General features: G+C 36.1%; 84 protein-coding genes (2 of these 84 running past the window's edge). 44 read left to right on the plus strand and 40 right to left on the minus strand.

Translation table 11 applies throughout. The features are described 5' to 3' along the window. The 4 genes from OLM58_RS17690 to OLM58_RS17705 form a co-directional block, all read right to left on the minus strand. Positions 1-3,165: the 5' portion of a SusC/RagA family TonB-linked outer membrane protein gene (locus tag OLM58_RS17690; protein ID WP_264529943.1), read on the minus strand. Its footprint begins 180 nt before the window's first position; only the first 3,165 of its 3,345 coding nucleotides appear in the window; it begins with the start codon at positions 3,163-3,165; its stop codon lies beyond the left edge, outside the window. Positions 3,166-3,190: 25 nt separating this feature from the next. Beyond that, the gene (locus OLM58_RS17695) at positions 3,191-5,791 is read right to left on the minus strand and encodes a zinc-dependent metalloprotease (protein WP_264529944.1); all 2,601 of its coding nucleotides are present in this window, start codon (positions 5,789-5,791) and stop codon (positions 3,191-3,193) included. A gap of 105 nt (positions 5,792-5,896) precedes the next feature. Then, the gene (locus OLM58_RS17700) at positions 5,897-7,459 is read right to left on the minus strand and encodes a histidine kinase (protein WP_264529945.1); all 1,563 of its coding nucleotides are present in this window, start codon (positions 7,457-7,459) and stop codon (positions 5,897-5,899) included. A 447-nt stretch (positions 7,460-7,906) separates the two neighbouring features. Further along, positions 7,907-8,461 carry a GNAT family N-acetyltransferase gene (locus tag OLM58_RS17705; RefSeq protein ID WP_264529946.1) on the minus strand — a complete coding sequence of 185 codons (555 nt, stop codon included), beginning with the start codon at positions 8,459-8,461 and terminating at the stop codon, positions 7,907-7,909. Between the two features lie 602 nt (positions 8,462-9,063). Here OLM58_RS17705 and OLM58_RS17710 point away from each other — a divergent pair. Both OLM58_RS17710 and OLM58_RS17715 read left to right on the plus strand, forming a co-directional pair. After that, positions 9,064-10,038, plus strand: a complete 975-nt coding sequence (locus OLM58_RS17710; RefSeq protein WP_017497566.1) for a ribonucleotide-diphosphate reductase subunit beta — start codon at positions 9,064-9,066, stop codon at positions 10,036-10,038. Positions 10,039-10,055: 17 nt separating this feature from the next. Beyond that, positions 10,056-11,753, plus strand: coding sequence for a ribonucleoside-diphosphate reductase subunit alpha (locus tag OLM58_RS17715; RefSeq protein WP_264532449.1), 1,698 nt, complete (start codon positions 10,056-10,058; stop codon positions 11,751-11,753). A 215-nt stretch (positions 11,754-11,968) separates the two neighbouring features. Here the strand turns inward: OLM58_RS17715 and OLM58_RS17720 are convergent, their stop codons facing one another. The 9 genes from OLM58_RS17720 to ribB all read right to left on the minus strand — a co-directional run bounded on the left by OLM58_RS17720 (position 11,969) and on the right by ribB (position 20,642). Next, positions 11,969-13,183, minus strand: coding sequence for a hypothetical protein (locus OLM58_RS17720; protein WP_264529947.1), 1,215 nt, complete (start codon positions 13,181-13,183; stop codon positions 11,969-11,971). A 24-nt stretch (positions 13,184-13,207) separates the two neighbouring features. Further along, complete coding sequence (locus OLM58_RS17725) at positions 13,208-14,110, minus strand: DUF4625 domain-containing protein (RefSeq protein ID WP_264529948.1); 903 nt, start codon at positions 14,108-14,110, stop codon at positions 13,208-13,210. A gap of 36 nt (positions 14,111-14,146) precedes the next feature. Beyond that, the gene (locus OLM58_RS17730) at positions 14,147-16,573 is read right to left on the minus strand and encodes a TonB-dependent receptor (RefSeq protein WP_264529949.1); all 2,427 of its coding nucleotides are present in this window, start codon (positions 16,571-16,573) and stop codon (positions 14,147-14,149) included. A gap of 10 nt (positions 16,574-16,583) precedes the next feature. After that, positions 16,584-17,057, minus strand: a complete 474-nt coding sequence (locus OLM58_RS17735) for a DUF4625 domain-containing protein (protein WP_264529950.1) — start codon at positions 17,055-17,057, stop codon at positions 16,584-16,586. A 451-nt stretch (positions 17,058-17,508) separates the two neighbouring features. Further along, positions 17,509-17,856: a hypothetical protein gene (locus OLM58_RS17740; RefSeq protein WP_264529951.1), complete on the minus strand. Its 348-nt coding sequence runs from the start codon at positions 17,854-17,856 to the stop codon at positions 17,509-17,511. A gap of 243 nt (positions 17,857-18,099) precedes the next feature. After that, entirely contained in the window at positions 18,100-18,426 is a 327-nt protein-coding gene (locus OLM58_RS17745) for a DMT family transporter (protein ID WP_017497559.1), read from the minus strand. A gap of 74 nt (positions 18,427-18,500) precedes the next feature. Beyond that, on the minus strand, positions 18,501-19,064 hold the full coding sequence (locus OLM58_RS17750) for a Crp/Fnr family transcriptional regulator (RefSeq protein ID WP_264529952.1): 564 nt from the start codon (positions 19,062-19,064) through the stop codon (positions 18,501-18,503). Between the two features lie 210 nt (positions 19,065-19,274). Beyond that, entirely contained in the window at positions 19,275-19,853 is a 579-nt protein-coding gene (locus tag OLM58_RS17755) for a Crp/Fnr family transcriptional regulator (RefSeq protein WP_264529953.1), read from the minus strand. Between the two features lie 126 nt (positions 19,854-19,979). Then, positions 19,980-20,642, minus strand: a complete 663-nt coding sequence (ribB, locus tag OLM58_RS17760) for a 3,4-dihydroxy-2-butanone-4-phosphate synthase (protein ID WP_264529954.1) — start codon at positions 20,640-20,642, stop codon at positions 19,980-19,982. Positions 20,643-20,968: 326 nt separating this feature from the next. Here ribB and OLM58_RS17765 point away from each other — a divergent pair, with 326 nt between their 5' ends. Beyond that, positions 20,969-21,736: a methyltransferase domain-containing protein gene (locus tag OLM58_RS17765; RefSeq protein ID WP_264529955.1), complete on the plus strand. Its 768-nt coding sequence runs from the start codon at positions 20,969-20,971 to the stop codon at positions 21,734-21,736. A 29-nt stretch (positions 21,737-21,765) separates the two neighbouring features. On the opposite strand, the gene OLM58_RS17770 is transcribed toward OLM58_RS17765, so the two are convergent. Further along, positions 21,766-22,359 (minus strand): hypothetical protein, encoded by a 594-nt coding sequence (locus OLM58_RS17770; RefSeq protein ID WP_264529956.1) that lies wholly within the window; start codon positions 22,357-22,359, stop codon positions 21,766-21,768. Positions 22,360-22,823: 464 nt separating this feature from the next. On the opposite strand from OLM58_RS17770, the gene OLM58_RS17775 reads away from it, so the two are divergent. After that, positions 22,824-23,243: an OsmC family protein gene (locus OLM58_RS17775; protein WP_264529957.1), complete on the plus strand. Its 420-nt coding sequence runs from the start codon at positions 22,824-22,826 to the stop codon at positions 23,241-23,243. Positions 23,244-23,313: 70 nt separating this feature from the next. Beyond that, the gene (locus OLM58_RS17780; protein WP_264529958.1) at positions 23,314-24,111 is read left to right on the plus strand and encodes an alpha/beta hydrolase; all 798 of its coding nucleotides are present in this window, start codon (positions 23,314-23,316) and stop codon (positions 24,109-24,111) included. Positions 24,112-24,554: 443 nt separating this feature from the next. Here OLM58_RS17780 and OLM58_RS17785 read toward each other — a convergent pair whose 3' ends face one another. Continuing rightward, entirely contained in the window at positions 24,555-25,520 is a 966-nt protein-coding gene (locus OLM58_RS17785) for a hydrogen peroxide-inducible genes activator (RefSeq protein ID WP_264529959.1), read from the minus strand. Positions 25,521-25,702: 182 nt separating this feature from the next. Here OLM58_RS17785 and OLM58_RS17790 point away from each other — a divergent pair, with 182 nt between their 5' ends. From OLM58_RS17790 to OLM58_RS17865, 16 genes are all read left to right on the plus strand, one after another. Beyond that, the gene (locus OLM58_RS17790) at positions 25,703-26,131 is read left to right on the plus strand and encodes a DM13 domain-containing protein (RefSeq protein ID WP_264529960.1); all 429 of its coding nucleotides are present in this window, start codon (positions 25,703-25,705) and stop codon (positions 26,129-26,131) included. Next, complete coding sequence (locus OLM58_RS17795) at positions 26,128-27,030, plus strand: hypothetical protein (RefSeq protein ID WP_264529961.1); 903 nt, start codon at positions 26,128-26,130, stop codon at positions 27,028-27,030. Before OLM58_RS17790 ends, OLM58_RS17795 begins: the two co-directional genes overlap by 4 nt. A 253-nt stretch (positions 27,031-27,283) precedes the next feature. Beyond that, positions 27,284-30,106, plus strand: a complete 2,823-nt coding sequence (locus OLM58_RS17800; RefSeq protein WP_264529962.1) for a M16 family metallopeptidase — start codon at positions 27,284-27,286, stop codon at positions 30,104-30,106. A gap of 326 nt (positions 30,107-30,432) precedes the next feature. Further along, on the plus strand, positions 30,433-32,277 hold the full coding sequence (locus OLM58_RS17805) for a sensor histidine kinase (protein ID WP_264529963.1): 1,845 nt from the start codon (positions 30,433-30,435) through the stop codon (positions 32,275-32,277). A 47-nt stretch (positions 32,278-32,324) separates the two neighbouring features. Then, a complete protein-coding gene (locus OLM58_RS17810) occupies positions 32,325-32,945 on the plus strand; it encodes a response regulator (RefSeq protein WP_157495883.1) in 621 nt (206 codons plus the stop codon). Positions 32,946-33,308: 363 nt separating this feature from the next. Then, positions 33,309-43,973, plus strand: a complete 10,665-nt coding sequence (locus OLM58_RS17815) for a choice-of-anchor A family protein (RefSeq protein ID WP_264529964.1) — start codon at positions 33,309-33,311, stop codon at positions 43,971-43,973. A gap of 61 nt (positions 43,974-44,034) precedes the next feature. Beyond that, positions 44,035-44,943, plus strand: coding sequence for a type IX secretion system membrane protein PorP/SprF (locus OLM58_RS17820; protein WP_264529965.1), 909 nt, complete (start codon positions 44,035-44,037; stop codon positions 44,941-44,943). Positions 44,944-44,945: 2 nt separating this feature from the next. Further along, complete coding sequence (locus OLM58_RS17825; protein WP_264529966.1) at positions 44,946-46,895, plus strand: OmpA family protein; 1,950 nt, start codon at positions 44,946-44,948, stop codon at positions 46,893-46,895. 335 nt (positions 46,896-47,230) lie between these two features. Next, the gene (locus OLM58_RS17830) at positions 47,231-48,571 is read left to right on the plus strand and encodes a TolC family protein (RefSeq protein WP_264529967.1); all 1,341 of its coding nucleotides are present in this window, start codon (positions 47,231-47,233) and stop codon (positions 48,569-48,571) included. A gap of 10 nt (positions 48,572-48,581) precedes the next feature. Next, a complete protein-coding gene (locus tag OLM58_RS17835) occupies positions 48,582-49,838 on the plus strand; it encodes an efflux RND transporter periplasmic adaptor subunit (protein WP_264529968.1) in 1,257 nt (418 codons plus the stop codon). A 30-nt stretch (positions 49,839-49,868) separates the two neighbouring features. Beyond that, positions 49,869-50,630 (plus strand): ABC transporter ATP-binding protein, encoded by a 762-nt coding sequence (locus tag OLM58_RS17840; protein WP_035747104.1) that lies wholly within the window; start codon positions 49,869-49,871, stop codon positions 50,628-50,630. Next, positions 50,617-51,837: an ABC transporter permease gene (locus OLM58_RS17845; protein ID WP_264529969.1), complete on the plus strand. Its 1,221-nt coding sequence runs from the start codon at positions 50,617-50,619 to the stop codon at positions 51,835-51,837. The genes OLM58_RS17840 and OLM58_RS17845 overlap by 14 nt, the downstream gene beginning before the upstream one ends. A 117-nt stretch (positions 51,838-51,954) precedes the next feature. Further along, positions 51,955-52,377, plus strand: a complete 423-nt coding sequence (locus OLM58_RS17850; RefSeq protein ID WP_264529970.1) for an MgtC/SapB family protein — start codon at positions 51,955-51,957, stop codon at positions 52,375-52,377. Positions 52,378-52,773: 396 nt separating this feature from the next. Next, positions 52,774-53,445 (plus strand): hypothetical protein, encoded by a 672-nt coding sequence (locus OLM58_RS17855; RefSeq protein ID WP_264529971.1) that lies wholly within the window; start codon positions 52,774-52,776, stop codon positions 53,443-53,445. A gap of 336 nt (positions 53,446-53,781) precedes the next feature. Further along, positions 53,782-55,560 carry a 30S ribosomal protein S1 gene (gene rpsA / locus OLM58_RS17860; RefSeq protein ID WP_017498660.1) on the plus strand — a complete coding sequence of 593 codons (1,779 nt, stop codon included), beginning with the start codon at positions 53,782-53,784 and terminating at the stop codon, positions 55,558-55,560. A 123-nt stretch (positions 55,561-55,683) separates the two neighbouring features. Continuing rightward, on the plus strand, positions 55,684-58,326 hold the full coding sequence (locus OLM58_RS17865) for a T9SS type A sorting domain-containing protein (RefSeq protein WP_264529972.1): 2,643 nt from the start codon (positions 55,684-55,686) through the stop codon (positions 58,324-58,326). A 113-nt stretch (positions 58,327-58,439) separates the two neighbouring features. Here the strand turns inward: OLM58_RS17865 and OLM58_RS17870 are convergent, their stop codons facing one another. Then, entirely contained in the window at positions 58,440-58,970 is a 531-nt protein-coding gene (locus tag OLM58_RS17870) for an ExbD/TolR family protein (protein WP_264529973.1), read from the minus strand. A gap of 258 nt (positions 58,971-59,228) precedes the next feature. Between OLM58_RS17870 and OLM58_RS17875 the strand changes: the two genes are divergently transcribed. Both OLM58_RS17875 and OLM58_RS17880 read left to right on the plus strand, forming a co-directional pair. Continuing rightward, positions 59,229-62,741 (plus strand): patatin-like phospholipase family protein, encoded by a 3,513-nt coding sequence (locus OLM58_RS17875; protein ID WP_264529974.1) that lies wholly within the window; start codon positions 59,229-59,231, stop codon positions 62,739-62,741. 216 nt (positions 62,742-62,957) lie between these two features. Continuing rightward, complete coding sequence (locus tag OLM58_RS17880) at positions 62,958-63,512, plus strand: fasciclin domain-containing protein (RefSeq protein ID WP_264529975.1); 555 nt, start codon at positions 62,958-62,960, stop codon at positions 63,510-63,512. Between the two features lie 82 nt (positions 63,513-63,594). On the opposite strand, the gene OLM58_RS17885 is transcribed toward OLM58_RS17880, so the two are convergent. The 7 genes from OLM58_RS17885 to OLM58_RS17915 form a co-directional block, all read right to left on the minus strand. Next, positions 63,595-64,440 (minus strand): EamA family transporter, encoded by an 846-nt coding sequence (locus OLM58_RS17885; protein WP_264529976.1) that lies wholly within the window; start codon positions 64,438-64,440, stop codon positions 63,595-63,597. Between the two features lie 88 nt (positions 64,441-64,528). After that, positions 64,529-64,669: an SsrA-binding protein gene (locus tag OLM58_RS17890; RefSeq protein ID WP_070907978.1), complete on the minus strand. Its 141-nt coding sequence runs from the start codon at positions 64,667-64,669 to the stop codon at positions 64,529-64,531. Positions 64,670-64,774: 105 nt separating this feature from the next. After that, the gene (locus tag OLM58_RS17895) at positions 64,775-66,664 is read right to left on the minus strand and encodes a M56 family metallopeptidase (protein WP_264529977.1); all 1,890 of its coding nucleotides are present in this window, start codon (positions 66,662-66,664) and stop codon (positions 64,775-64,777) included. Positions 66,665-66,682: 18 nt separating this feature from the next. After that, complete coding sequence (locus tag OLM58_RS17900; RefSeq protein ID WP_017498599.1) at positions 66,683-67,039, minus strand: BlaI/MecI/CopY family transcriptional regulator; 357 nt, start codon at positions 67,037-67,039, stop codon at positions 66,683-66,685. An 11-nt stretch (positions 67,040-67,050) separates the two neighbouring features. Next, positions 67,051-68,646 (minus strand): M56 family metallopeptidase, encoded by a 1,596-nt coding sequence (locus OLM58_RS17905; RefSeq protein WP_264529978.1) that lies wholly within the window; start codon positions 68,644-68,646, stop codon positions 67,051-67,053. A gap of 6 nt (positions 68,647-68,652) precedes the next feature. Further along, on the minus strand, positions 68,653-69,021 hold the full coding sequence (locus OLM58_RS17910; protein ID WP_017498597.1) for a BlaI/MecI/CopY family transcriptional regulator: 369 nt from the start codon (positions 69,019-69,021) through the stop codon (positions 68,653-68,655). Between the two features lie 166 nt (positions 69,022-69,187). Beyond that, entirely contained in the window at positions 69,188-70,405 is a 1,218-nt protein-coding gene (locus tag OLM58_RS17915; protein ID WP_264529979.1) for an MDR family MFS transporter, read from the minus strand. A 97-nt stretch (positions 70,406-70,502) separates the two neighbouring features. Between OLM58_RS17915 and OLM58_RS17920 the strand changes: the two genes are divergently transcribed. The 7 genes from OLM58_RS17920 (at position 70,503) to OLM58_RS17950 (ending at position 75,505) form a co-directional block, all read left to right on the plus strand. Further along, positions 70,503-71,102: a DUF1684 domain-containing protein gene (locus OLM58_RS17920; RefSeq protein ID WP_264529980.1), complete on the plus strand. Its 600-nt coding sequence runs from the start codon at positions 70,503-70,505 to the stop codon at positions 71,100-71,102. Next, on the plus strand, positions 71,102-71,758 hold the full coding sequence (locus tag OLM58_RS17925; protein ID WP_264529981.1) for a TatD family hydrolase: 657 nt from the start codon (positions 71,102-71,104) through the stop codon (positions 71,756-71,758). The genes OLM58_RS17920 and OLM58_RS17925 overlap by 1 nt, the downstream gene beginning before the upstream one ends. Positions 71,759-71,840: 82 nt before the next feature. Continuing rightward, on the plus strand, positions 71,841-72,557 hold the full coding sequence (locus OLM58_RS17930) for a ThiF family adenylyltransferase (protein WP_017498593.1): 717 nt from the start codon (positions 71,841-71,843) through the stop codon (positions 72,555-72,557). 180 nt (positions 72,558-72,737) lie between these two features. Next, the gene (locus OLM58_RS17935) at positions 72,738-73,400 is read left to right on the plus strand and encodes an HAD family hydrolase (RefSeq protein WP_264529982.1); all 663 of its coding nucleotides are present in this window, start codon (positions 72,738-72,740) and stop codon (positions 73,398-73,400) included. 70 nt (positions 73,401-73,470) lie between these two features. Then, entirely contained in the window at positions 73,471-74,313 is an 843-nt protein-coding gene (locus OLM58_RS17940; protein WP_017498591.1) for a DUF2911 domain-containing protein, read from the plus strand. 251 nt (positions 74,314-74,564) lie between these two features. Next, positions 74,565-75,089 carry a TetR/AcrR family transcriptional regulator gene (locus OLM58_RS17945; RefSeq protein ID WP_264529983.1) on the plus strand — a complete coding sequence of 175 codons (525 nt, stop codon included), beginning with the start codon at positions 74,565-74,567 and terminating at the stop codon, positions 75,087-75,089. A gap of 2 nt (positions 75,090-75,091) precedes the next feature. Next, positions 75,092-75,505 (plus strand): nuclear transport factor 2 family protein, encoded by a 414-nt coding sequence (locus OLM58_RS17950; protein WP_264529984.1) that lies wholly within the window; start codon positions 75,092-75,094, stop codon positions 75,503-75,505. Positions 75,506-75,923: 418 nt separating this feature from the next. On the opposite strand, the gene OLM58_RS17955 is transcribed toward OLM58_RS17950, so the two are convergent. The 11 genes from OLM58_RS17955 to OLM58_RS18005 all read right to left on the minus strand — a co-directional run bounded on the left by OLM58_RS17955 (position 75,924) and on the right by OLM58_RS18005 (position 89,487). Then, on the minus strand, positions 75,924-76,553 hold the full coding sequence (locus OLM58_RS17955) for an MCP four helix bundle domain-containing protein (RefSeq protein ID WP_264529985.1): 630 nt from the start codon (positions 76,551-76,553) through the stop codon (positions 75,924-75,926). A 225-nt stretch (positions 76,554-76,778) separates the two neighbouring features. Continuing rightward, positions 76,779-78,515 (minus strand): sodium:solute symporter, encoded by a 1,737-nt coding sequence (locus OLM58_RS17960; protein WP_264529986.1) that lies wholly within the window; start codon positions 78,513-78,515, stop codon positions 76,779-76,781. A 123-nt stretch (positions 78,516-78,638) separates the two neighbouring features. Beyond that, on the minus strand, positions 78,639-81,170 hold the full coding sequence (locus OLM58_RS17965; protein ID WP_264529987.1) for a PIG-L family deacetylase: 2,532 nt from the start codon (positions 81,168-81,170) through the stop codon (positions 78,639-78,641). A gap of 207 nt (positions 81,171-81,377) precedes the next feature. Next, complete coding sequence (locus OLM58_RS17970; protein ID WP_264529988.1) at positions 81,378-83,015, minus strand: hypothetical protein; 1,638 nt, start codon at positions 83,013-83,015, stop codon at positions 81,378-81,380. A gap of 221 nt (positions 83,016-83,236) precedes the next feature. Continuing rightward, the gene (locus OLM58_RS17975; protein WP_264529989.1) at positions 83,237-83,746 is read right to left on the minus strand and encodes a hypothetical protein; all 510 of its coding nucleotides are present in this window, start codon (positions 83,744-83,746) and stop codon (positions 83,237-83,239) included. A gap of 202 nt (positions 83,747-83,948) precedes the next feature. Then, positions 83,949-85,775 carry a hypothetical protein gene (locus OLM58_RS17980; protein ID WP_264529990.1) on the minus strand — a complete coding sequence of 609 codons (1,827 nt, stop codon included), beginning with the start codon at positions 85,773-85,775 and terminating at the stop codon, positions 83,949-83,951. A gap of 275 nt (positions 85,776-86,050) precedes the next feature. After that, positions 86,051-86,581 (minus strand): mechanosensitive ion channel family protein, encoded by a 531-nt coding sequence (locus OLM58_RS17985; RefSeq protein ID WP_264529991.1) that lies wholly within the window; start codon positions 86,579-86,581, stop codon positions 86,051-86,053. Between the two features lie 10 nt (positions 86,582-86,591). After that, positions 86,592-87,176: a Maf-like protein gene (locus tag OLM58_RS17990; protein WP_264529992.1), complete on the minus strand. Its 585-nt coding sequence runs from the start codon at positions 87,174-87,176 to the stop codon at positions 86,592-86,594. After that, the gene (locus OLM58_RS17995) at positions 87,169-88,095 is read right to left on the minus strand and encodes a geranylgeranylglycerol-phosphate geranylgeranyltransferase (protein WP_264529993.1); all 927 of its coding nucleotides are present in this window, start codon (positions 88,093-88,095) and stop codon (positions 87,169-87,171) included. Before OLM58_RS17995 ends, OLM58_RS17990 begins: the two co-directional genes overlap by 8 nt. 119 nt (positions 88,096-88,214) lie before the next feature. After that, the gene (locus tag OLM58_RS18000; RefSeq protein WP_264529994.1) at positions 88,215-88,742 is read right to left on the minus strand and encodes a KdsC family phosphatase; all 528 of its coding nucleotides are present in this window, start codon (positions 88,740-88,742) and stop codon (positions 88,215-88,217) included. After that, complete coding sequence (locus OLM58_RS18005; RefSeq protein ID WP_264529995.1) at positions 88,726-89,487, minus strand: Rossmann-like and DUF2520 domain-containing protein; 762 nt, start codon at positions 89,485-89,487, stop codon at positions 88,726-88,728. Before OLM58_RS18005 ends, OLM58_RS18000 begins: the two co-directional genes overlap by 17 nt. 338 nt (positions 89,488-89,825) lie before the next feature. On the opposite strand from OLM58_RS18005, the gene ccsA reads away from it, so the two are divergent. Beyond that, a complete protein-coding gene (gene ccsA / locus OLM58_RS18010; protein WP_264529996.1) occupies positions 89,826-93,032 on the plus strand; it encodes a cytochrome c biogenesis protein CcsA in 3,207 nt (1,068 codons plus the stop codon). A gap of 65 nt (positions 93,033-93,097) precedes the next feature. Here ccsA and OLM58_RS18015 read toward each other — a convergent pair whose 3' ends face one another. From OLM58_RS18015 to OLM58_RS18025, 3 genes are all read right to left on the minus strand, one after another. Further along, positions 93,098-93,481 carry a DoxX family protein gene (locus OLM58_RS18015; RefSeq protein ID WP_264529997.1) on the minus strand — a complete coding sequence of 128 codons (384 nt, stop codon included), beginning with the start codon at positions 93,479-93,481 and terminating at the stop codon, positions 93,098-93,100. A gap of 90 nt (positions 93,482-93,571) precedes the next feature. After that, the gene (locus OLM58_RS18020; protein WP_264529998.1) at positions 93,572-94,360 is read right to left on the minus strand and encodes an anti-sigma factor; all 789 of its coding nucleotides are present in this window, start codon (positions 94,358-94,360) and stop codon (positions 93,572-93,574) included. Further along, on the minus strand, positions 94,360-94,890 hold the full coding sequence (locus tag OLM58_RS18025; RefSeq protein WP_017498502.1) for an RNA polymerase sigma factor: 531 nt from the start codon (positions 94,888-94,890) through the stop codon (positions 94,360-94,362). Before OLM58_RS18025 ends, OLM58_RS18020 begins: the two co-directional genes overlap by 1 nt. Before the next feature lie 837 nt (positions 94,891-95,727). Here OLM58_RS18025 and OLM58_RS18030 point away from each other — a divergent pair. Further along, the gene (locus OLM58_RS18030) at positions 95,728-96,315 is read left to right on the plus strand and encodes a glutathione peroxidase (protein ID WP_264529999.1); all 588 of its coding nucleotides are present in this window, start codon (positions 95,728-95,730) and stop codon (positions 96,313-96,315) included. Positions 96,316-96,400: 85 nt separating this feature from the next. Here OLM58_RS18030 and OLM58_RS18035 read toward each other — a convergent pair whose 3' ends face one another. Beyond that, a complete protein-coding gene (locus OLM58_RS18035; protein WP_264530000.1) occupies positions 96,401-96,898 on the minus strand; it encodes a GNAT family N-acetyltransferase in 498 nt (165 codons plus the stop codon). Positions 96,899-96,981: 83 nt separating this feature from the next. After that, positions 96,982-98,160, minus strand: coding sequence for a thioredoxin family protein (locus OLM58_RS18040; RefSeq protein ID WP_319802354.1), 1,179 nt, complete (start codon positions 98,158-98,160; stop codon positions 96,982-96,984). 179 nt (positions 98,161-98,339) lie between these two features. Here OLM58_RS18040 and menD point away from each other — a divergent pair, with 179 nt between their 5' ends. Further along, positions 98,340-100,004 (plus strand): 2-succinyl-5-enolpyruvyl-6-hydroxy-3-cyclohexene-1-carboxylic-acid synthase, encoded by a 1,665-nt coding sequence (gene menD, locus OLM58_RS18045; RefSeq protein ID WP_264530001.1) that lies wholly within the window; start codon positions 98,340-98,342, stop codon positions 100,002-100,004. A gap of 81 nt (positions 100,005-100,085) precedes the next feature. On the opposite strand, the gene OLM58_RS18050 is transcribed toward menD, so the two are convergent. After that, positions 100,086-101,435, minus strand: a complete 1,350-nt coding sequence (locus OLM58_RS18050) for a M28 family metallopeptidase (protein ID WP_264530002.1) — start codon at positions 101,433-101,435, stop codon at positions 100,086-100,088. Positions 101,436-101,601: 166 nt separating this feature from the next. Here OLM58_RS18050 and OLM58_RS18055 point away from each other — a divergent pair, with 166 nt between their 5' ends. The 11 genes from OLM58_RS18055 to OLM58_RS18105 all read left to right on the plus strand — a co-directional run. Then, positions 101,602-102,456, plus strand: a complete 855-nt coding sequence (locus OLM58_RS18055) for a S1 RNA-binding domain-containing protein (protein ID WP_264530003.1) — start codon at positions 101,602-101,604, stop codon at positions 102,454-102,456. Positions 102,457-102,942: 486 nt separating this feature from the next. Then, positions 102,943-103,170, plus strand: a complete 228-nt coding sequence (locus OLM58_RS18060) for a hypothetical protein (protein WP_264530004.1) — start codon at positions 102,943-102,945, stop codon at positions 103,168-103,170. 206 nt (positions 103,171-103,376) lie between these two features. Continuing rightward, positions 103,377-105,194, plus strand: a complete 1,818-nt coding sequence (locus OLM58_RS18065; protein ID WP_264530005.1) for a zinc-dependent metalloprotease — start codon at positions 103,377-103,379, stop codon at positions 105,192-105,194. Positions 105,195-105,369: 175 nt separating this feature from the next. After that, positions 105,370-107,181, plus strand: a complete 1,812-nt coding sequence (locus tag OLM58_RS18070; RefSeq protein WP_264530006.1) for a M43 family zinc metalloprotease — start codon at positions 105,370-105,372, stop codon at positions 107,179-107,181. A gap of 179 nt (positions 107,182-107,360) precedes the next feature. Then, positions 107,361-109,175, plus strand: coding sequence for a zinc-dependent metalloprotease (locus OLM58_RS18075; protein ID WP_264530007.1), 1,815 nt, complete (start codon positions 107,361-107,363; stop codon positions 109,173-109,175). Positions 109,176-109,988: 813 nt separating this feature from the next. Further along, positions 109,989-110,822, plus strand: coding sequence for a 1,4-dihydroxy-2-naphthoyl-CoA synthase (locus tag OLM58_RS18080; protein ID WP_017498510.1), 834 nt, complete (start codon positions 109,989-109,991; stop codon positions 110,820-110,822). Between the two features lie 96 nt (positions 110,823-110,918). Next, complete coding sequence (gene menA, locus OLM58_RS18085) at positions 110,919-111,881, plus strand: 1,4-dihydroxy-2-naphthoate octaprenyltransferase (RefSeq protein WP_089078266.1); 963 nt, start codon at positions 110,919-110,921, stop codon at positions 111,879-111,881. Between the two features lie 30 nt (positions 111,882-111,911). Further along, complete coding sequence (locus OLM58_RS18090; protein WP_264530008.1) at positions 111,912-112,589, plus strand: metal-dependent hydrolase; 678 nt, start codon at positions 111,912-111,914, stop codon at positions 112,587-112,589. A 5-nt stretch (positions 112,590-112,594) separates the two neighbouring features. Beyond that, positions 112,595-113,110 carry a DUF2199 domain-containing protein gene (locus OLM58_RS18095; protein WP_264530009.1) on the plus strand — a complete coding sequence of 172 codons (516 nt, stop codon included), beginning with the start codon at positions 112,595-112,597 and terminating at the stop codon, positions 113,108-113,110. 34 nt (positions 113,111-113,144) lie between these two features. Next, positions 113,145-114,347, plus strand: coding sequence for a tetratricopeptide repeat protein (locus OLM58_RS18100; protein WP_264530010.1), 1,203 nt, complete (start codon positions 113,145-113,147; stop codon positions 114,345-114,347). Between the two features lie 85 nt (positions 114,348-114,432). Continuing rightward, a protein-coding gene (locus tag OLM58_RS18105) for an o-succinylbenzoate synthase (protein ID WP_264530011.1) crosses the window boundary here: on the plus strand, positions 114,433-115,343 show its 5' portion. It continues 136 nt past the right edge of the window; 911 of the gene's 1,047 nt are visible here — the first part of the coding sequence; the start codon lies at positions 114,433-114,435; its stop codon lies off the right edge, out of view.

Here is a 115,343-nt window from a genome sequence, read left to right on the forward strand (position 1 = left end):
TGAATATCCTAAACGAACGCTGCTTAAACGCATATAGCTCATTTCATGAACCCAAGTATCTAAATAGTTGTAAACATTAAGTGGCGCTCCTGCTGGAGAAAACCATTGGTAAGCCATCCATGAATCTCCTGTTCCTGAAGTTGGACTGGTAATTCCAGGTATGTTTGAACCGGTATTAGTAGGTGACCAGGCATTAAGTACATCTGTAGTGTAGTTCTGACCACGATCTAATTGTGTACCATTAAAATTTGGTTTTTCAACAACAGTTTGTTTAATATTGAAAGTGGTAGCAATAGTAAGATCAAAATTATGAACTTTAAAAGTGTTGATAAAACCACCAGTAAATTTAGGATCTGCATCTCCAACATAAGTAAACAAATCTCTTGTTTCTTCATTCGTAAGTTTTGATTGCGAGAAAACTCCCGGGAAAAAATCTGCATAAGGATCAAAAAGACCAAAAAGAGTTTGCGTGTTTACAGTTTCTCCTTTTTTATTTACAAATAAAGGGAAACCACTTTCATCAATTCCGTTAGTTTTTAATGCAAATACGGCATTAACAGGTAATCCTTGTTTCGAAGGTAAATAGGTGTTAGATCTTGTCTGGATACGATCAACAGTACTCTTATTATGAGCAAAATTAATAGTCGTGTTCCATTTAAAGTTCGGACGGTCAATGTTTCTTGTAGACAAAGAAATCTCGTATCCTTTATTCGTTACCTGAGCCCAGTTAGCGTTTGTATATTCAAAACCGTTTTCAACAGGAAGTGATTGTAAGCCAATTAAATCAGTACTTTTTCTTCCGTAAACATCGGTTATAATGTTAATACGGTTGTTGAATAACCCCAGATCCATTCCAAAGTTGGTATTGGTCGTCTTTTCCCATCTTAATTTATCATTTGGAGGAGAAGCTACACTAATAATAGGTTCTGATTGTCCCGGTAAAATAATAGTTGTTTGATTTGTTCCAACGACATACGGAGAAGTATTTTTATCGATATTTCCTTGTAAACCGTAAGACGCACGTAATCTTAAATTAGAAACTATTTCGCTATCTTTTAAGAAATTTTCTTCTGATACCGCCCATGAACCGGAAACTGCCCACAATGGCAAGTATTTGTATTTAGGATCTGCACCAAATAAATCTGAACCGTCGTAACGAACACTTCCAAAGAACGTATATTTTCTGTCATACGTATAAGATGCTGTTGCGAAGAATGATGCAAATGCATTTTCGTTTTCATTCTTTAAATACGTTCTATAGGTTGGATTAGATGCATAACTTTGAGTTGGAAAAACAATTTGAGTTGTAGTCAATGTTTTCGGGTCGAAACCAAAACCTTTTGTATTAATAGCTGTGCTTTTGTTTTTTCTTAACTCATTACCCACCATAAACTCTAACTCATGTTTTCCTCCAAGAGTAGTGTTATAGTTTAACATCGTTTTCCAGTTGTATTGAAAAAAGTCAGTGTTTGAATTTTGAATAATTCCGCCAACAGGAAGGAAATAAGTATAAGCTCCATTTGCAAATACACTTGTTTTTTCTCTTTCTTTTCTTGTAAAGTAAGTGTCTTTACCGGCATATTTTTCAGAAGCATTGTTGTCAAACTGTAAACCAATTTGTGTACTTGCTTTTAATCCTTTTGTAATATTATAATCAACGTCAAGTAATGCTTTTATAGATCTTGTTGTCAATTCGTAATTGGTATTTTCTCTTTCTTCTAAGTAATTAAAAGGAATATATACACTTCCATTTCCATACCCGGTCATGTCTTTATCATAATTATAACTTCCATCAGCGTTTAATGGAGCTAGATATGGATTTGCGTTTCTGGAGTAATTAGCAGGATTTGTAAAAGTGTCCGTATCTGAAATATAAGATGATTTTTTACTTTGTGTACCAAAAATTCCAACGCCAACACGCAATTTATCAGTTACATCAAAGTTGTTTTTTAAGGTAAGGTTGTATCTGTCAAAACCAGTTCCGATAGTAGCACCTTCTTCGTTGTAAGCTCCTAAAGAGAAATAGTAATCAGATTTTTCTCCACCACCAGATAAACTTAATGTATATTGTTTGTTGATGGCACTTCTGTACAATAAATCACCCCAATTGGTATTGATGTTTCTTAAAGCGTTGATTGAGTTTTGTGTTGTTGGACTTAGAGACGAAAAACCTCCCGATCTGTAGGCTCCTAATTCATTAGCCTGTTTAAGAATACGGGAAATTTCTCCGTTACCGTCTCTGTAAGTCAAATCTTCTCTTGAAGCCAGCGAAAGTTCAAAATCTACTTTTTGAGAAGAATTTAAAAGGTTTAATTTAGAAAAATCAGGTTTCTGAGTCATGAAAGTATTGACATTCAAATCTACTTTCATGCTTCCTTTTTTCCCTTTTTTAGTTGTCACCACAATAACACCGTTTGCAGCTCTTGCTCCGTAAATGGCCGTTGCAGCAGCATCTTTTAATATGGTAATATCTTTAATATCCTCAGGATTTAAACCTGCGATAGAAAAATTGCTTAAAACATCGATATTGTCTTTGTCATAATTTTGAGGAACATCATTTCCTTCAAGAGGTAAACCATCTAAAACCCATAATGGATCCTGTGCACCGTTAAGAGAGGCAGTACCACGAACTCTGATTTTTGCAATGGTTCCCGGAGCTCCTGTTTGTTGTGTTACCGCAACACCCGCAACCTGACCTACTAACATTTGATCTAAACTCGCAACACCCGCTTGTTTGATATCGGCCATATCCACTTTGGCAACAGCAGATGTCAGCTTTCTCTTTTCGATTTTCTGATAACCGGTAACTACGATTTCCTTTAATTCGCTTACATCTGACTTTAAAGAAATGTTGTATTGATTTTTATCTGTAATGTCAATTGTATAAGGCAGATAACCCATATAGGTTACTCTTAGAGATTTGATATTATTGTTTATTTTCAATTCGAAGGCACCGTCAAAGTCACTTACAGTTCCCAGACCGGCACTTTGAATTACTCCTTTTTCAGAGGTGTTGTTTGATACGGAACTGTTTTCGACAGCAATGGTGACTCCCGGTATCGGCAGTCCATCTTTGGCATCAAGTACCTTTCCTTTAATAGTCCTTTCCTGCGCAAACCCCGAGAGGGTAAGTAGGAAACTCAGCATGTAAAATAAATTTTTCATTGGGTTGTTTTTGGATTATGTTAATTTAAAGTGTGTTGTTTAGTGCTTTTTCAATACGCTGGATCAGATCGAAGTAATGATTCTTTGTCTCTTGATTTCCAATGTTTCTTTTTGTCTTTAAAAGCTTCAGAATCTGATTCAATTCTCCTTTTTTATCAGAAGTCACTTCAGAAACTCTCTTTAATGAAGACTGATTGATGTTACGCGCCATTTTTGATTCTTGCAGATAATCACATAAATGAGGCATGCTTAATGTTTCTTCTAACTGAATGATTTTCTTGCTGTCTGTTTTTTCAAAAAGTTTATTGGTCGAAACAATCAATACATCGACATAGTTTTTCTGTGTCATACGTTCCATAATCGTAAGCGATTTGTTTTGAATCGTAGGAGCGAAAATGTTTTGATGAACGGTTTTAAATAATTGTGTTACGGTATAAACATTCTCTTTGGCTTCGTTACGTTGGAAAAGCTCATTTTCTGTAATTCTCAACAAACGATCATCACTTAACAGGTTGTATAAAATCCCATATTGTAATTCTCTTGCCAGGGTGTAAGGAGTGTACTCATAAGGCCCAAGAGGAGAATCTTTCAACGGATTTGTTTTGTCCAAAATTGGGTTAAAAAACAACCATTCCGGAAGTGCAATACTATTTTTCAATAAATACGAAACAGCTCTTTTTTGAATGGCAGCCGGAACCGGAACATAACTTGCCTTATTGTCACCGTGAACCGTGGTATTCAGATAAATTCCTCCCACATTCGTTAACACATGGTAGTTGTAAAGATTCCACTGACCAATTGCTCCAATATAAAGTTTACCCGTTTGATAGTAAGATTCATCTTTATCATACGTCCACTCAAGAATTTTACCTACCACTTTTTTAAGGTTTTTAAGCCCGTATTCGCTGGCTTTCATGGCATCATCACCTAAATCTTCAGATTGCGAACGGGGGTCAATTGTACTGTCACCGTCCTGTTGCTCTCCATAGAAATAAACCGGATCGTTCTGGTGTTTTGCAATCAGATCATTAAGCGCAGTGTGTTCTTCTTTCTGGTCTGCATACCATTTGTAACCCCATTCGATAGCATATTTATCGTATTCACCAATTTTTGGCGTGATCGCTTCAACATGATCTTCGGGCTGAGCAATATAGTTGTAACGGGCATAATCCATGATTGATGGAGCTGTTCCGCCCATTTTTGCTGTAAAATCTTTAGATCTTAACGATTCTACAGGATAAGCAAACGAAGCACCCATATTGTGTTTTAAACCAAAAGTATGTCCCACTTCATGAGACGATACAAAACGAATCGCTTCTCCCATGTGCTCGTCACTAAATTTATTTCCTCTGGCTTTCGGATCAATGGCACCTGTCTGAATGCGCATCCAGCTTTGCAATGAAGTCATTACATTGTGCCACCAGATAATATCAGATTCTATAATTTCACCGCTTCTTGGGTCTACTACTGCAGGTCCCATAGCGTTAGACTTTTGAGAAGCCACATACGTAATTACAGAATAGCGTACGTCGTCGATATCAAAATCAGTATCTTCCTCAGTTGGCTCTTTGGCGATTACGGCATTTTTGAATCCGGCTCTTTCAAAAGCAACCTGCCAGTCACGAACCCCTTCAATAATATAAGAACGCCATTGTTTTGGTGTCGATGGATCGATGTAATACACAATTGGCTTTTTAGGTTCTACCAATTCGCCTTTGCGGTATTTTTCGATATCTTCTTTTTTAGGTTCCAGTCTCCAGCGCGTGATTAATTCTTTCTCCTGCATAGCATGCTGGCTGTCGCTGAAATACCAGTGTTTTTCAGAGAAATACCCCACACGCTTGTCTGCAAAACGCGGCTGCATTGGTGTTTTATCCAGCAAAATAATGTTGGACGTCACTCCAAGGGTAACCGAAAGGGCAGGACCACCTTCGCTTACAGATGTAGTAAGCTGCGATTTTACAACAATATTTTTAGGAAACGTTTTTACATTTTCTATATAGGATAAATCCGATTTTACAGATCCGCCAAAGCCAATGTTGCTCAATACATCATTGAAACTTTTTTGCTTACCGTCGAAAACCTTATTCGCTTTAATGACAACCGAAGTCGAATCGTTATTCTTGGTTTCAATATCAAAAACTTCAATAATAGATTCTGAGAAATTACTGTTTACCGAAGCCGTAATAGCATCTCCAATAGGCGATGAAACCTTTGGAACAGAAGATTTGACCCAAACTTTCTTGGCCACTAAATCTTTGTGAAACGTTATAATTTTATTCTCGTAGTTCATTCCTTTATTCAATCCGGCATCATTAACAGGCAAAGGGACACTCGAGATTTTATTGACTACTAAAAATTCTCTTTGAAAAAGAGAATCGTTAATTTCTAGGTATAAATCTGTTTTGACCTGAATGGTATTAAAAAGTCCTTTCTTGAAAGTCCCTTTTTTAACAAGATCATCGTACTTTTTTCCTTTCGAATCTTTTAATGAATCTTTAACTTGTACAGTTTTGTCTTCTTTATTTTTTTTATTCTTTTTTTGAGAAACCATAGTACTGGTGCTCAGTACAAATACCAATAAAACGATATTTTTTAGGTTTATCAACAATGCCTTTTCTCTCATTGAAAGTTAAGTTTAGGTTAATTTTTGGCTAAAAATATTGCAGGGGTAACGTTAAAAAAAACAAAATGGAGTGAGTGGCTTTTTTTTGGGAGTGAATGTTTTCTTTTATCCAATTAAAGGCAAAATGCAAGTAAAATCGCCGTCTTTTTTGAAGACTTTGAAATCGTCCTTAGCATAATATTTGTAAATAATTTCTAAGTATTTGTGACCAAACTTGGATTCTTTATCAAAGTTTTGCTTTTCGTTTAAATTATTGGTAATAATTACAACGTTTTCTTTAATGTCAATTGTTATTTTTAAAGGGGTTTCTTCAGAAGCGATATTGTGTTTTATGGCGTTTTCTACCGCGATCTGAAAAGCCAGATACGGTACTTTTTTAGCCAGATTATTTTCGTTTTCGATCTGAATCGAAAAGACAAATTCTTTCGTAAAACGGGTTTGTTGCAGAAATATATACTTTTCTATAAAAAGCAGTTCTTCCTGTACCGTAACAATATTGTTAACTGGGGGTGTAATCAGATATCTGTAAATTTTGGACAGATTGAGGGTAAATTTTCGCGCAACAGCCGTGTTGCTTTCAATAAGCATGTATAACGAATTCAGCGAGTTGAACAGAAAGTGCGGATTGATCTGTTCTTTTAATTGCTGCAGCTGAATGAGTGCTTTCTCTTTATTAATTTTTTCGTTTTCTATCAAAAGATTGTTTTTTTCCTGCGCCAGTACTTCTTTTTCCTGAAAATTTTTACGGGTGAAAAGAGTAAATAAATAGAAGAATACGATTAAAATAGCTGTTGTAACGATGTAAATTAAGGAAGCATACTTTTTTACAGTATTGACATCTTCATTGGATATTTTCTCCGCAAAATTAACACAGATGTACCAATCCGTTCCTTTTACATTGAGCCGTTTGGTATAGCGTACAATGTCAAGACCTAAATATTCTGAAAGCGCAATTTGTCGGCTGAAACTGTTTTTATTGGTAAAAGTAGTATCACTTGCACGAAGGTTTGTGATTTTGAAAACATTCTTCTTCAGCAATTTTACTTCAGGATGGTAGAGGATTGTTCCTTTTTTATCAAACACAAAAGCATAATTGAGCGCTTTTTGGTCAATGGTAGAAAAATAGGTTTGAAGTGCTTTCAAATCAATGTCATACCCGTATCGAATGACTGTACCATTTGTCGCAATGTACTTGTAATAAATGCGCCAGAAAAAATCCTGATTGTTCTCAACAATACAATTGTACGCACTGAGATTTCCGTTTTTAACAGCAAAATCTTTGATGGAAGCTTCCAGATTTGGACTATTTTTAGCCGTTACAAAAGTTATATGCTCCTTATTAATCTGAAACCAATTGTTTTTAATAAGACTGTCATTGGCATGAATTGTACTGAGTACCTTTAGATTATCAGAGAGATTCCGGGTATTGCTCATTTCAACAATACGTTTTAACTCCTTTTGAGTTTCTAAAAAATGTGACAATTCCTGTACAAGCACTTCCTGTTTTTTCTGAAAGCCTCGTTCTTCAGTTGCAGTATTTGATTTTTCGGTGATCTCCGTTATAAAACTGCTTAGAATATAAATTGAAAGCAGCGTGAGGACAATAAAGATAATTCCTAAAATAAAGAAGTTCCTGCGGGAAAAGGTATTTTTAAAAGTAAATTTCAACGATGTGGATTAAAATATAAGACAGTATTTCAGGCCTTAAAGAGCAATAAGTTTTATTTTTTTAGGGTGCAAATATAAAACTTTTTATTTGATACTGTTGTAGTTAGCAAAAGTTAACAGTATTTCGAAGGGTACGTTTAGTAAAAATCTTGTTAAGAGTGAAAAAGTTTCAAGTTTCAGGTTTCAGGTTTGAAATAGGTGTAAGGCTTACAAAATTGAACCGCAAGGTCCGCAAGGTTTTTTACTAAGCAGGATTTTGTAAAAAATAAGGTTCGCAAAGCTATACTTAAACTTTGCGAACCTTGCGATGCTCTTTGCGAACTTTGCGGTTAAGTTTTGGCAGCCCTGTGCACATTTCAAACCTGAAACCTGAAATCTGAAACTTGAAACCTGAAACCTGAAACCTGAAACTTGAAACTTGAAACCTGAAACCTGAAACTAAAAAAATCACCCAATCTGCAGATGTTCCATATTCTTTCCTACCAAAGTTCGGGTCCCCTTCACTTTAAAACCTAATTTTAAGTACAGTTTTTTGGCGTTCGGGTTGGCATCTTCGACTAATAGTCCTAGAGTCCTTTGATTTTGAGTTACATACTCGTCAATTAAAAATTGCAGCAGTTTAGAACCAATTCCTTTTCCCTGATGATTTGGACTCACACCAACCGAATCAATATAAAATTCACCACTTTGCGTTTCGTCTTCAGGATTAAAATCAGCATTGAAATTCAGACGAACATAATCAACAATTGGTTTTCTCAACGAATGTAATTGTCCTCCGTCATAAACAGCAACAGCACCAATAATTTCGTTGTCTTCCTGCGCTATATAACAATTTTGATAAGAGTATTGATTATTCTCGGTTTCAACAAAATGAAGCAGGAAATAGTAGGCCGTTTTAGGATCCTTTTCACCTGTAAATTTATAGATAATGTCCTCCATTGCCAGCAGCAAAAGTGCTGTAATATTTTCCGAATCTTCAATTGTTGCTTTTCTGATAATCATGATAAATGCGTTTAGTGTACAAAATTACACCAACTTTTACAGATGAATCAATTTTGCTCAATATTTGTGATAAAAAATTGCCTTTTTCATAATTTAAAAAGAAATGTTTGGTACTATAGGTTATAATTTTTAATTAGTTAACATGTTTGTTATTAATGATTTATGTGTGTTTTTAAGTGTGCTTTTTTATTTAGCAGATCGAGTGTAATAATTTCAAAAATGAGAGTAGTCAGCGTTTTCCATGTTGCGCAAAACGATACTTTTTGTAGTATAAAAGCTATTTTTTTAAGAATGGCTGTTGATAACTGTTTTTAGGACGAAGCCTTTTTTTCGCCCCTATACTGTTGATAACTCTATTTAGATTTAGTATAAATAGCTGATGTTTCGCCTCTTAAGCTTTATTTTCTCCCTGTTGATAAAAAGCAAATCTAAGGGTCGATTTTGAGGCGGCCAACTGTTGATAATTGCGTTGTTTTTTAACATCAAAAAAGGGTAGAAAGAAGATCTCGGGGTTAAATTTGTAACTATAGAAATGTCGTTAATACCTCCCCAAGAACGAAGCATTTTTATCCAGGTTCAGTCACCATTTAATACTTATATATATGTCTATATTTGATAAAAGAATCAATTATAAACCTTTCGAGTACCCGGAGGTTTTGCAATTTACAGAAGCCATAAATAAAGCGTATTGGGTTCATACAGAGGTTGATTTTACAGCCGATACGCAAGATTTTCATTCCCATTTAAATGCCGCGGAGAAAACCGCCATTAAAAATAGTCTATTGGCGATTGCACAGATAGAAGTAGCTGTGAAAAGTTTCTGGGGAAATATCTATGAGCATTTTCCGAAGCCGGAATTCAACGGATTGGGGAGTACTTTTGCCGAATGTGAATTCAGACATTCTGAAGCTTATTCACGTCTTCTGGAAGTTTTAGGTTACAACGATGAATTTGAAAAACTGATGGAGATTCCGGTTATCCGCAAACGTGTCGATTATCTTTCGGATGTGCTTAAGGATACCAAATCTCAGGACAATAAAAAGTATGTGATTTCACTGATTTTGTTTAGTATTCTGATCGAAAATGTGTCACTTTTCAGTCAGTTTGCGATTTTATTGTCTTTTACGCGATTCAAAGGCTACATGAAAAATGTGAGTAATATTATTGCGTGGACTTCTATCGATGAACAAATTCATGCTAATGGCGGAATTTATATCGTAAACAAAATACGTGAAGAGTTTCCGGATTATTTCGATGAGGAAACGTTAAACCTTATTCGTGAAGCCGTTAAAAATTCAATAGAAGTAGAAGCTGATATATTAGACTGGATTTTTGAAGAAGGTGAGATTGAAACAATCAATAAGACTGATTTGGTTAATTTCATGAAATTCAGAATAGACGAAAGTCTGGTTCAGATCAATATCCCGACTATTTTTAATGTTCCGGCAGATGATTATAAAGCGATGGCCTGGTTTGAAGAAGAAGTTTTTGCCAACAGCCTTGACGATTTCTTTGCCAAAAGACCGGTAGAATATACCAAACACGACAAAAGCATTACCGCAAACGACCTGTTCTAAAAAGCAAAATTACAATGATGAATACAATAGATACAACTTCAGCAAACAGTCTTCCGTTAAGTGAAGCCGAGAATAAAATGTGGTGGAAAAACTCTGAAAGTGAGCAAATTTTAAATCGTGGTTATCTTTTAAAAGGAGAAACTGTAGAAGGCGCAATTGACAGAATTTGTACCGCTGCAGCCCGAAGATTATACAAACCCGAGTTAAAGGAATCTTTTGTAGAAATGATCGAACGTGGCTGGATGAGCATCAGTTCTCCCGTTTGGGCGAATATGGGAACTGAACGCGGTTTGCCAATTTCGTGCTTTAATGTGCATGTTCCCGATGAAATAGAAGGAATCACCCATAAATTGGGAGAGGTGATCATGCAAACCAAAATTGGTGGCGGAACTTCCGGATACTTTGGAGAATTACGCGAAAGAGGAAGTGCTGTTACTGATAACGGTAAGAGTAGTGGAGCCGTAAGTTTTATGAAACTTTTTGATACTACAATGGACACCATTTCTCAGGGAGGGGTCCGTCGTGGAGCATTTGCTGCATATTTAGATGTTGATCATCCGGATATTGAGGAATTTTTGAAGATTAAGAGTATTGGAAACCCGATTCAGAATTTGTTTACCGGAATCTGCGTGCCGGATTACTGGATGCAGGAAATGATTGATGGTGATGTCGACAAGAGACAAATCTGGGCTAAGGTGTTAGAAAGCCGTCAGCAAAAAGGATTGCCATACATTTTCTTTAGTGACAACGTAAACAAAAACAAACCACAAGTTTACAAAGACAAAAACCTGCGCATTAATGCCAGTAATTTGTGCAGCGAAATTATGTTGCCTTCAAGCATTGACGAATCGTTTATTTGCTGTCTTTCGTCAATGAATCTCGAACTTTACGACGAATGGAAAGATACTGAAGCCGTAAAATTAGCGATCTTTTTCCTGGATGCCGTATTGCAGGAATTTATAGAAAAAACAGAAGGCAATTATTACCTTTCGGCAGCCAATCGATTTGCCAAAAGACACCGTGCACTAGGACTTGGTGTACTGGGATGGCATTCGTATCTGCAAAAAAATATGATTCCGTTTGAAGGAATGGAAGCCAAGATGAAAACTACCGAAATTTTCCAACATATCAGTGATAAAGCCGATAAAGCAACTCAGGATCTGGCCAGAATTTATGGCGAACCAGAACTGTTAAAAGGATACGGAAGACGTAATACAACCACTATGGCTATTGCGCCAACAACATCATCATCGGCTATTTTAGGACAGACTTCACCTGGAATTGAACCTTTCAGCAGTAACTATTACAAAGCTGGTCTGAGCAAGGGAAATTTTATGCGTAAAAATAAATACCTTAAAATGTTACTGGAGAAAAAAGGACTGGACAATGAAGAAGTCTGGAGAGAAATTATGCTGAATGGCGGAAGCGTACAACAGATGACACAGTTGACAAAAGAAGAGAAAGACGTTTTTAAAACCTTTAAAGAAATTAGTCAGTTAGAAATTGTACAGCAGGCTTCCATACGTCAGAAGTTTGTAGATCAGGGGCAAAGTATCAATTTGAACATTCCAGCTGATTTACCTATTAAAGAAGTAAACCGATTGCTTATTGAAGCCTGGCAGCTTGGTATCAAAAGTTTGTATTACCAACGCAGTCAAAGTGTATCGAAAGAATTGGTAACAAGTTTGGTGAGCTGCAGCAGTTGTGAGTCATAAAATAAGAAAGACCGGATGTATCATCCGGCTTTTCGGTTTTTATAAGGGAATTTTATTGTAAAATACTAAAACCAATAGTATATGAAGTCATTGCGACTTTGCGACTCCGCGAGATTTATTTTTTCTTTGGATCTTTAATTTTAGATCGAAGTATAGTAAAGAAGGCCGGATAAATGATCCGGCCTTCTTGATAAAATAAATAATAGAATTACTTTTTAATGGCCTTTGCTGTTTTCAAAACCAAGAATCGTAATCATATAAGGTGTATTTGAAACTTTGATTTTCTTTACAATTGCCATGGTAGACAAATTCAGCTGCAGTAATTCTCCTGTAGTTGGAGAAGTAATATAACCAAAGTTCTCTGTTAACTGAATTTGTGGTTTTAAAGCCGCATCAGTGGCAGTTTCGGCAATAACTTTACCTTCCTTTTCAAGTTGCAGGCTGGTAAGATTGTACAATTTGAATTCACCCGTATGCAATAGGATTCCCAGTTTAGTCGCATTAAAACTCACTTTGCATTGCATGATAGCAGTACTTGCTAAAATAGGTTTAATCGTTTCATTAGCCACGTCAATTAAGTAAGCTCCTTTTGCAGCAGTATATCCCACAAATTTTCCTTGTGCTTTTGTTTCCAGAATAGTCCCAAACCAGGCAGTTCCAAAATCAGCAGGAAGTGCGATAAGCTTTTGTTTTCCGGTACTTTCCACTACAAGAACACCACTTGCAGATCCGAAAACGGCATACGTTCCATCTGAAGCATTTCCGTGAATTCCTTTCGTAGCAACTGTTGCGTTAAAAAGAGTCTTACCGGAATTATCAATGATTTTGACTTTTTCCGGAAGTGTTCCTGCTACCGAATTGTCTTTTTCAGTAATAGCATAAGTACCATTAGTAAAAGTAGCCATTGCGCCGTGATGAGCCAACAAACCTGCATTTATAATCTTAAATTTAGCTCCCGCAGTATTAATTTCAGATTCTTTGGCAACAGCCAATGTTCCGTCGCCGTCATTAAAAGTCATCAGCTCTCCACTTTTGCTTTTAAAATGGGTAGGCATAGGCGACTGGCCAAATAAAGCGCCAAATTTAGGGATTCCGTCTACATCCACGTGATCGCCATGACCTTCAAAACCGCTGTCGAAAGTTTCAACCGTATTGCTGGCTCTGTGAATGATTCCCGCATATCGTTTGGATTCTGAAGTATAAACAGTAGATTTTGCAAACTTAGCATTAAAAGAGCTTATCGTGGCTTCAACCGGATTAACTAAGGTGATCTCAGTTGTTTTTTCATCAGAAAGTAAAATCCTTAAGAATTTATACTCGGTTAAAGCTTCTTTGGGAGTTTCAGGAGTATTGTCATCGTCGTTGCTGCAGGAAAATAGAGTTGCAGATAAGGCGAATAGGAAAATGAGTTTGTAAAAATTGTTTTTCATGGTAAAGGTAATTAAAGTTGATTTTTAAAAATTAATGGTAATAGGCATCGATTTATAGACGCTTATATTGTGTGTAGTGTTTTTATAAAGTACTACCCAATTGTAGGTTCCGGATTGCCAGGCTTTGTCGGCTGTAATTGGAGTTCCTTCGAAATCTGTATCTGCACCAATAGTGATGCTTTGACCGCCCAAAACACCATTTATCTTTTGAAGGGTAGTAATTTTTGAAGCAGCCCCCAGACCTTTGTGTTCCACTTTTGAAATGACAATAACTTTCTTCAGATCAAGTTTGTCGATACTTTCTGGATTGTAATTGGCACTTTTTTTAATCAAAACAGAATATAAAATTCCATCCCCCATAATTTGACTTACCTGTGCATGCGCAGTCAGAAGATCATTTTTTTTGAAAATAAGTTCCGGTTCAACCCAAGTATTCATGTAGTAAATCAGATTGTCGTTTCGGGAGAGATTATCGCGGCCAATTATGGGATCGACAGGCAAATTAGCAGGATCTGTAATCGTAACGACCTCTTTAATTTCGAGTTTAGAGCCGTTTTCATCTGTAACAATAAAAAGGAAATCAAATTTGCCTTCCGGAGCATCAGCCGGAATATTGAAGTGTTTGTGTACATTAGTATTTTTTGCGCCTTTGAATTCCGCCCAGGACAGTTCAAACTTCCAGTCTTTGCTATAAGTTTCACCTTTTATGGGAAGGATTTTCAACTGTACATCGGCAATTTTATCTCCGGCAAGTACGTCGGCATTAAAGTGAAAGTCACGGCCAATCAGCGCTTTTTTATTATTGGCGGTACCAATTTCAATATTTTCAGCTTTGGGTTTTATAACTTCTTTGTCGTCATCGTTACTACAGGCTGTAAAAAACAGATTAACAGCCAGAAAGAGCAGTATTAGTTTTAGCGTTTTCATTAGGGTACTGGGTTGATTAATTAAATTCATAGGGTGTTATTTGTGTATTAAAAATGGAATTTTCAGCGACAGAATGATGTTTCTTCCGGCTTCAGGAAGTTCTATTAACCTGTAGAAACTGGTGTGATTCAGGTATTTTGTATTGAACAGATTCTGAATCTGAAGACTAATGATAAAATCCTGTTGTCCGGCTTTTAGTTTAGTTCCCATTGCCAGGTTAAAGACATTACTGCTTGCCGTTTTCTTTTCAGGTGGGACAATCTGATGCTGCTCGGCAGTAAAGCGATAATCAAGAGAGAAATAGCTGTCTTTTAAACTTTTTATTCTTGGATTGTAAGTGATGTTAAACAAAACAGAGGGAGGAGGAGAGAAGGGCAGTGTATATCCTTTTTTATCTCCCGACCTTTGCTCGCTATACAGATATTCTGCCAAAACTTCACCACTTAAACTTTCCAGAAACTGATAACGTACCTGTAATTCACCGCCATAACGCATGACTCTACTCTGCTCGTATTCAAATACCTGATTGCCGGCTCCGTAATAAATATCATGTTGCGAAGTTGGATTGAGGTAAATGTAGTTGGGGAAATAATTAAAGAATGGACTCAGTTGAAAAGACCACTTAGTATTTTTCCATTCCATACCAAGATCCAATTGATACGAACGCTCGGCTGCTAAATTGGGATTGCCTTTTTCAAATCTGAAATAATGATAATTTACCCCATTAGAAGCCAGTTCTTTAGCAATTGGCATTCTGAAACTCGTTCCAAGATTGGCTTTTAAGGACCATTGTCCCGGTGTATAATTAACGCCTGCTGACCAGTTGAAACTCTGAAAAGTACGGGTCAGGTCTTCAGAACGTTTCAAATATTCAGAAGTTGTTTGGCCGTTTTCAGTAACTTCACTTGGAAACCAGTCGGTGTATTGTTTCATTTTAATTTTGCCATAATCGAGTCGTACAGCGGCATGTAGCAGCCATAATTCGTTAAGCTGAATTTTATCATAAACAAATCCTCCGGCATTGAATTGTTTAAAGGCAGGAATCAGAAAACTCCAGCCGTTAATGCTATTTTGTTGCTGTTCGGCATTGATTCCTGCGGTGAATTGATGATTTTGAATGGAAAACTCATCCTTAAAAGAAGCAGAAAATACTTCTTTATCGTATTGTCTTTCCAGATCTTTCGGAACATACATATCAGAAGGATACAGAGGCGGCATATAACCGTGATTGACATAATGACTCCATTCCCTGCGAAAGTTTTTTTGGAAACCCAACTGCGTTTCGAAACGGTGTGAACCTAACGAAAAGGAAGTGGTATTACTGATTTTGGTATGTGTAACTTCCTGAAATGGCATTAAAATATCTCTGCTGGAACGATCGTGCAGTTGGGTGTCTACATTTCGTGGTTCGAGTCCGTGTGCATTGGCAAAAAAGCCGCTTTTGGTATAAATGTTACTGAAATAAAAAACCGATTTCAGTTGATCCGTCAGATAACCGGTACTGGCATGTACATCGAGTTCACGTCCTGCCGTGTTGCGTAAATGATTTTTGTATAAAGGAACGGCATAATTGTACACGTGTACCGTATCGGTGGGAACGCGATAGTCTCCGTAATCCATAGCAGTTATTCTGGAATCAAAGAACCATTTTTCGTTTCGACCGTAAAGGTTGATGGATCCTCCAAATTGTTCGTTATTGCTTTTGCCTGTAAAATCAACTGTTCCGCCCAAAACATGCTGAGTAGGAAAAGGTACAGGCTGTATGTTTATGGCGCCGCCAATGGCATCAGAACCGTACATAAACGATGATGGACCTTTGATAATTGCCACACGGTTCACAGCATATTGATCGATTTCCAAACCGTGATCTGCTCCCCATTGCTGACCTTCGTGTTTGATACCGTTTTCAACCACAATAACCTGATTGAAACTTAGTCCGCGAATTAGTGGTTTTGAACCGCCGGAACCAATAGAAATGGTCTTAACACCCGGAAGTCTTTGCAAAGACTGCATTAAACTTCCGCCAAGATTACGTTGGATAAAGCTGCTGTTTACGATTTCAAGATTAAGGGATTCCTGCTTTTTGCGGCGTACTTCATAACCTTCACTAATGACAACTTCTGACAACTCCTGTATTTCCGGTTTTAAGAAAATAGCAGGGAGCACAATTGTGTTTTGACTAATAGTAATTACCGTTTCATAAGAAGCATACCCGGAGTATGTTACCGTCAATCGCGTTGTATTTTTAGGAATCTGATTTAAGAAATATGCTCCTTTTTTATTGGTTATAGTGCTAATATGAGCCGGATACAGCGTGACCAAAGCACCTTCCAAAGGTTTTTGATCCTTAGAAAATACGGTGCCGGAAACACGAACGGATTGCGCTGCTACTTTTGTAACCAAAACAAAACAAAAGAGCAGCACGCAATAGGTCCGCAATTGATTTGACTTAGTGGTGTTCATCAAAATCAATTTATAAAATTTTAATACTCAAACCTTTGATCGTCTGCCAGCCTTCCTTATCGGTTAAGCGGATCAGAAAATGATAATCTCCGGCATCAATGTTTTGTGGAATTTCGATTTCCTGAACAGCTTCATAACTCTTTTGCCCGGAAGGAATCGTAACCGAATTGATGTAAAGCATTGGATTTACCGGTTTTTTGATAGGATCCTCATTGCAGGATGCTACTTCGGTACTGTGATTGTGATGGTCGAAATTGTGGTGAATATCCAGACTATAAGATCCCAGTTGTGCGTTGTCTGAAAACTTTGCTCTGAAAGTAATTTTTTGTCCGCGAGTAATTGTACTGCATTGTATCGGAAACGCATTTGCGGAAGAAACATCAATTACAGGATATTCGGTGTCAATTTCGGTTTTATCACTGTCACAGCTTGTGAAAGTAAAGCCAGTCGCCAAAAAAGCCAAAAGCATTTTTGAAATTCTCATTCGATTTGGTTTGAGTTTTGTGGTATTCATATGTGAAAATTGTGGGTTACAAAAGGCATATTCCAAACCTGATAATACTAGGGAAATGGCAGTTTTACGGCACAGGATCAGGTCGCAAAAAGCATTGTTTTTATCGGGAAGGAAATTGGGAAACAAAAATAAAAGGGGTGCAGTGGAGCCAACACAATACCCAATTGCAGGTACTGAATTGTAATGTTGCAGACAATCAACCGACAGCGAAGTTTTTTTGAAACAATAGTGTTGCACGAAAGTCGCATTCCTAAAAGGAATAATTGTGTCAATCAGTATCGATCAAAGTACTTTTCTAAATATAGTAAAAGACATAAAACGGAGCTGTCGTGAAAAAGTGAAATACTTTTTCAGTATGGAGAGTATCTAAAACGCATAACAGCACGCCATCTCAGAATTGAAATGATTTACTTTTGTCGTTTTAGGCAATAGGAGGTGCACGAAGGGCAAATAAAGAACCTTTGAAAAAAGGAGCAAACGATTTTGAATAAAAATGTACATAAGGAATTGGTGTACTATTTTTATAAAACTGAAAAGTTACAAAGTCAAAAGTGCTGACCGGACTGAATTTGAAATGACAAATAGCACACTCTTCGTTAGAGTGGTCCTGCATTTTAAATTCACTTTTATCGGTAGGATAAAGTATGTTTTTTTTAGCAGTGGAACTGTGACTGTGTATGTGTTCATACGAATGTATCGCCGGAAATAGTATTGCAAATACTACCACCAACGGCATCAAAAGATTTATAAATTTAAATTTCTTTTTCATTCTAATGAATCCATAGCTAATAAAGCAATGAAGTACAAATATAGAATTCTTATTTGTAAATGCAACATTGTTTCATTAAAAAAATAAAGAAAAAAATAAAAGGATAAATCTTATAAGTAAAAAGACAGATTAGGTCTCTTTTTGTCGCTTCAGGGAACGAAAATTGGCTTGCACCGAATAAAATTTCCGTTCCTTGAATTGACATTTGAATTTGAAGTAACTATTGTAAGTGTTATAGTCTCATTAATGTGATACCGCTTTTAATCCAATAATAGAACTTACCAGAGTAAACAGAAAAAATAATCGCCAGAAGTCAACAGGCTCTTTAAAAACAAGAATCCCCATCAATACCGTTCCAACAGCTCCAATTCCGGTCCATACCGCGTAGGCCGTTCCAATAGGCAAGGTTTCAGTGGCTTTAATCAGTAACAGCATGCTTATGGTTAGTGATACAAAAAATCCGGTGTACCATAAATAAACATCGGTACCGGTGGCTTCTTTGGCTTTTCCGAGACAAGTTGCAAAAGAGACTTCAAACAGTCCCGCAATAATTAGAATAATCCAGTTCATAATTGTTAAAATTTTAGGATGCAAAGTTCCTTTAACTCCCGCAATAAAAATTTAACAAATGATAAAAAATGAATTTATTTCAGATCAGCTCTGATTCTGCTAAGACTCACCTGTGTGATACCCAGATAGGAGGCAATATGTCCCAATTGAATTCTTTGCAGTAGTTCGGGATGGTATTTCATAAGTTCCAAGTAACGATCAGTGGCATTTCTAAACTGTCTTGAAATCAGACGTTCTTCGGTTTTAACAAGTTCCTGTTCGGCAAATTTTCTGCCCCAGTTGGCAATATGGATATCGGTATCAAACAATTGCTGAAGATGTGCTTTTTTTAATTCGTAGAGTTCGCAGTCCTCCAGAAGTTCAATCGTTTCATAACCTTTTTGCTCCTCAACATAACTTTTCATCGAAACAACGGTTTGTCCTTCTTTTCCGAACCAAAACGTAACTTCACTATCATTTTCATGAACATACGCCCGCACGATTCCTTTTTTTATAAAATAGAGCGCAGACTCAACCTTTCCGGCATTTAACAGTATGTGTCCTTTGGGATATTTTATTTCGCTAATACAAAGTTTTAGCGCATTTTTGGACTCCTCGGGAAGCTGAAAGATGTTATCCAGAATGGTATCGATGTGCATTGTTAATGGTTGATGGTTAATTGTTAATTGTTAATTGTTAATGATTGATTCTTCATTCTTTACTCTTTATTCTTTACTCTTTATTCTTTACTCTTTATTCTTTATTCTTTATTCTTTACTCTTTATTCTGTGGCGCTGACTATTAGTGTTTTACATCTCACGTCTCACATCTCACTAGTAAGATTTCGCACTTCACAGATTGACAGGGAGCTAAATTAAAACTTTAGATTTCAGTCTGCTTAGTGTTTCCTGCGAAATATTGATGTATGAAGCTACAATTTTATTGGGCAATCGTTTTACAATTGTGGGATTGATTTTGAGCAATTGGGTGTATCTTTCTAAAGCCCCCATAGTTGTAAACGACATTAGTCTGTTGGTATTATTAACATAGGCTTTTTCGAGATACGAACAATAAAATTCCCTCCATTGAGGAACAATCTCCATCAAATGATTGAAATCTTCATGACTGATATATAATAACTCCGATTTCTCGATAACCTGTATGTATTCTGTTGAAGGCATTTTGGTAATAAAACTCACCAAAGCCGTAGCGAATTGATTTTCGAATGCAATATAACGGGTGACATCTTTTCCTTCTTCGTTAATGTAGTAAATTCTCAAACAGCCTTTATCTACAAAATAACTATTTTGACTCGTTTGTCCAGCCGAAAGCAACAGGTCGTTTTTGTCCCGCTGTACAGGTTTAAAGTGCGACAAAATAGTATTGAGATCTTTATCAGAAACTGCAATACGACTTCTTATATAAGCACCAAGTTGTTTGTAGGGCATTTTTTTAATTAGATAGTTAGATAATTAGATAATTAGAATGTTTGATTTTTAGATTATTGGATGATGAGTATAAACAACTAAACATCAACAATAAACCATTAACCATTAACAATCAACAATTAACCATTAAACATAATCTTTTACATATTTTCGGTAGTAGATAATATCTTCTATTGACAGTACTACCAAATTGTGCTGTATTGCAAAGCTAATGATTTTGTCCAGTTTAGCCATGCTTCCGTCTTCGTTCATTAATTCGCATAGAACGGCTTCCGGTTTTAGGCCTGCTAATTTCATTAAATCTACACTGCCTTCAGTATGCCCGTTTCGTTCAAGGACGCCGTTGTTTTTGGCACGTAGAGGAAAGATATGCCCGGGTTTTGCAAGATCTGTGGGTTTTGCATTTTGAGCAACCGCAGTTTTAATGGTTGTAATTCGATCTGTTGCCGAAACTCCCGTCGTTACACCCTCTTTTGCTTCGATTGTAATGGTAAAAGGCGTCTGAAAACTACTGGTGTTTTCTTTCACCATATAGGGTAATTCCAACTGATCGGCTTTTTCATTGGTCAGACAAAGGCAAACAATTCCGCTGCACTCGCGTATCATCATGGCCATGTCTTGTACATTGATGTGTTGTGCCGAAAAAATTAAATCGCCTTCGTTTTCGCGGTTTTCGTCATCAGTTAGTAGAATTCCTTTTCCGTTTCGCAGTTGTCGTAAAGCATTTTCGACACGTTCGACACTGGTTAAACCAAATTTTTCTAAAGGATAGGATAATGTATTGATCATCTTTTGTTGCGTTTTTTGAATTAAAGAGCAGCAAAGCTAGACTTGTTTCAGACACAAAAGTTTGATCTAGGTCAATAAAATCTGCAACTTTCCAATAAACCCTACAGGTTTTAAAAAACCTTTCGGATTTAGAAAAATTTTAATTTAAAGATAAATCACCATAGAAGGACACGCTTTTACTTAAAGCCGTATAAATACGTATTGGAATGTCTGTTTTTATTGTTATTTCATCCTCAGATAATTTTGTATCTTAGTCTTTAGTAACCTGAATCTGTCTTGATTGCAGCCTTTTTTCCAATCAGAACGGATTATAAAATAAGTGAGCAATGCCCTGGAATCCCGAAATTTATAATAAGTTTAAAAATATTCGTTATCAGCCATTTTATGATTTGGCCAGTTTTATTCAGCCAGTAAAAGGAATGAAAGCGATTGATTTGGGCTGTGGTACAGGAGAACAAACGGCAATTCTGTCTAATCAATTTGAAGAAGCGTACTTTTTGGGAGTCGATTCTTCGCCGGAAATGCTGGAACAATCCAAGTCTTTAGAAACGGAACGTCTGCATTTCAGAAAAGCCACCACAGAAAAAACAATAGAATCGGGCGAAAAATGGGATCTTATTTTTAGTAATGCAGCTTTACAATGGTCGGACAATCATGATACGTTATTTACCAGATTGCTGCAACAGTTAAACCCGAAAGGACAATTCGCTGTGCAAATGCCGGTACAGCCGGAAAACAAACTCAATAAAATCCTTTTAGAGCTGGTACAGGAAGAGCCTTTCGTCACTTTTTTAAAAGGATTTAAAAGAGAATCCCCGGTTTTAAGTATCGATGAGTATGCACAAATTCTGTTTGATGGCGGTTTGGAAAACCTTCAGATGCAGCAAAAAGTATATCCAATTATAGCCAATGATCATGAAACCCTTTTTAGTTTCATCTCGGGTTCGGCTTTGATTCCGTATACAGAAAGACTGGAAGGAGAGGAGAAGGTACTTTTTATTGAAACCTATAAAAAGAGAATAGCGGAAGGTTTTCCCAAACTTCCCGCTATTTATTCTTTTAAAAGACTCTTACTTTATGGTCGTAAAACCTAACGAAAGAATATTTACTTGTGAAGAAAACTTTATTCTTTATAGAGAATAATAGTTGCTTTGTAACCTTTTCCCACATTCCACTGACTTGCTTCAATCACTTTTCCTTTATCGTCATACACTTGAAATTCAGCTGTGTTAGGTGAAGCAGAACCTTCGTTTAAAGCTTCAAAGTCAATTTTGTTCATTCCTTTGACTAAAGTAATTTTAAAACCCTGATAATCTCCGTTTAAACTTACTTCGGGTTCAATTACTTTATCATTCAGGTATACGCGTATTTTATCGCCGTCTACAAAAGCAGCGTCACGATAACGGATGGTAGATACAGCCGTATTGGTGACAAAACCTCCCAAATATTCATTTCTTCTGTAAAAGATCCCTTCCACATTGGCTTCCGGTTTGTACAGACTGTTGTTTTTATACAAATCTTCCGGGTTGATTTTTAAAACGGTAGGCTCTTTTGGCAGCGGAAGATCGGGATTTAACGGAGTGTCTGTTGGAGGCGGAACGTCTTTTAATTCAACATTTTTTGAATCAATGGGTTTGTATTTGCCATTCACTTCCTTCTGCGCATATCCCTGTAAAACAGCACCGGTTAGTATAATAGTTAATAGTATCTTTTTCATATTATTTTTAGGTTTTAAGCAAACATCAAACGAATGTGTTTGTATCCGGATAGATAACATTTAAGTATAACTATTTATTGCATTTACTGAAAGTTAATTATTTCTAGTGTTTTGTAACATGCAGACAATCAGTTATAAATTTACGTTTTTTTTCGCAGATGCTTATGCTGTTTATGTGAATCCAAAGCTCTTTTTGTTGTTGTTTTCCTCTTCATTATGATTTGGAAAAAATAAATTGCATTAAAAAGTAAACAAGAATCTTGCCGTTAATACTTCCTGATCGAGTTGGTTGAAGCCATAGAAATCAGATAAAGTTTCAGTATTTCAGGTTAGGATTATAATTTAATTTTATAAGGTTATAAAATTATCAATTTGATTTATGAGAATGCCCACCATAAATTTGTCCCATCAAATCAGAACAACGGTTTGAAAATTAAAAATTGATAACATTAAAAACTTTAATCATGAAATTTACAAGAAACGCAAATGCAAACTGGAAAGGTACAGGAATGGAAGGAAAAGGAACCATCACGACACAAAGTACCACTTTAAACAATGCTCAACTCTCTTTTAAAACCCGTTTTGCGGAAGGAGTAGGAACTAACCCCGAAGAATTGGTAGCTGCCGCACATGCGGGATGTTTTACAATGCAATTGAGCTTTTTATTATCAGAGGCCGGTTTTGTTCCCGAAGATCTTAATACTACAGCCAAAGTAACTTTTGAAGACGGAACGATTACTTTAATTACACTTGAACTTTCGGGATCGGTTCCGGGGATTACTACAGAAGATTTTGAGAAAACAGCTCAAAAAGCAAAAGAGATTTGTCCTATTTCAAAACTGCTAAATACAGAGATCGCTTTAAACGTGTCTTTATTGTCTTAAATAATTGTCATTACAGGGTATCTCAACTTTAATTTGAATCTAACAAACAACATCTTAAAAAAATAAAAAAATGAAAACAATAAATCTAAAAAGACAATTGAATCGCTTATTCATGTCTGCCGCTTTAATTTTGACTTTCTTAATGTCTGCCACTTCAATTGCACAAACTGCACCGGCAAAAGTTAAAAATGTAGTGTTGGTTCACGGAGCATTTGCTGACGGCTCTGGATGGAGAAATTTATACGACGTACTTTCAAAAAAAGGATATAAAGTTACCATTGTTCAAAATCCGTTAAGCTCTCTTGAAGATGATGTCGCAGCAACCAATGTGGTATTGGACAATCAGGATGGTCCAACGATTTTGGTGGGACATTCCTGGGGAGGTGCTGTAATTACGCAGGCCGGTAATCACGCTAATGTTGTGGGATTAGTATATGTAGCTGCTTTTCAGCCTGATAACGGAGAATCGGCTTTGCAATGGCTGCAAACGGCTGCTCCCGCTCCCGAGAATGGTGTTTTGGCTCCAAATGATAAAGGTATCGTTTATTATGATGAGGCCAAGTTTCATGGCGGTTTCTGTGCCGACATTAGTAAAGAAGATGCTGCTTTTATGTACGCTTCACAAGGTGCTTTTTATGCCAAAGGTTTTATCACACCTATTACAAAAGCGGCCTGGAAAGATAAACCGGCTTATGCAGTAATTGCTACACAGGACAAAAGTATTGATCCTTCCATTCAGCGTGCCATGTACAAACGTTCCAAAACGAAAGCGACAGAAGTAAAAGGAAGTCACTGTGTTTTTATCTCACAACCGGAAGCTGTGGCAAACGTAATTATTGGTGCCGCTAAAGATCTAAGCGGAAAATAATAAAATGTTATAGAATCTGCACAATCTGCGAGATCTGCGAGAAAACAGGTTTGATTATTTTAATTTGACGATGTTTTTTTTAGTTTCCCGCAGATTTAAAAGAGATTTGAGCAGATGTGCCCGGAGTAGTTAATAAAATCTTATAGAATCTGTTTCGATCTGCAGAATCTGCGAGAAAATAGGTTTGATTATTTTAATTTGACGATGTATTTTTTTGTTTCCCGCAGATTTTAAAGAGATTTGAGCAGATGTACGCGGAGCAATTAATAAAATCTTATAGAATCCGTTTCAATCTGCAGAATCTGTGTGAAAAAGCTTTTGATTGTTTTAATTTGATGATGTTTTTTTTCATTGATCTTACTAATTGAAGCATTTTTCTAAATACAAAAAGCCAAAGTACTGCAAGGTATTTTGGCTTTTTTATATTGATTCCCGATAGCTATTTATCGGGTAGTAGCTTTAATAAAATAAGGAGAATCGTTCCATCTTATTTTACGGTAAGCAAAGTTTTGCTGTAAAGATTCCGGTAAACAATTCCAGATGGCTTCGTTCATTTTTTCAAGTAATAGCTTCTTAGAAAAAGTGTCAGACACCACCAGACTGATTTCGCGTACGGGTTTTGGATCTTTAAAATGTTTAAAAAGCCCGGTTTCTACTTCATTAATCATCGAAAGTTGAGGGATTATGGCGAATCCTAATTCGGCTCGTACCAAATTTTTAAGGGTTTCAATCGAGCTAATATCATAACTGAATTGCTCTTTAATTTTCCCTGTACTTTTGATATCACAAATATCAAGGAGCTGAGCATTGTAACAATATTCGTTTTGAAGCAAAAGCAATTCGGCCCGGTCTGAGGGCTGCAATTCGTAATGTGATGCTGTGGCCATAGGGTGCACCGTATTTAAGTACGCCACAAAAGGTTCTTTAAAAACCGGATGCTCAATTAAATGAGGATTTCCGGTAGGAGTTGCCATAATGGCTACATCCAGAGCTCCTGTCATAACATCATTCATCAATTGTCCTGTATTGGCTTCTTTTATAATGAATTGCATTTTTGGAGTGGCTTTTTTCATGGCCTGAATAAAAAGAGGGATCAGATAAGGGGACAAAGTCGAAATGATTCCAACTTTAACTTCGCCTTCCAGTTTGTTTTTCTCATTCACCACAAAATCTCTAATTTCATCGGCCTCGCGAAGTATTTTTTTGGCTCGGTTTATAATTTCGATTCCAAGAACTGTAGGTGTTAAGGGAACCTTGTTTCGATCGAAAATTTTAATTCCAATTTCTTCTTCCAGATTTTTTAGCTGAATGGTTAGTCCGGGCTGTGATACCAGACAAACTTCCGCTGCTCTTGCAAAATGACGTTCCTCGTCTAATGCTACAATATATTTTAATTGTTGGATGGTCATCTCGATTGGTATATTGGATATAAAGGTAGAAAAATATAACGGAGCGTTTCGGTGTTTTTTAATCTAAGCACGAGAAAATGTAAAATACAAACGGAGAATATCAAAAATGTTCAGGATATGTAAACTAGCCGACATTAGGAGATTGTAAGAGTTCTTAATTTCGATTTACTAAACGATATAACATGAGAACAATATTTTCTTTTATAGCTATTTTAATACTCTTCGGATGTGAATCTGAAGGAGAATTGACCCGCGAAAAAATTGGTTCAATGGTAGTTTCTTCTGAAGCAATTTTGCTTTCTACAGGAGCTTTTGAAGCTGAGCCGGGCAATACCGTTACCGGTTCTGCACAAATTTACAAAGAAGGGGATCTGTATAAATTGTCACTTAAAGATTTTAGCATTTCCAGTGGGCCTGATCTTAAGGTTTATCTTTCTAAAACCAATCGACCGGACAGTTTTGTAAATCTGGGAAGTTTAGGAACAGGAAATTCACAGACCTATGCGATTCCGACAGGAGTAAATTTAGCGGTCTATCCCTATGTATTAATTCATTGTCAGCAATTCAATCATCTATTTGCCACTGCTGCTTTAAAATCCAACTCATTATGAAAATTAACTTTTTGCTAGTTTTAGCCTCATTTTTTATATTCAATTATAGTAAAGCACAAGGCTGTAGTGATGCCGGTATTTGCAGTATTGGAGGAGCATTTCACGAAAATGATGACAAGAAGAACAACCATATCGAATTTGGAACTGTTCTGGGGAAAGGTGATGTGGATGTGAAATATTTTTCGGGTTATATTGCTTACACCAGAAGTTTTAATGAACAGTGGTCGGGAAATGTAAAAGTGACTTCTCAGTATGCCAATGGAAGTTTTGGAGGAAGGGGCTCGGTTGGGGATGCTTTTTTAACGGCAAATTATACTCCTGTTACGATAAATTTGTATAAATGGAGTTTTACTTCGGGGATTAAAGTTCCGTTTAACCAAAGTAATCTCAAAATAAACGATCATCCGCTTCCAATGGATTATCAAAGCAGTCTTGGAACTTTTGATTTTTTGGGAAGTGTGAATCTGAACTATAAAAATTGGGATTTTAATTCTGCGATACAATTGCCTGTCTTTAATATAAACAAGAATTCCTATTTCAGCGAATATTCCGGTACTGATGATTTTGTGACCACCAATTTATTTGAGAGAAAACCGGACGTTCTTTTACGCGGAACCTACACCATAAATACAGCCAATCGTAAATTTTCGTTCAAGCCGAATTTGCTTTTCATTTATCATTTAGGGGAAGATACTTATGAAGATATTTACGGCCAAAGACAGACCATTAAAAACTCTGATGGACTTACCATTAATGGAAATCTAATTGCAGGATATCATTTTTCATCCGGAAGCAGTATCGAAGTCTCAGTTGCGACGCCTTTTGTAGTGAGAGAAGTCAGACCGGACGGACTTACACGGGCATGGACAGCAGGGGTGAGCTATAAAGTGCGATTTTGAAAAAAATAGGATGGTGACTCAAGTATAAAAAGGTTGAGCAGAACAAGTGTCGCACAGAAATTTAATGTGTTAAATAAGTAACGCAAATTTTTTCGTACATCATTTTTAATTATTTTGCGAAGACCATGATCAGATGAATTGAAAAAGAAGCATATCCGTCCTTAGGCGAAGATATTTCTAAGTAGGAGGAATACTTATACTCTCAACTGATGTGGGATAATATATATTCTTACTTTAAATGCCGAAATCAAAAATGATGAAATCTGTACACGCTCAATTTTTACACTTACTATTATTATTTATTGGAGTGGCTTCCATAAATGCGCAAAACTACAAACCTGCTGATGCCTTAATTGGAAATAAAACTCTTAAAAAAGGAGTACTATCCAATGGCATGACGTATTATATTTATCCAACAGCGGTAAATAAAAACACAGCAAGTTATTATATTATTCAAAACGTAGGCTCTATTTTAGAGAATGACAATCAGAAAGGATTGGCACATTTTCTGGAGCACATGGCTTTCAACGGAACTAAAAATTTTCCCGGAAAAGGAATTTTGACGACTCTCGAAAAACAAGGGGCTGTTTTTGGAAATAATATAAATGCTTACACCAGTTTTGATGAGACGGTTTATAATTTTGACAATATTCCGTCAACAGATCCTAAAGTAATTGATACTGCATTGCTGATTTTGCACGATTGGTCCCATTCATTACTATTAACCAATGAGGAAATTGATGCCGAACGTGGTATTATTGTTGAAGAATGGAGAACCAGGCAAAACGCATCAACCCGCATTTCTAATTTGTTCAACCCTTATTTGTACAACCATTCGCTGTATGCAAACCGTGTTGCTATTGGTGATATGGATATTGTAAGACATTTTGATTACGCTTTGCTACGAGATTTTTACAAAGAATGGTACCGTCCCGATTTGCAGGCAATTGCCGTTGTTGGGGATGTAAATGCTGAAGAAATTGAGCAAAAAATAAAAACATTATTTGCTGATGTTCCGAAAGCTAAAAACCCGAAGAAACGATTTGAGGTCGCAATTCCGGATCATGAGGAACCATTTTTTAAGTTAGCGCTCGATAAAGAAATAACAAATTCGACTATATCTTTTAAAATCATTCAAAATGGAACAGGTCAGAGCCAGACTTTTGCTGATCTGAAGCAGTCAATAACGAGAATAATGGCGTTTTCGATGCTCAACGACAGATTGAATGAATTAGCACAGAAAGAAAACTGTCCGTTTAAAAATGCGGAGGCTTATTATTCTAATTTTAGAAGAGTGAATGATGTAATGGGGATGGATATTGCTCCAAAACCAAATAAACAGGCAGAAGCTTTAGCTGTAGTTATGGATGAGTATATACGTGCCGGAAAATTTGGTTTTTCGGAAGGTGAAATTCAAAGAAAAGTAACTTTCATTAGTTCTTTTTACGAAAACTATATCCAATCAGAGAAAGAAGTTTCACATAGCAGTATTGCCAATAGTATACAATCAGATTATCTTTTGCATCGACTGTTTACAGATACTAAAAGCGAGTTTGAAATGATACAATCTATTTTGAAAGATATCGATTCAAAAGCTCTTCAGGTCGAATTAACTCGTGGATATACTTCAAAAAACAGAGTAGTGACCGTTGAAGGGATGGAAAATGAAACCAATTTAACAAAGGAAAACGCTTTTGCTATTATTGCCAAATCAGAAAACAATCCTTATTTAAAGCCTTATGCAGACAGTTTTAATGATAAGTCACTGTTGACTGATGTAACAATTGTTCCGGGTAAAATTACTGCTGAAAAGGAAAGTAAAGAAATCGGTGCTACTACTTATATTTTAAGCAATGGCGTAAAGGTGCATTATAAATTTGCAAATAAAAATGTAAATGATGTACAGTTGTATGCGGAAAGTTTCGGGGGAGCGTCCTTATATGATCTCAAAGATCTGCCATCGACATTTGCACTGAACGGTTTGACAGATGCTTCAGGTGTGGGAGCATTTTCTAATATTAATTTGGAAAAAATTCTTTCAGGAAAGGTTGTCGGTACGGGAATAAATGTAGGAGATTTAAATGAGACGGTTTCGGGTAATGCCAAAGTAAAGGACCTCGAAGCAATGCTGCAATTGGTGCATCTGCGTTTTGTAAAGCCACGTTTCGACAAGGAAATTTATGATATTAAGAAATTAGATCTTCAAAATTATCTCGAAAACAAAGACAAGGATATCAATGCAAAAATGACCGATAGTATCAATGCAATTGTTTACGGAAAAAATAATCCCAGAGTAAGAATTTTGGATCAGCAGTTTATTGATGATTTGTCTTTTGAAAGAATAAAAGCAATTTATAAAGAACGATTTTGTGATGTTTCTAACTTTGAGTTTTTTATTGTAGGTGACGTAACACCGGAAGTGCTGAAACCACTATTAGAAAAATACATCGCCAGTATTCCCGGTATAAAAAGAGAAGAAACATTCAAAGACAAAACACCTGTCTGGAGTTCCAATAAAATTAAAAAAGAAGTTTTAATTAAAATGGAAACGCCCAAAAGTACTGTCAATATTCAGTTTGAAAGCGATTTTAAATACACTTCTAAAAATGCTGTTTTGGCAGATATGCTGCGTGACATTTTGACTTTACGCTATACAGAGAATCTTAGAGAAAAAGAAGGAGGAACTTATGGTGTTCAGGTCAGTGCGGCAGCTTCGAGATTTCCAAAAAATACGGTTGCCCTATCGATAAATTTTGATTCAGATCCGATCAAAGTGAACACTTTACTTCCTACAGTGTACGACGAAATTAACAAAATTAAAAAAGGTGTTTTGGTAAAAGAGGACCTTGCAAAAACTAAAATCAACTACTTGAAATCAAGAGAAGACAGCAAAAATTTCAACAGCTACAGTTTGAGTTTATTATACAATTTTTTTGAGTACAATATAAACATGGATAATCCTGCAGCTTATGTAGATATTGTAAATAGCATCACTGAAAAAGACATTCAGGAGTTTGCTAATGCATTTCTAAACAAAGCCAAGTCTTACGAAATTGTTTTTAAGCCATTGAAGTAGCCGGTATTTGGTATAGAAGGGGTGACTTTGTTCAGAATATTATTTTATTTTGCTTAAAATGTCATTGTGTTTAAAAGGTTATAAAAACTAGGTATACACAAGATTCTCACAGTAGGATTATATTTAATCGCTTTTAAATTAATGCTAAATATCTTGTTAATTTATTAAAAATTGAATTAAGGGCAATTTCTTTAAATTTAAATGGTTTATTTTATTGAATTCATAGCAATTCATTAGGTTGTTATTGATAATTTTGCTGCTGTAAATTTTAAATGGATAGGGGCTGAGTTGTGAAGAGATTTACTAAAAAAATGTAAGTTAATTTTATGACCGTAGACAATTGGCCCAAACATATTCAGAAGTCTTTTATTCTTTTTAAGAGTATTTTTTTTGAATTCCTTTCTCTTTTTAGCTTTAAATCCATATTACCTGACAATAAGGTAAAACTAACCAGTTCCGTAAAGTATTTCATCCTTGCTTTTTTCTTAGTTTCATTCCATTCTCAGGCTCAGGTTCAGGAAATCACCCCCCGAATCAAACAACTAGGAGAGAAATTAAGAAATTTAGATACCCGTAATCAAACAGACAGTATCAGTTACTTAATTGATAAACATCTCACCAAACCTGATTTGAGTGTATATGAACTTCAATTGTTGCATTTTTTTAAGGCTAATTACTATAAAATCATCGGTAGATCATCGGATGCAATCATTTTTTTGAATAAATCTATTGCGCTGAAAGGCGAAGGAAAGGAATCGCTGAAAACGTATTATAGAAGTCTATATATATTATCGGATTTATTATTTACTCAAAAAGATTATAAAAAAGCATTTTACTATGCCAATTTATGCCAAAATGAAATTTCGCCAGCTGACAGTCCGAGCAATTATATAGTACTGCATTTAATTATTGGATACTATTATTACATCAATTACGATCACAAGAAAAGTATGGAAGAATTTTTGCTCACAGAACGTGTAGCAAAGAAGTATAATCCATGTAAGCTTGCGGAAGTTTATGTCAAAACGGCCCGTGTGTACAGCAGGCAAAACAGAATAGAAAAAGCAAAAAAAGCGATTACCGAAAGTATAAGAGTGGCTGACAGCTGCAATGATTTAGAGAATAAAATTAACGCCTTACGAACCTTAAGAGAAATTATGGTCGAGCAGGGAGAGTTTGAAGCTGCTCATAAAACATTCGAAAGACTGGATCGATTAGTAGGAATAGAAGATACGAAGATTCGAAACAGCAGAATTGATTCGTTTGAAATTGCGAACAAAATCAAGTTAAAGGAACAGCAGAATACTTACCTGAAAAGAATCAACGATAATAAAGAAGAGCGTCTGCAAAAACAGAAAGTGGCTCTTATTGCTTCGTTAATCGGAATTACGTTGTTAATCATATTGTTGTATTCGATTGTAGTATTGACCAAAAAGCAACGAATTACCAATGAAACGCTAAAACTTCAAAAAGAGCAAATTGAAGTAAAAAATAATGATCTTAAACGTCTTAATTTATTGCACCAAAAGATTTTTACGGTAATCTCCCATGACTTTAAGGAACCAATCACAACCTTAAAAATTTTATTGGAGAAAGAAGAGATACTTAAAAATGAAAATGAGATTGTATCAACTTACATGAAAGCAATTGGGCAGCAATTGGAACAATCGGATGCCATGCTTACGAGTTTACTCGATTGGGCCAAAATGGAATTGATTACCGCACAATCGGGTTATAGCGAGATTATGCTGCACAACCTTATCAACGCTGCCTGTAAGGAGTTAGCACATCAGATAAAGGCCAAGAATATTACAATTGAACTTAAGGTCGCAAAAGGAACAATCGTTGTTTTCAACTCGGCTGTTTTAAGTATAGTCTTGCGAAACGTTATCAACAATGCCATTAAATTTAGCTATATCGACAGTACTATTGTGATAGAATATGATCATCATGAAATAATCGTAACAGATTCGGGAAAAGGAATCGAGCAAAAAAAGATTGACAAATTATTCAAGCAGAAAATAAATCCGGGACTAGGTACTAATCTGGAATCTGGGTTTGGAATCGGGCTCTATTTGTGTCAGGAATTAATGCTGAAAAACAAAGGAACGCTTGCTGTTTTTAACAATGAATCAGCAGGTTGTACTTTCAAAATTATCTTGCCGAAATAGGGAAAACCGCTATTTATTTAACAATTTTTTTGTCGCTAATTTGTACTATGATACATATTGCATTTTTTGAAGACCAACCTATTGTTTGTGGGGGTCTTACTAGTTTTTTTTCAAATCAAAAAGATTTGGAAGTGCTTTTTTACGCGACAAATAAGCAAGATTTATATCTTAAAGTTCAGCAGCATTCAGGATTAGATTTAATTATTGTTGATCTGATTGCAAGTGATGTGCAGGGACTGGAAGTTTATGAATACCTTCATAAAAATCACCCTGATTTGCGAGTAATTGCTTTTACCTCTCTTTCGAGTCCTATATTAGTCGAAAACCTATTGGCTATGGGCGTAAAAGGTTACGTTAATAAAAATCAGGACAGCGAAGATCTTTTAGAAGCTATTAGATTAGTATGGGAAGGCGGAGTTTATCTGCCGGACGACTATGCCTTTTTATCCAAACAGAACAGGGTAGGCACGGCAATTACGCTAACGGCAAAAGAGCTTACGATCATGCAATACATTATTAGAGAATTTACTACAGCCGATATTGCCGGCGAACTAAAACTTTCGGTCAATACGGTCGAAAATCACAGAAAAAACATTTTTAGCAAACTCGATGTGAGTAATGTTGCCGGTATGGTGCGCGAGGCATCAAAACTGGGACATATTAACTAGAGTGTAGTGGTGATTTAGGTCCCTTTGACTTGAGTCTAATCGCTATAATTTTTGAATATCAAGGGATATTCGAAGAGTCTTTGTATGGAATTTTAATTATTTATTATATGGTGAACTTTACTTTTTTTAAAACCCGGTTTTTTGTTAGAAGAAGCGCTCTGGAGGAGGGTTTCTTAATCTCTTTTACTTCGCTTGATTTTGATGCTTTTATCCGAAAAAGTAATCGCTTTTCACCCGATACATTTATTAAAGATCTTTTTTTTACTCTCATGCATTCGCTACAGCAGCAGGAATTAAAATGGCATTCAGGTTGTTATCGGGAGATAAATACTATAGCAGTTACTAATAATCAAAACTATTAAAATGTTGAATAAAATTACATTAAAATTAAGGCAATTACAGCTGACTTTTATACTGTGCTTCCTTTCTCTCTTCAGTGGATGGAATGTCTTTGCTGAAGGGTCTAAGGATTTGTTCCCCAGTGGGGCAACAGGGTACAGGATGTTGATGTCGAGTACCAATAATTCTATTAATACAACGAATACCTGGGGCGTTGCCAATCGGGGAAAAATGTATGTTTATGCTAATGCCGGAGAAGTGTTGTACCTGGGTTCTTCTGCTCAAGGGAAAACTGGTTCAGGTGTTGGAAGAATTATCTTAACCGCACCAAATGGTACTTCTTACAATAGCGGAACAAGTACGACTGTAGGTTTAATTTCTAGTAGAGCACAAGAATTAAATGGCCCTTCAGCATTAGTAGGAGCAGGGGGGTATAATGCTTATTCCAGAACTGTAGGTGCTTCTGAAAGTGGAATTTGGATTGTCGAATTTTTGTCAGATTCTCCCAATTTAGCTCCATCTCCTATGCCTGGTGGGAATGCAAATATACAGGCTAATTCAAATTGGACACAAGCTACTAATACTTGTTATATTGTGGCTTGGGATGTAACGGTTGCCGCTTCAGGTGTCGCTAAATCAGGTCGTGTTTATGCGAATGTTTTAACAGGTCACTTAGGAGATGCAACAAATCAGTGGAATTCCAATTTAAAGGTTTTAACATATGACGGATTTCAATACAACATCCAAACCAATGGGGTACGACCTGTTTATTTTAATTTCTTTGTTAATAATAAAGGATTAAGATCGGGTGTTTCGAATAGTGCAGCACCAGTATATACAAGTTCACCGTTGGCTAGAGTTAATAATTATTCAAGCAGCGCAACGGACTATTCTTTTCATAACCCGACCGACTCGGATGATTTGACTAATTTTACGCATAAGATTTTTTATAATACACCGGATCCTTCTATGCCTGCGGAAGCCAATATTTATAATGGTTCAGCAAGTACTACCTGGTTAAATAAGCCCATTATAACCCAAACGATAAGTAATGTAAATTTAAGAGGAGTTGAAGGAAGCTCATCGGGTATGGGAACCGCTCCTCTAGGTGGGTTTGTGACTTTTGACGCGAATACAAATGCCAATTACACCATAGAGATTGATGTTAATAATAATAACTCTATGGCCGATCCTGTAGACAGAATCCTACGCGGTACTGCCGTTGCAGGTTCAAATTCTGTTCGTTGGGATGGTAAGGACAATCAAGGTAACTCTATACCATATGGAGCAAAGGTCAAAGTGGCCGTGATTTTATTTAACGGAGAAGTGCATTTTCCTTACATCGATGCCGAAGATAATCCGCAAGGAATTATTATTACGAGAGTTAACGGATCTAATCCTAATAGTAATATTTATTGGAATGATTCAATTATAACAGGTGATTCAGGAGGTGTAGCCCCTAGTCCGGTGGATGCTTCTTCACGTACCTTAAATACCAGTAGCGCATCAGGCGCACATAGATGGTCTGGAGGATATGGTAATCTGGGTTTAATAGATACCTGGTCTTACGTATATACAACGCCACCTACTCCGACAGAATTTTCGGTTATTCAGAACGCTGCCGATTTGGCGGTAACAAGTATTAGTGATGTGGTAAGTGGTAATGTGGGATCAAATGTTACCTATACAGTTGTTGTTAAGAACATTGGAGGACCAAACGATGTAACCGGTGCAAAATTTAAATTTTCAGATTTAGCCTTAGGTGCAAATTTAGCGGTACAATCTTTTACTTCTTCCTCTACTTTAGGAGGTGCAATTACAGCACAAACAATTACCGGTGGAGTTCTTGATGCTACGGTTGATTTACCCAAAGATGCAACAGTTACCTTTACAATTGTGGTAAAGGTACTAGCCGCGGGGGGAAGTAATCCTATAGTTAAAGCAACGATCATGCGTCCTGCAGATTTAACAGATCCGGACGCTACTGCCGATACACATATTGGTACACCTCCGGTAGACCCGGATGTAGAATGTGACGGAACGCCTAGTGGTGTGGGATGTAATAATGCAAAGACAGATGCCTTAACAGTTATAGATCCTTTGCCATTTCCATCTACTACAAACTCTTGTTTAGGAGTGTTTTTAAGTGATGTAATTTCCTCTAATCCGCCAACCAGTATCTATAAACCGGCGACTTTTACCGGAGATTTTATCGGTCGTGATAATGCCATTAACTTTGCTGTTGGAGGGAATCTTACCATAACAAATGGTGCCGAATATGAAGGACGTAGTTTTGTATATGGGAATTTTACCATGAACAAAACAAGTGCTTTTAATCTTGGAGTGGCCGGAGTAGGGTCTTTTATTGTACCGGATGATAATAAGAATATTTTAACCATAGGGGGTAATTTTGATGCCTCAGTAGCTTCAGGTAATTTAATACTGGGAGGAGAGAGCGGTAATGGTCAAAAGTCCTATGGAACTATAGTTTATAAGGGAACAAAATCTCCTAATGTTAAAATTACCGGAGATGCATCTAAAGTTATTAATGAAGCTACTTTAGATTTAACACCTTATAATGATGCGTTCAATGCTTTACAGGTTTCAAGTACGGCCTGGAATCAGTTGCCAAGTGATCCAAAGGTTACTTTTACAAATGATGGATTCGGAACTTATACGTTTACTTGTTTAACACCTGCTGTTTCAAAATCGTATGTGATAAACATCCCTAATGTTTTAGCATCAAGACCAAATGGTACTATTAATTTTGTTGGTTTTCCGGATACTGCGAGTTTATTAATTAACGTACCCGGTACAACAACAAACTTTAATATTGCTACATTTCAGTTTAATGGTGTAACTCAGGCAGTAGGTAGTGGGAATAAAGCACCTGCGAATGAAGTAGCGCCTTTTTCACTACGAATTTTATGGAATTTACCTACAGCCACTACTGTTTCTTTAAAAGGAGCTCAGTTTTGGGGAAGTATGGTTATTCCACAACGTACAGGTACGGTTACCAACGAAATGATTGGTATGAACGGCCGTTTTATTGTTGGTGGAAATTTAATTCAAAACATTGGCGGTTCAGAAACACATAATTATCCTTTTAAAGGAGAAATCAGTACCACTGATGCACCAGTCGTTACGACACCAGTGAATTATTGTCAGGATGCAACAGCAACGGCTTTAACGGCAACAGGTTCAAACCTGAAATGGTATACTGCTCAAACAGGAGGTGTTGGAAGTGCAACTGCACCAACACCTGCAACGACGACCGTTGGTACTACAACTTATTATGTTAGTCAGACGGTTGGAAATTGCGAAAGCGCCAGAACCGGAATTGATGTTGTAATAAAAGAAAAACCTGTACAACCAACAGCAGGAACAGTAACTCAACCTACTTGTTCAGTGGCTACTGGAAGTTTTGCGATTTCAAATTATAATGCTGCTTATACTTATACGGTAAACCCATCAACAGGAGTTACTATTTCAGGGGCTACAGTAACCGCTCCGGCAGGAACTTATACCGTGACGGCTACATTGGGAACTTGTAGTTCAGTAGTTTCAGCTGATGTTGTGATAAATGCACAACCTACAACCCCGGTACAACCAACAGCAGGAACAGTAACTCAACCTACTTGTTCAGTGGCTACAGGAAGTTTTGCGATTTCAAATTATAATGCTGCTTATACTTATACGGTAAACCCATCAACAGGAGTTACTATTTCAGGGACTACAGTAACCGCTCCGGCAGGAACTTATACCGTGACGGCTACATTGGGAACTTGTAGTTCAGTAGTTTCAGCTGATGTTGTGATAAATGCACAACCTACAACCCCGGTACAACCAACAGCAGGAACAGTAACTCAACCTACTTGTTCAGTGGCTACAGGAAGTTTTGCGATTTCAAATTATAATGCTGCTTATACTTATACGGTAAACCCATCAACAGGAGTTACTATTTCAGGGACTACAGTAACCGCTCCGGCAGGAACTTATACCGTGACGGCTACATTGGGAACTTGTAGTTCAGTAGTTTCAGCTGATGTTGTGATAAATGCACAACCTACAACCCCGGTACAACCAACGGCAGGAACAGTAACTCAACCTACTTGTTCAGTGGCTACAGGAAGTTTTGCGATTTCAAATTATAATGCTGCTTATACTTATACGGTAAACCCATCAACAGGAGTTACTATTTCAGGGACTACAGTAACCGCTCCGGCAGGAACTTATACCGTGACGGCTACATTGGGAACTTGTAGTTCAGTAGTTTCAGCTGATGTTGTGATAAATGCACAACCTACAACCCCGGTACAACCAACAGCAGGAACAGTAACTCAACCTACTTGTTCAGTGGCTACAGGAAGTTTTGCGATTTCAAATTATAATGCTGCTTATACTTATACGGTAAACCCATCAACAGGAGTTACTATTTCAGGGACTACAGTAACCGCTCCGGCAGGAACTTATACCGTGACGGCTACATTGGGAACTTGTAGTTCAGTAGTTTCAGCTGATGTTGTGATAAATGCACAACCTACAACCCCGGTACAACCAACGGCAGGAACAGTAACTCAACCTACTTGTTCAGTGGCTACAGGAAGTTTTGCGATTTCAAATTATAATGCTGCTTATACTTATACGGTAAACCCATCAACAGGAGTTACTATTTCAGGCGCTACAGTAACCGCTCCGGCAGGAACTTATACGGTAACTGCTACATTGGGAGCTTGTAGTTCAGTAGTTTCAGCTAATGTTGTAATCGCTAGTGAATGTGCTGGTATTTCAGTAAGCAAAAAAGGAACTTATGTAGATGCTAATGCCGACGGTATTGTAAACGCAGGCGATAGAATTGACTATACTTTTACCGTTACCAACACAGGAAACGTAACTCTGGCTCCGGTAACCATTACCGATGCTAATGCAGTGGTAAGCGGAAGTTTAGCGAGTTTAGCTCCCGGAGCAACAGATTCGTCTAGTTTTACAGCCGTTCACACCATCACTTTGGCCGATATGAATAACGGTCAGGTAGACAACGTAGCTACTGTAACAGGAACCCCTCCAACAGGAGCTCCGGTAACAGCAAAATCAACCGATCCAAGTCCAATTTGTGCGACTTGTCCACCAAAAGACCCAGCGGCATGTCCAAGCTGTACAGTAGTACCTTTAACGTCTTCACCAAAAGTAACGGTAAGCAAAAAAGCTACTTATGTAGATGCTAATGGAGATGGTATTGTAAATGTAGGCGATAGAATCGACTATACTTTTACCGTTACCAACACAGGAAACGTAACCTTGGCTCCGGTAACCATTACCGATGCTAATGCAGTGGTAAGCGGAAGTTTAGCGAGTTTAGCTCCAGGAGCAACAGATTCGTCTAGCTTTACAGCCGTTCACACCATCACTTTGGCCGATATGAATAACGGTCAGGTAGACAACGTAGCTACAGCTACAGGAACCCCTCCAACAGGAGCTCCGGTAACAGCTAAGTCAACCGATCCAAGTCCAATTTGTGCGACTTGTCCACCAAAAGACCCAGCGGCATGTCCAAGCTGTACAGTAGTACCTTTAACGTCTTCACCAAAAGTAACGGTAAGCAAAAAAGGAACTTATGTAGATGCTAATGCCGACGGTATTGTAAACGCAGGCGATAGAATTGACTATACTTTTACCGTTAGAAATACAGGAAACGTAACCCTGGCTCCGGTAACCATTACCGATGCTAATGCAGTGGTAAGCGGAAGTTTAGCGAGTTTAGCTCCAGGAGCAACAGATTCGTCTAGTTTTACAGCCGTTCACACCATCACTTTGGCCGATATGAATAACGGTCAGGTAGACAACGTAGCTACAGCTACAGGAACCCCTCCAACAGGAGCTCCGGTAACAGCAAAATCAACCGATCCAAGTCCAATTTGTGCGACTTGTCCACCAAAAGACCCAGCTGCATGTCCAAGCTGTACCGTAGTTCCTTTAACGTCTTCACCAAAAGTAACGGTAAGCAAAAAAGCTACTTATGTAGATGCTAATGGAGATGGTATTGTAAATGTAGGCGATAGAATCGACTATACTTTTACCGTTACCAACACAGGAAACGTAACCCTGGCTCCGGTAACCATTACCGATGCTAATGCAGTGGTAAGCGGAAGTTTAGCGAGTTTAGCTCCCGGAGCAACAGATTCGTCTAGTTTTACAGCCGTTCACACCATTACTTTGGCCGATATGAATAACGGTCAGGTAGACAACGTGGCTACAGCTACAGGAACCCCTCCAACAGGATCTCCGGTAACAGCAAAATCAACCGATCCAAGTCCAATTTGTGCGACTTGTCCACCAAAAGATCCAGCTGCATGTCCAAGCTGTACCGTAGTTCCTTTAACGTCTTCACCAAAAGTAACGGTAAGCAAAAAGGCAACTTACGTAGATGCTAATTCAGATGGTATTGTAAACGTTGGCGATAGAATTGATTATACTTTTACAGTAACCAACACAGGAAACGTAACCCTGGCTCCAGTAACCATTAGTGATGCTAATGCAGTGGTAAGTGGAAGTTTAGCGAGTTTAGCTCCCGGAGCAACAGACTCGTCTAGTTTCACGGCAGTTCACACCATCACTTTGGCTGATATGAATAACGGTCAGGTAGACAACGTGGCTACAGTTTCAGGAACTCCTCCAACAGGATCTCCGGTAACAGCTAAGTCAACCGATCCAAGTCCAATTTGTTCAACTTGTCCACCAAAAGACCCAGCTGCATGTCCAAGCTGTACCGTAGTTCCTTTAACGTCTTCACCAAAAGTAACGGTAAGCAAAGAAGGAGTTTACGTAGATGCTAATGCAGATGGTATCGTAAACGTTGGCGATAGAATTGACTATACTTTTACAGTAACCAACACAGGAAACGTAACCCTGGCTCCAGTAACCATTACCGATGCTAATGCAGTGGTAAGTGGAAGTTTAGCGAGTTTAGCTCCAGGAGCAACAGATTCATCTAGTTTCACGGCAGTTCACACCATTACTTTGGCTGATATGAATAACGGTCAGGTAGACAACGTAGCTACAGCTACAGGAACCCCTCCAACAGGATCTCCGGTAACCGCTAAGTCAACTGATCCAAGCCCAATTTGTTCGACTTGTCCACCAAAAGATCCAGCTGCATGTCCAAGCTGTACCGTAGTTCCTTTAACGTCTTCACCAAAAGTAACGGTAAGCAAAAAGGCAACTTACGTAGACGCTAATGCAGATGGAATCGTAAACGCAGGCGATAGAATTGACTATACTTTTACAGTAACCAACACAGGAAACGTAACCCTGGCTCCGGTAACCATTAGTGATGCTAATGCAGTGGTAAGTGGAAGTTTAGCGAGTTTAGCTCCCGGAGCAACAGACTCGTCTAGTTTCACGGCAGTTCACACCATTACTTTGGCTGATATGAATAACGGTCAGGTAGACAACGTGGCTACAGTTTCAGGAACTCCTCCAACAGGATCTCCGGTAACAGCTAAGTCAACCGATCCAAGTCCAATTTGTGCGACTTGTCCACCAAAAGATCCAGCGGCATGTCCAAGCTGTACAGTAGTACCTTTAACGTCTTCACCAAAAGTAACGGTAAGCAAAAAAGGAACTTATGTAGATGCTAATGCCGACGGTATTGTAAACGTAGGCGATAGAATCGACTATACTTTTACCGTTACCAACACAGGAAACGTAACCCTGGCTCCGGTAACCATTACCGATGCTAATGCAGTGGTAAGCGGAAGTTTAGCGAGTTTAGCTCCAGGAGCAACAGATTCGTCTAGCTTTACAGCCGTTCACACCATTACTTTGGCCGATATGAATAACGGTCAGGTAGACAACGTGGCCACAGCTACAGGAACTCCTCCAACAGGATCTCCGGTAACAGCTAAGTCAACCGATCCAAGTCCAATTTGTTCAACTTGTCCACCAAAAGATCCAGCGGCATGTCCAAGCTGTACCGTAGTTCCTTTAACGTCTTCACCAAAAGTAACGGTAAGCAAAAAAGCTACTTATGTAGATGCTAATGGAGATGGTATTGTAAATGTAGGCGATAGAATCGACTATACTTTTACCGTTACCAACACAGGAAACGTAACCTTGGCTCCGGTAACCATTACCGATGCTAATGCAGTGGTAAGCGGAAGTTTAGCGAGTTTAGCTCCAGGAGCAACAGATTCGTCTAGCTTTACAGCCGTTCACACCATTACTTTGGCCGATATGAATAACGGTCAGGTAGACAACGTGGCCACAGCTACAGGAACTCCTCCAACAGGATCTCCGGTAACAGCTAAGTCAACCGATCCAAGTCCAATTTGTTCAACTTGTCCACCAAAAGATCCAGCGGCATGTCCAAGCTGTACCGTAGTTCCTTTAACGTCTTCGCCAAAAGTAACGGTAAGCAAAAAGGCAACTTATGTAGATGCTAATGCCGACGGTATTGTAAACGTAGGAGATAGAATTGACTATACCTTTACAGTTACCAACACAGGAAACGTAACCCTGGCTCCGGTAACCATTAGTGATGCTAATGCAGTGGTAAGTGGAAGTTTAGCGAGTTTAGCTCCCGGAGCAACAGACTCGTCTAGTTTCACGGCAGTTCACACCATCACTTTGGCTGATATGAATAACGGTCAGGTAGACAACGTGGCTACTGTAACAGGAACTCCTCCAACAGGATCTCCGGTAACAGCTAAGTCAACTGATCCAAGCCCAATTTGTTCGACTTGCAGGCCAATAGATCCTACTTGTTCAACCTGTACAGTAGTAAGTTTTATTGATGCGATTGATGAAACACCATTGGTAGTTAATGGACTGAACGGAGGTACCACGGTTTCTGTATTGTTGAATGACAAATTACATGGTACACCTATAGTCGCTTCAGAAGTAAATTTAAGTGCGGTTTATTTACCGACAGGAATGACATTAAATACCGATGGTACTATTAAGGTTAATACTGGTACTGCACCAGGCGTTTATACTGTAATTTATAGTATATGTTCAAAAGCAATGGCAGCAGCCGGTACACCAATGTGTGATCAGGCTGAAGCTAAAATTACAGTAACGGCAACAGTTGAACCAATATTCGAAAATGGAACTATTGCATCAACAGGAGGAACTGTTTTCACAAACATTGCAAGTAACGATAAAGTAAATGGAGTTCCGGCAGTATTAGGAACAACAGGAAATGCTACAGTTGCAGTGTCAGGAACATGGCCAACAGGAATTACTTTAGATCCGTTAACCGGAAAAGTAAGTGTTGCGGCAGGAACCACACCGGGAACTTATAATGTAGTTTATGAGTTATGTGACAAACTAACTCCGGCAACTTGTGCGACGGTTTCAGATGAAATCAAAGTAACTCCAGTGGTAGAGCCAATATTCGAAAATGGAACTATTGCATCAACAGGAGGAACTGTTTTCACAAACATTGCAAGCAACGATAAAGTAAATGGAGTTCCAGCAGTATTAGGAACAACAGGAAATGCTACAGTTGCAGTATCAGGAACATGGCCAACAGGAATTACTTTAGATCCGTTAACCGGAAAAGTAAGTGTTGCGGCAGGAACCACGCCGGGGACCTATAATGTAGTTTATCAGTTATGTGACAAACTAACTCCGGCAACTTGTGCGACGGTTTCAGATGAAATCAAAGTAACAGTAATTGCAGGGACATCAATAATTGCAAATGATGATAACATTCCAAACGTAAATGGAATAACAGGAACACCAAATGCAGGGAATGTACTAGCTGGTAATCCAAATTCGGATACTTTAAATGGCGTACCAGTTGTTATTAGCCTGGTTGATTTAAAAGTGACAACACCGGCAGTTCCAAAAACACCTGGAGCAGCAGTTCCGGTAATTGACACTACCACAGGAACAATAAGTGTTCCAGCTAATACACCGGGAGGTATCTATACATTAACGTACAGTATTTGCGAAAAATCAAATCTTTCAAATTGTGATGCTGCAACGGTAACCCTATTTGTATCAAGACCAAGTATTGCTTTAGTGAAAACGGCACATTTCAATGATGAAGATGGTGACAGTAATGCAAAAGTAGGGGAAACCATCACGTATAATTTCACAGTATCCAATACAGGAAATGTAGCGTTGACTAATGTTTATATAGTAGATCCGTTAACTGGAATTACCATGACCGGAGGCCCAATAAATTTAGCAGTGGGAGAAGAGGATAGTACTTCTTTTACAGGAACTTATTCGATCGTACAAGCTGATATTAATTCGGGAAGTATATCGAATCAAGCCGAAGTTTTTGGAACAAGTCCTGATCATATTGAGGTAAAAGACAAATCAGATGATAGTAGTGTATTGGGGGATAAACCAACTGTTTTATCGCTACAAGGTTGTGTAATTAAAGTATTCAATGCGGTTTCTATAAATGGAGACAGTAAGAACGAGAGATTTTATATCCAGGGATTAGAATGTTATCCTGACAATACGGTTCAGATTTTTAACCGTTGGGGAGTTTTGGTTTTTGATCGTGATCATTACAATAATAATGATATTGTTTTTAGAGGTATTTCTGAAGGACGTGTTACAATCAAAGATTCAGATGGATTACCGGAAGGAACTTATTATTATATCATTAAATACAAAGACAACCAATCCAATCCACATCAGGAGGCGGGGTATTTATACCTGACCAAATAATATTCTGTACTAATAAAATGGCTTAGTCAATAGGCTAAGCCATTCTTTAAAAATAAAATAAATGAAAAAATTAGTTTTAGTTTTATTGTTTTGTTCTACTGCAGGTTTTGCCCAGCAAGATGCGCAGTTTACACAATACATGTATAATACCATCAATATAAATCCTGCTTATGCCGGTTCCCGCGGAGTTATGAGCATTTTCGGATTGTATCGCACCCAGTGGGTTGGATTGGATGGAGCACCCGAAACCAGTAGTTTTTCGTTAAATACACCCATAAATAATAATGTAGGTTTAGGAGTATCGTTAGTCAATGATAAAATCGGACCAACAAATGAAAACAACATATCAGCTGATTTCTCTTACTCCATACCAACATCTGCAACCGCGAAACTTTCTTTTGGTATTAAAGGTTCTGCCAATATATTTAAGCTGGATCCTACAAAGTTAAACCCGGAACATCAGGGAGATACCCAGTTTCAGGATTTTCAGAATAAATTCGCTCCAAATATCGGAGCCGGAGTTTACTGGCATACGGATAAAGCTTATGTGGGATTATCTGTTCCTAATTTTATTCAAACTACACGCTATGACGATAACGATTATTCAATCTATAAAGACCGTATCAACTATTATTTCATAGCTGGTTATGTATTTAATCTAAATCGTTATGAAACGATAAAATTCAAGCCGGCTTTAATGACTAAAATGGTGGAAGGTTCACCATTACAAGTAGATGCATCGGCTAATTTTATGTTCAACGATAAATTTGTAATCGGAGTAGCTTACAGATGGAGCGCTTCTTTTAGTGCTTTGGCAGGATTTCAGATAACCGATAGTATGTATTTAGGGTATTCCTATGATCGTGAAACCACCCGATTGGTAAACTACAACTCAGGGTCGCATGAGATATTTCTGCGTTTTGAATTCTTAAAAAATTACAGCCGAATAACTTCACCAAGATTCTTCTAATTATGAAAATAAAAAAAATAGCATATACAGTCTTTCTGTCTTCCGTTTTCTTTAGCGGAATGGCACAAAAGTCAGGTTTAGACAAAGCTGAGAAAAATTACAATCAGTATGCTTACATAGATGCAATTGCTACTTACGAAAAGGTAGCAGAAAAAGGGTATAAAGAGGAAAAAATGCTCCAACGATTGGGTAATGCCTATTATTTTAATGGCGAGTTGGTGAGGGCTTTAAAATGGTACAAAGCTCTTTTCGGAATGAATGATCAACAGGAATTTGAGTATTATTACCGATATGCTCAAACTCTAAAAGCAACAGGGAATTATGCCAAAGCCGATAAAATATTAGAGCTTTTCAACCAAAAAGCAAGTACTGATAAAAGAGGATTGTTATTTGAAAAAAATAAAAATTATTTAGAGCAGATAAAAAATAATTCAGGACGATTTGAAATAGCCGATGCCGGAATTAATTCAAGATACTCAGATTATGGAAGTTCTTTTTTAGATAATAAATTGGTATTTGCGTCTGCCAGAGACACAGGCGGAGTTGCCAAAGCAAAATTCAAATGGACCAATAAATCGTTTACCAATCTTTATTCGGCGGAATTAAACGCTGATGGCAGTGTTGGAATTCCGAAGCGTTTTGAAAATAAGATCAATTCAAAATTTAACGAATCAACTCCTGTTTTTACAAAAGACAGACTAACGATGTATTTTACCAGAAACAATTTTTTAAACGGTACAAAAGGGACAGACGACAAGAAAGTCACTTTGCTGAAATTGTATAAGGCAAGTTACATAGAAGGTAAATGGACAAATATTGTTGAATTACCTTTTAACAGTGATCAATACAGTGTGGCACATCCGACATTAAGTGCAGATGAAAAAAAGTTATACTTTGCTTCAGACATGCCGGGTACTTTTGGGCAATCAGATTTGTATAGTGTGACGATTAATACTGATGGCAGTTTTGGTAAACCTGAAAACCTGGGAGCCGCAATTAATACTGAAGGAAGAGAAACTTTTCCTTTTATATCAGGAGATAACGAATTGTATTTTGCCAGCGACGGACGTCCGGGATTAGGAGGACTTGATGTGTATGTTTCGACTATTAAAAATGATTTGACTTTTAGCGAAGTTCAGAATGTTGGAGCTCCTATTAATACAAAACTGGATGATTTTGGTTTTATATTAGACAGTAAAAGCAGGACAGGTTTTTTCTCATCAAACAGAGATGGAGGACATGGTTACGATGACGTTTACCGTTTTTCGGAAACCAGAATATTGCCTTGTGAGGAGATTTTATCAGGAACTGTGATAGATGCTGAAACAAATTTGGTACTGGAGAACGCTAAAGTAAATTTGCTTGACAATCAGCTTCAGATAATAGGAGAGGTAATAACCGGAGCCGATGGCAAGTATAGTTTTAAAGTAAATTGCAATAAAGAATACTTTGTTCGCGCTGCAAGACAAGATTATGATACTAATGAATTACCTAAAGCAATCGATAAAACAAGTTTGACATTGCCTTTGAAAAAAACGCCACAAAAAGTAGTCGAAAAAACGATTGAAAAATTGATTGTGGGTGATGATTTGGCGAAAATTTTACACATAAAAATGATTTACTTCGATTTGGGTAAATCGATTGTTCGAAAAGAGGCTGCCATAGAGTTAGAGAAAATCCGTCAGGTGATGATTCAAAATCCAAGTATGAAAATTGATGTTCGCTCGCACACAGACAGCCGACAAACTCATGCTTACAATGAAAAACTATCCGACAGAAGAGCTAAAGCAACAGTTGCATGGCTTGTTAAAAAAGGAATAGCTGCTGATCGCATTACCGGAAAAGGATACGGAGAAACACAATTACTGAATAAATGTGCTGATGGCGTAAAATGTACTACAGAAGAACATCAGGCGAATCGAAGAAGTGAGTTCATTATTGTTTCGATGTAATAAAGAGTTAGCTTTTTTAATAAAGTTGAGTTAATTAAATTGTTATGAAAAGCTGCAGGGTAATCCTGCAGCTTTTTTTTGTGCCGTACAGTCTGGAAAAAGATCCAATTGTATTAAGCTTTTATACAGATTAATTTATATTTTATTTATGACAAAACAGATTTTACTTTTTTAAAAGTGTTAAAATAATCGTTATATTTGATGTAGTTATTTGTTTTAAAGTGTTTTACGATAGATAACATACCAAATTCCCCTTTTGTCAAATCCGCTGGTTTAGCATATTCTATTATTTAGGACTCAGATTACAATTTTTTTAATTTAAATTAAATTCAGGTATGAAATCATTTATGATAAATACTTTAATGGTAATTTTTATGATTCATTGTACGGGCATTTATGCACAGACGATTAGGCAAAATCAATTACCTGCGGTATGGACTCTGGAACAATGCATTGCTTATTCCAAGCAGCAGAATATTCAAATTAACACCTTGCGTTTAACTACTAAAAGTACAGAGCAGGATTTATTACTTTCAAAAGCAGCGAGATATCCTAATCTTTCCGGTAATGCATCCCAAACGTTTACCAATGCTAAAAATGCAGATTTAGTGGTGGGAGGTTTTCAAACCCAGGCCAGTTTTGCCGGAAATTATTCTTTAGCTTCATCAATGGTTTTATACAATGGGGGATATTTAAACAATGATGTCAAACAAAAAGAGCTGCTTACAAAATCGGCACAGTTTAATGCCGAAGCCGCTGAGAACGACATCACCATTCAAATCACACAAGCTTATTTGACTATTTTACTCACAAAAGAAAACAGCATTTATCTGAATGAAATTGTAGAAACTTCCAAAGCACAATTGAAATTGGGAGAGTTAAAATACAATGCTGGAAGTATCGCTAAAAAAGATTTTGTTTTGCTGAAAGCACAATTGGCAACAGACAATTACAACCTAATTTCGGTTCAGAATAATGAACGTCAGAATACCTTAACACTAAAACAATTGCTGCAGCTTCCGTCAGGTTACAATTTAAACATTCAGAAACCGGAAACGGTAGTTACCAATTTGCCGATAGAGAACTTAGAAGAAGCTCAAAAGATCGCACTCGAGCAAAGACCGGAGATAAAAAGCAGCCAATTAGAAAAAGAGGCGGCCGATTTAGAATTACTAAAATCCAAAGCAGGGTTTAAACCCACACTTAGTGCAAGCGGAACTTTGGCTTCAGGTTATTCAGACAACCAAAGCACACCATATCCGTCACAGATTGATAATAATTTCTATCAGCGTTTGGGACTTTCCTTATCGATTCCGGTATTTACGAATCGTATTGCAAGAACCGGAGTTGAAAAATCAAAGATCGCGATCGACCAGTCCAAACTTAATTTAACCAATGCAAAAACGGTGCTTTCACAAAAAGTAGAACAGGCGTACATCAATGTTCTGAACGCTCAATCTCAGTTTACAGCTGCACAGGAACAGCTTGATGCAAATACCGAAAATTACCGAATTGCCAATGAGCAATTAAGATTGGGAGGAATCAGTACAGTAGATTATCTGTTGGAGAAGAATTTATACATTCAGGCCTTTCAGAATTTTATACAAGCAAAGTACAATGCGGTTGTGAGTTTAAAAATATACGATTTCTATAAAGGAGATCCCATCAAACTATAAAAAGAGTAAAATGAGAAAAAGTAAATTAATCATCATAAGCATCATTGGAGCATTACTGATAGGATGTATAGGATACTTTGTTTTTCATAAAGAAGGAAATAATGTCGAGTTAATTACCGAAAAACCTCATTATGGAGATATTGCCACCAGTGTAACGGCAACCGGAAAAATTCAACCCGTAGATACTGTTGCAGTAGGAACTCAGGTTTCGGGTACCATACAAAAAGTGTTTGTCGATTTTAATTCCGTAGTAAAAAAAGGACAGTTGTTGGCACAGATTGATCAGTCATTGCTTCTTGCGCAGGTACAGCAAATTACAGCTAATTTACAGGTAGCAAAGAATAATTTGAGTTACCAGCAATCTAATTTTAACAGACAAAATGAATTATACAAAGCGGGAGGTATTAGCAGGGCCGATTTTGAAACCGCAAAAAACCTCTATGAAGTAGCAAAAGACAATGTCAATAGCGTTGCTGCTCAGCTAAGATCGGTACAAAAAAGCCTTTCTTTTACAAATATTTTCTCGCCTATAGACGGAACAGTTTTATCACGAAAAGTAAGCGAAGGACAAACGGTAGCAGCCAGTTTAAACACGCCAACATTGTTTAGTATTGCCAAAGACCTTACCAAAATGCAGGTTCAGGCCTCTGTTGATGAAGCCGATGTTGGAAACGTAAAAGTTGGTGAAAAAGCAACATTTACGGTAGATGCTTTTCCTGACGATGTGTTTATAGGAACCGTAATCGAAGTGCGTTTACAGCCTACTATTTCTTCCAATGTCGTGACCTATACTACAATAATCAACGCACCCAATGACAACTTAAAGCTAAAACCCGGAATGACCGCTAACATTATTATCTATACCAACGAAGTAAAGAATACTTTGCTTATTTCGGCAAAGGCAATTGCTTTTCAACCAGATTCTACTTTAGGAAAACAGTTTAAGATTAGAAATATTTTACAGGGGAAACACAAAGGAGGTAAAGGGTATCGCAATAAAGAAGGAGGAAATACAAATTCTAACCTTAAAGTTCCCGACAGTATCGATCATAAAAAAGCAATCGTATGGCAAAGAGTAGGAGATTCGATTGCACCAAAACACATAAAAATTGGGCTGGACGACGATATAAACATACAGGTAATTAAAGGACTATCGGCACAAGATGAAATTATTACAGGAGTTAATGTGTCAAAACAATCTAAAAGTTCTAAAGCGTCAGATTCCAGTCCGTTTATACCAAAACGTGGCGGAGGCGGAAAAAGATAATAATAGTGTAAGGATTCAAAGCAAACAATCATGGGAAGAAAAATTCTTGAAATACAAGACTTAACAAGAGAGTTCACGATGGGGGCTGAGATTGTCAGAGCGCTAAAGGGAATTTCTTTTGATGTAATAGAAGGAGAGTTTCTAACCATTATGGGAAGCAGCGGTTCCGGAAAAACAACCTTACTGAACATTTTAGGCTGTTTGGATAAACCAACTGACGGCAATTATTTATTAGATCAGGTGAATGTTAAATCACTGTCTAAGAATGAATTGGCAGCATTGCGAAACACCAAAATTGGGTTTATCTTTCAATCGTATAACTTATTAGCGCGAACATCCGCAATAGAAAATGTCGAACTTCCATTATTGTACAATTCTAAAGTATCTACAAAAGAGAGAAGAGAAAAAGCAATTCATGCCTTAGAAGCTGTAAAACTGGCAGATCGTCTGGACCATTTTCCCAATCAGCTTTCCGGTGGGCAGCAGCAAAGAGTGGCGATCGCCAGAGCACTGGTGAATGATCCCGTTATGATTCTTGCCGATGAAGCAACAGGAAATTTAGATACAAGAACCTCGTATGAAATCATGGCTTTAGTTCAGGAATTGAATACACAAGGAAAAACAATAATATTTGTAACTCATGAACCCGATATAGCTGCCTTTAGCAACAGAACCGTGATGCTTCGGGACGGAAGAATCATGAAAGATTTTACTAATCCAAACATAAAATCGGCCAAACAAATGCTGGCAGATTTTCATGTAGACGAAGATTATAAATATGAAAATAGCTAATCTTTTTCTGATCGCCCTAAAAGCACTGCGTCGTAATAAACTTAGAGCACTACTAACCATGCTTGGAATTATTATCGGAGTGGCTTCCGTAATTGCAATGGTAGCCATTGGACAAGGATCCAAAAAAAGCATACAGGATCAATTGTCCAGTATGGGATCAAACATGATTACAATTCGCCCCAACAGTAATGTGAGTGCAGGAGCCCGTTTAGACATATCCAGTGTGCAAACCCTTACACTAAGCGATGTAGAAGCGCTTAAAAAAGAATCCAAACATCTCAATGCGATTTCACCGGCAGTATCCAGTAAAGGACAAGCCATCAATGGCGCACTCAATTGGCCTACAAGCATGCAGGGCGTTAGTGTTGATTATCTTAAAATCAGGGACTGGCCATTAAAAGAAGGAATTGCCTTTAGAGAATCTGATATTCATACCGCAAATAAAGTCTGTCTCATTGGTCAGACCGTAGCTGATAACATTTTTCCCTATGGGGTAAATCCAATAGGACAAATCATTCGCTTTAATAAAATTCCTTTCAGAATTATAGGTCTCCTCGAATCCAAAGGTGAGAATGCATTCGGACAGGATCAGGACGATGTGATTATTGCGCCCTTTACCACCGTGCAAAAAAGAATAACAAACTCCATTTATTTGCAGAATATTTATGCTTCAACGGCTGATGAAAGTCAGACTCAGTTGGCAACTGATGAGATTGAACAAATTATGCGAACGGCACATCGACTGAAAGCCAAAGACGAAGATGATTTTTCGGTACGAACACAAGCCGAGTTAATCAACACCTTTAGCTCAACAAGTCAACTATTGACCGTATTATTGACGGCAATTTCCGGAATTTCATTATTAATTGGCGGTATCGGAATTATGAATATTATGTACGTTTCGGTAACCGAAAGAACCAAAGAAATTGGATTGCGAATGTCAATTGGAGCAAACGGAAAGGATATTCTGCTGCAATTTTTAGTCGAAGCCATATTAATTAGTCTCACAGGCGGATTAATCGGGATAGTAGTGGGAATAGTAGCTTCTGAGCTGATACAGTTTTTCCTGCATTGGCCCACTTTAATTTCAGAATCTTCTGTGATTCTTTCCTTTTTGGTTTGTGCTGTCACAGGTATTTTTTTCGGATACTATCCGGCATTAAAGGCATCGAGATTAGATCCAATTGAAGCCCTGCATTTTGAATAAGAATAAAATTTAATATTTTAGGATTTGTGTTACTTTTTAACTGGTAAGGTCAAAGTAAAATGAGCTTGTCACTAACGACAGAAATAAGTAATTTTAAACTATAAAAAGATATAAACTTTGAGTACAACAGAATTTATAACCCGACTTGTAATTGCACTGTTTGCCGGACTAATTATTGGTTTCGAAAGACAGTGGCACCATAAAGAAACCGGTTTAAAAACCAATATGCTGGTAGCAACAGGAGCAGCAACATTTGTTTTATTATCGATTAAAGTGGCGGCAACGGCACCCAATATTGATGTAACCCGTATTACAGCTCAGGTCGTTATGGGAGTTGGTTTTTTAGGCGCCGGAGTTATATTTAGAGAAGGACCCAATGTACACGGTTTGAATTCAGCCGCTACCATATGGTGTAGTGCTGCTATTGGCTGTATTGCTGCATCAGGCTATTTTATCGAAGCCTTGATCTGTACATTCCTCGTTACATTTGTCAACACAGTTCTCGAACCAATCGAAAGATGGCTTCGAAATCGAAAATAAAGACCAATCTTAACGGTCTGTTAGATGTGAAATGTAAAATGTGCCAGATCGTAATACCTCATGATAATTTTCACATACTTCGCGATTAAAAACAGCACGTCGTACAACTTACAGTTTACAGTCACAGTTTTCAGTTTTCAGTTTACAGTCTCAGTTTACACATCCTACGTTTCACAGTAAACGCAACTTAATTCTACAGTATATACATTCCAGAAATCACATCTGGCATTTTACATTTCAAAATGAACATAACTCATAATTCAAAACTCCCTCTCCTCACCACTTATTCCAAATAAAGTACTATTTATTACATCATTACTGCAGCTTGTTAATTATGAATAATTAGCAGTAAATGAGTGTATTAAATTTGTGCCTGAATTTAAAGACGGAGTAAATATGAGAAAGATAATTTTGAGTATTATGTGGTTAGTTCCTGTGGTAGTGATGTGTCAGACAGGGGGGCAAAAACATCAGACAAAGACTCATAAAGAATTGTCTAATGTATCATCACGTTTAGATCTAATTTGTAAAAGTAAAGAAATAATGATACCACGAACAACATTAAAAAGCAGATTTGACAAGTCTACTATGGTAGACAGGAATACCAAATTCATTTTGGTTTTTAATACAGCAAAAAATCAGGAAATTTTACCGGGTTATTATTATTGGTACGAAAATAAATGGAACAATTTGAAAAACCTGACCGAAGATGATGGTTTGCCAAAAGATAATGGAAAAGCAGGAGATCTCTTTTTTGATTACTCTACAAAAGATGTGTATTTTTATAATGGATCGATGTGGCTTTCAATGACAACAAGTGACGACACCTTTTACGAGGCAGTATTTGAAAACAAAAGCGGTGTTTTAAAATATAAGAATAGTGTAGGAGAAAAGGTTGTAATTAATCTTCCTCAGTTAGTGCCGAACTTTAATTACCCAAAAACAATTTCAGTAAATGCAGGAAAAGAAACCCTTAATTTTACCGACAACAGCGGAAGACTTACCATTCTAAAACTTGATATTTTACTGGCCAAAAGCAAAAATACAAATGTAACCTCAACATTTTAAGTAAAGCCAATTCATAAGAATCTAATTAATTATATCATACCCGACTGGTTTTTAAAATCTGTCGGGTATATTTTTTTATAAATGATTTGTATATCTGTGAAACGTTAGATGTGAAATGCAAACTGACAGACAGGATCATTATCAATTATCAATTATCAATTGCAATTAACATCTAACACACTTTTGTTTTGCTATTAAAAATAAATGTATTAATTTTGCAGTCCTTTTGGCAAAGAAGAGTTTCCATTAGGTATCAACTATTTATGTAAAACAACTTCTGTGTTTTCTACTGCTTTATGAAACTCGAGAGAAACAGAATACAAATTTTTTATCAGCATGTCTGAACAATTAAAATCACAAGAAGAGTTTTTAGCAAATTTTAACTGGCATAACTTCCAAGAAGGAATTGATGCAGTTGATGAGAAAAACTTATTAGAATTCGAAGAACTAGTTTCAAAAACTTTCATCGCTACAGATCAGGAAGAAGTAGTAGAAGGTGTAGTTGTTAGAATTACAGATAGAGACGTTATCGTTGATATCAACGCAAAATCGGAAGGTGTTATTTCTTTAAACGAATTCCGTTACAACCCAAACTTAAAAGTAGGTGACAAAGTAGAAGTATTAATCGACATCCGTGAGGACAAAACAGGTCAATTAGTATTATCTCACAGAAAAGCTCGTACTATTAAATCATGGGATAGAGTTATTGCTGCAAACGAAACAGGTGAAATCGTTAATGGTTTTGTAAAATGCAGAACTAAAGGTGGTATGATCGTTGACGTTTTTGGTATTGAAGCTTTCTTACCTGGATCTCAAATTGACGTTAAGCCAATTAGAGACTACGATGTATATGTAAACAAAATGATGGAATTCAAAGTGGTAAAAATTAACCACGAATTCAAAAACGTTGTTGTATCTCATAAAGCACTTATCGAGGCTGATATCGAAGTACAGAAAAAAGAAATCATCGGTCAATTACAAAAAGGACAAGTATTAGAAGGTGTTGTTAAAAACATTACTTCTTATGGTGTGTTCATTGACTTAGGTGGTGTTGACGGATTAATTCACATTACTGACCTTTCTTGGAGCAGAATCAACCACCCAAGTGAAGTTCTTGAATTAGACCAAAAATTAAACGTTGTAATCCTTGATTTCGATGATGAGAAAACAAGAATTCAATTAGGATTGAAACAATTAAACGCTCACCCATGGGATGCTTTAGATGCTAACTTAACAATTGGTGATAAAGTAAAAGGTAAAGTAGTTGTAATCGCTGATTACGGTGCTTTCATCGAAGTTGCTGAAGGTGTTGAAGGTTTAATCCACGTTTCTGAAATGTCATGGTCTACTCACTTACGTTCTGCTCAGGACTTCGTGAAAGTTGGAGATGTTGTTGAAGCAGTTATCTTAACTTTAGACAGAGACGATCGTAAGATGTCATTAGGTATCAAACAATTGACTCAAGATCCATGGACTGACATTACTTCTAAATACCCAGTAGGTTCTAAACATACAGGTATCGTTAGAAACTTTACAAACTTTGGTATTTTCGTAGAATTAGAAGAAGGAATTGATGGATTAATCTACATTTCTGACCTTTCTTGGACTAAGAAAATCAAACACCCATCTGAATTTGTAAATGTTGGTGAGAAACTTGATGTTGTAGTATTAGAATTAGATGTTGAAGGACGTAAATTATCTTTAGGTCACAAACAAACTACTGCTAATCCTTGGGATCAATACGAAGATTCTTTCGCTGTAGGAACTATCCACAATGGTGAAATTTCTGAAATCGTTGACAAAGGAGCTACTGTAGAATTCGGAGATGATATCGTTGCTTTCATTCCAACTCGTCACCTTGAAAAAGAAGACGGAAAGAAATTGAAAAAAGGTGATACTGCTGATTTCAAAGTAATCGAATTCAACAAAGAATTCAAAAGAGTAGTTGCTTCTCACACTGCTATCTTCCGTGAAGAAGAAGAGAAAAACGTGAAAGCTGCAACTGAAAATACTTCATCTGCATCTACTACAAATGCACCAGCTGCAACTTTAGGAGATAACAATGATGTATTAGCTGCATTAAAAGCTAAAATGGAAAAAACGGAGAAAAAATAATTCTTAGTTTCCTCTAAATAGAAAGTCCCACAGCAATGTGGGACTTTTTTTTGTTTCAGTATTTTTGAAAGAATAAATTTTAACAGAAAAAGTTGTGTTATAGTTTTGAAAACTTATTTTTGTATGAAAATACCACCTATGAAGAAACTCTACTTTTTAGTTCTTGCTTTATGTTTTTTTAATGCTTTGAAAGCGCAAAATGTGAATATTCCGGACAAACGTTTCAAGGATATGCTCCTTAGAACTCCGGGTATAATTAACAACATTGGAGTTTTTAAAGATTTAGAGGGAAAGCCATTAAAAATTGATGCGAATAATGATGGCGAAATACAGGAGAGCGAAGCTTTGCAGGTGAGCTACATAGATGTTCACGGTGATGGTGCCAATGGATTTATTCTATCATTAGACGGAATTTCTAAATTTACTAATCTTAGAACATTAATCTGCGACAAACACAAAATTTCGAGTTTGAATATTGCCCCTTTAACAAAACTCGAAACTCTAATTTGTAATAATAATAGAATCAATGCTTTGTTTACAGGGAATCAGACTGAACTTCTTAGCTTAAATTGTTCCTATAATTCTATAAATGGTTTGGATTTAACCTCTTCAACTAAACTTAAAGAGGTTAATTGTGGAAAAAATCCGCTTTATGCAGTGGATATAAGCGGATTGACTAATCTTAAAACCTTGGCCTGTGATGAAACGAAACTTAGCTCTTTAAACCTTAACGGTTTAGTAAGTCTTACCTCTGTAAATTGTGAAGAAAACCTTCTGACATCTTTAGACGTGAGTAATCTGGTAAATCTGGAAGCGCTTGATTGTTCCTATAATAAATTAGAAACAATAAAATTTGGAAATTTACCTAAGCTAAAAACTTTATATTGTTATGTCAATCAATTGACTTCATTTCAATCTACCGGATTAGAGAATCTGGAATCATTAAGCTTAAATTATAATAAAATCAATTCGTTAGATTTGAGTAAATTATCAAAACTCGAATTTTTAGGCGCAGCAGGCAATCAGTTAACTGCGTTAAAGTTAACAGATTTGCCAAAATTTGCTTCGCTTCAGGCTGAGAATAATCTACTTCAGGAAGTGGATATAACAAATTGCCCAAATCTTGTCGTTTTGGTTTTGTATAATAATAAATTGATTTCGGTAGATATCAGTCAATTTAAGAAACTGACAAGCTTGAGTCTTGATACAAATCCCGATTTAGTGAGTTTATCTCTGAAAAACGGATCTCCTGATAAACAGCTGTATGCAGATATCACCAAATGCCCAAATCTGAGATACATCTGTACCGATGATTTTAAACTAAAAACAATTCAGGACTTAGTAAATAAGCTTGGATATACAAATTGTAATGTGAACAGTTATTGTTCTTTTGTTCCGGGAGGTGATTTTTATACCGTAAGCGGAACAAGTAAGTATGATGAAAATGCTAATGCCTGCGGTACAGGAGGTATTATTTTTCCGGATTTAAAATTTTCCGTAAAAAGCAGTACGACTAACGGAGAGTTGATTTCTAATAATTTAGGTTCTTATTCTATAGCTGTAGGAGCAGGGAATTACACAATTACACCACAGCTGGAAAATCCGGATTATTATAAGGTAGCCCCAACAAGTATTAATACCCTTTTTTCGAAAGAAGCAAGTAGTTCTGTTGTTCAAAATTTTTGCATTACCGCAAATGGTTCTCATCCTGATTTAGAGATCGCTCTTATTCCTGTAGAGGCTGCAAGACCTGGATTTAAGGCAAAATATAAATTAGTGTACCACAATAAGGGAACAATGACACAGTCGGGCTTGATTAAATTGACTTTTGATGACGCAGTTTTAGAATGTCTTTCTTCAAATCCTTCTTTTAACACCAAATCTGTAAATAATTTAGAATGGAGTTTTGTCGATTTAAAACCATTTGAAAGCAGAGAAATTGCATTTACTTTGATTACTAACAGGCCGACAGATGTTCCTTCTGTAAACAATGGCGATATTTTAAAGTTTGTTGCATCAATTGATTCCGAAAAAATAGATAAAACACCGTTAGATAATATCTTTTATTTAAATCAAACGGTATTGGGGTCGCTTGATCCAAATGACAAAACTTGTTTAGAAGGTTCCGTCATCACTCCAAGTTTAATAGGAGAGTATGTGCATTATCTGATTCGTTTCGAAAATACCGGAACATTTGCTGCAGAAAATATTGTAGTAAAAGACATAATCGATTTGACAAAATTTGATATTTCGACTTTAGTACCAACAAATTCAAGTCATCCTTTTGTAACTAAAATTTCGGAAGGAAATAAAGTAGAATTTATTTTCGAGGGTATCCATCTTCCCTTTGATGATGCCAATAATGATGGTTATGTAGCGTTTAAAATCAAAACAAAACCAACTTTAAAAGTAGGGGATACATTTGAAAACGACGCTAATATTTATTTTGATTATAATTTTCCAATTTTAACCAATAAAGCAACTTCTACCTTTAAAAACATAACATTAGGAAAAGAAGATTTTGATTTTTCAACTTATTTTACGGTGTCTCCAAATCCTGCGAGTGATGTTTTAAATATTAATACTAAACAGGATATAGAAATACAGTCATTAGCTGTTTACGATATTTTAGGACAGTTGGTAATAGCGGTTCCAAATGCAAAATCAGTTTCTACAGTTGATGTTTCAAGGCTTACAACGGGGAGTTATTTTATAAAAGTGAAATCAAACAAAGGCAGTTCCGGAGTGAAATTTATTAAAAAATAAGAGTTCAATTTAAAGTAAAACAGCCGTCTCAAAATTATTTTGAGACGGCTGTTTTTTTTATGGAGTATTGTTAGATTTAATGCAGAAAAACTTAAGAGTAAATTTTAAAAGGATTATTTTGAAGCTAATAATTTTTCTTCTTCTTCTGGAGTATAATCATCAACAATAGAATAGGAAGTTATACCTATAATTTTCATTTCGTCTATTATATCAACCAAATTGCCATAATTGGATTTTTGGCTGGGCTTAATAATTACTGTAATTCCTCTTCCGGGTTTTCCTAATGCAGCTGAATATTCTAAAACTTTTTTATTTCTTTCAAACAGCACTTTTCTAATTCCATTTTTCCCATATTTTGTTGCTTTGGGAGCGTCAATAGGAATGTATGGCAAGCCCGTGTAAGTAATGATTTTGTTGTTTTTTCCTAACAGTATGGTCATGGATCTATTCTCTTCATGATGAGGAGGAGGGCAATCACAACAACCTCTGTCTGCACCAGTATCATATACTATAACTTTTGGTTTCGCCAATTCGATGGTTACCATAAAAAATATAATCAGCAAAAATGAAACACTCACCATTGCAGTTAAATCAACTCTTGCATTTAACTTTTTACTTCTTACTTTTTTGGGAAGATTTTGCATAATAAATTGGTTTTGATTCTAAAGTTATAAAAATATATTGAATTGAAAACAGTTGCTCAAAATTGATTTTGAATAATAAGAATGATAGGTTGTAAACAGGTAATTCCACCTGCTCTGTACAGGATTTTTTGATGTAATTTAGTACAGTTTTAAAGCACTGAAAATTCCAGCATTTTACAGAGAATCAATCAAATAATCGATTGATTTTTCTGACGGCTTAATTCCCTCTAATCTATTAATCATTAAACCTCATTTGTTATGGATATAGTAACCGATCTTACCGCCGAAGCAATATCCTATCTGAATCTTTTTCAGGGTATTTTAAAAAGTAATCGCGATAATTCATTTCCCAAAGAATTTTTGGATAGAAATTCCTGGAAAAATTTAGGAGAAAATAATAATCATGATTATGGTATAATGGAGGGATTGACTAAGAGTCAGAAAGAAGAGATTTCAGATTTAGTCTGGCATAGCCCGGATAATCGTAATGATGAAATTCTCATTAGGATATATTTGGATACTGTTTATGATCTATTAGATTGGCTTGCTTCTAATATTGCTATAAAACATAAAGATAAAAAGTCATCATCTGAGCTCTTATTGTTTAGAGCACCTTTTTTTTGGAGGCAGCAAATACGGGCAATGCTTTATAAGAAAAAGCTTAAAGAGCGTGAAAAGCTTGCAGCAGTACTTCGATATATGCCAGTACAGGTGATTCAGGTTATTTGCTATAAAAGCAATTCAGATTATGAGATACGTCTTTATCAATTTTATGTGGCACTAGATAATACATATGATTACTCGGCTATTTTAAACGAAGTTGATTCCGGTAATCATGAAGCATGGTGGAAAAAAAACAGAGAGGAGGCTCTGAATTATCTTACCAACGACGAACTGCTTCTGGAAAAATTGATAAATAAAGATTTGGACAGTGCAAAGAATGAATTTCCATTGCCGTTTGAAACATTTTTCAATGCTGAACTAAATGAAATCAGAGACGCACGTATAAAAAGGATTGAAGAAGGTCAGGCATCAAAAAAAGGGGATAAGACTCCGGAGGAAGAAAAGAATGAAACAGTTGCTCAGGATTCTAAAGCTAAAACATTAGATCCGATGCTCAGAGCTGTAGACATGGAGCTTGTTGGACTAGCTTTTTCAGGTGGAGGAATCCGTTCGGCTACCTTTAATCTTGGAATACTCCAGAAATTGGCCAGTCTGGATGTTTTAGATAAGATCGATTATATCTCGACAGTATCGGGTGGGGGATATATAGGAACATGGTATACTTCGTGGATAATGCGTTCCGGATCTCTGAGTAAAGTTACTGATATGATATGTCCGGATAAATCTTCCGATCCGTTTGCCGATGAAGTTCGCCCGATACGCTGGCTCAGGATGTTTAGTAATTATCTTTCACCAAACGTAGGCATAATGTCTCCGGATGCCTGGACGTCAGGATTAACATGGCTAAGAAATACTTTAGTCAATCAGACGGTATTGTTATTACTACTGCTCACGGTTCTTTCAGGTATTTTAACGCTTTACAAAGTTTGGGAAGGCCTTGGAGAATTGTTACAAAGAGTTAAGACGGGCAATGAATGGCTATTTTCTTTGTATAATGGAGTGATGTTGGTTCTCGCAGCTATTCTTGCAGCATGGGCCATGGATTTTAATAGTAAATCTGGCCAAGAGAAAACGGCAGCGCATTCTTCAAAAAAAAATAATGGACGTTTTGGAGCATCTACAATAGAATTTTTACCGCACTTACTCATCATTTGGAGTGTAGTTTGTGCTTTGCTGATGAGTGCATTTTTGATTAATAATGATTTGTATGATGTTTGTCCTGATGGGAAGCCTGTTAATTGGTTTCTGATCGTGGTATCTTTACCGTCATTTTTGGCATTGATAATAGTCGCTATATGGGGAAATTATGATCAAAGATGTGATTTGATTGAGTCAGGCAAAGCAAATGTAGTAGTAAAAGAGGTCTCTAATGAAGAAAAAAAGAGTTTGAAAAGTGAGTTGACCACGGTCAAAAATTGGGCTGTGATAGGTTTTTCTTCAGCCTGTGCTTCTGTTCTAGTTGGCTGGTTGTTTTATTTGTTTTGGAAGAATATTAATTTTATGGCAATAGAGATTCGTACAGGCTTATATAGTATGTTTGGTTTAGAATCAAAATTATGGGATAATGAAGTTTTCGAATCCAAAATAAAACTATTAATAAGTATTCCTATTGTTCTTGAAATCTTTACTCTCGCTATAATCTTAAGAATGGCGATCATGGGCAAAGTATTTCCGGATTATCGCAGAGAGTGGTGGGGAAGAACAGGAGCTTATCTGCATCGATTTATGTTTTTCTGGATTCTTATTTGTTTTACGGCATTAATTATGCCTGATTTATGGGCTAGTTTTAAAGCCGAGGACGCTTTGATAGGGATACCTATTACCGGTGGCTGGGCGGCAATAGTAGCCTGGGGTGTAAAAATAGCATTTTCGTCTAAAGGGGATGAAGACCCAAAAAAGTTTGCGGGCTTTATGAATAAAATCGCTAAGATTGTTCCGTTTGTTTTTATGATTGGGGTGCTTCTTTTAGGTTCTGCTATTATAGAGATGATAAAAAAAGCAAACAAGGGTTTTGTCGACAATTTCTGGAATAATGTCATAGTAACTGTTGTATTAGCCGTTGTTACATTTTTATTGAGCTGGCGTGTTGGAGTCAATGAGTTTTCATTGCATCATTTTTATCGCAACCGACTTATAAGAGCCTTTATGGGGGCTACCCGAACCAGAGAAGACCGTATTAAAACTGCAAATGCATTTAGCGGTTTTGATACCAAAGATGATATACTGTTGTCGTCTATGACGGTTAAAGACGGTTATTTTGGTCCTTATCCTATTTTGAACACTGCACTTAATGCTACTGTTGTTTCGGCATTAGATCGTCAGGATCGTAAAGCAGAATCCTTTGTATTTACCCCTTTGTACTGTGGTTATGATTTTAGCCCCACACGGGCGTCTACCTATAATGTGGATCATGTGTACGAATACGGTTATCGTCCTACTAATAAGTTTTCTAATGAAAATGGAGGACCAACTATCGGGACCGCCATGGCCATTTCAGGAGCAGCAGTAAACCCGAATTGGGGCTACCATTCTTCGGCACCTATGGCTTTTCTGCTGACCATTTTTAACGTTCGTTTAGGCTGGTGGATTGGTAATACCAGGCTTAACAAATGGAAGTTTTCTAATCCGGGAACTGGTCTGGCTTATCTTATTTACGATTTGTTTGGTAAATCCGATATCAATATGGATTATGTAAGTCTTTCAGATGGAGGTCATTTTGATAATATGGGGTTGTATGAACTGATCAGGAGACGTTGTCATCATATTATATTGGGAGATGGCGAACAAGATCAGGATGTTGCCTGTGAAGGTCTTGCCAATGCGATTAGAAGATGCCGTATTGATTTTGGTGTGGAGATTGCTTTTAAGGATTTTGATACTATTACAAAACGTGATGGCAAGTCAGGGAAACACATTATTAAAGGAACAATTAAGTATCCCGGTATTGCAGAAAAAGGCACCTTGATTTACATAAAAGCTGCGTTAACAGGAGATGAACCTATTGATATACGTGAATATGCTCTGGCTAATCCCGATTTTCCACAGCAGTCCACAGCAGATCAGTTTTTTGATGAAGCACAGTTTGAGAGCTATCGTAAACTGGGGTATCATTCAATCAGTCGTAAAACAGAATTGGGCTTTACATGAATCAAACGATTCTCAGAAAAAGCAATGATTTAAGATTAATATTTTTAAGTGAAAAGAAAAAGAAGTTCGATTTTTTTAAAATTATTTTCTTTTCTAAAGCCTTGTTATTTAGCGGATTTTGAAAAATATTCAGTATAATGTTAGTTTTTTTGAAGATGTATTAAAACCAAAACTAGTATTACCGCGTAAATGAGCTTATAACCTAAAATATTAATTATGAAAACTAGAAATTTTTTAGCCGTAGCAATCCTGGTATTAGGATTTGGATTTACATCATTTGCACAAAAAACCGTAATGGTCGGAGGAGCTGCAATGTACCCTACTAAAAATATTATTGAAAATGCCGTTAATTCAAAAGACCACACGACATTAGTAGCAGCTGTAAAAGCAGCCGGATTAGTAGAAACCCTTGAAGGAAAGGGACCTTTTACTGTTTTTGCCCCAACAAATGCAGCATTTGATAAATTACCAAAAGGAACTGTTGAAACATTATTGAAACCCGAAAATAAAAAATCGCTTCAAAACATCTTAACCTATCACGTGGCAGCGGGAAAATGGAGTGCTGCTGATATTGCGAAAGCAATTAAAGAAGGTAAAGGAAAAGCAGTCATTAAAGCGGTTAACGGAGGAACTTTAACGGCCTGGATGAAAGGGAAAGATTTATACATCAGTGACGAAAGCGGAAACAAAGCTAAAGTTACTATCGCAGATGTAAACCAGTCAAATGGTGTAATTCACGTAATTGACACGGTATTGTTGCCAAAAAAATAAAAGAGGTAATTCAAATTGCGAAAATCAAATTCCAAATTCCAATTTTTAAACTGGGATTTGGAATTTAATTTTTTTAGTGACTTTATCGCTTTGCAGTTAAAGTTGATCCTGCCGAAGCAATTACAACACATAGTACTGCTAAAATCTCATAAAAGTTTAAATGTTCCTGCAAGAAAATAAAAGCGCAGATAGCTGCCGCTGCAGGCTCTAAACTCATTAAAATACTAAAAGTACGAGGAGGGAGTTGACCCAGAGCTTTCATTTCGAGTGTAAATGGGATGGCACTGGATAGAAGAGCCAGAGCAACACCCATTCCGAAGAGTTTAGGGGTAAGATTTACCAATCCGTTTTCATAGATACCAAACGGTAGAATTAAAATAGCTCCAAATAACATTCCGGTGGCAACAGCTTCTCCACCATGCATAATTTTAGAAACTTTTCCGCCCAGAACAATATAGGCAGCCCATAAAGCACCTGCAAAAAGAGCAAATAAAACACCTATAGGATCGATTTGGTCATTTGACCAGGGAGCTATTAAAAATATTCCGAGTGCTGCCAGTACTACCCAGCAATAATCAAGCAAACGCTTCGAACCAACAATAGCAACCAGTAATGGACCTATAAATTCAAGCGTTACAGCCAGACCAATCGGGATTCTTTCTATTGCACTATAAAAAACTAAATTCATAGCGCCAAGTGTCAAACCATATGGAAGAACAATTCTCCATTGTTTTGGAGTAACTGCTTTTAAATTGGGTCTGTACGCTAGAAGCAATATGACAGCCGAAATTCCGATTCGCAAAGAAGCTGTTCCCGCAGCACCTATGGTTGGGAATAAACTTTTTGCAATGGCAGCCCCGCACTGAACACTTATAATTGCCAGAAGCACAGCGTAAACAGGAGGGATATTGAATTCTTTATTTTTCATGGAAATGTAATGGAGAGAAGAACGGCAAATATAAAGCCGATAACCTAAGACGGTTAGGTAGAGTTTTAAAGAGATTTTTTTTAGAATACTATCCTAAAGCTCTTTTGGTAACATAAGCGCGATAACCAATAACAGCCATCTGCCATTTTTTTGCTTTCGTAATGTCAAGACCTTGTTTGGTAAAACTTGGTAACAGTATTTTATTGATTCGGGCTAAAATTTTGTACATAACGGCTAAATTTTTTGCAAAGATATAAAAAAAAGACTTTGCGGTCAGGCAAAGTCTTTTAGTTTGATTTTTAAGTGTTTATTGAGTTTTAGAATCAGATTTTGATTAAGATCTTCTACTTTCTAAATCTCTTCTTTGGTCTCTCTCTTTCTGTCTTGCATCTCTTTCTTTTTGTCTTGCGTCTCTTTCCTTTAGCCTTGCATCTTTTTCTTTCTGCATAGCATCTTTTTCATGTTGTTTTACATCTTTTTGGTACTGTTTCATGTCTTTTTTGAGCTGTTGCATATCTTGCTCATACTGTTTCATATTGATGTCGTACTCCTTAGAATTTCTACCATATTTGTCTTCTATGTTATCGGCAAATCTAGCCATGTCGTCACTAAATTTGTCCATAGCAGCTTCGTATTTTTGCATATCTTTTTCATAATTTGCATCTCTTAGTGCTAAGTACTTATTTATCTGTTTTTCATAAGCTGCCATAGCGGGTTCGATAGATTTTACTTTCTTTTCGTATTCAGCCATTTCTTTTTTAAATTTGGCCATTTCCGTTTTGCTGTCTGGATTTCCCGGAGGCATTGGTGGCATCGGTACGTCCATTGAAGGAACTTGTGGCATTGATTCAACAAGGAATGCAGGTGGAGTTGGCGGAGTCGGTGGAGTTGGAGGCGTCAGGGATGACTGATTGCTGTCGTTATCGGTATCATCGCTTTCGTCGCTCATTGTAATCTGATTTCTAATTACACTTTTCTTGCCTGGAGCATCATCCGTTATTAATGCTACACTCTTGGAACCGTTATTTTGGGTTGATACCACAATTCCACAGCCTTTTATAGCTTTATTGCTTTCAATGTGAATGGTTTGTGTTTTTCCATTTTGTCTTTTTACATCCACTTTAATTGCGGTCAGCTCATTTTCACTGTTTCTTTTTACATCCGAGATAACAACATCAACATTGTGCTTTTGTTTGAGATCTTCTGTTATTTTTTTTAGTTCCTGATCTGTAGTGTTTTTTTGGATTTTAATAACATCGGTTGAGTCATTTTTTTTGACGATCCCTTTCGATTCTCTAACTTCTTTAGCTTCTTTTTCTTGCGCGATGGTTTTAATTTGGAATAAAAAGATAAAAGCAGCAAGTGCCGGAATGATGGCATAATACTTCCAGTAATTCCATTTCTTTGATTGATTTTTGTTTAACATGACAATTCGTTTTTTGATTAATGATTGATAAAAATGATTGGTGATTGCAACACAGCTTTCATGTGCTGTTATTTTTAAAAGCGTGTACTGATACGCTTTTTTGTCGGTTATTATTTTGGCAGCCTCACTGTCGGCAATAAATTCAAGATTTTGAAGAATTGCTTTTTTGTACAGCCAGATAAAAGGATTGAACCAGAATAAGACGCAAAATACTCTCGAGATTAAAACATCCATCGTATGATTTTGGTCGCTATGTACCTTTTCGTGTTCAATGATACTTTCTAATTCTGAAGCGGTATACATTGATGAGTTGTATACGATATAATCAAAATAAGAAAAAGGAGCAATGTTTTCCTTGATATCGACAAATTTGAAATCGGCTTGCTGCAATATTTTTTTTCCTTTTAGAACAGAATTAAGACTATAAAAGTCAATCATGAATTTTATTACCAAAGCCAGAAATCCGATGCCATAAACAGCCAGTACAACATAATTCCAATTGATCTCAAAAGTATCTTCTGCTACAGCAGGAGAAAGATATGTTTTCGAATAATCCATTGCAGCGATTGTTGCTTTTGAGGCAGTCATTGCAGGAGCCTGAACAATAGGAGTGGGTTCTATCCATACAATTTTGGTGTAAACTAAAAAAGGTAAAACAACCGAGGTAATTAATCCTGCCAATAAGAACCATCTGCTGCTGTTGAAAAAGGTTTCTTTGCGCAATAAAAAATAATAAGCACAATAGAACAATATTACCAGTCCGCTTGATTTTGCGATAAAAATGAAAAAGGCTTCCATAACTAACTAATTTTTCTTTTAAGGAGTTTCGATCATGACTAAGATTTCTCGTAATTCTGCTGCCGAGATTTTTTCTTCTTTGGCAAAAAATGAAACCATACTTTTATAAGAGCTGTTAAAATAATTATCGATAGCAGTATGCATGAACCCTTTTCGATATTCTTCAATACTTACGAGTGGGTAGTATTGATGTGTATTTCCAAAAGCGCTATGACTTACATAGCCTTTTTCTTCCAGATTACGAACAATTGTAGACAAAGTATTGTAATGCGGTTGATCTTCTGTGATCTCTGCCTGAATTTCTTTTACAAAAGCTTTTTGAAGCTTCCATAAAATGTGCATGATCTCCTCTTCTTTGTTGGTTAGCTTTTGCATTTTAAGCTTTCCTATTTATGTGTTTCGATTTCGATTACACCATTAGATCCTTTTTCTCCATATTTAGCAGTTGCTTCACTTCCTGTAAAAACGCTCATTTTTTTAATGTATTTTGGTTTTAGGTCTTCAAGGCTATAATTAGCAGGCATTTCAACTCCGTCAACGATGGTAAGTTTAGGTCCTTTTGTGCTGGCTTTACCTGATGTCAAAACAATAATTTTGCCATCACTATTTGAAGTAGATACGCTGGTTGTTCCGTTATCATCTGTAACTACAGTAGTAGTGCTAGTATTTGTACGAGTATTGCCAGTAATTTTTTCATCAGTACCAGAATTAGTGTTAACATCTTTAGTTTGTTTAAGGATTACTTTTTTGTTTTTTACTTTTTTGGATTCTTTGTGGCTTTCAGAATTATTATTATCATCAGCAGTCTGAATGCCTATTTTTTTGCTGCCATTCGTATCCGTTGTAACAATTAATCCAAAATCTTTAATAGCTTCATTTCCTGAAGTCTGAACAGATTGTGCTTGCTCTCTACCATTTTTAACATCAATTTTGATTGATATTAATTCGTTATCAGCATTTCTTTTTATCTCAGAAGCCTTAAAATCAATGTTATGAATTGATTTCAATTTTTCTTTGATTTCCTTTAATTCAGTATCTGTTGTATTTTTTTTGATTTTGTAAACATCTACAGATTCTGTTTTTCCTGAAATCACCTTTGCAGTTTGTTGTTTTTCTTTGGCAATTACTTCGATTTGAAATAATAATACAAATGCCGCAAGTGCCGGAACTATTGCTCCAAATTTCCAGGAATTTCTTTTCTTTGATTGATTTTTGTTTAACATAATGATTCGTTTTTTGATTAATGATTGATAAAAATGATTGGTAATGGCAACACAATTTTCATGTGTTGTAATTTTTAAAAGTGTGTACTGATACGCTTTTTTGTCGGAGATTTTTCGTGCAGCTTCACTATCGGCGATGAATTCCAGATTTTGAAGAATTGCTTTTTTATACAGCCACATGATCGGGTTGAACCAAAAGAGAACGCAGAATATTCTTGACAGTAAAACATCTATAGTGTGATTTTGTTCACTATGCACCTTTTCATGCTCGATAATACTTTCTAATTCCGAAGGCGTATACATTGATGAGTTGTACACGATATAATCAAAATAAGAGAAAGGAGCGATGTTTTCGTTGGTATCGATGAATTTGAAATCGGCTTGCTGTGTGATTTTTTTTCCTTTCAGAACCGCATTTAGACTATAAAAGTCGAAGGCAAATTTTAAAAGTAATCCTAAAAGTACTATAACGTAGACTGAAAACAGCACCAGATTCCAGTTGATTAAGGAAGCATTATTCTCGATAAGCGCTGGCTGGTAAACAGTAGCATAATTCAAATGGGTTACAGGAGTAGGGTTTACCCACACAGTTTTAGAATATACCAAAAAAGGCAGCACTACTGAGGTAATCAAACCCGCCAATAAAAACCATCTGTTGCTGTTAAAAAAAGTTTCTTTGCGTAGTAAAAAATAATAAGCACAATAAAACAATATTAATAAACCACCGGATTTTGCGATAAATAAGAAAAGTGCTTCCATAAACAATTATTTTTCTCCTTTTGGATTTTCGATCATGTCTAAAATTTCACGTAATTCTGCCGCCGAAATCTTCTCCTCTTTAGCAAAGAATGAAACCATATTTTTATACGAACTATTAAAATAGTTGTCAATTGCCGTATTCATATACTTTTTACTGTAGGCCTCTAAAGTAATGATTGGATAATATTGATGTGTGTTTCCAAAAGCATTGTGAGCCACAAATCCTTTCTCTTCCAGATTACGCACAATAGTCGATAAGGTATTGTAATGGGGTTGATCTTCTGTAATTTCTGCCTGAACTTCCTTTACGAAAGCTTTTTTAAGCCTCCATAAAATATGCATGATTTCCTCTTCTTTGTTCGTTAACTTTTGCATGTTTTCTAATTTTAATTCAAACCTACAACTATTTTTTTAGTTACACAACTATAAAAATAGTTATTTAACTAAAAATTAAGTTTGAACTAAAAATACAGGTACGCAAAAACGCGTCAATTACAAAGTTAAGTAGTTGATTTTTAATAATTTGAATTCTATATTGTGATTAGTTTTTTTTCTCGTGAACCAATGCCTTTTTAATCCAAAAGCAGCATAGAGTTGCAAAAACTCCAATAGAAGCCATGAAAAGCCAATTGATTTGGTATCCGAATCGGGAGATGATTTCGAAGCCTACTTTTGCACTCACAATATGTGCAAGACTGAAACTCATGGTGTAAAGCGCCATATAACGGCCTTCCTGTCCGCGTGGCGCTCGGCTTAGTGCAAAAGCATTCGAGAAAGGGAAGTTGAGAATTTCTCCAATCGAGAAAAGAATCATACTGATTATCAGAATCCATGCCCAGACATTAATCAATAATAAAAAGAAACTCAGGGCTATAATGGAAGATCCAAGTGTGATGATTTTTATTTTAGGAAAGCCTTTCCTCTCCATAAAAGCAACAGTTGGCATTTCCAAAGTAAAAATAAGCAACCCATTTAGTGTCATTAATAGTCCTGTCTGAAACGCGCTTAAACCAAATTTTTCATTATGATATAGCGGTAAAGTGGTAAAAAGCTGAAAGAATATGATAGCCGTCGCGAAACACACAAACAAGAAAACCCAAAAGATTTTGTCGTGAAAAACCGATTTTTTAACTTCGGTACTTTCAATTTTATCTTCGTGTAGTATTTTTTTCTTCTCTTTAACCAGTAAGGCAAATATCGAAATGGCGATGATGCATGATGCACCGTCTACCCAAAATAAGCCTGAATACCCCATACCCATAATAATCAAACCTCCTAATGCAGGTCCGGCCGCAAATCCTAAATTAACGGCAAGACGTACCAAACTAAGGGCACGCGTTCGGTTTTCGGGTTCAGAATAGGCGCCAAGCGAAACATACATCGCCGGACGAAACATATCGGCAATGGTCATTAAAGAAAATATCGCGATGCAAAGTGTCCAGAAATGTGTAACATATTGAATAAGAAAAAGGAAAACTCCACTAGTAAACAAACTAAAAATCATGATTTTGTAAAATCCGATTTTGTCTGTTAATTTTCCACCCAGCCAGGAACCTAACATGGATCCGAAACCAAAAGCCACCATAATCCAACCTACCTGATTATAAGTAAAATGTAAATCTTCTTTTAAGTACTTGGACAAAAATGGAAGCACCATTGTTCCGGCACGATTGATAAAAGTAACAATAGCAAGAATCCAAATTTCTCTAGAAAAACCTTTAAAATTATTGATGTAGCGGCTAAAAGCAGTTTTAAGCATTATAAATAAGTTATTTGCAACAAAGTTAGCAAACTTTGTATGGATGAGCGGTTGCTGCTTTGTTACTTTTGAACTATTTTTGCTCAAAATTTCTAAGATGAAAAATAGTATAGTTTTTTTAGTATTGTTAGCGATTAATTTTTGCTTGGGACAAAGTAAATTTGATCAAAAGGAAAGTGAAAAATTTCAAAAGACAATAAATTCAGAATATGCTGATGCTAAGACGAGTCCGTTAATGGCAGAAGATTTAAAAACCTTTAAAAGTTTAGATTTTTACCCTATAAATGCAAAGTATTTTGTGAATGCTAAATTGGAGAAAGCGAAAAATGAAAAAGTTTTCGAAATGAAAACGACCGGAACAAGAACACCAAAATACATCAAATACGGGACTTTATATTTCACAATTGACGGAGTTGCCCTTAAATTGAATGTTTACAGAAACATAGAGCTTTCGAAAACGAAGGAATATAAAGATCATCTGTTCTTACCTTTTTCAGATTTAACTTCAGGAAAAGGAAGTTATATAGGAGGAAGATATATTGATTTAAAAGTTCCAAAAGGAAATACAATTGCGGTTGATTTTAATATGGCCTACAATCCGTATTGTGCTTATAACCATAAATATTCATGTCCGATAGTTCCTCTGGAAAATGATCTGAATGTAGAAATCAAAGCAGGAGTTAAAGCATTTCACTAATGGAATTCTTTAACTTTCATACTCATCAATTTAAAAATCAATCCAATGTACTGGAATTGGTCAATCAATACCCACAGGAGTTTGATGTTTCGATTCCGTTTTATAGTATTGGGATTCATCCCTGGTACATAAAAGAGGATCAAATTGATGCTGAATTGAAAATTATAGAAGAAAAATTACAATCGAATAATTGTCTGGCTATCGGGGAATGCGGCTTAGACAAACGAATCGAGATTCCGTTGGCACAACAAATAGTTGTTTTTGAAAAGCAACTGGCACTGGCAGAGAAGTATCAAAAACCGGTTGTCATCCATTGTGTTGCAGCTTTTCAGGAAGTGATTGCATTGAAGAAGAAAATGAAAGTTTCGGTTCCGATGATTGTTCATGGTTTTTCTAAAAACGGTCAGATTGCCGCTCAGCTAATTAAAGAAGGATTTTATATTTCGTTTGGAAAATATCTTTTGCGGAATCCGGACTTGAAAACTGTTTTTCAGACCGTTCCCAATGATCGCTTCTTTTTGGAAACTGATACGATCGAAGAAAGCATAGAGCAGGTTTACGAATTGGCGGCAACCTATAAAAATTGGACGATAAAAGAATTGCAGGATACTATTTCAGCAAATTTCAAGGGCGTTTTTAAGAAACAAACTTCTTAAACAGGTAGTAACTGAAACCTGAAACTTGAAACTTGAACCCTGAAACAAAAGAAACAATTAAAACAAAAGAAAAACATTATATATGGCAGAGTGGACAGAAAGAGCCGAACTTTTATTTACGAAAGAAGGATTGCAGAACCTACAAAATTCCAATGTGTTGGTAGTAGGTTTAGGAGGGGTTGGATCATTTGCAGCTGAATTTTTGGCAAGAGCAGGAGTAGGAAGTATGACTATTGTTGATGGTGATGTAGTAGATATAACAAATATTAACAGACAGTTACCGGCTTTGCACTCTACTGTTGGACAACCTAAAATTACGATCGTTGGAGACCGATTGATGGACATCAATCCGGAATTGAAACTAACAAGAGTACAGGAATTTTTGTCTCCTGAAAGAGCTTTTGAGATGGTTTCTTCTGAGTTTGATTATGTGTTGGATTGTATCGACAGTATTACACCAAAATTGAATCTGATCATTGCTGCAAAACGTAAAAGAGTAAAAATTATCAGCAGTATGGGTGCGGGTGGAAAAATGCTGGCTTCGAAAGTAAAAGTAACTGATATTTCGAAAACAATAAACTGTTACTTCTCCAAAACAATCAGAAAGCGTCTAAAAGCCGAAAAAATAAACAAACTAAAAGTAGTTTTCTCCTCTGAAATTCAGGACGAGAAAAGTTTAAAACTAACAGACGGAAAAAACTTCAAAAAATCATTCTACGGAACCAACAGTTATATGCCAGGATTGTTTGGTTTACATGTTGCTGAAACGGTGATCCGTCATTTGCTGAAGAAGGAATAGTTTTGTTTTAAATTGTTTCAAGTTTCAGGTTTCAGGTTTTACAGGTTAAAACAAAGTAAATTTGTCAAAGTTACCACAAGCTAAAAAACTTGAAACTTGAAACTTGAAACTTGAAACAAAAGAAACCTTTGAACCTTTGTTTCTCAGAGCCTTTGAACCTTAAAAAGTACCTTTAAAAAAATGATAAAAACAGTAATCTTCGATATGGATGGTGTCATTGTAGACACTGAACCTGTACATCGTTATGCCTATTACAAACAATTTACCGAACTGAATATTACAGTAACGGAAGAAATGTATACTTCGTTTACGGGATTTTCGACACGAAATACCTTTCAGACTTTAAAAGAGCTTTTTCCAACAATTGAGCACGAAGTTGAAGATTTAATCCAACGAAAAAGAAATATTTTTAATGACGCTTTTGATACCAAAGAAGATTTGTACCTGTTAGAAGGTGTTGAAGATTTGATAAAAGATCTATATGCCAACGGAATACAGTTAATTTTAGCATCTTCGGCTTCAAAAGTAACGATTGAACGTGTATTTACCAGATTCAATTTGCACCAGTATTTTACCGATATTGTGAGTGGTGAGGATTTTCCGCAATCTAAACCAAATCCGGCCATTTTTGTACATGCAGCTTCGCTATCGAAAGCTCCGATAGAAAACTGTATTATCATTGAAGACAGTACAAATGGAGTGAAAGCAGCAAAAGGTGCCGGCGTATATTGTGTGGGGTATAACAGTCATCATTCGAAATTACAGGATTTATCAGATGCCGATTTGATTATCAATCACTTTAGTGAGCTGAATGCGGAAAAAATATCACAATTAGACGCTTGAATTAAGTAAAATTTAACATTTATTCGCTAATTGAATTTGTAAATTTGAGGGAACAAAATAAACGAAGAAAATGAAAAAACTACTTATTGCATTAGCCATTGTTTTGGCTCCTTTTGCTTCAGAAGCACAAATAAAAACTCCACAAGCGAGTCCTAAAGGATACATCAAGCAAACCGTTGGATTGACTGACGTTGAAGTTACCTATTCAAGACCGGGTGCCAGAGGAAGAGCTGTATTTGGAAATCTGGTTCCGTTTGGAAAATTATGGAGAACCGGAGCTAATGAAAACACGATCATTAATTTTAGTGATGATGTAGTGATCGACGGGAAAACATTGAAAAAAGGTAAATATGCAATTTATACTATTCCTAAAATTGAAAGCTGGGAAGTTATTTTTTACCTTTCTACAGATAACTGGGGATTACCTGAAAACTGGAGCGATTCTTATGTGGCACTGAGAACTACGGTAAAAGAAGACGCATTGCCAACTCCTGTAGAGACGTTTACTATTGGAATTAATGGTTTAGATCCAAACTACGGTTATTTAGAAATGTCTTGGGAAAATTCTCATGTAGCTTTAAAATTTGAAGTGCCAACTGCAAAAACAGCTACAGCAAGTATCGAGAAAGTTTTAGGAGGCCCAAGTTCAAACGATTATTTTTCGGCTGCTACTTATTTGTTTCAGGCTAACGGAAACATCGAAACTGCCAGAACTTATGTAGATAAATCATTAGACTTAAGTGCTGATAAACCATATTACATTTTAAGATTGAAATCGCAAATTCAGGCGAAACAAGGAGATAAAAAAGGAGCAATTGAAACTGCTAAAATTTCCCTTGCTGCCGCAGAAGCTGCTAAAAATCAGGATTACGTAAAATTAAATAAAGACAGTATCGCTGAGTGGAGCAGATAATAATTCACGGAATTATTAAATTCTAAATTTAAAAAATCCAAATTCCAATGTCCAATTGGAATTTGGATTTTTTATTTAGTATTGCTTGGGAAGTCTTTAAAGAAAAATATTTCAGAATTCACCCTGGTGTGTTTTGTGTAAACCTTCGCGTTCTTTGCGGTTAAAAAAATAGAAGATTTATTTTAAACAGACAGACTTGTCTGTTTTTTGATTTAAAGATGTATATTTGTAATTCAAAACAGATAGTAGACATGCAACCCAAAGAACGAATTTTAGAAAAAGCCTCCTTTTTGTTTCATACCCAAGGATATAATTCTACAGGTATAAATCAGATTATTGAAGAAGCAAAAGTGGCAAAAGCGAGTTTTTATCAGCATTTTAAATCAAAAGAAGATTTATGTGTTGCTTTTTTAGAGTGGCGTCATGAATATTGGTTTACGAAGCTGGAGCAATTCACTTCAGATCAAAAAGATTCTAAATCAAAAGTTTTGACTTCTTTTGACTTTTTAGTAGCCATGAATCAAAAAGAAAATTTCAGAGGATGTAGTTTTTTGAACTTACTTTCAGAAATACCTTCAGATAACAAGAAAGTACTGAGTATAATTCAAAGCCATAAATCAGACTTACGAAATTACTTTAAAGCGGAGATTGAGAATGAGCTTTTGGCAGATCATATTTATTTACTATTTGAAAGTTGTATTATCGAAAGTCAGTTATTCAAATCAAATCATCTTATCGAGCAATCCAAGAAAATAATTGAAACTTTAATTTTATAATTATGGAACAGAAGTTACCATTGCCGCCTTTTACTTATGAAACGGCATTAGAGAAAATTCAATTGGCAGAAGATGCCTGGAACAGTCAGGATCCTGAGCGTGTTTCAAAAGCTTATACCGTTGATAGCGAATGGCGAAACAGAGATCAGTTTGTCAATGGGAGAGAGGCTATCATTCACTTTTTGACTCAAAAATGGAAGAAGGAAAGACATTACAAACTCAAAAAAGAATATTGGGCACATACGGAAAACAGAATTGCCGTGCGATTTGAGTACGAATATCAGAATCCCGATGGAAACTGGTTCAGAGCTTACGGAAATGAAAACTGGGAGTTTGATGTTAATGGACTTATGCAAAAGCGATTCGCCAGTATAAACGACTTGCCAATTAAGGAAGAGGACAGGAAATTGAAGTAATAGATAGCGTTATTTTTGATATTGACATTGACATTGACATTGACATTGACATTGATATTGATATTGAAATTGATATTGAAATGGAGTTATATAGCTTGGTTTTAGACGCGGATTTAGCGGATTCGTTTCACGAAAACACGGATTTGTACGGATTTTTTTCATGTATCATTCCCAAGAAGGAAAATTTTGAGTCAAGCTCCGAAGGAGCGAAATAGGTATAGCCATAACAAAATTTTCCAATACAATAAAAAGCTCCGAAGGAGCGACATAATTAAAGATTAATACAGTTTCTTGCGCCAAATGACCAGAATATTGGTTAAAATGCTAAAAAATAAATCCGTTTTAATCTGCGTTTTCGTGAAACGAATCCGTAAAATCCGCGTATTAAATTCATTCTTAATGAGATCTCATTCTAAAATTAGTTCAAGCTTGGCGGCTCAGGAATTTTGATGCTTTTTTTAATTTTCTTGACAATCAAAAGGTAAAATGTGATGCTGCCTAGAATAATGAGAAGTGCAATTTGTAATTGTCCAAGACTATTGTTCTTACTGTACATCGCATTGGCATTTGCAAGTTTTGCTTTTCCCTCCTGAATCTGAATTTGCGATAAAGCTTCTAAGGTTTTTAGAGCTTCATTGCTTGAAACGGCAATTTTATTCCAGTTTTTGGCAGCAACCTGATTGTTTATTTCTTTACAGGAATTTAAAAAAGCATCGAAATACTGTTTTTCCGTATCGGTTAGTACAGTTTTGGCATACAAATCGTCAATGGTGTGGATAATATTTAATGTCTGAATGATTTCGTCTTTTTTGATAGTATCGCTTAAATCCAGTTTTTCAGCTTCCGATTTTATAAAATGGAGTTCTTTGGAGTATTGAAAAATGTAATGCGCAACCACTAAGCGGTCTTTGTAAATTGCGTTAATATTTTCATTTACATTTTTTGAATTTTGAAGTGTATTGAAATTCCCAAGAAGAATTAGAAGCATCACAATCAATAAAATAAAAGCAGCTTTAGTCTTATTGCTGTATTTTTTCAAATCTTTCATAGAGTTGGTATTTAGACGGTTGTTTTCTCAAAGATAAAAATTTTGCTGAAGAATTAGTTGAAGTAAAAGGTGAGAGGTGGGATGGTTTTGAACTACCAGATTATCGGCTACAGCTTATTCAAAAAAAAATAATCTTCTAAAATCAAATTTAGAAGATTATTTTTAATTGTCCGGATTTAAAATCTTGAACCTGAAAAGGCCGTATGCTAAATTTAGGTTATAGAATTACTCGATAATGATTTCCTCAGTGTCCGGTTCATTTCTAAAAAAGGCCAGCTGCATGAACAGCGCGAGAACAATGGTTAGAATAGCTCCAATAAAGTTTAGCCATAAATACCCCAGTTTTTCCTGACCGCTCGGGTAAATTGCAATCATAAAATAATAGATGATAAATATGGTAAGTTGACTGATTATAGCGCTATAAAACATGGCTTTGGCTTTTACGCGTCGGAGATAGAAGCCGACTAAAAAGATACCTAAAACCGTTCCGTAGAAAATAGATCCAATAATGTTTACCAATTGAATTAAGTTTTCGAACAAAGTTCCCACGCAGGCAAAAAGTATCGCTACAATTCCCCAGAATAAGGTAAAAAACTTGGTCGCGTTCAGATAATGTTTATCTGATTTTTGAGTTTTCAGATTTCGTTTGTAAATATCAATGGCAGTCGTCGACGCTAAAGCATTTAACCCTGAAGCCGTTGAAGACATTGCGGCTGAAAGAATCACGGCTAAAAGAAGACCAATTAATCCTTTTGGCAGGTAATTGAGAATAAAATGAAAGAAGACGTAATCTTTATCATTAGTTTCACTGTTGCTGTCAGCTTTGGAAATGATTTCTTTGGCACGATCACGAAGGTCTTTTTCTTTATTGGACAAGGTAACCAGTTCTTTTCGTAAAATCGGATTGTCGAAATCCTGATTCAGCTGGTCGATGTACAATAAATTGATTACTTTTTTGTCTTCCGATAAAGTGCTTAGTTTTTTCTCTAACGCATGGTATTCTTCTTTGTAAGGTGATTTTTCAATGACAATTTTATTGTTGGGATTGAAATTTAACGGAACAGGATTGAACTGAAAAAAGACAAAAACCATAACTCCGGTCAGTAGAATAAAGAATTGCATTGGCACCTTTAAAATTCCGTTCATAATTAGTCCCATTTGACTTTCACGAACTGATTTTCCGGATAAATAACGACCAACCTGAGATTGATCGGTTCCGAAATAGGCAAGAGCGAGGAAAAAACCACCGGTGATTCCACTCCAGAAGGTATATTTTTCTTCCGGATCAAAAGAGAAATCGACAATATTCATTTTATCGTTGGCTCCGGCAATGTGCAGCGCACTGGTAAAAGTCATATCATTTGGCAGGTAGTGCAGAATCAGGAAAAAAGTAATAAACATTCCTGACATGATCACAAACATTTGTTGCTTCTGAGTTACGTTTACTGCCTTTGTACCTCCGGAGAAGGTATAAATGATAACCAGAACCCCAATTATAATGTTCATTAGAGTTAAATTCCATCCCAAAAGAGCCGAGAGAATAATCGCCGGAGCATAAATGGTTAAACCAGTTCCTAAACCTCTCTGAACTAAAAATAAAATGGCAGCTAAAGAGCGGGTTTTTAAATCGAATCTCTTTTCCAGAAACTCATAAGCGGTAAATACTTTATTTTTATGATAAAGAGGAATAAAAGTCACACAAATGACAATCATGGCAATTGGCAGTCCAAAATAGAATTGTATGAACCCCATTCCGTCATGATAGGCCTGTCCCGGAGTCGACAGAAAAGTAATAGCACTGGCTTGTGTGGCCATAACAGATAGTCCGACGGTATACCAGGGAGTTTCGTTGTTTCCAAGAATAAAATCTTCGACGTTTTTACTTCCTTTGGTTTTCCAAGAGCCGTACCCAACGATAAATAAAAGAGTAACAATCAGTACGATCCAATCAAATAGCTGCATAGGTTATGAGTATAATTTCATGATTAAGAAAAAAATCAGAATGTAAATGGCGTTGGCTACCAAAACATAAGTGTAGCTTTTCTTCCATTTTTTTATTTTTTTAGTTTCCATATTGGGAATAGTTTATTTTTTTAATTCCTGTTTAGGAGCTTCTATAGGCTGTTTTAATGAAATCATATTCGACAACAATCGATAAGCTCCGGCAACACCTTCGGGCAGTTCTCTAAAGAAGCTTAAGCCGGTGTAAATATAGTATCCTTTTCCGTAGGGCGCTACCAATAGAGCACCATTTTTAGCCGATTCTCCTTTGTCATGTGAAGAAAGAATTGGAGTAAAGGCAGGATCGTACTGATCAGGATAATACAAGCCCTGTTCTTGTTTCCAGCCTTCAAAATCTTTAGCGCTGATTTTGTTTGGTGTGTTTAAAATAGGGTGATTAGGAGCCAGAAAAGTGATTTTAGCATTCTCTTCAGTCACACGATCGTTTGATATTTTTAACGGGTAAGGAGCAATTTGATCGGTTACCGTTTGTCCGTACGTATTGTATTGTACGATCATGTTTTTACCGCTTTTCACAAAGTTGAAAAGGATATTTTGTTTGTGTGCCAAAGCATTTATAGTATTATAGGCGCGTACTCCGGTCATTACAACATTGAAGGAATCCAGTTTTTCGGGTGTGATTTCTTCCGGTTTAATAATACTGACTTTGTATCCCATTTGGGCTAAACTTTCCGGAACTTCATCACCGGCACCCATAATATAAGCTATCGAATCACCATTTGTTTTTAACTCAATTCGGATGCATTTTGACTCAGCCGGTTTTAAAACCATTTGTTTGGTAATATGACTGTAATCGATAATGGTCTGATCCTTGTCAAAACGTTTGCCATCGACAACAGCAATACTTTTTGCAACAGCTTCTTCCGGATTTACGGGTGGTGTAACTTCAAAGTAAAAGATCTGTTCGTTTCCTTTTTTCTCTAAAGTAAAAGGAATTTCTTTAGGAGAAACGCTCCAGCTTTTTGGTAATTCCAATTGCAGATTTCCTTTGATATCGTCTTTCCCTGCGCGTACTTTTACCGGAACCAACTTGCTTTTCGTACTTCCAAAAATTAAAACTTTTTCAAGAACTGAGGTAGTGACTTCAGGAACAATATCAAGGAAATTGTACATTTCGCCCTTTACGCCGTCATTGTATTTGTAAATTACAGTACGTTCGAACGGAATTTCTACACCATTTATTCTGACATTAAAAACAACTTTGACTTGTCTGATAATATCGGGAATACCAATATTTTCCTGATTAGAAACCGTATACATTCCTTCAGTTGCTTTTTCTTTTAACCAATAAGGCTGCGTGTATTCTAATGTATTGGGAAGCTGAATCTGGTAGCTTATTTTTTGATCGTTATTGTTTTTCAGCAGTATATTTTGTGGGGTCATTTTCTGATCCGGCAGTGAAGTCACACTGTTTAATTGCATTTCGATTGAAGATCTGTTAATGGCTTCCAGAGTAACTTTAATAGTGCTTCCCGGAGTGGCTTCCTGCTCAATTGCTGCAGCTTCCAGATACAATCCGGTACAGGAAGCGATGATATTTTTGATGGCGATTGATTTTACAGACTTCCAGTGATCGTCTTCCAATGCCTCAATCATAGTATAAGCTTTAATCAGATCCGGAATACTGGCTGACGGATTGCTGAAATCATATCTGGCGATGATGGAAGAGATTAAATCTCCAACAGGTTTTCCGTTTTTAACACGGTTCCATGAAGTGTCAATTCCTTCAAATAAATTATTTTTATCTATCGGACGATCACCGTTGATGAGTTCTAAAAATTCGGTTTCGTCACCACGTGATCCGGTGCTTCCAAAACCTTGTGATTGATGGCGGCTGCGGCTTAAAGCTGCAATTTCCTGATTTGATTTTCCAATTCCAGGATAGTAAACTCCGGTTTCCAATTGAATAAAGTTGGATTTGTTTGCCGCTTTAAATTTTTCCTGACTTCCATAGAACCACCAGGATGTATTGAAAAACTGACGTTTAACCTGCCAGGGTTTTACATATTTTAGTTGTTCCGGATATATTTTCGGATCATTTGTGAGTTTAAAACTTTCCACACTTAGCATCGCTGATGATGTATGATGCCCGTGTGTAGTACCTGGTGAGCGGTGATCGAATCGGTTGATGATTACATCCGGTTGAAATTTTCGGATCGTCCAAATCATATCGGCCAGTACCTTATCTTTATTCCAGATTTCTAACGTTTCATCGGGGGTTTTAGAATAGCCAAAATCATTTGCACGGGAGAAAAACTGTTCACCGCCATCAATTTTTCTGGCTTCGATTAGTTCTTGTGTTCTAATAACACCTAACAATTCGCGTAATTGCGGACCAATTAAATTTTGTCCACCATCACCGCGAGTTAAAGACAAATAACCTGTTCTGGCATTTACTTCATTGGCCATATAAGAAATTAGGCGCGTATTTTCGTCATCCGGATGCGCTGCGATGTACAATACTGAACCTAAAAAGTTTAATTTTTTAATTTGGTTGTAAATTTCAACAGAACTTGGTTTTTGTGGTTGTTGTGCAAAAGAAAGGGAAATGCCTGATAAAAAAAAGAGAAGAATTTGTATCTGAATTTTTCGCATAATAAGGTTAGGTGTTTTTTGATAGCGTTTCAAAAATACTAATTAAATCATGGAAGAGTATTTAAATGAAATGTTAATGTTTGGTTATTGATTTGCTTTTTTAAGAAAATTGATTCAAAAAAAAAGCTGCCAGATCAAATCTGACAGCTTTATAGAAAATAGATCTAATGTTTTAGATCATGTGGTATTTCTTAGGATTGCAGTAAATTATTTCAATTTATTTTCGGTGTCTTTATAGTTTCCTGTAATGGTAACATTGCTGTTTTTGGTTACTTTTCCATAAATGGTAATAGAAGAGTTGTTTCCAATAAAATTAATCTTCGCACCACTATTCAATCTAACATCTCCCCAAATCACAACAGTGCCTTCAACTTGTAAAACTGCATTGCTGTTGATGATAAGTTCTGTTGGGTTAGACTGACCGTATTTCCCCTGAGACAATGTTCCTTTCATGTTGAAAGTTCCTCCACTGTTTAAGGTTAGATTATTTTGAACCGTAATGGAACCACAATGCGTTAATACAGCACCGGAATTAATAATGGCAGAGCTTATAGAGGTAGCACCGGAATACGATTTAACTTCATTTGAGTTCAGAATCAGATTTTGTCCCTGATTATAAATTCCATATCCTGTACAGCCATCAAAAGTGGTGTTTGGTTTTTCCATCTTAATAATTTTCAAACCGCCTTTTCCACTGGCTACATAGATAAAATTACCACTTGATTTTACATAGTTTGATGAACCTAGTATATCAACAGTTCCCAGTAAACCAAGTTGAGCCCCCGTTTTGTAAACATTTAAACCTGCAGCACCATTGGCTACAAAGGCATAACCGTCATTAACAGACAAGGCATTGGTAACATTCTCTTCACCAGCAACTGCTAATGGAATAGTCTGTAATTTTGAACCGCTATTGATGTCGTAAACACCTAAGCCTTTATAACCTTCTGATACTAATAATTTTGTACCATCAAAATCTATCGTTCTTTTTGAAGCCTTTACATCTGTTGATGTGGTAAAGCTTTTTTGTAATGCCAGTGTTGATTCGTTGTAAATATTTACTCCTTTTGTTCCGCTCAAAGTCACGACTTTATCTCCGCTTATTGCTACAGAACGTAAATCTTCTACGGCAACTTTTCCTGAAATTGCTTTAGAGGCAGCATTGATTTTAAACAGACTTCCCTGATCTCCGGTTACTGCAAAGTAAGAGCCGGAATTCGAAGTAACATCGGTTGTTACGTAACCTTCAACATTAGTCGTAGTGTATTTATCCGTTAGCATACCTGAACTTAAAGGCATGTTAATGACAATTGCCGGGCTTTTTAGCGTAGAATTTTTATCGATATCGGCCGCTGCACCAATAATTAAACTTCCATTTGAATAGGTAAGGGAGGTAATATCGGTATTGGCTATTAAGGCAGAAGTGATCAATTTAGGTTTATAAGGATCAGATACGTCAATAACATCAATAGCACCTGAATATGCTTCGCCACTCATGGTATAAGCAACGTAAGCATAGTTTCCGTTAACGGCTACATGACTGGCCTGTAACGTTCTCCCGCTATTGTCTTTGGGTGGATTAACTTCTGCAATTTGAACCAGTGGAAAATCGGTAGCCGAAGATTGTGCGCTATTGAACAGTTTAGCTGTTGAAGCTGATGAACCGGTAATTGAAATTACTCCGGAATTGGTGTAATCAAGTCTCTTATTTAAAGCTGTAACATCGCTATTGATTTCGATGTTGTTATTTGTTGCCTGATCATTCGTTGCAGAGTCGTCATGATTCGTACAAAATGTAAAAAGGGACAACACAGATAATGAAAATAAATAAACACGCTTTTTCATATAATGTATAATTAGTGGTTTAAAATTTTGTGCAAAATTACAGTTTTAAACGTAATGTCTTGATATTCTTGTGTATAATTTAACTTTTTGAATTGTTTTGATCGATATTTTTATGTTTTCCTCGTTAAATTAACGTTTTAGTTATTTAGTATGCATGCATAAAAAAAGAGTATCATGATTTTGATACTCTTTTGTGTTGAAAGTTAATGATTTAGCAAAAACTAGCCTCTTCTGCGACCATAGTGACCATCGTGGTCGTCATCATCGTCATCGTCGTCGTCTCTATCATGTTTATGACGTTTCTCATAACGTTTTTTATCATAATGACGGTCGTCATAACCGTATCTGGGTCTTGGATTGTAACATCTTTGCGGTGCTCCGTGGTATCCTTTGTAATACTTTACTCTGTGACGGTCAAAGTAAACATAAGGAGTTCTGCCGTGATAGTCGTTCAAAACTACTTTATATCCTCCATATAAATCGTAGTTTCTGTATTGTCTTGGCAAGTAGGTTGTTCTTATCCATCGGCCTCCTCCAAAATATAAAAACTGTGAAGCTCTAACATCATAGTATGCTTCGATGTCCGGTAGATAATAATACTCCATTTCGGCATATCCTGCCGGTCCCCAAGCCGGAGGTGTTCCTATGTTAACATTTACAGATACCTGCGCTTGCGTGGCATTTGCAACCAGGAGAAAAAGTCCTGCAATTGCTAATTTTATTGTTTTCATTTTTTTTAATTTAAAGTTAAGGTTGATCCTGTTTTATGATATTCATATACTGTGCCAAAAATTAAAGCACAATGCATTTCATCGGACAAATGATGCATTTTAACGACTTTTTAAAAATGAATTCTATTTTAAAGTATTGATTATTAGTTGTTTTTTTGGTCTGTAATTTTTTTTTGAAAAGAGGAAAAAAATAGATTTTTTACTACTTGTATTCTACAATTCGTGGTTTAGCCAGTTCAAAGCTTTGTAAACCAAAATCAGAGGTCTGAAAAGTGTTGGTTTTAAAGATATTATCTCCCTGAAAAGGAATAGTAGGGTAGTAGGACAGTGAAATCTGGAAGGAACTGAATACTAAGTAGTCATTATTTATGGACAAACCTAGGGTTATTTTTTGGTAGGCTTTATTCCTTCCAACGGCATCATTTGGAGCTCCTAATACAGCCAGTCCGTAATTAAAAAAGGGATTGATACGAAACCCTAGTAGGGCATAAGGCGAATAGGTCTGAGTTTGAAGTGACAGAACCACCTTATTTGTTCCATAGATCGCAGTATTAAACCCAGCCAAACCATTTTGCTCATTAATGTTAAGTTGATCTCCAATGATATTTTCGCGATTGGCACCAATAACGATGAATGGGTTTACAAACTGGCGAAGTTTCCAGTTTCCGATGCGAAATAGCTTTGTAAAGTAATTGGATTCAAATGAGAAAGCCGTTTGATAGGTTTTTGAATCATGAAAAAAAGTACCGGCTTCCAGATTGGTACTAAAAAATCCCCAACGGTAGTAATTTCCAAAAGAGAACTGTGCTCCCGCATAAGGACGCCACTGTTTGTTTTTATATTGATAGCCCAGAGTAATTCCGTATACTTTCCCAATGGGAACATCCTCTGTCTGACCATTTCTAAAAATATAACTGTCTTTTATAAATTTGCGTCGGTTCAGACCAATTCCGCTTAAAATCAGTTTTTCATCAGAGTAAAAACGAGTGGGGTCGTAGAGTTCAGAAGGAGTTTGACTATAATTAACATTCAGAAAACGTGTGGTTGCCACCAAGTTGGTGATACCGTCTTCATCTTGAGTTACTTTACTGGCATGCCCTGCCCAGAAATCCTGAAAATTGTTTTTAAAGGGTTGAAATGCATACGATTTATCAGGTGCCTGCAAAGAATCTTTTCTGTAGTTCTGCCCCGCATATAAACCACCGGCCCATCGGGTCAAAGGAGAATAAAAAAGCCGTTCAATGTTGATACTTTTCGTGTAGTTGTTATCAAGATCAATCTTGTAGTATAAAGTGGTTCCTATATAAGTATTTTTAATATTGGGAATGTTGTAGCTTACTTCGTTGGCAGTACGGCCATCTTTAAATCGGTTGGTATGTTTGTAGTCCAATTGTTGCCCCGTTCCGAAGAAGTCTTTTTCTTTAATACCAAAAGAGACCTGATTACCAGAGATCGCAAATCGGGGAATGGTACTCCAAGAGTCCAGAACCCTAATGGTGACATCAACGGAATCTGAAGCTACTCCGGTTATTTTATGGGTGATTCTTACAGCAGTTACATATCTTTGAGATCGTATCAAACGTTCAGATTCCTGTACTTTATAAGTGTCGTAAGGTGTGTTTTTTTTAAAGAGCAGCAGATTATAGATTGCTATTTTTTTTGTTTTTAAATGCAGTCTGTTTCCCGTTCTTTCTCCCCAGTTTTTGGGTATCTTAGTGGTGTCTGTAACCGAATGTCCGAACGGATCAAGTGTTATAATATTAATGTTCCGAATGATTTTTCCACTAAAATCGGTGGTGTCATTTTGTACCAGGACTTCTTTTTTTTGTGTATTGTCTCCCCTGAAGAACAGTTTATGCAGGGTTTGTGTAAATTTATTCTTTTTGGAGTAATTTCTAATTTTTTGGTAAACTTCAGTACTGTCTTTTTTATTAATGGAGTCTTTTTTGGCCCTTTTGACCTGTGCGTAAGCACCCTGTAAGCAAAAGCATAATAGAATAAAAACGATTATTTTTTTGTTTACAGACATTATATCTTTTTTTTTTCGGCTTAAAGGTTAATTCGTAGATGAATATAAGCAATTATTATCATTCTTTAAAACAATAGGTTGGTATTTCGGTAAAGACAATCCTGTTTATGGCGTTCCCTTTCGGGCCGGGCTGTACGCTAAATCTTTTGCAATAGCAGATTGGGGGAATTTAGAAAATGTTTGGGTATTGCAAAAGGATATCGCTGCCATCCCTAACGCTTTCAGGGAAAGAGGCATTTTGTTGAATAGAATAGCATAAGATTCAAGAACTTATCTTAATCAAAAAACTCCTTTTCTTCGTATTGGACAGGCATTATAGAAATTCCTTTTTGGAGCAGTAAATTATTGGGGAAAATAATCTTTTCGCCGTCTTTTGTTTTTAAGTTCACATGAAAGGCGCTTATATCCTCAATTTCTGCCTCGATTGGAAAGTCTTTATCATGAATTTTGATGGTATCTCCAATTCGGAAAGGAAAAGAAAAAAACAAAATCATACCCGAAGTTATATTGCTCAAAATAGACCATTGGGCAAACATAGCCACTCCAATTACAGTTGTGATAGAAGAAACTGTTATAAAAATATCTTTGGTTTCGACACCCCAAATTATAATCAGGCTAATCATAACGAGTATGTTCATGAGCAAGTGAATGTACTTGATCACTAAATTGGTACGATGTTCCAATAACTGACTTGTACTCGCATAACGACGAATTAGTTTTGCAACAATAATACGTAACGCTATCAGAACGAGGATCAGAATTATGGTAGTTAAGATCTCCTGGCTATATTCTTTGAAAGAAAACATAAATAAATTTTTACACTAAAGTACTCAAATATTCATAAACTTTGGCTGTTGGCAATCCCATAACATTGGTGTAAGAACCTTCTATTTTTGCAACTGCCATAAAACCAAACCATTCCTGAATACCATAAGCCCCGGCTTTGTCATACGGTTTGTAATTTTCGATGTAATACAAAATAGCCTCGTCCGATAAATCATTAAAGGTAACTTTTGTAATATCATTCAAAAGAGTAGAAGAGCTATTCGTCTTAAAACAAACTGAGGTGATCACTTCATGAGTAGTGTTGGATAATGACTTGATCATAGCAAAGGCTTCCTCAGCATTTTTTGGTTTACCAAGTGCTTTATTCTCATGCCAAACGATGGTGTCACTGGTTACGAGTATTTCATTTTCATTCAGTTCACCTTCAAATGCACTGGCCTTTAATGTTGCTAGATAATCTGTAATTTCGACTGCTTTTAATTCCGGTGGATAGATCTCTTCAATGTCTTTTAACCTAATTTCGAAGTCAAGATCCAGATCTTTAAAAAACTGCTGTCTGCGAGGCGATCCCGAAGCCAGAATTAAGGTATATTTTTTTAGTTTTTCTTTAAGCATTGTACTTGATATTTAAGGTGATAACGAGAATGGATAAAATTCCGAAGAATAAAATTAGTTTCAAAACGGTACTTAAATGGTGGAATTCTTTTTGATTTTTTGCTCCAAATATTTTTACAATAAAATACAATAAGGGAGCCAAAACAAATGCAAAAGCATAAAATGTAGCGATAAAAAGATTGTTCTCAACAAAATAGGTTTTGATATAAAGTAAACAAGAAATAAAAGGAATTATTGCAAGTCCCAAGGCTATTTTTGCGGTTCTGCTAATTCCAATAGCGATTGGCAATGTGTTCATTCCCTGATTGTAGTCGCCATTATGATCCTCAATGTCTTTGACAATTTCCCTAATAAAATTAATCATAAAAGCAAATAGGGCATAGTCGGTTAAGATGGAGAAGAAACTCGCCATTTGTGCCTGATTTTCAGAGTTGGTAGCAGGGAAAAGATCGAAGATTCCAATAATCCATACGCTTACAGAAAGTAATAAGGCCACAACAAAATTTCCCAGAATCATAATTTGTTTTAATGTCGTCGCGTAAAAGTAAAGCAGCGAAGCAATTAAAATAAAAAGCGAAGCAAACATTGGCCTAAGGATGATATTTGACAAAAGAAATCCAATAGCAACCCCTGTAATGTTAAGTCCGATATAAATGTTATAAGCTGTTGTTTCAGAAATTCCTTTACCAATTACAACATCAGCAGGTTTATTGATGCTGTCCGTTGCAACATCATAAATATTATTAATTACATAACCCGCCGCTGCCAGTAAAACGGTACTTAAAACCAATAATCCGTATTGCCAATCCGCTAAAGCTAAAGGAATATTTTGCTGTTTTAGAAAAGCATAACGAAATAATACCTGCATAAAAGTTAGCAGGAGCAGGTTTTTGTAACGAATGAGTTTGAGGAATTTCATTTTTTTTAAGGTACTAAGGTTCTGAGGGGCTAAGGGACTAAGTTTTTTTGTGAAATGTAATTTGTGAAATGCAATCTAAAATCTAAAATCAAAAATCTGCAATCAACAATCTGCAATCATTAATCGTGTTTTCCGTTAAAATGTTCCATCCATTTCCCCTGAACTTTCATTACTTGTTCGATCACGTCGCGTGCGGCGCCTTTTCCGCCATTTACGTGTGAGATATAACGGCAAATGTTTTTAATTTCCGGACTTGCATCTTGCGGACAAGTTGGTAAACCTACTAATTTCATAACATGATAATCCGGGATATCATCGCCCATATATAAAACCTGTTCCGGTTGAATATTGTAAGTCTCAGTGTATTCTTTGAAAGTTGCTACTTTATCGGGAGTTCCTAAATGAATGTCATTAATTCCTAAATTACGCAAACGTACACGGACACCTTCATTGCTTCCGCCGGAAATAATGCAAACATTGTAACCGCTTTCAACTGCTGCTTTCATCGCATAACCATCACGAATATTCATGGTACGAAGAATCTCTCCTTCATTGGTTACAAAAACAGAACTGTCGGTAAGGACACCATCAACATCAAAAACGAAAGTGGTGATGTCATTCATTATTTCTTTATAATTTTTTGCCATTATTTTGTATAGATTGTGTTAGTATTTTATAAATATTCTTTTGATTTTCATGGTTTAAATACTCCAAATGCGCTTCGATTGTATTAGAATCGTTGCGTTTTGCAGGTCCGGTTTGAGCGTCAATCGGATCTAATGTATTTATTTTTTGAGCAGTTTCCTGAATTAATGGTTTCAAAACGTCAAAAGGCACCTGATGTTCTTTGCAGATCTCCTGTCCGATTTGATACAGATGATTGGTGAAATTATTCACAAAAACCGCTGCAACATGCAGTGCCTTTCTTTGATTGGAATTGATAGGGTAAACGGACTGTGAAATGCTTTTGGCAACTTTTTCCAAAACACGGAAATCAAAGGTGTTTTCAGCCTCCAGACAAATAGGGATTACCGAAAAGTCAATGGTGGCATTTTTAGAAAAGGTTTGAAGCGGATAAAAAACACCTCTGCGATTCTTAATGTCCAAAGTCTCAATTGGAGCCGCTCCTGAGGTATGAACGACAAGACGATTTTGAAAAGGGAGTTGCTTTGAAACCTCTGAAATTGCATTGTCTGAAACCGCGATAATGTACAGATCTGTTTCTTGTAAGGAGTCAAAACTATCTGTAATTTTTTCAAAATTTACCAAAGAAGCAAGGGCCTCTTTTTTTCTCGAAAATACCTGCACAATTTCGACCGTTTCACTTTTAGAGAAAGCTTTGATCAAATGCTGGGCAACATTTCCGGAACCAATTATTGTAATTCGAATCATAGCGCAAAATTAGTATTATTTTTTTTAAAGAGAATAAGCAGGAAAAAAGTTTAGCTACAGATTATACCGATTGCAATGATTCTGTTGATTCATGTAAAAAGTATTGCTCTAAATGAAGTTTGCTAAACGAATAAATCCTTTTTTAATCCCGTAATCTGTGACATAAAAAAACAGATTCATAAACCGGATTACGGATTTGTAGAATTAAACGTACGGTTTTCAAAGAAATGATTTGATTTACTAATTTATATTTGGTTTTTATTAACAAATTACAGCCGTTGCAAATCAACATTTTTAAGTATTTTTGTGCCACTTTTATACAATGTAATTCCTTAAAAATGGATAAAAAAATATTCTCTTTTTTGTTTTCTACACGATTAATGGCCGTTCTTTTTTTAACATTCGCAATTGCAATGGGTGTTGGAACTTTTATCGAAAGTAAGTACAACACAGATACAGCCCGAATTTTAATCTATAACACCTGGTGGTTTGAGGCGATAATGGTCTTTTTTCTGATCAATTTCTTTGGAAACATCAAACGTTACCAATTGCATAAAAAAGAAAAGTGGGCCAGTTTATTGCTTCACCTTGCCTTTATTTTTATTCTTTTAGGAGCTTTTATTACAAGATATATTAGTTATGAAGGAATGATGCCTATCCGTGAAGGGGCTGCCGAGAATCAAATTTATTCTGATAAAACATTTTTAACTGTTTTTGCAGATGGGGAATATAAGGGAGAAATGAAACGCAGAGTTTTTGACAAAAGCTTATTGTTTTCACCCGTGACCAATAATGATTTCACGCTTTCCGGAAAATTCGATGAGACTCCTTTTGAAGTGTCGTATGTGAATTACATCATGGGAGCTAAAGAAACTATAAAACCGGATCCAACAGGAACATTATACTTAAAAATGGTAGAAGCCGGTTCTGGCGGACGTGAGGAGCATTACCTGAAAGAGGGTGAAGTACAAAACATTCACAACGTTTTATTTGCATTGAACAAACCAACTGCCGGTGCGATCAACATCAATACTACAGGAGATAAATATACCATCCAGACCCCTTTTGAAGGAGAGTTCATGCGAATGGCCGATCAGTTAAAAGGTAAGGTAAGTAAAGATAATGTACAGCCCTTGATGATGCGTTCTTTGTACAGTATTGGTGATATCAGAATCGTATTTCCAGATCCTGCCGTTAAAGGAGTGGTGGATTATGAGTCTAATAACGATTACAAAGCAAAATCACATCATGATGCTTTGATTGTAAAAATTAAAGCTGACGGACAGGAAAAACAAGTTAGACTTTTGGGGTCTAAAGGCAGTGTAGGGGAGCCTCAGACGGTTAAAATTGGAAAAATCGAATACAGTTTGTTCTACGGAAGTAAAGCGTATGTTTTGCCTTTCAAAGTGAAATTAAACGATTTTATCGCTACAAAATATCCGGGAACAGAAAAAAGCTATTCTTCTTTTGAAAGTAAAGTAACCGTTCAGGATTCAACAGAAACATTTAATGCTGATATTTATATGAACCACGTTTTAGATCACAAAGGATATCGATTCTTTCAATCTTCATTTGATCCGGACGAAAAAGGAACAGTATTGTCTGTAAATCACGATTTCTGGGGAACTAATATTACTTATTTAGGATATTTTCTTTTATACATAGGCTTAATGGCTATTATGTTTACCAAACATTCCCGTTTTGGCGATTTGAAACGCAAACTAGAAGGCGTAAAAAAGAAAAAAGAAAAACTAATTACCATTTTAGTTTTAATGATTGGTTTAAGTGGTTTTGCTCAGGCTCCGCATGTGCACACACCGGGTCACAAGCACGATCACAACACAGATCCAAACGATCATGCCAATCATGTTACCGCACCGCCGAGTCAGAAACAGTTAGATTCTTTACTGACCATTTACAAAGCTCCGGAAGCGCATGCCGCTAAATTTGGACGTTTGATTATTCAGGATGCGGGAGGTAGAATGAAACCTGTTAATACTTTTTCATCTGAATTGCTTAGAAAAGTAAGCCAGAGTGATACCTACAACGGAATGAACTCTGATCAGGTATTTCTGTCTATGACACAGTATGCTCAGGTTTGGATACAAATTCCTTTGATTCATCTAAGATCCGGAAACGACAGTATTCGTAAAATTATTGGCGTAGAGAAAGAGGCTAAACGTGCTGCGTTTGTACAGTTTTTTGATGCTAACGGAAATTATAAACTTTCACCATTTTTAGATGCAGCTTATAAAGCAGCAAACCCAAATCAGTTTGAGAAAGATTTTATAGATACTGATAAAAGAGTTAATTTGATGGAATCTGCTTTAAGCGGCAGTATTCTGAAAATATTCCCAATTCCGAATGATCCAAATCACAAATGGGTTTCGTATCTGGAAAGACAACAGGGAGGATTTAAAGGAATGGATTCGACTTATGTAACGCAAATTCTGCCAATGTATTTTAGTGCATTAAACAATGGCTCAATTTCTAAAAACTTTGCAACAGCCGATCAGTTGGTGGAGAGTATTAATGGTTTCCAAAAGAAATTTGGTGCTAAAGTAAGACCAAGCGAGGAGAAAATTGATGCCGAAATAACATACAACAAATACGATATTTTCAAAAAATTACCGTACTGGTATCTTACCGTTTCAGTCCTCATGTTGATGTTCACTATTGTAAATATCTTTTTTGAGAAGAAATGGCTTCGCGTAACAATCAACGGTTTCCATATTCTGGTAGGAGTATTGTTCGCGCTGCATACTTTAGGACTTATTGCACGCTGGTACATTTCAGGTCACGCTCCGTGGAGTAATGCTTACGAGTCTATTATATATGTAGCATGGGCAACAATGTTCTTCGGATTGGCTTTTGACAGAAAATCGAAACTTACTGTAGCTTCATCTGCTTTTGTGACTGCAATGATCGTAATGGCAGCTTATATGAACTGGATTGATCCTGAAATTGCAAACTTACAACCGGTATTGAACTCGTATTGGTTAATGATCCACGTAGCAGTAATTGTAGGAAGTTATGGTCCTTTTGCCTTAGGAATGATTTTAGGTTTTGTAGCCTTGGTATTGATTTTCTTTACCAACGAAAAGAACAAAGCTAAAATGGATTTAAATATCAAGGAGATCACTTATATCAATGAGATGTCGATTACAATTGGTTTGATCATGTTAACGATTGGTAACTTCCTGGGTGGACAATGGGCCAACGAAAGTTGGGGACGTTACTGGGGATGGGATCCGAAAGAAACATGGGCTTTAATCTCGATTATGGTATATGCTTTTGTAATTCACGCTCGTTTTGTACCAGCACTTAGAGGAAAATGGTTCTTTAATTTAATGAGCATGTTCGCTTTTGTGTCAATATTGTTCACGTATTATGGAGTAAACTTTCACTTAGTAGGTTTACATTCCTATGCCACAGGAGAAGCACATTCATTAAGCTGGATTTGGTATTCGTTAGGAACCATTTCGGTGATTGGAGCGATAACGTATCCGAAATACCGTAAATACTATAAAAGCAAGAAAAAATAGTAAATAGTATAATAAAAAAAGATTCAGCTTAGCTGAATCTTTTTTTATGTCTAAACGGGAGGTATTTAGTTTTTTCTTTTTTTGAATCCATTAGGATACATAATAACGATTAAAACAATAATGAGTAAAAAGTTATATTCTGCACCATTTCTTCCACCGCCTACAACAAACCAGCCTTCCTGAAAATGAACAAGGATTATTCCCATTATCAATATGAGGATAGTGACAAAACCAGCCGGTTTAACATATTTGTTACTAAGCAGAAGAAAGGCTGCCGCTACATGGGACAGTTTGATAGACCAGGCCAGAAAAACGCCAAAAGGAGCGAAGCCAATCTGATTTAAATATAGATTTCCAAAATCATTGATTCCGTTATTAAACATTCCGAAAACAGAGTGGGTTAGGAGAATAATGGCGACCGCAGTTCTTAATAGTAAATTTCCATTCATAATTTTTTAGTTATATTTCAAATTGAAAGTAATAAAAAAACGCATATTGAACTGAATATGCGTTTCTTAAGTGATAAGATGTATTGTGTTTTAGACTTTTCCTAAAGTATACAATTGTTCCATAGTCGGAGTCAGGCTTCCTCCGGCAGGTTCTAGTGTAATTCCAAAGGCCTCAGCCGAGTCGGTTTGATTAACAGCAAATATTTTTTGAGAGTTTCCTTCAAAATCGCTCAATAAACCAATACTCGTAGGCGTTAGTACAGGGCTTAATTTTAAAGCCCAAACCTGATACACCATTCCTTTTGGAGGTTTTGGTAAACCGGCAGCATCAATATACGTTGTTTTAGTTTCTTTGTTCCAGTACACTTTTGCAAAAGAACTTGGAGAAACGGCTTGTCCGCCAAGTGTTACACCCGTGTTTTTGATGTCTCTTACAATGGTCAGACTTTTTTCGGTTTGCTTGTTCTGCTGATCTAAGAAAGCGTAATCTTTTTCAATTTTGTTTTTCTCAGTGCCAACAGTAGCAATAGCTTCTTTCGTTTTTGTCAATTCCAGAGTTTGATATCCAAAGCCTAAAAGCAGTAACACTGCCGCAGCCCAGCCTACATATTGTGACCAGTTCGAAGCTGGTTTTATGTCGACTACTTTGCCGTGTTTCAACTCTAAACGGGCTTTTATCTTCTCAAAATTGGCTACCGAGTGAAAAGGAGAGAAACTTGACGATAAAGCTACAATAGCTTTTTCTATCGAAATAATTTCCTGATCAACTTCCGGGTTTTTCTTAGCCAGTTCGGCTATTTCCAGATTTTCAGTTTCGGTCAATAAACCGTAAACGTATAGTTCCAGAATTCCTGATTCTATATACTCTTTTGCTTCCATTATATTTTTAGATAATTTCTTAGGTCATTAATACAGTTTCTGTTTTGCGTCTTGATAGTCCCCAATGGCATTGCCAATTCTTCTGAAGCTTCTTGTTGGGTATATCCTTTGAAAAATAATAAATCAATAATCTCGATACATTTTGGTTTCAATTTTTTTACAAATTCTTGTATTCCAATAGTATCAATTCTATTAACGAGTTTATTACTGTCGTCTAACAGATTTACGAAATTATCTGAAGAAAGGTTTTTTTGACTGTTATTAAAATTTTTAGATCTTAACTTATCAATGGAAGTATTCCTTGCAATATTGAGGATCCAGGTGTAAAATCGGCCTTTACTCTCATTATAAGAATCGATGTTTTTCCAGATTTTGACAAAAACTTCCTGTAAAACATCTTCTGCTTCTTCGCGGTTTTTTATGAGAACATTAATAACAGAAAACAAACTTTTCGAGTACATATCGTACAAATGGGTAAAAGCTCGTTCGTCTTTCTTGTAAATTAAAACTAATAATTCTTCTTGACTCATAGGTAAGGTATTTTAAGTTGGAACAAAATTTTAAGAGACATTATGTTTAACCTGAGATAAAGATAATTTATTTTTTCGTGATTTTTTTAATTTTTTTAGTAGTCTTAAACCTAGGAAAATAGGGGGTTTGAAAAAAATATCACTTTTTTTTGATTTTTTTAAAACCAAAAGCAATCCAATTACGTAAATGCTATTATAACATCGGATTTATATAGTCGTAAATAGCAAAAGCTTAGAAATGAAGAAGATTGAAACTTTTTAAAAGCATTTTTGCTTCAAAAATTGGTAATGAAAATTAATATTCAGAAGGAGTAAATCGTAAAGTAAGTCTTAATAAATAAAAATTTATTTGTCATGAATAGCTTAAATAAACTGAAAATACTGATTGTTGGTTTGACTACAGTTTTGTCGCTGGCGGGATTCAGTAAAAATGATTTTCGTAAAGGACTTGTTCATAAGAATTCAGAGTTTGTAATAAATGATAATACATTATTTAGGAATTAGTAGATAAGTTGATGTCTTCGGACTTCCAAAAAAATGAAGGTAGTCCAACTCTTGCCCAGAATAAAAGATAAAAGCCATTAAAAAAGATACGCCTGAGGGATTGGAATTTTGAGATGTATGAGCACTAAAACCGGGGCATCAACTATTTTTAATATAACGATATAAAAAGGGAATAACAATTAATTCATGGTTTGATTTGTTTGTATGGGGGGAAGCCTAACGTCTGATTAACGTTAGGCTTCATTTTTTTATTTAACGTATGTTTAGCAAAAAATAAAGAATCTAAAGTGATTTTGAGAAGAGAATTTAACTAATTTTATAAAAAAATAAACAATGAAAAAAGTAGTATTTATAGCTTGTAGTATTGCCCTTTTGTTCGGTACTAAAATTCAGGCACAAACCAGTAAAGAGAAATTATCTAAAACGGATAAACCTATGACAAAAGAAACGATTTATCAATTTAAAGTAGAAGATTTATCAGGAGACACTTTTGATTTTGCTTCGCTAAAAGGGAAAAAAGTGATGATTGTTAACACGGCATCAAAATGCGGTTTAACTCCTCAATACAAAGATCTTGAAGCAATTTACAAAGAGTATAAAGATAAAGGATTTGTAATTGTTGGTTTTCCTGCTAATAATTTTGCCGAGCAGGAACCAGGTACAAATAAAGAGATTGAAACCTTTTGCCAGCAAAATTATGGTGTAACTTTTCCAATGATGGATAAAGTTTCTGTAAAAGGAAGTGATATGTGTGAAGTGTACAAATTCTTAACACAAAAATCAAAAAACGGCTTGAAGGATTCTGAAGTAGAATGGAACTTCCAAAAATACCTGATTGATGAAAAAGGGGAGTTGGTAAAAGTGATTAAACCAAGAACGTTGCCAACAGATCCGGAAGTAATCAATTGGATCAAGAGCTAGTTAAAGAATTAAAAATGCAAAATAAAACCACAAATCTGAATATTAAATTTAGGTTTGTGGTTTTTTTTATAGAATTGCGTTAGAACTATTGTAGTATCAGTTGCATAAAAACCAAATCGAGCCAATGATCAAATTTGTATCCCACCTCGCGAAGGGTTCCGGTTGCGACAAACCCAAATTTTTCATGAAAGGCAATACTTCCGGCATTATCGGCATCAATTGCTCCAATCATTACGTGATACCCCTGTTCTTTAGCCAAACGAATGAGTTCTGACAGTAACTGAGATCCAATACCTTTTCCGATAACAGTATCTACCACATATACAGAATGTTCTACGGTGTATTGATACCCAATTTTCTCACGGAATTGTCCGTAACTCCCAAATCCTACTACTTCACCATCTAATTCAGCAATCACGATGGGCAGATTTTTAGCTTTTTTGTCTTCAAACCATTTCGTTTGAACTTCAAGAGTCTGAATTTCATAACTATAATTTGCAGTGGTATGCAGAATCGAATGGTTTACAATATTCAGAATCTTTTCTAAATCGTTTGTTGTTGCCGGTCTAAGGTTTAGGCTCATAGTTTTTGGGTATATGCGATGTGGTTTGGTTGTCAATGCATGGCAGTTATTTTAAACAAACAGCCGTATGATTCCTATAAGTATTATTTAGTGTTTAGTTCTGCCAGTAAAGCGTCAACTTCTTTGGGATTCCAATTCATTTCTTTGGAGATTTCTTTTGCATCCTTAGCATATTGTAGAGCCAGTTTTTTCTCTTTTATTTTTTGGTAAAGCCTTGCCAAAAGTAGATTTCCATCGTACGAATCATTCAGTTCAATAGCATGTTTTACCCATACGATTGCTTTTTTTAAACTCTCGGTATCCGAAATATGCTTTAAATAAGTTTGTCCGATATCTTTCAGAGAACTGGCATCATTCCAGACTAACTTTTGTGCATTTTCGAGCGTAGTTTTTTTGTAAAATTGCCATTTTTCGGCTCGTTCTGCCAGAGTTAAGTCAAATTTAAAAACCAGTGAATCTACTTTTTGCAGGCGTATCGATTTTGCAATTTCTCTTTGTTTGTAATAGTTTGTAGTGTCTAAATTATCAACATACGGACGAAGCGATTCTGTGACTATATTTTCAATTTTACGATCGATACGACTTTGGGACGCCACAGCAGCAAATTCCTTGTTATGACTTAATACATACTGAAATTCCCTCGATTTGATATCTGTAACCCCATTGGCAATCATTCGCCAGTTGGTTTCACTAATTAATTGTGCATCAGATTGTGTATTGAGATAAATATGTGTTGGAATTGATAAGTCAGTACGGTCTTTTCCTTTTTTCAGCGTGTTCAAGTAGTTGAAAAATTTGTCGACATTAGAAGGATCAGCGAGAAATTCTTTTTCGAGGTAAGGCAATTGCAATTTTGGATTTAAGGCATTATTTACTTCCGTCATAAAAACCTCCTTTTTTAATTCGCCTTTTAAAGCATACAAAAGGGTTTCGGCGGCGGGGTCTATAAATAAAAAGGAAGGTAACGATTTTGTATTGAATTTATTCTTAAGTGCAGTTCCTTCTTCTTTTTCAATATTTTTCCAGACACACACATAGTTCTTCTTTAGAAAATCGATCACAGCAGGATCACTAAAAACTTCTTTTTTCATCAGATTGCAATGTGGGCACCAATCGGCATAAAGCATTAGAAAAACCGGTTTTCCTTGTGCTTTAGCATCATTCAAAGCAGTATTATAAGGCGTGTCATCAGGAACAAATTGATTTTGAGCCGATGTAGTCTGTAGGGATATAAAAAGAAAGAATAAATAAAAGAAACGCATAATCGGTTTGTTTTGGATAGAAATAATCAGTTTTACAAATATATTCCCTTTTTCGGGAAACTCCTTTTAATATCTTCCTATTTATAAGTTAAATCCAATGCGAAGTTTGTAACTTTGTGTGGTTAAAAAAAGAGTTTTATAACTGTAAGTCTCTTTTCAAAAAGTAATACACCATAAGAATGATTTACCCCAAAATAGCGCTTGCACAAAGCATTATCGAAATTTGTTCAGGCAAAGGAATCACTAATATTATTATTTCTCCGGGATCAAGAAATGCTCCTCTAACGATAGGATTTGCTCAAAACCCTGATTTTAACTGTTACAGTATTGCCGACGAGCGTTGTGCTGCTTTTTTTGCTTTAGGAATTGCTCAGCAAACCAAAATGCCTACCGCAGTGGTTTGTACTTCAGGCTCTGCCTTGTTAAACTATTATCCGGCTGTAGCCGAAGCGTTTTACAGTCAGATTCCACTTATTGTTATTTCGGCAGATCGCCCGCAAAGCAAGATTGATATTGGCGACGGACAAACGATTCGTCAGGAGAATGTTTTTCAGAACCATTCTGTTTATAATGCCAATTTGACTGAAGAAGCTTCAATAGAAAACGATTTAAAGATCAACGGAGCCATAGAAGCAGCTATACTTCAAAAAGGACCTGTTCATATTAATGCTCCTTTTGAAGAACCTTTATACGAAACCGTTTCAGAACTTTCTGTAGCACCAAGAATTACCCATTTAGAGAAAATTATCGGTGCAGGAACCATAGAAAATGAAGCAGAGACTGTTTCCATTTGGAATGCTTCAAAAAGAAAATTAGTTCTTATTGGAGGAATAAACGAAGCGAATTCTGTCGATAAAGAAATTCTGGAAAACTTCGCCAAAGATCCCTCAATTGTAGTACTTACGGAGACCACATCAAATTTGCATCATCCGAGTTTTATTAATAGCATAGATACTTTAATTACGCCATTTGATGATGCTGATTTTAAAGATCTTGAACCGGAAGTATTAATTACTTTTGGAGGTATGATTGTATCCAAACGTATCAAAGCCTTTTTACGAAAATACAAACCCGAACATCACTGGCATATAGATACTTTACGTGCTTATGATACCTTTAATGCTTTAACGAAGCATTTTGTAATGGAACCTGATGCATTTTTCAAAGCGCTGCTTCCGAAGACAGAATTTGCAGCAAGCGATTATTTTTCTAAAATTGATCAGATTTACGATTTAAGAAAAATCAGAAAAGAAGAATATCTGCGTAAAATTACATTTTCAGATTTTAAAGTATTTGAAAAAGTAATCGGATCACTTCCTAAAAACAGTCAGTTGCAAATTAGCAATAGTTCGGCCATTCGCTATGCACAGTTAATTGAAATTGATCCTTCAATCGAAGTTTATTGTAACCGTGGAACCAGCGGTATTGACGGAAGTACATCAACAGCAGTTGGTGCAGCAGTAGGAAACGATAAACAAACCGTTTTTATTACCGGAGATATTAGCTTTCTTTACGATAGCAATGCTTTATGGAATTCGTACATACCGGAAAATTTCAAAATTATTCTAATCAATAATGGAGGAGGGGGAATTTTTAGGATTCTTCCAGGCCATGAAGAAAAACCGGTTTTTAATACCTACTTCGAGACTTCACATCACTTGACAGCTGAGTATTTGGCCAAAATGTATAAGATGCATTATTTTGCAGCCACAGATGAGGAATCTTTAACGGGAGGTATTAAGTCGCTTTATGCTACAAATAATGCTCCTTGTATTTTGGAAGTATTCACGCCAACTTTGGAGAATGATGTTATCTTAAAACAATATTTTAAAGAGTTGGTTTAGACTCAAAACTATAAATTACAAAAAAGACGCAAAGAGATAGATATCTTTGCGTCTTTTTTGTGTTATGTATAGTAAGAGAAATTAACGAATAGGAGCCGGAAATACCGGTAAACTTGCATGTCCTAAAGCATCAACGCTTTGTACGGCAAAAAAGTAATTGTCTTTAGAATAGGGGATTTCGGTCTTGGTTTCTTTTACAAAAAAAGTTTTCTCCCAATGAGACGATGAAGTTTCTCTCATTAAAATTTGGTAACCAAAAGGAGTTTGTCCCTCAGGTGCAGTCCAGGCTAAGGTAGAAGAATTGGAAAGTTCTTTTACTTCGATCCCCACATTTAAAGGTGCTTTCGGCGACCAGGCTAAATTAGCCAAAGTTGCTAAGTTCGAACAGGTATTTTTTCTCAAATAGTCAAAATCCATGAATTCAGCAAGATCACCGTATTGAATACCATTTTCAGTTCTTAAATCCTGATGCTGATGATTGAAATTTTCATTCATTTCGCAGAAACGAACAGCAGTAAAGCCATTTTGACTGAAGGGAGTATGATCTCCGCCACGAAGAAAACGATCGTTTCGGTAAACCAATTTTACTTTTAGCTGATCTACATACTGTTCCGTAACGGTTTTGATATAACGGGCTAATAATCTTGAAGGACTATCGTTATCACGGTTTGTTGCTTTGCGCATCTTGGCTTCCTCTTCAGTTTCTGTAAACGGAATAGTTTCGCTAAATATCCTGATCTGTGTGTTATCTCTTAAATTTGTACCGCTTGAGAGGCTATTTCCAATCATATCATTGTTTAGCATAGCTACAATATTCCAGTTGGCTGCTTTGGCCAATTCTGCTAAGTGACGGGCACCGTAAAGCCCTTGTTCTTCACCGGTTACGGCGACAAAAATTATAGTTGCAGGAAATGATCTTTTGCTCATTACTTTGGCCAGTTCAATAACCGCAGCAACACCGGAACCGTCATCATTAGCTCCCGGAGCATCAGATTTGACATTCATAACGTCTGAAACTCTCGAATCCAGATGTCCGCTAATGATAAGCACACGATTGTCGTTTGGATCGGTACCTTTTAAGGTCGCCATGACATTTCCGAGCTGGCTGTCTTTGGCGATTCGTTTTCCATCGGCTTTTACGTCAAAATAATCGATTTTAGAAGTTAGTCTCCCGCCAGATTCCAGAGCAAATTTATCAAACTCAGATTTTACCCATTGTTGTGCCGCGCCGATACCTCTGGTTTTACTTTTGGTATCGCTGAGTGTGTGTCTGGTACCGAACGAAACTAATTTATGAATAGTAGCTTCGAGATTTTCGGCTTTGATTTCGCTGATCATTTTTTTGATTTCAGGATCTTCTGTAATCTGTGAAGTGGCAATATGAGTAAAAAATAAGAAGGTAAAAATAGAATAGAAAATGGTCTTTTTCATTGGTTTTGGATTAATTATAGGTTTTCAAATGTAACCAAAAGGAATAAATTAGAATAAGATGCAGCTGCCTTTTTTTAATTAGAAACATTTTTAGGATTACCATTTTCAAACTTCGTACATTTGCAGCTCGAAACTTAGCTGCTTAACAGCTTAGAATTTTTAGCATATGATTGAAATAGGAAAATACAATACCCTTACTATACTTCGTGATACCAAAGTTGGTTTGTTTTTAGGAAATCCTGAAAAAGACCCCGAAGGAATTCACGATATTTTATTACCAAACAAATACGTTCCGAACGAATTTGAAATCGGTGAAGAATTAATCGTTTTTGTTTATTTGGATCACGAACAGCGTCCGGTGGCAACCACTTTAGAGCCTTATATTCTGTTAAATGAATTTGCGCTATTAAGAGTGAATTACATTAATAATATAGGTGCTTTTATGGATTGGGGAATGGAAAAAGATATTCTGGTTCCGTTTAAAGAGCAAGCCCGTCCAATGGAAAAAGGAAAACGTTACCTGGTGTATTTGTACATGGACGAAAAAACAAATCGTCTGGTAGCGTCAAGCAAAACCAATCAGTTTTTGAGCAATGAGCAGCTGACCGTTGAAAAAGGGGAGGAAGTAGAATTGATTGTTTCTCATATTACAGAGATTGGTATTAATGTAATTATTAATGAGAAACACAAAGGATTGCTGTACAAAGACGAGGTATATGATGACGCCATCAGAACCGGAGACAGAATGCGTGGTTATATTAAAAATATTCGCCCTGATCATAAGATTGATGTAGCGCTACAAGTACAAGGATACGAAAGTATTGAGCCGAATGCAGAGAAAATTTTAGATGAATTAAGAGCCAGTCGCGGTTTCTTACGTTTAAATGATAATTCACATCCGGAAGACATTAAAACGGTACTGAAAATGAGTAAAAAAACGTTTAAAAAGGCTATTGGAGCTTTGTATAAAGAAAAACTCATCGAAATTAAAGAAGACGGAATTTATCTGGTAAAAGAATAAAATTTCCAATTCATTAAATTCTAAAATCCAAATTTCAATACTAGTATTGAAATTTGGATTTTTTTTAGGGTTCAATAGAAGAATATAGAAAGTTGATTTGAAAATGATTATCTAAATTTCAGTATAAAACCGGATATGAGTATTATTTATTTGTAGGAAAAATTACGCAGTACAAATTGTTGTTTGTATGCGACCATTTATTACACCTATCCGTACAGTTATTTATTTTGTCGCGACATTTTATTTTTTTTAACATAAATTTACTTACATGAAGTAATCAGTCAAAATTAAATATCAGTTTAGATGTAATGCGTTTTGCTTGTTAATACATAACATAATTAATGGCAACCTTAGGCACGCAGTGATAAGTTTTTAAGCAAAATAATAGCCTAGGTTCTCATTTTTTGATGGATTAAGATATAAATATGTACTTAGAATGTGAACGAGGTTAGTGTCTCAAAATAAGTGTTATTTGAAAAACAAATTTTGGCATCCGATTTAAATAGTATTCCTAAGCAATACTGGATGGACTCTGTTTTTGAAAATGATTATAAGAAAATGGATTTAAATGCTTTGGAAAGTTTTGTTAGAGAGAATAAACACCTTCCCGGTATCGTTTCTGAGAAAGAAGTAAATGAAAAGGGATATAAAATACATTCATTTAATGTAGGCCTTTTACAAAATGTTGAAGAACTGCTTCTTCATATTCATTGACCAAAATAAAAAAATGGAAACATTGAGTGAAAAAAATGAGGCATTGACTAAAAAAATTGAAGTATTGAGTAAAAAGATAGAAGTCTTGGAAAGCCAGAGTAGTCAGCATAAATAATATACATTTTCTTCACGATTTAATTTTTATTCTGAATAGTAAAAAATACCATTTAATTCTGACGGATTTTAAAATTTAACAAGAGACAATTATGAAAAAAAAACATATTATTTTGAGTTTTATATTTTGTTTTTCGAGTTTTATGTATGCCCAAAAAGCAGAAGACAGTGGTGTTGTGAGCTATCCGGAAAATAATATAAAAGTAGTTGGAGAGAAAATATTTTGGTCTGTTAATCCAAAAACAGACAATAATAGCAGTGAGTCTGATTTACTGACCGTCTATTATAAAGGACTTTATAATCGTCGTAACAACTATTTAAGCGGTATTAAGGGAACCATTGATAAACCGGGAGGCTATATTAAAATCGAGGTACACGCTTACGACAGCAATAGGGCAGGAGGGTTGCAGCTATTGACAGACGATGAGAAGACATTTGTAACCAGACCTATCTATGGAGTTGAGATTACTCAAAGTTCCCCAAATGTATTCTCTAAAACAACAAAAGAGGTGATTTACCAATATTTTGATTATGGCAACCAGATTGGTAAGATTTCTTCCGATGATATAAAAACACTGGGTGCCCAATCATTGAGTGTAGTTACAACGAATTGCGGAAGCTGGCCCTGGACTTGGCTCAGGGCTTTCAGCTTAGTAAAGTCTTCCTGTTCTTTGGAAATAGATGAGGATAAAATGATACAGTTGGTAAACCAGCCTGTAGTGGTAAAAATTGAGATGAAAGATGCTACTCTGACAGACTTACGGGTTCCTGCTGTAGCAGACAATGAAAATCTGAAGACCATAATACAAAAAGAATATCCTTATTATGTCATCAAAAAGGTAAATGTAGAGGTTCTGGAAGCTCCACAAGACAATAATACGGCTTATTTTTACGAAGATATAGTAAGGCAACAATTTAATTGGGCTAATAAGGTATATACTGCTAATACAGGCAAAAATTTACCGGATGTTGCAGTAGTCGCGGGTGCTAAAATGGCTAATGCCAGAATTGTATTCAAAGATATCAATATTGTCATCCGCAAAGGATTAAAACAGACCTATGACACAGCTATGATAAACTCGATAGATGAATTGAAAAAAGGAAAAGCTGATGGCGTTGATATAACAAATATTACTAATAATGAAATATTCATAAAGTATGTACCTAAAATAATCTCAGAAGGATACAGCTCTTCAGGATTCAGTGTTGATGGGCGTGATGGAAATAATAATTTATTAATAGCTTTTACATTTTTATCTTACGATTACGAAAATGATGATAATAATGAGTTATCACAAAAAATAACAACACCTGCGCACGAGCTAGGGCATTATTTTAGACTGAAACATACTTTTGAAGGTGGCTGTTCCAGATTAAATGATAAAATTAGTGATACTCCTCCGGCAGAAGTAACACCTGGTCAGATAGTTTACAAAAACTGTATTGCTCCGGTTCAGTGTGGTGGGCATAGAAGATTAATAGAGAATATTATGGATTATAGTAACTGCCGTTTTATGTTCACCCCAGGTCAGGTTAAAGTAATGAGAAATACGATTCGAAAAGATTTTCCTAATTTATATACCATTCAGAGATCAACGGATGCTGCTATCAATACAGATCTTAAGATTACAGTGAGAGATTTAAGATCTGGTAAAACAGGCAGGAGTAAGAGAGAGGCTTCAGAAAAAGAAGCAGAAAACTCGCAAGACATCGTTTTATATCCTAATCCGGTTAAGGATGTTTTAACTATTTCCAATTTAACAAATGAAGAATATGCAGTGTATAACGTAACAGGGCAGCAAATATTGGCTGGTAGTACCCAAACAGGACAGATTGATGTAAGTACTCTCCCAAGAGGTTTGTATATCATTAAGATAAAGAATAGTAGTAAGCAGTTCATTAAAGAATAGTTTGATGGAGAGATTGTTATCGTTTTTTAGAATGGCTGGTTTTAATAATTTAGTATTCCAAGTATTTTTTTGTTTACAATAAGTATGATCGTACTTAAACTCTCGATTTATTTCCCTTTACAGACAAAAGTTTTGTTCAATTCTGACGGATTTTAAAATTTCACAAGAGACAATTATGAAAAAAAAATATATTATTTTGAGTTTTATATTTTGTTTTTCGGGTTTTATGTATGCCCAGAAAACGGAAGGTAGTGGTGCTGTCAGCTATCCCAATGATAATATAAAGGTAGTTGGAGAGAAAATATTTTGGTCCGCAAATCTGAAAACAGACAATAGCAGTGAGTCTGATTTACTGACCATATATTACAAAGGACTTTTTAATAGACGTAACGCTTATCTAAGCGGTATTAAGGGAACTATTGATAAACCGGGAGGCTACATTAAAATCGAGGTGCATGCTTACGACAGCAAGAGAGCGGGAGGGTTGCAGCTATTGACAGATGATGAGAAGACATTTGTAACCAGGCCTATCTATGGAGTTGAGATTACTCAAAGCTCTCCAAATGCATTTTCGAAAACAACAAAAGAGCTGAATTATGAATATTGGGATCATGGCCTTCAGATTGGTAAGATTTCTTCTGATGATATAAAAACACTGGGAGCCAAATCATTGAATGCAGTTACAACAAATTGTGGAAACTGGGCCTGGAACTGGCTCAGGGCTTTCAGCCTAGTAAGTTCTTCCTGTTCTTTGGAAATAGATGAGGATATACTGCTACAGTTAGTGAACCAGCCTGTAGTGGTAAAAATTACAGTAAAAGACGCTACTCTTATAGACGTACGGGTTCCTGCTGTAGCAGACAATGAAAACCTGAAGACCATAATACAAAAAGAATATCCTTATTATGTCATCAAAAAGGTAAATGTAGAGGTTCTGGAAGCACCGGAAGACAATAATACAGCTTCTTATTATGAAGATTTGGTAAGACGACAGTTTAATTGGGCTAATAAGGCGTTTACCGATAAAACGGGCAAGACTTTACCAGATGCAGCAGTGATGGCGGGTGCTAAAATGGCTAATCCGAGAATTGTGTTCAAAGACCTTAATATTATCATCCGCAAAGGATCAAAGAAGAACTATGACCCTGATAAGATAAATTCACTAGCTGAATTGCAAAAACTGAACGTTGACGGAATTGATTTAACGAATATTAATAAAAATGAAATATTCGTTAAATATGTACCTGAACTAATTGGAAAAACATCCAATTTTAATGGAATTACCGTTCTTGGCCGTAATGAAAAAAAAGAAATAATACTGGATTTTACAGTTATGATTTATAACTACAAAGATGATACGGATGAGTTATCGAAGAAAAGGGTGGTACTAGCGCACGAGATGGGACACTATTTTGGTCTCTTTCATACTTTTCAGGGTGGTTGCACCAATCCAAATGATAAAATTAGTGATACTCCTCCTGCAGAATCAATATCTGGCCATATATTTTATAAAGATTGTGTTGCCCCTGTTCAATGTGGTGGGCAAAGAAGGTTAATAGAGAATATTATGGATTATAACAATTGTCGTTTTATGTTCACCCCGGGTCAGGTAAAAGTAATGAGAAATACAATTAGAAATGATTTCCCCAATTTATACACCATTGAGAGATCAACGGATACTACTATTAATACAGACCTTGATATTACAGTGACAGATTTACGATCTGGTAAAACAGGCAGGAGTAAGAGAGAGGCTTCAGAAAAAGAAGCAGAAAACTCGCAAGACATCGTTTTATATCCTAATCCGGTTAAGGATATTTTAATTATTTCTAATATAAAAAATGAAGAATATGTAGTCTATAATTTAACAGGGCAGCAAATATTGGCTGGCAGTACCCAAGCAGGACAGATTAATGTTAGTACTCTCCCAAAAGGAATATACATCATTAAAATAAAAAATGACAGCAAGCAATTTATTAAAGAATAGTTTGATGGAGAGAGAGATTGTTATCGTTTTTTAAAACGGCTGGTCTTAATAATTTAGTATTCCAAGTATTTTTTTGTTTACAATAAGTATGATCGTACTTAAACTCTCGATTCATTTCCTCCTACCGGTAAAAATTTTGTTCAATTCTGACGGATTTTAAAATTTAACAAGAGACAGTTATGAAAAAAAAGTATACTATTTTGAGTTTTATATTTTGTTTTTCGGGTTTTATGTATGCCCAAAAAGCAGAAGGCAGTGGTGTTGTGAGCTATCCCAATGATAATATAAAGGTAGTTGGAGAGAAGGCATTTTGGTCCGCAAATCCGAAAACAGACAATAGCAGTGAGTCTGATTTACTGACCGTCTATTATAAAGGACTTTATAATCGTCGTAACAACTATTTAAGCGGTATTAAGGGGACCATAGATAAACCGGGAGGCTATATTAAAATCGAGGTACACGCTTACGACAGCAATAGGGCAGGAGGGTTGCAGCTATTGACAAATGATGAGAAGACATTTGTAACCAGACCTATCTATGGAGTTGAGATTACTCAAAGTTCCCCAAATGTATTCTCTAAAACAACAAAAGAGGTGATTTACCAATATTTTGATTATGGCAACCAGATTGGTAAGATTTCTTCCGATGATATAAAAACACTGGGTGCCCAATCATTGAGTGTAGTTACAACGAATTGCGGAAGCTGGCCCTGGACTTGGCTCAGGGCTTTCAGCTTAGTAAAGTCTTCCTGTTCTTTGGAAATAGATGAGGATAAAATGATACAGTTGGTAAACCAGCCTGTAGTGGTAAAAATTGAGATGAAAGATGCTACTCTTATAGACGTACGGGTTCCTGCTGTAGCAGACAATGGAAATCTGAAGACCATAATACAAAAAGAATATCCTTATTTTATCATTAAAAAAGTAAATGTAGAGGTTCTGGAAGCTCCGGAAGACAATAATACAGCTTCTTATTATGAAGATATGGTAAGACAACAGTTTAATTGGGCGAATAAGGTATATACCGATAAAACGGGCAAGACTTTACCGGATGCCGCGGTGGTGGCAGGTGCCAAAATGGCTAATGCGAGAATTGTGTTCAAAGATATCGATATTACTATCCGAAAGGGATTAAAAAAGAACTATGACTTAAGTAATATTTCAATAGCTGACGTACAAAAGAAGAATGTTGGTGGAATTGATATAAGGAATGTTAATATGGATGAAATTTTTATTAAATATGTACATAAATTAATTAGCACAACAGACCAATCTACAGGATATACCTTTGATCTTCATGATATGAAAAATGGGAAATTTGTTCTTGTTTTTACAGTTTTGTGTTATAACTTCGATGCGAATGATAAGGAATTATTGCTGAAAACAAGGACACTTGCACACGAGCTTGGGCATTATTTTAAGTTGCTTCATCCTTTCGAGGGTGGATGTACCGGTCCAAATGATAAAATTAGTGATACACCTAGAGCTGAAATCATAAAGGGTGATGTGCCCGATTATAAAGATTGTATTGCTCCTGTTCAATGCGATGGACAAAGAAGGTTAATAGAAAATGTTATGGATTACAGTTACTGCTCGTTTATGTTCACCCCGGGTCAGGTAAAAGTAATGAGAAATACGATTAGAAATGATTTCCCTAATTTATACACCATTGAGAGATCAACGGATACTACTATTAATACAGACCTTGATATTACAGTGACAGATTTAAGATCTGGTAAAACAGGCAGGAGTAAGAGAGAGGCTTCGGAAAAAGAAGCAGAAAACTCGCAAGACATTGTTTTATATCCTAATCCGGTTAAGGATGTTTTAACTATTTCTAATATAAAAAATGAAGAATATGTAGTCTATAACTTAGCAGGGCAGCAAATATTGGCTGGTAGTACCCAAACAGGACAGATTGATGTAAGTACTCTCCCAAGAGGTTTGTATATCATTAAGATAAAGAATAGTAGTAAGCAGTTTATTAAAGAATAGTAAGACTGTAGTATAAGCAAAGAGATGTTCTATTTATTTTTCCTGATATAGCCATGGTCAAATTTTAGACCTGATCCATGATTCTACTTATCTTTATAGTCTGTTTAATAACAGGAAAGGCTACTCATTACAAGTAGCCTTTCCCTTTTTATTCTAGTTTTAAAAAAAATTGTAATTAAAAAAAAACAGAAATAAAATAAACTCGAATCCATTCAAAAAATAATAGCTTTAAAAATTTTAGAAACTATTTTCTGAAATGGGTATGTCTTTAAACAATTTATAAATTCATATTAAAAGCAAAAACTCAATTTCACGGCTCGACCCATTTAGTTTGATAAAATAACTTGTAGAAAGTTTTCATTAGTACTTTTTCCTCTTTTCGTAATCAATCTGATACTAATTCTTAAACAATTCCAGCTTTTAACCTTAGGTGTTACTATCTCCTTTTTGAAGTTTCAACAAATGAATAAATCATTTGCTCATTGATCAACGGCGTATGAATAAAAACCGTAAAATAATGAGCGACAAAATTTTTAAATTTTCTCAAAAAAATCATTTTTTAGGTTAATAAATCAGTGAAAGAAAATCAATCTTCTAGTTAATGAAATAAATTGTATCTCATTGATTTCTAGGTGGTAAAATTAAATATTATTTTTTAAAACTACTGTTAAAATTATTATTATTTGTAAGATTATACCAATTGTTAACATTACAACAGATTTTAGTTGCGACTAAAAACAAATATGCGGTAGGTAAAAATATAAAAATGCTTTATTTTTACACTATCAATTATTAAAAACAAAACAAACAGAAATGGATTGGATTACAGCCAGAGAATTTGAAGATATAACTTATAAAAAATGTAACGGAGTTGCGAGAATTGCTTTTAACAGACCAAACGTTAGAAATGCATTCCGTCCAAAAACAACTTCAGAATTGTACCAGGCTTTTTACGATGCGCAGGAAGACACTTCGATAGGAGTGGTTTTACTGTCTGCAGAAGGACCTTCTACAAAAGACGGAGTTTATTCTTTTTGCAGCGGAGGCGATCAAAATGCACGTGGCCATCAGGGATATGTGGGTGAAGACGGACAACATCGCTTAAACATTCTTGAAGTACAGCGTCTAATCCGTTTCATGCCAAAAGTGGTTATAGCGGTTGTTCCGGGTTGGGCAGTTGGCGGTGGACACAGTCTGCATGTTGTTTGTGATATGACTTTAGCGAGTAAAGAGCATGCCATATTCAAACAAACGGATGCCGACGTAACCAGTTTTGACGGTGGTTACGGATCTGCTTATCTGGCTAAAATGGTCGGGCAGAAAAAAGCGCGTGAAATTTTCTTTTTAGGTAGAAATTATTCTGCTCAGGAAGCCATGGATATGGGTATGGTGAATGCTGTAATTCCACATGATGAGCTTGAGGCTACTGCTTACGAGTGGGCACAGGAAATTCTGCAAAAATCTCCAACGTCTATCAAAATGCTAAAATTTGCAATGAATTTAACAGACGATGGTATGGTAGGTCAGCAGGTTTTTGCCGGAGAAGCAACACGTTTAGCCTACATGACCGAAGAAGCAAAAGAAGGACGTAATGCCTTTTTAGAGAAAAGAAAGCCAAACTTTGGTGAGAATAAATGGTTGCCTTAATTAGCAAAAAGAAATAGTTTCAGGTTTCAGGTTTACAACTTGAAACCTGGAACCTGAAACAAAATAAACTAACAAAATAAAACAGAATAAAACAGAATGAAACATTGGATTGAAGCTGCTCGTTTGCGTACATTGCCTTTATCAGTTTCCGGAATCATAGTAGGAAGTATATATGCCTTATCAAACCCAACGGAAACCATTAACACACCAACAGAAGTATTCAGTTGGAAAATCTTTGGTTTTGCACTATTAACGACGCTTGGATTGCAGGTTTTGTCCAATTTTGCAAATGATTACGGTGATGGTGTAAAAGGTACTGACAATGCTGACAGGGTTGGGCCGCAACGAGCTATTCAGAGTGGTGTTATTACACCTCAGGCCATGAAAAAAGCCATTATAATTACTTCATTTCTGACCTTGTTGTCTGCAATTGTACTAATCTATTTCGCTTTTGGCGAAAGTAATTTTGGATATTCCATCTTTTTCTTATTGCTTGGAATAGCAGCAATTGTTTCGGCAATTCGTTATACCGTTGGAAATTCAGCTTACGGATATAGAGGTTTTGGAGATTTGTTTGTTTTTATTTTCTTCGGATTGGTGAGTACTTTGGGAGTAAACTTTTTGTATTCAAAAGAAGTCGATCCGCTTTTGATCTTACCGGCTATTTCAATCGGTTTATTAAGTGTTGGAGTTTTAAACCTGAACAATATGCGTGATGAAGAATCAGATCGTAAATCAGGAAAAAATACCATTGTAGTTCAGATCGGTGGTGCAAAAGCTAAAATTTATCATTTCACTTTGATTATTACTGCTATGCTTTTAGTAGTTGCTTTTGCCTTTTTGAGTGATTATAACTTTGATCAGTATTTGTTTTTATTGGCTTTTATTCCTTTAACTAAGCATTTAATTACCGTTTATAAAAACCAAAATCCAAAGTTGTTAGATCCTGAATTGAAGAAACTGGCACTAAGCACCTTTTTACTTTCAATATTACTGACGGTATGTATGATTTCATTGATTTCAGACATTATTGTAAACCTCTTTTTAGGGGGAAGATAAAACAAAGTTCAATTTTAAAAATGAATTAAAATGAAAATAACATTTTACGGACACGCGTCTTTAGGTATTGAAGTGGGGGGAAAACATATTATTGTAGATCCTTTTATTACAGGAAATCCACAAGCAGCAGGAGTTGATATCAACAGCTTAGAAGCAGATTATATTTTACTGACTCATGCGCATGGCGATCATATTCTGGATGTTGAGGTTATTGCCAATCGTACCAAAGCAGTGATCGTTTCAAATGCGGAAATTGCAGGTTATTATGCTAAATTAGGTTTCAGCTCACACCCGATGAATCACGGTGGAAGCTGGCAATTTGATTTTGGAAAAGTAAAATATGTCAATGCGATTCATTCAAGTTCTTTCCCTGATGGAAGTTATGGCGGAAATCCGGGTGGTTTTGTAATCGAAGGCGAACATAAAAATATTTACATTGCCGGTGATACCGCACTGACTATGGATATGAAACTAATTCCAATGAGAACCAAACTGGATCTGGCAATTCTTCCAATCGGAAACAATTTTACAATGGATGTTGAAGATGCCATCATAGCCTCAGATTTTGTAGAATGTGATAAGATTCTTGGATATCATTTTGACACATTTGGTTATATTAAAATCGATCATGAAGACGCCATTCGCAAGTTCTTTGACAAAGGAAAAGACTTGATGCTTTTGGAAATTGGCGAATCAATTGAACTGTAATTAAAATGTCAGATATTAAATTTATATGTGAATGCTGCGGCGAAGAGCATGAAAGCTGGCCGGCATTAGCTTACAGTTCACCTTTTTCTTATGATAAACTTTCTCCGGAAGAGAAAGAGGAAATTGCGGTAATTGATGACGATTTTTGCGTGATCAAGCATCCGGATCAGGTGCATCGTTTTATCAGAGCAGTTTTGGTTCAGCAAGTAAACAATCATTGTGAAGATTTAGAGTATGGCTTCTGGGTTTCGCTAAGTGAAAAAAGTTTTGAAGATTATCTGGAAAATGGCGAAGATGAAAATCACGAAGCACAGTATTTCGGATGGCTTTCCAATTATATTCCGGATTACGAATTTTCAAACAGTATTCCCACAACAGTAGTGACCAGACCCGGTAATGAAAGGCCTGAAATTTTTCCACACCAAGATTTCGAACATCCTTTTGTGAAAGATTTTTATAATGGGATTACAAAAGCTGAAGCGGAGAAAAGAATTTACAGAACATTAAATAATAAGGCCTGAATTTTGTAAGTGATCTTAAAATAAATTTTCTACAATGATTTTAAAAAAAATAGCCCTGTTCCTTTTAATTACAGCTTCGTGCAGCATTTTTGCACAAAAAGACGGTTATTGGGATAAAGAACGTGCTACTACCAAAGAAATTATAGTTTCTGCCCGTGACCGAATTGTTCTTAAAACAGAAGATTTACCCGTAGGAACAACAGAAATTGTATACCGAATTACGCTTCTGGATGAAAATCAGGAAATGGCAAACAGTCTGGTCTCCGTTTTAAAATCAATTCCGGATCCAACCGGAATCAGTCAGGGATCAGCCGGAGCAGTTTTTCTGATGTCTAAAATTTCAGGAGATGATACCTGTACGTATGCTTTGTTTACCTCTAACGAAACAGCAAAAAAATATATCACTGATGGTAAAACAGATAAAGCTTGTTACGATCAGAAAGATCCCTTAAGCAAAGACGCTAAACGATTGTCATTGGATAAGTCATCCTGCCTGGGACAGAATGTAAGTACACTTTGGTTTGGTTTTCACAGCAAAAACTGGCTTCTAAATCAAAAAATTGTTTTAGAAGTGGTGCCGTGGGTAGATACAAAACTGAATCGTGGATGGAATCAGGACAATAAAAATGAAATTATAAGCCTTTGTAAAACCTCTACAATGGCGCAGAAAATGGCGAATTCTGATGATTTTTGTGTGTGTATACTCGATAAAATCATGAAACAATATCGTTATACAGAGTTTCAAAAGTTATTGCCAATTGAAAAGACTAAAGTTTATAAGGATTTTGGAAACAGCTGTTATAAAGATGCCGATATTTCTAAAAATGTCTACAACGACTTGAGAACACAGGCTGCTGCTTTAGTGAGACTTCAGAAATACAACGAAGCGATTCCGAAACTGAATACCATCATTAACGACGGAAAAGGAACGGCTTTAGATTACAGTTCGATAGGATATTGTTATATTTTGACTAAACAATATGGTAAAGCCATTAAATTTTTGAAAGAAGGTGAAAAATTGGACGAGACAGAGTTGCTTGTCAAATTAAATCTGGCGCATGTTTATCTGATTAGTGATGATTATAGCGAAGCGAAAGCCATTTATAAAAAATACCAGTCGCAAAACGTAACAGACAGTTTAAGCTGGATCGAGAAAACAAAACAGGATTTTGTAATTTTTCAAAAAGCAGGATTGCCCTCAAAAGATTTTGAAAAAATATTGAAACTGTACAATTAAAAAAAACATAAAATCAATAATAAGCCTGTTTAATGGTGTGACACCTATTTATTCAGGCTTATTTTTTTTACCATCTGTTTATTATATGAAAGCAACCTTCCATAAATACATGCTTGATTTTAAAAGACCTTCGGGGACTTCCAGAGGGGTTATGACCGAGAAGGAAACCTGGTTTATTGTTCTGGAAGAGAATGGTAAAAAAGGAATAGGAGAGTGTGGGATACTTCGTGGTTTGAGTGCGGATGATCGCGAAGATTATGAAGAAAAACTGCAATGGACGTGTGAGAATATTCATTTAGGAGAAAAGGCACTTTGGGATGCTTTATTAGAATTTCCATCGATACAATTTGGTGTTGAAATGGCATTTTTATCTCTTAGAAGTGAAGACCCGTTTGTTTTGTTTCCTTCTCATTTTACCAGTAATTCAGCATCAATTGTGATAAACGGTCTGGTCTGGATGGGGGAAGCTTCCTTTATGAAAGAACAAATCGAAGAGAAATTAGCCACCGGTTTTAATTGTATCAAACTCAAAATAGGAGCTATTGATTTCGAAAAAGAACTGGAATTATTAGCTTTTATTCGCAGCCATTTTTCGGCAGAGCAAATTGAAATCAGGGTAGATGCTAATGGTGCTTTTGATTTAAATGAAGCATTAGGTAAACTGAATCAATTGAATAAATATCAGCTGCATAGCATTGAACAACCTATTAAGAAAGGAAACATTGCTGCAATGGCCGATTTGTGTAAAACCACACCGTTTCCTATCGCTCTTGATGAAGAATTGATTGGTATTTTCTCGTTGGAAGAAAAGGAGGCTTTATTACAAAAAATACAACCACAATACATTATTCTAAAACCTAGTTTTGTTGGCGGCTTCAAAGGCACAAAAGAATGGATAGATTTGGCCGATAAGTATCAAATAGGATGGTGGATTACTTCGGCATTAGAAAGTAATATAGGCCTTAATGCGATCGCACAATGGACATTTTTGCAAAA

The sequence above is a fragment of the Flavobacterium sp. N502540 genome (assembly GCF_025947365.1).
In the GTDB taxonomy this organism is placed as follows: Bacteria; Bacteroidota; Bacteroidia; order Flavobacteriales; family Flavobacteriaceae; genus Flavobacterium.

Bases quoted from the DNA above. Each gene is read 5' to 3' on its own strand.
- OLM58_RS17945 (WP_264529983.1), top strand. From the start codon at position 74,565: ATGCAACCCAAAGAACGAATTTTAGAAAAAGCCTCCTTTTTGTTTCAT.
- OLM58_RS17765 (WP_264529955.1), top strand. From the start codon at position 20,969: ATGCCCTGGAATCCCGAAATTTATAATAAGTTTAAAAATATTCGTTAT.
- OLM58_RS17915 (WP_264529979.1), bottom strand. From the start codon at position 70,405: ATGCTTAAAACTGCTTTTAGCCGCTACATCAATAATTTTAAAGGTTTT.
- OLM58_RS18025 (WP_017498502.1), bottom strand. From the start codon at position 94,890: ATGAGTCAAGAAGAATTATTAGTTTTAATTTACAAGAAAGACGAACGA.
- OLM58_RS18050 (WP_264530002.1), bottom strand. From the start codon at position 101,435: ATGAAAAAGACCATTTTCTATTCTATTTTTACCTTCTTATTTTTTACT.
- OLM58_RS17970 (WP_264529988.1), bottom strand. From the start codon at position 83,015: ATGAAAAAGCGTGTTTATTTATTTTCATTATCTGTGTTGTCCCTTTTT.
- OLM58_RS18030 (WP_264529999.1), top strand. From the start codon at position 95,728: ATGAAAAAAGTAGTATTTATAGCTTGTAGTATTGCCCTTTTGTTCGGT.
- OLM58_RS17885 (WP_264529976.1), bottom strand. From the start codon at position 64,440: ATGAAAAATAAAGAATTCAATATCCCTCCTGTTTACGCTGTGCTTCTG.
- OLM58_RS18095 (WP_264530009.1), top strand. From the start codon at position 112,595: ATGTCAGATATTAAATTTATATGTGAATGCTGCGGCGAAGAGCATGAA.
- OLM58_RS17965 (WP_264529987.1), bottom strand. From the start codon at position 81,170: ATGCGAAAAATTCAGATACAAATTCTTCTCTTTTTTTTATCAGGCATT.
- OLM58_RS18020 (WP_264529998.1), bottom strand. From the start codon at position 94,360: ATGGAAGCAAAAGAGTATATAGAATCAGGAATTCTGGAACTATACGTT.
- OLM58_RS17730 (WP_264529949.1), bottom strand. From the start codon at position 16,573: ATGAACACCACTAAGTCAAATCAATTGCGGACCTATTGCGTGCTGCTC.
- OLM58_RS18100 (WP_264530010.1), top strand. From the start codon at position 113,145: ATGATTTTAAAAAAAATAGCCCTGTTCCTTTTAATTACAGCTTCGTGC.
- menA (WP_089078266.1), top strand. From the start codon at position 110,919: ATGAAACATTGGATTGAAGCTGCTCGTTTGCGTACATTGCCTTTATCA.
- OLM58_RS17820 (WP_264529965.1), top strand. From the start codon at position 44,035: ATGAAAAAATTAGTTTTAGTTTTATTGTTTTGTTCTACTGCAGGTTTT.
- OLM58_RS18000 (WP_264529994.1), bottom strand. From the start codon at position 88,742: ATGGCAAAAAATTATAAAGAAATAATGAATGACATCACCACTTTCGTT.
- OLM58_RS18075 (WP_264530007.1), top strand. From the start codon at position 107,361: ATGAAAAAAAAGTATACTATTTTGAGTTTTATATTTTGTTTTTCGGGT.
- OLM58_RS17785 (WP_264529959.1), bottom strand. From the start codon at position 25,520: ATGACCATCCAACAATTAAAATATATTGTAGCATTAGACGAGGAACGT.
- OLM58_RS17810 (WP_157495883.1), top strand. From the start codon at position 32,325: ATGATACATATTGCATTTTTTGAAGACCAACCTATTGTTTGTGGGGGT.
- OLM58_RS17840 (WP_035747104.1), top strand. From the start codon at position 49,869: ATGGGAAGAAAAATTCTTGAAATACAAGACTTAACAAGAGAGTTCACG.
- OLM58_RS17855 (WP_264529971.1), top strand. From the start codon at position 52,774: ATGAGAAAGATAATTTTGAGTATTATGTGGTTAGTTCCTGTGGTAGTG.
- OLM58_RS17735 (WP_264529950.1), bottom strand. From the start codon at position 17,057: ATGAGAATTTCAAAAATGCTTTTGGCTTTTTTGGCGACTGGCTTTACT.
- OLM58_RS17710 (WP_017497566.1), top strand. From the start codon at position 9,064: ATGTCTATATTTGATAAAAGAATCAATTATAAACCTTTCGAGTACCCG.
- OLM58_RS17890 (WP_070907978.1), bottom strand. From the start codon at position 64,669: ATGTACAAAATTTTAGCCCGAATCAATAAAATACTGTTACCAAGTTTT.
- OLM58_RS17835 (WP_264529968.1), top strand. From the start codon at position 48,582: ATGAGAAAAAGTAAATTAATCATCATAAGCATCATTGGAGCATTACTG.
- OLM58_RS17740 (WP_264529951.1), bottom strand. From the start codon at position 17,856: ATGAAAAAGAAATTTAAATTTATAAATCTTTTGATGCCGTTGGTGGTA.
- OLM58_RS17895 (WP_264529977.1), bottom strand. From the start codon at position 66,664: ATGGAAGCCTTTTTCATTTTTATCGCAAAATCAAGCGGACTGGTAATA.
- OLM58_RS17985 (WP_264529991.1), bottom strand. From the start codon at position 86,581: ATGTTTTCTTTCAAAGAATATAGCCAGGAGATCTTAACTACCATAATT.
- menD (WP_264530001.1), top strand. From the start codon at position 98,340: ATGATTTACCCCAAAATAGCGCTTGCACAAAGCATTATCGAAATTTGT.
- OLM58_RS17925 (WP_264529981.1), top strand. From the start codon at position 71,102: ATGGAATTCTTTAACTTTCATACTCATCAATTTAAAAATCAATCCAAT.
- OLM58_RS17825 (WP_264529966.1), top strand. From the start codon at position 44,946: ATGAAAATAAAAAAAATAGCATATACAGTCTTTCTGTCTTCCGTTTTC.
- OLM58_RS18005 (WP_264529995.1), bottom strand. From the start codon at position 89,487: ATGATTCGAATTACAATAATTGGTTCCGGAAATGTTGCCCAGCATTTG.
- ribB (WP_264529954.1), bottom strand. From the start codon at position 20,642: ATGATCAATACATTATCCTATCCTTTAGAAAAATTTGGTTTAACCAGT.
- OLM58_RS18080 (WP_017498510.1), top strand. From the start codon at position 109,989: ATGGATTGGATTACAGCCAGAGAATTTGAAGATATAACTTATAAAAAA.
- OLM58_RS18090 (WP_264530008.1), top strand. From the start codon at position 111,912: ATGAAAATAACATTTTACGGACACGCGTCTTTAGGTATTGAAGTGGGG.
- OLM58_RS17910 (WP_017498597.1), bottom strand. From the start codon at position 69,021: ATGCAAAAGTTAACGAACAAAGAAGAGGAAATCATGCATATTTTATGG.
- OLM58_RS17920 (WP_264529980.1), top strand. From the start codon at position 70,503: ATGAAAAATAGTATAGTTTTTTTAGTATTGTTAGCGATTAATTTTTGC.
- OLM58_RS17975 (WP_264529989.1), bottom strand. From the start codon at position 83,746: ATGAAAACAATAAAATTAGCAATTGCAGGACTTTTTCTCCTGGTTGCA.
- OLM58_RS17905 (WP_264529978.1), bottom strand. From the start codon at position 68,646: ATGGAAGCACTTTTCTTATTTATCGCAAAATCCGGTGGTTTATTAATA.
- OLM58_RS17955 (WP_264529985.1), bottom strand. From the start codon at position 76,553: ATGAAAGATTTGAAAAAATACAGCAATAAGACTAAAGCTGCTTTTATT.
- OLM58_RS17845 (WP_264529969.1), top strand. From the start codon at position 50,617: ATGAAAATAGCTAATCTTTTTCTGATCGCCCTAAAAGCACTGCGTCGT.
- OLM58_RS17745 (WP_017497559.1), bottom strand. From the start codon at position 18,426: ATGAACTGGATTATTCTAATTATTGCGGGACTGTTTGAAGTCTCTTTT.
- OLM58_RS18015 (WP_264529997.1), bottom strand. From the start codon at position 93,481: ATGAATGGAAATTTACTATTAAGAACTGCGGTCGCCATTATTCTCCTA.
- OLM58_RS17830 (WP_264529967.1), top strand. From the start codon at position 47,231: ATGAAATCATTTATGATAAATACTTTAATGGTAATTTTTATGATTCAT.
- OLM58_RS17720 (WP_264529947.1), bottom strand. From the start codon at position 13,183: ATGAAAAACAATTTTTACAAACTCATTTTCCTATTCGCCTTATCTGCA.
- OLM58_RS17805 (WP_264529963.1), top strand. From the start codon at position 30,433: ATGACCGTAGACAATTGGCCCAAACATATTCAGAAGTCTTTTATTCTT.
- OLM58_RS17940 (WP_017498591.1), top strand. From the start codon at position 73,471: ATGAAAAAACTACTTATTGCATTAGCCATTGTTTTGGCTCCTTTTGCT.
- OLM58_RS17770 (WP_264529956.1), bottom strand. From the start codon at position 22,359: ATGAAAAAGATACTATTAACTATTATACTAACCGGTGCTGTTTTACAG.
- OLM58_RS17790 (WP_264529960.1), top strand. From the start codon at position 25,703: ATGAGAACAATATTTTCTTTTATAGCTATTTTAATACTCTTCGGATGT.
- OLM58_RS18040 (WP_319802354.1), bottom strand. From the start codon at position 98,160: ATGCGTTTCTTTTATTTATTCTTTCTTTTTATATCCCTACAGACTACA.
- OLM58_RS17960 (WP_264529986.1), bottom strand. From the start codon at position 78,515: ATGCAGCTATTTGATTGGATCGTACTGATTGTTACTCTTTTATTTATC.
- OLM58_RS17725 (WP_264529948.1), bottom strand. From the start codon at position 14,110: ATGAAAACGCTAAAACTAATACTGCTCTTTCTGGCTGTTAATCTGTTT.
- OLM58_RS17715 (WP_264532449.1), top strand. From the start codon at position 10,056: ATGAATACAATAGATACAACTTCAGCAAACAGTCTTCCGTTAAGTGAA.
- OLM58_RS17705 (WP_264529946.1), bottom strand. From the start codon at position 8,461: ATGATTATCAGAAAAGCAACAATTGAAGATTCGGAAAATATTACAGCA.
- ccsA (WP_264529996.1), top strand. From the start codon at position 89,826: ATGGATAAAAAAATATTCTCTTTTTTGTTTTCTACACGATTAATGGCC.
- OLM58_RS17795 (WP_264529961.1), top strand. From the start codon at position 26,128: ATGAAAATTAACTTTTTGCTAGTTTTAGCCTCATTTTTTATATTCAAT.
- OLM58_RS17815 (WP_264529964.1), top strand. From the start codon at position 33,309: ATGTTGAATAAAATTACATTAAAATTAAGGCAATTACAGCTGACTTTT.
- OLM58_RS17750 (WP_264529952.1), bottom strand. From the start codon at position 19,064: ATGCACATCGATACCATTCTGGATAACATCTTTCAGCTTCCCGAGGAG.
- OLM58_RS17880 (WP_264529975.1), top strand. From the start codon at position 62,958: ATGAAAACTAGAAATTTTTTAGCCGTAGCAATCCTGGTATTAGGATTT.
- OLM58_RS17800 (WP_264529962.1), top strand. From the start codon at position 27,284: ATGATGAAATCTGTACACGCTCAATTTTTACACTTACTATTATTATTT.
- OLM58_RS18055 (WP_264530003.1), top strand. From the start codon at position 101,602: ATGATTGAAATAGGAAAATACAATACCCTTACTATACTTCGTGATACC.
- OLM58_RS17950 (WP_264529984.1), top strand. From the start codon at position 75,092: ATGGAACAGAAGTTACCATTGCCGCCTTTTACTTATGAAACGGCATTA.
- OLM58_RS17865 (WP_264529972.1), top strand. From the start codon at position 55,684: ATGAAAATACCACCTATGAAGAAACTCTACTTTTTAGTTCTTGCTTTA.
- OLM58_RS17870 (WP_264529973.1), bottom strand. From the start codon at position 58,970: ATGCAAAATCTTCCCAAAAAAGTAAGAAGTAAAAAGTTAAATGCAAGA.
- OLM58_RS17900 (WP_017498599.1), bottom strand. From the start codon at position 67,039: ATGCAAAAGCTAACCAACAAAGAAGAGGAGATCATGCACATTTTATGG.
- OLM58_RS17695 (WP_264529944.1), bottom strand. From the start codon at position 5,791: ATGAGAGAAAAGGCATTGTTGATAAACCTAAAAAATATCGTTTTATTG.
- OLM58_RS17930 (WP_017498593.1), top strand. From the start codon at position 71,841: ATGGCAGAGTGGACAGAAAGAGCCGAACTTTTATTTACGAAAGAAGGA.
- OLM58_RS17775 (WP_264529957.1), top strand. From the start codon at position 22,824: ATGAAATTTACAAGAAACGCAAATGCAAACTGGAAAGGTACAGGAATG.
- OLM58_RS17935 (WP_264529982.1), top strand. From the start codon at position 72,738: ATGATAAAAACAGTAATCTTCGATATGGATGGTGTCATTGTAGACACT.
- OLM58_RS17755 (WP_264529953.1), bottom strand. From the start codon at position 19,853: ATGCCCTACAAACAACTTGGTGCTTATATAAGAAGTCGTATTGCAGTT.
- OLM58_RS17980 (WP_264529990.1), bottom strand. From the start codon at position 85,775: ATGTCTGTAAACAAAAAAATAATCGTTTTTATTCTATTATGCTTTTGC.
- OLM58_RS17780 (WP_264529958.1), top strand. From the start codon at position 23,314: ATGAAAACAATAAATCTAAAAAGACAATTGAATCGCTTATTCATGTCT.
- OLM58_RS17990 (WP_264529992.1), bottom strand. From the start codon at position 87,176: ATGCTTAAAGAAAAACTAAAAAAATATACCTTAATTCTGGCTTCGGGA.
- OLM58_RS18065 (WP_264530005.1), top strand. From the start codon at position 103,377: ATGAAAAAAAAACATATTATTTTGAGTTTTATATTTTGTTTTTCGAGT.
- OLM58_RS18070 (WP_264530006.1), top strand. From the start codon at position 105,370: ATGAAAAAAAAATATATTATTTTGAGTTTTATATTTTGTTTTTCGGGT.
- OLM58_RS18035 (WP_264530000.1), bottom strand. From the start codon at position 96,898: ATGAGCCTAAACCTTAGACCGGCAACAACAAACGATTTAGAAAAGATT.
- OLM58_RS17995 (WP_264529993.1), bottom strand. From the start codon at position 88,095: ATGAAATTCCTCAAACTCATTCGTTACAAAAACCTGCTCCTGCTAACT.
- OLM58_RS17875 (WP_264529974.1), top strand. From the start codon at position 59,229: ATGGATATAGTAACCGATCTTACCGCCGAAGCAATATCCTATCTGAAT.
- rpsA (WP_017498660.1), top strand. From the start codon at position 53,782: ATGTCTGAACAATTAAAATCACAAGAAGAGTTTTTAGCAAATTTTAAC.